At 57.2% G+C, this 115,343-nt stretch carries 76 protein-coding genes; 46 read left to right on the top strand and 30 right to left on the bottom strand.

Annotation, left to right across the window (positions count from 1 at the left end; genetic code table 11):
• Window positions 1-861 precede the first annotated feature (861 nt).
• Both NB063_RS01930 and NB063_RS01925 read right to left on the bottom strand, forming a co-directional pair.
• Window positions 862-2,013 (bottom strand): PP2C family protein-serine/threonine phosphatase, encoded by a 1,152-nt coding sequence (locus NB063_RS01930; protein ID WP_250927045.1) that lies wholly within the window; start codon window positions 2,011-2,013, stop codon window positions 862-864.
• Window positions 2,014-2,073: 60 nt separating this feature from the next.
• Complete coding sequence (locus tag NB063_RS01925; RefSeq protein ID WP_250927044.1) at window positions 2,074-5,379, bottom strand: response regulator; 3,306 nt, start codon at window positions 5,377-5,379, stop codon at window positions 2,074-2,076.
• 2,138 nt (window positions 5,380-7,517) lie between these two features.
• Between NB063_RS01925 and NB063_RS01920 the strand changes: the two genes are divergently transcribed.
• From NB063_RS01920 to NB063_RS01905, 4 genes are all read left to right on the top strand, one after another.
• Window positions 7,518-7,841, top strand: a complete 324-nt coding sequence (locus tag NB063_RS01920; RefSeq protein WP_250927043.1) for a hypothetical protein — start codon at window positions 7,518-7,520, stop codon at window positions 7,839-7,841.
• A gap of 132 nt (window positions 7,842-7,973) precedes the next feature.
• On the top strand, window positions 7,974-8,492 hold the full coding sequence (locus NB063_RS01915) for a hypothetical protein (RefSeq protein WP_250927042.1): 519 nt from the start codon (window positions 7,974-7,976) through the stop codon (window positions 8,490-8,492).
• A gap of 529 nt (window positions 8,493-9,021) precedes the next feature.
• The gene (locus tag NB063_RS01910; RefSeq protein WP_250927041.1) at window positions 9,022-11,403 is read left to right on the top strand and encodes a glycoside hydrolase family 95 protein; all 2,382 of its coding nucleotides are present in this window, start codon (window positions 9,022-9,024) and stop codon (window positions 11,401-11,403) included.
• A gap of 417 nt (window positions 11,404-11,820) precedes the next feature.
• On the top strand, window positions 11,821-14,244 hold the full coding sequence (locus NB063_RS01905) for a glycoside hydrolase family 95 protein (RefSeq protein ID WP_250927040.1): 2,424 nt from the start codon (window positions 11,821-11,823) through the stop codon (window positions 14,242-14,244).
• Window positions 14,245-14,526: 282 nt separating this feature from the next.
• Here NB063_RS01905 and NB063_RS01900 read toward each other — a convergent pair whose 3' ends face one another.
• The 3 genes from NB063_RS01900 to NB063_RS01890 form a co-directional block, all read right to left on the bottom strand.
• On the bottom strand, window positions 14,527-15,582 hold the full coding sequence (locus NB063_RS01900; protein ID WP_250927039.1) for a class I SAM-dependent methyltransferase: 1,056 nt from the start codon (window positions 15,580-15,582) through the stop codon (window positions 14,527-14,529).
• A 115-nt stretch (window positions 15,583-15,697) separates the two neighbouring features.
• Entirely contained in the window at window positions 15,698-15,937 is a 240-nt protein-coding gene (locus NB063_RS01895; protein WP_250927038.1) for an RNA-binding S4 domain-containing protein, read from the bottom strand.
• Window positions 15,934-16,992, bottom strand: coding sequence for an endonuclease/exonuclease/phosphatase family protein (locus NB063_RS01890; protein WP_250927037.1), 1,059 nt, complete (start codon window positions 16,990-16,992; stop codon window positions 15,934-15,936). The genes NB063_RS01895 and NB063_RS01890 overlap by 4 nt, the downstream gene beginning before the upstream one ends.
• Window positions 16,993-17,096: 104 nt before the next feature.
• Here NB063_RS01890 and NB063_RS01885 point away from each other — a divergent pair, with 104 nt between their 5' ends.
• Window positions 17,097-18,056: a DUF1559 family PulG-like putative transporter gene (locus NB063_RS01885; RefSeq protein WP_250927036.1), complete on the top strand. Its 960-nt coding sequence runs from the start codon at window positions 17,097-17,099 to the stop codon at window positions 18,054-18,056.
• A 75-nt stretch (window positions 18,057-18,131) separates the two neighbouring features.
• Here the strand turns inward: NB063_RS01885 and NB063_RS01880 are convergent, their stop codons facing one another.
• Both NB063_RS01880 and NB063_RS01875 read right to left on the bottom strand, forming a co-directional pair.
• Window positions 18,132-19,502: a two-component system sensor histidine kinase NtrB gene (locus NB063_RS01880; RefSeq protein ID WP_250927035.1), complete on the bottom strand. Its 1,371-nt coding sequence runs from the start codon at window positions 19,500-19,502 to the stop codon at window positions 18,132-18,134.
• Window positions 19,503-20,867 (bottom strand): sigma-54-dependent transcriptional regulator, encoded by a 1,365-nt coding sequence (locus NB063_RS01875; RefSeq protein ID WP_250927194.1) that lies wholly within the window; start codon window positions 20,865-20,867, stop codon window positions 19,503-19,505. It lies immediately after the preceding gene.
• 479 nt (window positions 20,868-21,346) lie between these two features.
• Between NB063_RS01875 and NB063_RS01870 the strand changes: the two genes are divergently transcribed.
• The 7 genes from NB063_RS01870 (at window position 21,347) to pncA (ending at window position 34,086) form a co-directional block, all read left to right on the top strand.
• Entirely contained in the window at window positions 21,347-22,804 is a 1,458-nt protein-coding gene (locus NB063_RS01870) for an OprO/OprP family phosphate-selective porin (RefSeq protein ID WP_250927034.1), read from the top strand.
• Between the two features lie 754 nt (window positions 22,805-23,558).
• On the top strand, window positions 23,559-26,687 hold the full coding sequence (locus NB063_RS01865) for a DUF2309 domain-containing protein (RefSeq protein ID WP_250927033.1): 3,129 nt from the start codon (window positions 23,559-23,561) through the stop codon (window positions 26,685-26,687).
• A 100-nt stretch (window positions 26,688-26,787) separates the two neighbouring features.
• The gene (locus NB063_RS01860; protein WP_250927032.1) at window positions 26,788-28,182 is read left to right on the top strand and encodes a proton-conducting transporter transmembrane domain-containing protein; all 1,395 of its coding nucleotides are present in this window, start codon (window positions 26,788-26,790) and stop codon (window positions 28,180-28,182) included.
• A gap of 106 nt (window positions 28,183-28,288) precedes the next feature.
• The gene (locus NB063_RS01855; RefSeq protein WP_250927031.1) at window positions 28,289-29,743 is read left to right on the top strand and encodes a proton-conducting transporter transmembrane domain-containing protein; all 1,455 of its coding nucleotides are present in this window, start codon (window positions 28,289-28,291) and stop codon (window positions 29,741-29,743) included.
• Between the two features lie 86 nt (window positions 29,744-29,829).
• Complete coding sequence (locus NB063_RS01850) at window positions 29,830-31,854, top strand: SulP family inorganic anion transporter (protein ID WP_250927030.1); 2,025 nt, start codon at window positions 29,830-29,832, stop codon at window positions 31,852-31,854.
• An 82-nt stretch (window positions 31,855-31,936) separates the two neighbouring features.
• Window positions 31,937-33,433, top strand: a complete 1,497-nt coding sequence (locus NB063_RS01845) for a nicotinate phosphoribosyltransferase (RefSeq protein ID WP_250927029.1) — start codon at window positions 31,937-31,939, stop codon at window positions 33,431-33,433.
• Window positions 33,430-34,086 carry a bifunctional nicotinamidase/pyrazinamidase gene (gene pncA, locus NB063_RS01840; protein ID WP_250927028.1) on the top strand — a complete coding sequence of 219 codons (657 nt, stop codon included), beginning with the start codon at window positions 33,430-33,432 and terminating at the stop codon, window positions 34,084-34,086. Before NB063_RS01845 ends, pncA begins: the two co-directional genes overlap by 4 nt.
• Before the next feature lie 256 nt (window positions 34,087-34,342).
• Here the strand turns inward: pncA and NB063_RS01835 are convergent, their stop codons facing one another.
• Window positions 34,343-35,767, bottom strand: a complete 1,425-nt coding sequence (locus NB063_RS01835) for a dihydropteroate synthase (RefSeq protein WP_250927027.1) — start codon at window positions 35,765-35,767, stop codon at window positions 34,343-34,345.
• Window positions 35,768-36,007: 240 nt separating this feature from the next.
• Between NB063_RS01835 and kdsA the strand changes: the two genes are divergently transcribed.
• Both kdsA and NB063_RS01825 read left to right on the top strand, forming a co-directional pair.
• Window positions 36,008-36,874 (top strand): 3-deoxy-8-phosphooctulonate synthase, encoded by an 867-nt coding sequence (kdsA, locus tag NB063_RS01830; RefSeq protein ID WP_250927026.1) that lies wholly within the window; start codon window positions 36,008-36,010, stop codon window positions 36,872-36,874.
• A 39-nt stretch (window positions 36,875-36,913) separates the two neighbouring features.
• On the top strand, window positions 36,914-38,746 hold the full coding sequence (locus NB063_RS01825; RefSeq protein ID WP_250927025.1) for a tetratricopeptide repeat protein: 1,833 nt from the start codon (window positions 36,914-36,916) through the stop codon (window positions 38,744-38,746).
• A 90-nt stretch (window positions 38,747-38,836) separates the two neighbouring features.
• On the opposite strand, the gene NB063_RS01820 is transcribed toward NB063_RS01825, so the two are convergent.
• Window positions 38,837-40,678, bottom strand: a complete 1,842-nt coding sequence (locus NB063_RS01820) for a M48 family metalloprotease (RefSeq protein WP_250927024.1) — start codon at window positions 40,676-40,678, stop codon at window positions 38,837-38,839.
• 297 nt (window positions 40,679-40,975) lie between these two features.
• Between NB063_RS01820 and NB063_RS01815 the strand changes: the two genes are divergently transcribed.
• Window positions 40,976-41,749: a TatD family hydrolase gene (locus NB063_RS01815; protein ID WP_250927023.1), complete on the top strand. Its 774-nt coding sequence runs from the start codon at window positions 40,976-40,978 to the stop codon at window positions 41,747-41,749.
• A gap of 116 nt (window positions 41,750-41,865) precedes the next feature.
• Window positions 41,866-43,305 (top strand): RecQ family ATP-dependent DNA helicase, encoded by a 1,440-nt coding sequence (locus NB063_RS01810; protein WP_250927022.1) that lies wholly within the window; start codon window positions 41,866-41,868, stop codon window positions 43,303-43,305.
• Between the two features lie 102 nt (window positions 43,306-43,407).
• Here the strand turns inward: NB063_RS01810 and mdh are convergent, their stop codons facing one another.
• Window positions 43,408-44,358 carry a malate dehydrogenase gene (gene mdh / locus NB063_RS01805; protein WP_250927021.1) on the bottom strand — a complete coding sequence of 317 codons (951 nt, stop codon included), beginning with the start codon at window positions 44,356-44,358 and terminating at the stop codon, window positions 43,408-43,410.
• A gap of 144 nt (window positions 44,359-44,502) precedes the next feature.
• Window positions 44,503-45,804 (bottom strand): sodium:calcium antiporter, encoded by a 1,302-nt coding sequence (locus tag NB063_RS01800; protein ID WP_250927020.1) that lies wholly within the window; start codon window positions 45,802-45,804, stop codon window positions 44,503-44,505.
• Window positions 45,805-46,279: 475 nt separating this feature from the next.
• On the opposite strand from NB063_RS01800, the gene NB063_RS01795 reads away from it, so the two are divergent.
• The 5 genes from NB063_RS01795 to NB063_RS01775 all read left to right on the top strand — a co-directional run bounded on the left by NB063_RS01795 (window position 46,280) and on the right by NB063_RS01775 (window position 51,936).
• Window positions 46,280-47,821, top strand: a complete 1,542-nt coding sequence (locus tag NB063_RS01795; protein WP_250927019.1) for a carboxypeptidase M32 — start codon at window positions 46,280-46,282, stop codon at window positions 47,819-47,821.
• A complete protein-coding gene (locus NB063_RS01790) occupies window positions 47,818-49,446 on the top strand; it encodes an AAA family ATPase (protein WP_250927018.1) in 1,629 nt (542 codons plus the stop codon). Before NB063_RS01795 ends, NB063_RS01790 begins: the two co-directional genes overlap by 4 nt.
• Window positions 49,443-50,501, top strand: coding sequence for a metallophosphoesterase (locus tag NB063_RS01785; protein WP_250927017.1), 1,059 nt, complete (start codon window positions 49,443-49,445; stop codon window positions 50,499-50,501). The genes NB063_RS01790 and NB063_RS01785 overlap by 4 nt, the downstream gene beginning before the upstream one ends.
• Before the next feature lie 27 nt (window positions 50,502-50,528).
• Window positions 50,529-50,822 carry a hypothetical protein gene (locus tag NB063_RS01780; RefSeq protein ID WP_250927016.1) on the top strand — a complete coding sequence of 98 codons (294 nt, stop codon included), beginning with the start codon at window positions 50,529-50,531 and terminating at the stop codon, window positions 50,820-50,822.
• Window positions 50,823-51,273: 451 nt separating this feature from the next.
• Complete coding sequence (locus NB063_RS01775) at window positions 51,274-51,936, top strand: P-loop NTPase family protein (RefSeq protein WP_250927015.1); 663 nt, start codon at window positions 51,274-51,276, stop codon at window positions 51,934-51,936.
• 271 nt (window positions 51,937-52,207) lie between these two features.
• Here the strand turns inward: NB063_RS01775 and NB063_RS01770 are convergent, their stop codons facing one another.
• A complete protein-coding gene (locus NB063_RS01770; protein ID WP_250927014.1) occupies window positions 52,208-53,269 on the bottom strand; it encodes a succinylglutamate desuccinylase/aspartoacylase family protein in 1,062 nt (353 codons plus the stop codon).
• A 592-nt stretch (window positions 53,270-53,861) separates the two neighbouring features.
• On the opposite strand from NB063_RS01770, the gene NB063_RS01765 reads away from it, so the two are divergent.
• The gene (locus tag NB063_RS01765; RefSeq protein WP_250927193.1) at window positions 53,862-57,248 is read left to right on the top strand and encodes a type II secretion system protein GspD; all 3,387 of its coding nucleotides are present in this window, start codon (window positions 53,862-53,864) and stop codon (window positions 57,246-57,248) included.
• 769 nt (window positions 57,249-58,017) lie between these two features.
• Here NB063_RS01765 and NB063_RS01760 read toward each other — a convergent pair.
• Window positions 58,018-59,853, bottom strand: coding sequence for a TIGR03960 family B12-binding radical SAM protein (locus tag NB063_RS01760; RefSeq protein ID WP_250927013.1), 1,836 nt, complete (start codon window positions 59,851-59,853; stop codon window positions 58,018-58,020).
• Between the two features lie 160 nt (window positions 59,854-60,013).
• Here NB063_RS01760 and nirD point away from each other — a divergent pair, with 160 nt between their 5' ends.
• The 9 genes from nirD (at window position 60,014) to NB063_RS01715 (ending at window position 75,168) form a co-directional block, all read left to right on the top strand.
• Window positions 60,014-60,349 carry a nitrite reductase small subunit NirD gene (gene nirD, locus NB063_RS01755; protein WP_250927012.1) on the top strand — a complete coding sequence of 112 codons (336 nt, stop codon included), beginning with the start codon at window positions 60,014-60,016 and terminating at the stop codon, window positions 60,347-60,349.
• A gap of 239 nt (window positions 60,350-60,588) precedes the next feature.
• Window positions 60,589-61,704, top strand: coding sequence for an AAA family ATPase (locus NB063_RS01750; RefSeq protein WP_250927011.1), 1,116 nt, complete (start codon window positions 60,589-60,591; stop codon window positions 61,702-61,704).
• A complete protein-coding gene (locus tag NB063_RS01745; protein ID WP_250927192.1) occupies window positions 61,694-62,560 on the top strand; it encodes a DUF58 domain-containing protein in 867 nt (288 codons plus the stop codon). The genes NB063_RS01750 and NB063_RS01745 overlap by 11 nt, the downstream gene beginning before the upstream one ends.
• A 204-nt stretch (window positions 62,561-62,764) precedes the next feature.
• Window positions 62,765-65,431: a BatA domain-containing protein gene (locus NB063_RS01740; RefSeq protein WP_250927010.1), complete on the top strand. Its 2,667-nt coding sequence runs from the start codon at window positions 62,765-62,767 to the stop codon at window positions 65,429-65,431.
• Window positions 65,428-68,256, top strand: a complete 2,829-nt coding sequence (locus tag NB063_RS01735) for a VWA domain-containing protein (RefSeq protein ID WP_250927009.1) — start codon at window positions 65,428-65,430, stop codon at window positions 68,254-68,256. Before NB063_RS01740 ends, NB063_RS01735 begins: the two co-directional genes overlap by 4 nt.
• A 74-nt stretch (window positions 68,257-68,330) precedes the next feature.
• Window positions 68,331-70,889, top strand: coding sequence for a polyketide synthase (locus NB063_RS01730; RefSeq protein WP_250927008.1), 2,559 nt, complete (start codon window positions 68,331-68,333; stop codon window positions 70,887-70,889).
• A gap of 29 nt (window positions 70,890-70,918) precedes the next feature.
• Window positions 70,919-72,718 carry a coiled-coil domain-containing protein gene (locus NB063_RS01725; protein ID WP_250927007.1) on the top strand — a complete coding sequence of 600 codons (1,800 nt, stop codon included), beginning with the start codon at window positions 70,919-70,921 and terminating at the stop codon, window positions 72,716-72,718.
• 25 nt (window positions 72,719-72,743) lie between these two features.
• Complete coding sequence (locus NB063_RS01720; RefSeq protein WP_250927006.1) at window positions 72,744-74,057, top strand: hypothetical protein; 1,314 nt, start codon at window positions 72,744-72,746, stop codon at window positions 74,055-74,057.
• 496 nt (window positions 74,058-74,553) lie between these two features.
• Entirely contained in the window at window positions 74,554-75,168 is a 615-nt protein-coding gene (locus NB063_RS01715) for a hypothetical protein (protein WP_250927005.1), read from the top strand.
• Window positions 75,169-75,271: 103 nt separating this feature from the next.
• Here NB063_RS01715 and NB063_RS01710 read toward each other — a convergent pair whose 3' ends face one another.
• The 3 genes from NB063_RS01710 to NB063_RS01700 form a co-directional block, all read right to left on the bottom strand.
• Window positions 75,272-76,627 carry a homoserine dehydrogenase gene (locus NB063_RS01710; RefSeq protein WP_250927004.1) on the bottom strand — a complete coding sequence of 452 codons (1,356 nt, stop codon included), beginning with the start codon at window positions 76,625-76,627 and terminating at the stop codon, window positions 75,272-75,274.
• Between the two features lie 349 nt (window positions 76,628-76,976).
• Window positions 76,977-77,651, bottom strand: coding sequence for a HEAT repeat domain-containing protein (locus NB063_RS01705; protein WP_250927003.1), 675 nt, complete (start codon window positions 77,649-77,651; stop codon window positions 76,977-76,979).
• Between the two features lie 290 nt (window positions 77,652-77,941).
• Entirely contained in the window at window positions 77,942-78,790 is an 849-nt protein-coding gene (locus tag NB063_RS01700; RefSeq protein ID WP_250927002.1) for an SDR family NAD(P)-dependent oxidoreductase, read from the bottom strand.
• A 174-nt stretch (window positions 78,791-78,964) separates the two neighbouring features.
• Between NB063_RS01700 and NB063_RS01695 the strand changes: the two genes are divergently transcribed.
• Together NB063_RS01695 and NB063_RS32400 are read left to right on the top strand one after the other, a co-directional pair.
• A complete protein-coding gene (locus NB063_RS01695; protein ID WP_250927001.1) occupies window positions 78,965-79,603 on the top strand; it encodes a hypothetical protein in 639 nt (212 codons plus the stop codon).
• Between the two features lie 97 nt (window positions 79,604-79,700).
• The gene (locus NB063_RS32400) at window positions 79,701-80,804 is read left to right on the top strand and encodes an ROK family protein (RefSeq protein ID WP_250927000.1); all 1,104 of its coding nucleotides are present in this window, start codon (window positions 79,701-79,703) and stop codon (window positions 80,802-80,804) included.
• A gap of 34 nt (window positions 80,805-80,838) precedes the next feature.
• Here the strand turns inward: NB063_RS32400 and rarD are convergent, their stop codons facing one another.
• Window positions 80,839-81,804, bottom strand: coding sequence for an EamA family transporter RarD (gene rarD, locus NB063_RS01685; RefSeq protein WP_250927191.1), 966 nt, complete (start codon window positions 81,802-81,804; stop codon window positions 80,839-80,841).
• Window positions 81,805-82,080: 276 nt separating this feature from the next.
• Window positions 82,081-84,492 carry a hypothetical protein gene (locus NB063_RS01680; RefSeq protein ID WP_250926999.1) on the bottom strand — a complete coding sequence of 804 codons (2,412 nt, stop codon included), beginning with the start codon at window positions 84,490-84,492 and terminating at the stop codon, window positions 82,081-82,083.
• A gap of 418 nt (window positions 84,493-84,910) precedes the next feature.
• Between NB063_RS01680 and NB063_RS01675 the strand changes: the two genes are divergently transcribed.
• The 5 genes from NB063_RS01675 to NB063_RS01655 all read left to right on the top strand — a co-directional run bounded on the left by NB063_RS01675 (window position 84,911) and on the right by NB063_RS01655 (window position 91,905).
• Window positions 84,911-85,162, top strand: a complete 252-nt coding sequence (locus NB063_RS01675; RefSeq protein WP_250926998.1) for a hypothetical protein — start codon at window positions 84,911-84,913, stop codon at window positions 85,160-85,162.
• Between the two features lie 59 nt (window positions 85,163-85,221).
• Window positions 85,222-86,073 carry a ParA family protein gene (locus NB063_RS01670; RefSeq protein ID WP_250926997.1) on the top strand — a complete coding sequence of 284 codons (852 nt, stop codon included), beginning with the start codon at window positions 85,222-85,224 and terminating at the stop codon, window positions 86,071-86,073.
• A gap of 107 nt (window positions 86,074-86,180) precedes the next feature.
• Window positions 86,181-87,290, top strand: a complete 1,110-nt coding sequence (locus NB063_RS01665; protein WP_250926996.1) for a CNNM domain-containing protein — start codon at window positions 86,181-86,183, stop codon at window positions 87,288-87,290.
• A gap of 216 nt (window positions 87,291-87,506) precedes the next feature.
• Complete coding sequence (locus NB063_RS01660) at window positions 87,507-90,971, top strand: caspase family protein (protein WP_250926995.1); 3,465 nt, start codon at window positions 87,507-87,509, stop codon at window positions 90,969-90,971.
• Window positions 90,972-90,987: 16 nt separating this feature from the next.
• Entirely contained in the window at window positions 90,988-91,905 is a 918-nt protein-coding gene (locus NB063_RS01655) for a hypothetical protein (protein ID WP_250926994.1), read from the top strand.
• Window positions 91,906-92,159: 254 nt separating this feature from the next.
• Here NB063_RS01655 and NB063_RS01650 read toward each other — a convergent pair whose 3' ends face one another.
• Window positions 92,160-93,971 carry a hypothetical protein gene (locus NB063_RS01650; RefSeq protein ID WP_250926993.1) on the bottom strand — a complete coding sequence of 604 codons (1,812 nt, stop codon included), beginning with the start codon at window positions 93,969-93,971 and terminating at the stop codon, window positions 92,160-92,162.
• Window positions 93,972-94,416: 445 nt separating this feature from the next.
• On the opposite strand from NB063_RS01650, the gene NB063_RS01645 reads away from it, so the two are divergent.
• Window positions 94,417-95,094, top strand: a complete 678-nt coding sequence (locus NB063_RS01645; protein WP_250926992.1) for a redox-sensing transcriptional repressor Rex — start codon at window positions 94,417-94,419, stop codon at window positions 95,092-95,094.
• Between the two features lie 65 nt (window positions 95,095-95,159).
• On the opposite strand, the gene NB063_RS01640 is transcribed toward NB063_RS01645, so the two are convergent.
• From NB063_RS01640 to NB063_RS01620, 5 genes are all read right to left on the bottom strand, one after another.
• The gene (locus NB063_RS01640) at window positions 95,160-95,663 is read right to left on the bottom strand and encodes a zf-TFIIB domain-containing protein (protein WP_250926991.1); all 504 of its coding nucleotides are present in this window, start codon (window positions 95,661-95,663) and stop codon (window positions 95,160-95,162) included.
• A gap of 211 nt (window positions 95,664-95,874) precedes the next feature.
• Window positions 95,875-97,965 (bottom strand): serine hydrolase, encoded by a 2,091-nt coding sequence (locus tag NB063_RS01635; RefSeq protein WP_250926990.1) that lies wholly within the window; start codon window positions 97,963-97,965, stop codon window positions 95,875-95,877.
• A 130-nt stretch (window positions 97,966-98,095) separates the two neighbouring features.
• Entirely contained in the window at window positions 98,096-99,706 is a 1,611-nt protein-coding gene (locus NB063_RS01630) for a sensor histidine kinase (RefSeq protein WP_250926989.1), read from the bottom strand.
• Window positions 99,707-99,863: 157 nt separating this feature from the next.
• Window positions 99,864-100,178: a DUF2853 family protein gene (locus NB063_RS01625; protein ID WP_250926988.1), complete on the bottom strand. Its 315-nt coding sequence runs from the start codon at window positions 100,176-100,178 to the stop codon at window positions 99,864-99,866.
• A 173-nt stretch (window positions 100,179-100,351) separates the two neighbouring features.
• Window positions 100,352-100,852 (bottom strand): hypothetical protein, encoded by a 501-nt coding sequence (locus tag NB063_RS01620; RefSeq protein ID WP_250926987.1) that lies wholly within the window; start codon window positions 100,850-100,852, stop codon window positions 100,352-100,354.
• A gap of 97 nt (window positions 100,853-100,949) precedes the next feature.
• On the opposite strand from NB063_RS01620, the gene NB063_RS01615 reads away from it, so the two are divergent.
• Entirely contained in the window at window positions 100,950-102,548 is a 1,599-nt protein-coding gene (locus NB063_RS01615) for a 3-keto-disaccharide hydrolase (protein WP_250926986.1), read from the top strand.
• A gap of 33 nt (window positions 102,549-102,581) precedes the next feature.
• Here NB063_RS01615 and NB063_RS01610 read toward each other — a convergent pair whose 3' ends face one another.
• Both NB063_RS01610 and NB063_RS01605 read right to left on the bottom strand, forming a co-directional pair.
• Window positions 102,582-103,544, bottom strand: a complete 963-nt coding sequence (locus NB063_RS01610; RefSeq protein ID WP_250926985.1) for an aldo/keto reductase — start codon at window positions 103,542-103,544, stop codon at window positions 102,582-102,584.
• 134 nt (window positions 103,545-103,678) lie between these two features.
• The gene (locus NB063_RS01605; RefSeq protein WP_250926984.1) at window positions 103,679-104,659 is read right to left on the bottom strand and encodes a DUF481 domain-containing protein; all 981 of its coding nucleotides are present in this window, start codon (window positions 104,657-104,659) and stop codon (window positions 103,679-103,681) included.
• Window positions 104,660-105,123: 464 nt separating this feature from the next.
• On the opposite strand from NB063_RS01605, the gene NB063_RS01600 reads away from it, so the two are divergent.
• Together NB063_RS01600 and NB063_RS01595 are read left to right on the top strand one after the other, a co-directional pair.
• Window positions 105,124-107,799 (top strand): DUF3656 domain-containing U32 family peptidase, encoded by a 2,676-nt coding sequence (locus NB063_RS01600; protein WP_250926983.1) that lies wholly within the window; start codon window positions 105,124-105,126, stop codon window positions 107,797-107,799.
• Between the two features lie 24 nt (window positions 107,800-107,823).
• Window positions 107,824-108,411 (top strand): cytochrome c oxidase subunit 3, encoded by a 588-nt coding sequence (locus tag NB063_RS01595; protein WP_250926982.1) that lies wholly within the window; start codon window positions 107,824-107,826, stop codon window positions 108,409-108,411.
• A gap of 127 nt (window positions 108,412-108,538) precedes the next feature.
• Here the strand turns inward: NB063_RS01595 and NB063_RS01590 are convergent, their stop codons facing one another.
• The 3 genes from NB063_RS01590 to NB063_RS01580 all read right to left on the bottom strand — a co-directional run bounded on the left by NB063_RS01590 (window position 108,539) and on the right by NB063_RS01580 (window position 110,841).
• Window positions 108,539-108,955, bottom strand: a complete 417-nt coding sequence (locus tag NB063_RS01590; RefSeq protein WP_250926981.1) for a methionine-R-sulfoxide reductase — start codon at window positions 108,953-108,955, stop codon at window positions 108,539-108,541.
• Window positions 108,952-109,926: a putative bifunctional lysylphosphatidylglycerol flippase/synthetase gene (locus tag NB063_RS01585; RefSeq protein WP_322975043.1), complete on the bottom strand. Its 975-nt coding sequence runs from the start codon at window positions 109,924-109,926 to the stop codon at window positions 108,952-108,954. Before NB063_RS01585 ends, NB063_RS01590 begins: the two co-directional genes overlap by 4 nt.
• Before the next feature lie 384 nt (window positions 109,927-110,310).
• Window positions 110,311-110,841 carry a hypothetical protein gene (locus NB063_RS01580; RefSeq protein ID WP_250926979.1) on the bottom strand — a complete coding sequence of 177 codons (531 nt, stop codon included), beginning with the start codon at window positions 110,839-110,841 and terminating at the stop codon, window positions 110,311-110,313.
• A gap of 291 nt (window positions 110,842-111,132) precedes the next feature.
• Here NB063_RS01580 and NB063_RS01575 point away from each other — a divergent pair, with 291 nt between their 5' ends.
• From NB063_RS01575 to NB063_RS01560, 4 genes are all read left to right on the top strand, one after another.
• Window positions 111,133-111,426, top strand: coding sequence for a hypothetical protein (locus NB063_RS01575; RefSeq protein WP_250926978.1), 294 nt, complete (start codon window positions 111,133-111,135; stop codon window positions 111,424-111,426).
• Between the two features lie 3 nt (window positions 111,427-111,429).
• Entirely contained in the window at window positions 111,430-112,866 is a 1,437-nt protein-coding gene (aroA, locus tag NB063_RS01570) for a 3-phosphoshikimate 1-carboxyvinyltransferase (RefSeq protein WP_250926977.1), read from the top strand.
• Window positions 112,863-113,633: an N-formylglutamate amidohydrolase gene (locus tag NB063_RS01565; RefSeq protein ID WP_250926976.1), complete on the top strand. Its 771-nt coding sequence runs from the start codon at window positions 112,863-112,865 to the stop codon at window positions 113,631-113,633. The genes aroA and NB063_RS01565 overlap by 4 nt, the downstream gene beginning before the upstream one ends.
• Window positions 113,634-114,091: 458 nt before the next feature.
• A complete protein-coding gene (locus tag NB063_RS01560; protein WP_250926975.1) occupies window positions 114,092-114,898 on the top strand; it encodes a hypothetical protein in 807 nt (268 codons plus the stop codon).
• A 213-nt stretch (window positions 114,899-115,111) separates the two neighbouring features.
• Here NB063_RS01560 and NB063_RS01555 read toward each other — a convergent pair.
• The coding region (locus NB063_RS01555) for a hypothetical protein (RefSeq protein ID WP_250926974.1) at window positions 115,112-115,343 on the bottom strand (232 nt) is incomplete at its 5' end.

Here is a 115,343-nt window from a genome sequence, read left to right as displayed (position 1 = left end):
AGGGGTGGCGAAGATCGGGAAGATTTGCAATGGGCAATTCTTCACCGTCGCCCGCCTTCGGCAGTCGTTCTCCGGCTTGATTTTGATTCGCGTTCGGAGCACCGATTTAGGACCAATGGTTACGAACCGCCAATATCAAACCTCACGATCGTCCCCGTTATTGCCAACGCTCCTGTTTTGTTCGAGGCATCATCGCGGCTGTCTCCGCTCAAGCGGGCGTGATCTGAGATGATTGGTCGTCGACAGCACCGTTTTTCTCGACTTCCTTCCGAGTTGAAATCGCTGCAAACCATGCGTTTCACCGAAGGGGGCAGTCAATCGTTACAGACAATAATGCGTCGTCGCGATTCGCTCACCGTGGACTTTATCCGGCCCAAACATTCCGTGAAGTCGACACTTGTTGACGACTACCCACTCGTGTCCGGCACACTACCGAACTAAATTGCGATGAAGATTCTGGGAGCGTTGGCGTTGTTGTTGGGCTTGGCAATGACGGTGTTCGCCGCGTTGGCTTATTTCGAACTTCGTACGGCGGCGCCCCCGACGGCAGGGCAATCTGCCGATTCGATGCCATTGACAAAAAATCGTCGGCCCCGAACTTTTCGAATCCGCGAACGTGAACACGAAGCCCGCCACTCTTGCGCAAATCGCGTTAAATTGAATCTACTTGCTCGGCGGATTCGGGATCCTCGCGTTTCTCTGCGGCGTTTCCCTGCTCATCGCGTCGAGAACGCCTCGAACGGACTCACGGAACGAATCTGATTGACAAATTTCCATCCGCGGCAAAACTGCGGATAACGAGCAAGACGATTTTACTTCAGTACGCAGTTGCCGCGCCACGTTTCTGCCGAACAGTTCGCCTCACCGAGTGACCTTGATGATCACCATCGTCATGTCGTCTTGTTGGCTGTGACCTTCGGTGAAGCTGTAGAGATGCTTTCGTAAAAGATTGACAATTTGTTCCGCCGAGCGATCTCGATGCTCGCGGATGAACTCTGCGAAACGCTCCTCGCCAAACATTTCGCCTGTCGGCGACATCGCCTCGGTAATCCCGTCGGTCATGATGATTAGAAAATCGCCCACCTGTAACTCAGGCGAGTACTCGGTCCCCCACTTGCCCGGCCGTTCCGCCCCCAAAAGCATCCCGGTGCTCTCCAACTCGGTGAATCCATTCGCGGGCGAAAAATGCCAGCCTTGATGGCCCGCCGATGCATAAGTAAAGCGATTGCTTTCTGGATCGATGTAGCCGAAAAGCAACGTTACCAAGTGCTCATTGCGATTTCGCACTAACACCTCGTTGGTCAATTCCAAGACTCGACCAAGATCCGATTCCACCATCGCAAAGGAGTGCAAGCAGCCTCGGGTCTGGGCCATCATCATCGCAGCCCCCAGCCCGTGTCCGGAAACGTCTCCCACCGCGATGCCATTGACATCTCCGGGGATGGAAGGCAAGGGAACAATAAAGTCGAAGTAGTCGCCAGACGTCTCCACGGCGGGAAACATCGCTCCGTGGGTATCGAACCCCTTCATCACCGGACTGCTATTGGGCAGCAGTGATTGTTGAATTTGTCGGGCCGCTTCCAATTCACTTTCGGCGTGCAGCCGCTTCTTTCGTTCGATCGCAAATCGGATCGATCGCATCAGCTTGCTGGGGTCATCCGCACCTTTGATCAAGTAATCTTGCGCGCCGCGGCGGACGGCCTCCATCGCCAATTCTTCGGTATCGTCGCTGCTGAGAATCACAATCGGGACATCAGGGCCGGCCCCGTAGATGGCTTCGAATGTATCCAGCCCACTCGCGTCGGGCAGGTGCATGTCGAGAATTACGAGGTCTTGGTTGAATTCATGAAGCACGTCCACGCCGTGAGCGACCCTTTCGACATGGCGGACGTTGTGCGGCGTTGAGAGTCCGTTACGGAGCAGCGCGATCACCAATTTTGCAAACGCAATGCTGTCTTCAACGACCAAGACCTCCAGGGGTGCTTCTTGTTGCTCCCGCATTTTTGTCACCATCTTCTTGTCCCCCAGGGTGGGTGTTACGAATCTAGTCTCAGTCCGGATCGTTGGCTTCAGTCAAACATCGGAATCACATGTTTCCTTCCTAGATTCGGCATCTGCGGCGGCAATGATTCCTCTGGCTAGAAAACCTTCTAGTTCAGGTAGGACCAACTGAATCGAATCATCGACTTCGCTGCACAGAGTCTCGGCTCCCGTGAGCACTCCACCGGCTGCCAGGCTTTCTAGTTCTCGCGCCAGCCGAAATTGGTCGTCGGCACCGAACATCCGCATCGCTCCAGCTAGCATGTGTGCTCGCCGTTTGACTTCCACAGTCTGTTCTGCCGCGATGCATTGTGGCAGCTCGCTCAGATTGTCGCGTATCTCCTCCACATACGACTCAACGATTTCGTGAAGAACTTCATGATTATCGTTCACCTGTTTCAACGTCCACGACCAGTCCACGCGTTGTGTTTCCTGATCTGCTGAAACTGTAGATTCCGGGACGTTTGCAGCCGAAAGCTTCTCGCTTGCGGTAACCAGCGTTGATTGCGGCTGTTGATCATGAGGGAGAACGCAGCGAGGAGCTACTTCGACGACACGTTGCAACGCCGCGAAGAGTTCCGTCTTGCGCACCGGTTTCGTCACGTAATCGTCCATGCCGGCCGCCAGACATTTTTCGCGATCACCCATCATCGCTTCCGCTGTCATCGCGATGATCTGTTGGTGATGCCCCGTGCCCTCTTCACTCCTGCGAATCTCGGCGGTGGCCTGCAATCCATCCATCTCTGGCATCTGCACGTCCATCAAAACAACATCGAAATCTTGCGCGTCCAACAATTCGATGGCGTGACGCCCATTGCCAGCGGTCACCACGGTGTGGCCACGTTCGTTTAAGATCGCAAGAGCGACTTTCTGGTTTGCGACGCTGTCTTCGGCCAGCAAAATACGAAGCGGACGCAGTTCCGGAATCGACTCTGGTACAAGCTGAATTCTCCCTTCCAAGCTATCGAAATCGATTCCGAGCGTGCGCACCATGACCTCATACAATTCCGACTGCTTGACCGGCTTCATCAATCTCGCGGCAACGCGGAGATTTTTGCAGCGGGCGAGATCCCCGCGGTGACCAGCGGATGTCAAAAAGATGATTTCGACGTCGTCAAAGCGTGCGTCGCGACGAATCATCTGAGCCAAATCGAAGCCGTCGCTACCGGGCATCATGACATCGGAGAGAACCAAACGAATTGGATCGTTCTGGTCCCACGCCTGTTGCATGACCGCGATCGCCGCCTGCGCCGAATCTGCCAAGACGGGTCGCATCCGCTTGGCCAACGTGACCTCTTGTAGAATTTTCCGATTCGTCTCGTTGTCGTCGACAATCAGAACGCGCATCTGTTCCAGTGGAAGCCCCAACTTGCGTGGCTTGTCGGGCGCCGATTCGGGCACGCCAAAACATGCCGTAAACGAGAACGTGCTGCCTTGACCGCGTGTGCTTTCGACTCTGATCTGGCCCTGCATCGACTTAACCAATCTCATGCAAATGCTCAAGCCGAGTCCGGTTCCACCAAACTGACGGGCTGTCGACGCATCGCCTTGTTCAAAGGCCTCAAACAGTCGCTCGACTTTGTCCGGCGCGATCCCGATGCCGGTGTCGCGAACCGAGAACAGAACACGTTGCATCGTGCGACGGTCGTTCTCCGGGCCGACGCTCGAATCTCGGCCGTGATCAGTGCCCTCATTGTCATTCAGGTCCGCTATCGGATCGGCGACAACCCTGACCACAACTTCGCCGTCATGGGTGAACTTGATCGCGTTGGCAACAAGGTTGGTGATGATTTGTCGCAATCGTGTTGGGTCACCGAGCAACACCGAGGGAATCTCGGGGTCGACAAAACAGACCAACTCAATTCCTGTTTTTTGTGCCCGGACGGCAAGCGACTTAAGCGTGTCGCCGACCGTGTCGTGCAAATTAAACGGCACATGCTCCAAGTGCAGCTTGCCTGCTTCAATCTTGGAGAAGTCGAGAATGTCATTGATGATTCCCAACAGCGACTCGGCGGAATCCACGACCGTCCCTAGATAATCACGTTGGGTTTCATCAAGATCCGTCCGCATCACCACTTCGGTAAGTCCGATGATCGCATTGAGCGGTGTTCGAATCTCGTGACTCATGTTTGCCAGGAAGTCACCTTTGGCCCGATTCGCCAATTGGGCCTGATCATGGGCTGATTTCAATTCTTGTGTTCGGTCAGCAACCTTTCGCTCCAATTCAGAGTTCAGCTCCTGCAGGTTCGCTGCCATCCGGTTGAACGAATCCGCTAACTGGCCCAATTCATCCGAACGCTTGACGTCAACACGACGGGACAGGTCACCCGTCGAAAGTGCGCCGGCTGCCTCATTGAGTTTCAGGACCGGAGTAGTTAAGCGTCGAGCCAACCAAAAGGTCGCCAGCAATCCGACCCCCAGTAGTCCGGCCTGCAACGCCAACAGGGTGATTCGCAGTTGAACTAGCGGCGTATAGGCTTCGGCAACGTCAATCTTTGCCACCAACCCCCAGGAGCGATAGCCCGGTTGAAACTCGACGGGTTCGTAGCGTAGTAGGACCGGAACGTTGTCGTAATTGACCAACCCGAATCCACTTTTACCCTCGATCGCGTCGACCATTCCCGGCACCGCCATCGCCTCCGCCGTTCGCTTATACTGACGGCGAGAGGGCAACAGATAATGAATTTGATCCTTATCACGTCGCCCGAGCAGCAGTTCGCTTGTAGTTCCGAAGTGCTCATCTCGAGCCACGTTGACCAAGATCGATTCGAGTTGTTCGACGTCAAGGATGACAATCAGTACCCCCAGCAAAGAACCGTCTCGATTGGTTGTGGGTGCAGAGAGGTGAGCTAACAGTCTTCCATCTTCGATAAACGGTTCACTGAGGAGCCCGGTCGAGTGCGTGAGGCAATGTTGGAACGCGGGTAATGCCGAAAAGTCGAAATGCTCGTGCTGGGTGTCGGTGGTGGTCAGTACGCGGCCGTCCGTACCGACAATCGCAATCACCCGAAAGTCTTTGGTACTGGCCAATGCGTCGAGAAGGATCCCTTGGGTATCCGAACGCATCTCAGCTTGATTGACCTTCCCCTGCAGGAAGTCATCGATCAGAGTCCGCAAACGGGTGCGACTCGCCACCAACGCTACCCGTTCTTTTTGGCGATCAACATACTCTTGAATCATCGCACGTCGGTCGTCGGCCAACGATTTCAATCGGTTGTGGATCTGGTCGCGAATCATTCGCTGAGCGACGTTGTATCCAACAAAGCTCAACAAGCCGCCGGTTACGATCAGCAGCAGTGAAGTGAAGAGGGCCAACTGCAACGCAACACTTCGATGCATTGGTCGGCCTGACGGTGGAGTTGACTTAGCATCCATAACCCGCTTGTTGGTACATGGAGTCGGCATCCCGATTCCCGCCATTGTACCGAATACAGCCCGCCCAATGGTGGGTAGGGTCTCGAAATCGATAAGGACGCTGAAAAAGCAGAGGGCGTCTGTGAAAGACCGTCAAAACGGGTGCCAGGACTTCTTGCACGCCGAGTCGCCGACCGTTGAGCTCGGATCGACTCGAAAACGGCTTGATTTTGAAGTCGAGTTCTGGAGTCGTTTCAGTTTCTGTGATTTGGCCACCACGAAGGAAAGCATTTGGTGGGCTGCCGCACCGTGTGATTGGATGTGCGATTGAGGTTCCTCGTACGGCGGATCCCGGAAGTTGGGTTAAAAGACTTCGTGGTTGAATATGCCTCAGTGGTCACAGAGAATCCTGTCAATCAACTTCTCGGTGGCCTCGGTGGCCAACTACTTCCACCGTTGCGACGATCGCAAGGTTGGGGAGCGCCCCGGGATCCCGCCACGACCTCAAACCGCCTTGTTGGACTGATCGAGGGTGTTTGGATTCTCGAATTCATGTGCGCGGACAAACTGTCGGGCGTTCATGACGAAGTATTGCTGACACGCATCAACTCCTCGACGGAAATTCAACGTTGAGCCTTTTTCCTTCGTGCTCTTCGTGTTTCACTCTTTGCCCCGACTGCACGTTGCCGTGTAGAATGTGCAACCATGAAATGCACTTATGGACGGGAGTCGCGAATACTGGACTGCTTACACGTCCTTCGCCCACCCGCATGATCTCTATGGTTCCCCGAATAAGACTCCCAGACACACATGGCCGCCTCTCCGTACAGTCCGCCCGCTAATGACATCGCGTCTCCAACTTCACAGCAACGGCTGTACGCACAGACGATGGTTAGCTTTCGGCGAAACCCATCTAGCGTTCGTTTATTTGCCGCACACTGGCGACCAGTACTTCTCGCCCACATACTTTTTACTGGCACTGCGATTCTGCCCCTTTTGCTTGGCGGGCACCCGAGCCTGCTATGGATTTCAGTGTCGGTCGCGATTGGCTTATCAATCGGCTACACATCGTCACTGTTTGGGCTCTGCATGGCCCGCCGACGCCTATGGCCTGTCATCGAAACCACAACGGACTGGGATAAGATCGAAAATCTGGCGTCGACCGGTCACGCCCCACCTCGGCAACAAAACAGCTGAACACCATTGCGATGCACCGGAGTAGTGCGGCCTCAACTTCGGTGATTACTTCGGCGTGCATGCCTCCGCCTCAATCACAATCTCCGGCAATCGCGGACGCAAGCTAACTGGACGGACCATGACTTCAACGAGAAACTTCCATCAGTTTTCGCTGAGAACGCTGCTGTTGCTACCATTGGCTGCGATCATAGGTTTTGCGAGCCTCAGTTGGTATTTCCAGTACTCGGAATCATCGTGTAGGCCGGGATTTGAATTGGATCAATCAACTACGATTGCTAACGGAGATGCCCTTGCTCGATTCAAGTTGTGGCTGGAAGCGAACGGCTATACGGCTTGCACACAGCCCGAAATGACGTTTCCAGTTCCAGAACGACGCGAATTCTGGTTCCTGGGAGAGCACGGCGGAATCGAGCACTACGTTCACGTTATATCCGGTACGACTGACTTCAAAACGGAGGTGGTTCACCAAACTGTGAAGTGGCCGTTTCAGAATGCGGGGGAAAGCGAAGCGGTAGCCTCTGCACTCGATGAGCAAATGCACAAACTGAGAGCTTGGCATCGAACAAACGCTTCAGCCAACACAAGTCTCTAGCACACATGCCCACGCTTGCGTTCATGATAAACTCCAATGCTGGATACGAATGGCAATGCTCGTCCTCTCGCCGCTCCACTGCTGATGAGCCAATGGATACGAGCCGAGCGTTCGAGGGTCTTTTGGCCAAGCGACGCTCGATCATAGCCAACGAACCGACCCGGCCGGCGATCAAGAGAAATGACTTTTGCGAAATGTCAAACCCATCAGCGAGACGTGATCTATGACCGGAATGCCAAGTGACGCAGCATCAACGCTCGCTTCTTTTCTGGCGAGTCCATCGGCAGCATCCCTCATTCTTGCTGGCCTTTCTGTCACCCCCACAGGCGAAGACGTGATACGTTTCGCTGTGGGTAAACCGAAATCAACTTCGGGACACGCTGTCCCTCATTACGAAACATCCGTCGTCGCTTGTGAAGATCACGAAACCTGGGGCGGAATCTGTTTTGATGGGCCAGTATTGACCGTCTACTCGGCTATCGATCACTGGGTCGTTGAGCACCTCGTGGTGCACGACGGCGGTTCACATGATCCGCTTCGCAATCCTGGTAGCTTCCGTGAGACTTTTGCCGACCTCACCGTTGCTGTCGATTTTGTTTTGCGATTTTACTTTCGCGACCAAGTCACGTTCAACCGGCTTACCAAGGCGTTATGCTGAATGGCGAATCATGCGTTCCCTTTCAGACGCGAACATGCCTGATAAACACGGAATATCAGTTGCCGCCCGCTTTGTGATCGCGGCCGTTGTTTTGAAAGGCCAGACGCATAAAATAGATTCGAAAGAAATATGATGGCAAAACGAAAAGGCGTTCAACCACCTAAGCCAAAGCCGCCAACGAACGCAGAGTGGATTGCGTTCATCCCCACGGTGCGAGAGAACTTCGCTCGAGAGATCACGCAGATGTGCGACGAAGTCGAACCTGAATTGTGGCAAAACCCCGGTATCTGCGGACTGATGTATGAGTTTCTACCGTGGCACGAACATTCATCAATTGCCATTCAACTCCGCGATGATGATCCGACGGATCCACCGTCTTGGGCAAACTACGAATGCGTCGATCCCAACGGAACGAACATTGAAGATGAAATCGCAATGTACACTTCATCCCCTAGCGATCTCGTATACCACCGTTTGCTTGTCGAGGCTGCCGAAGCATTGCTGAGTATCAACTTCTCCGATTTCGGGCAATCGGAAACAATGGAAGACGGCTACTTGTACTGCCCGTTTCGCTTGCAAGTCTATCACGGGGACGAAAAATTCAGGTTCAACTACTGTGAATACGTCTTGGCTCGTCGACTTGACCAATGACGACGCAGAAATCGCCGAACCGTTGAATTTCCGATGATTCTCACAGTGGCATGGACGCACAGAGAGATTGCATGGGGTATGAAACCAATACGAGCTGCTGGAAAAGTAGGCGGACCGCATTTGCTGTTGGATTATTTCGAAACGCAGCTACCCGACGCAAACTGATCGCGACCTGAACCTCAGTGTCTTGGTGCGTCCGTGAGAGGCTTCGTCCATCGGCAAATAGCTTGGCAGCCCCAACTAGCCCGGTCAGCCATCTCGCGTGTTCCTGGTGCGTGGTAGCTCCGTCATCTGCAACTGGAAGGGACGGCTCGCGGAGGTCGATTGTATCCACGCGGTGGTGATGGATGCTGGTGAAAACTGCGTGGTGTGTCACGAGTGACGCGGGGGTGGCCTCCGAAACAATCGCTTCCTGAGAATTTCCGCCGAATTTCACCTTACCCCCAACACGTGATGCGTTTCAGGTATCATTGCCGCTGCAAGTCTATTGAGCAGACATGACAAATTGAATCACCTGGAAGGAAGCATAATGCCCCGAGTCCTAATTGCACTCGTGATAGTTGGCTTGGTTGCCGTGGAGACATCCCTGGCGGCGCGTCACGACGTGGACGAAAGCAACAATCCGAAAGCAAACCAAACGTACACCAACGAAGCCTCGGCACCCGAAGAGCCGCTGACGCTTTGGTATCGCAAACCGGCGACCAAATGGGAAACCGAGGCGTTACCGATCGGAAATGGCCGGATGGCCGCGATGGTTTTCGGCGGCGTGAACAACGAGCGGATCCAGTTCAACGAAGAAACCGTCTGGGACGGCGTGCCCACGGATTACACCAACCCGGGTGCTTTGGAAGCGCTTCCCGAAGTCCGCCGGCTCTTATTTGAAGGCAAGAACGCCGAAGCGACCCGGCTGGCCGGAAAGACGATGATGGGCAGTCCGTACAAGGTCAAATCGTATCAGACCCTCGGCGACCTGTTCCTCGACTTCCCCGACACCGACAAAGTCTCCGGTTACCGGCGTGACTTGGATCTCACGACGGCAATCAGCCGCACGAATTACAGCGTGGACGGGATCGAGTACACGCGTGAAGTTTTCGTCAGTTCACCGGATCAGGCGATCGTCATCCACCTCACGGCTAGCAAACCTGGATCGATCAACTTCACCGCTCGATTTTCGCGTGACCATGCGACCAAAGAATCCACGTCGGATCACCGCTTGATCTTGCGTGGCAAACTCGGGGTGGACTACGAAGCACAGCTCCGCCCCTTTGTCAGTGGCGGCAGTGTCAGTTCCGCCGACGGAGTACTGAAGGTCGCGGATGCTGATGAAGTCACGCTGCTTGTCGTGGGAGCAACGAGCTACAACAGTGCCACGGACATTTCCGGCGATGCCACCGAACGCTGCGAGGCCTACCTCCAAGCGATCGGTGATAAGTCATTCGAGGAGATGCGACACGCGCACGTTGCCGACCATCAAAAGCTCTTCAATCGTGTGCAGTTGGATCTGGAAACAACCGACGCGGTCAACAGTCCGACTGACGAGCGACTGCGAGCGATCAAGAAAGGGTCGTATGACCCGCAGTTCGAAGTCTTGTACTTTCAGTTCGGACGTTACCTGTTGATCAGCAGCTCGCGTCCCGGTTACCTGCCCGCCAACCTGCAGGGCAAGTGGGCGCAGCAATACAACGCGGCTTGGAATAGTGACTACCACTTCAACATCAACTTTCAAATGAACTACTGGCCGGCACAGACCACCAACCTGTCTGAATGCCACCATCCGTATTTCGACTACGTGGAAAGCCTGATCCCGTTTGGCGAGAAAACAGCCAAGGTGCACTACGGCGCCGACGGTTGGACGCTGCATCACCTTTCGGACATCTTCGGCATGACCGCACCGGCGGACGGGGTCCACGGCATCTGGCCAATGGGCGCCGCTTGGGCGAGCCGCGGCTTGATGGAACACTACCGCTTTACTGGCGACAAGGAATTCCTAACTGAGCGTGCGTATCCGATGATGAAGGGCGCTGCCGAGTTCATCCTCGACTTCTTGGTTGAGGCCCCAGCGGGCACGCCGGCGGCTGGTCGATTGGTCACGAACCCATCCCACTCGCCAGAAAACTCGTTCATCAAGGCCGACGGAACGGAATCCGTCTTCACCTATGCGGCCACGATGGATCTGCAAATCATTCATGATCTGTTTACAGGGCTCATCGAAGCGAACGAGGCAATCGACCCAACGGGCAATTTTGACAAGCAATTCCGAACCGAGCTCGAAACGACGTTAGCCAAACTGCAACCGCTGCAGATCAGTCCCGAGACAGGCCGCTTGCAGGAATGGATTGAAGATTACAAGGAAAAAGATCCACGTCATCGCCACACCTCTCACTTGTTCGGACTTCACCCGGGCAAGCAGATCACTAAGAATGCGACGCCCGAGTTGTACGAAGCGGCGCGGAAGTCACTGGAGGCCCGCGGGGATGGCGGCAAAGGCTGGTCGATGGCGTGGAAGATCAACTTCTGGGCCCGATTCCATAACGGTGATCGCGCTCACGATCTGCTGAACAATCTGCTTAGCAAGATGACGCTGACGAACCTGTTCGACACCCACCCGCCGTTCCAGATCGACGGCAATTTTGGTGGTACGGCAGCGATCGCGGAGATGCTTTTGCAAAGCCACGATGGCGAAGTGCATCTCCTGCCCGCTTTGCCGAGCGTTTGGAAAGATGGTTCGGTAAAAGGGCTGCGTGCCCGTGGCGGATTTGAAGTCGACATGGAGTGGAAAGACGGCAAGTTGTCGAGCGCCACGATTCGTTCGCTCAACGGCAACCCGTTGAAGGTTCGCTACGGAAACGAAACTCGCGAGCAAGACCTCACCAAAGGCGAAAGCTTTACGTGGAACGCAAACGCGACCTAGCGAATCAAAGTAGCTGTGGCTTCTAGCCGCAGTTTGTGATCGATGTAGCTGTGTCACTGACCTCGTGTTTTGTCGGCATTCAAATTTAGGGGTAACACCGGACGGCTCGCGCCGTTCCGCTAAGACTTTCAACGCTACAGCTACGGATAGTTGTGTTACTGACCTCGTGCTTTGTCGGCACTCAAATTTAAAGGTGACACCGGACGGCTTGCGCCGTTCCGCTAAGACTTTTAGCGTTACAGCTACGGATAGTTGTGGCACTGACCTCGTGCTTTGTCCGCATTCAAATGTAGGGGTGACACCGGACGGCTCGCGCCGTTCCGCTAAGACTTTTAGCGCTACAGACTCGACAAAGCACTCACCCCCACAAACATTTTTCGACTCGAAGCCGCATTTTCGGGAAGACTTGGTGCATTGATGAAACGTTTGAACAACACTGCTGTTTCTTTCGGCCGCGGATGGTTGCCACCATTACAGGCACTGTGTTTGCTGCTGCTGAGCATGCAGACAGCTCCTTTGCACGCGGACGCCTCCGATTCCTTGACGCTTTGGTACACCCAACCCGCTTCAGAATGGGCGGAAGCACTGCCGATTGGAAACGGACGACTCGGAGCAATGGTCTACGGTGGGGTCCAACAAGAACGCTTGCAGCTAAACGAAGACACGCTGTGGAGTGGTGGACCGCACTCGTACGACAATCCAGAGGCCTACTCGCACCTCGCCACGGTGCGCAAACTGCTCGACCAAGGTGACTATGCCAAGGCCGAAGACGTTGCCCAGAACATGTTGGGAATCCCCAAGTACCAACAAGCGTACATGCCACTTGGTGATCTCTTTCTCGATTTCCCAAACGACCAATCACCGAGCGAATACCACCGCGAACTCGATTTGCAAAATGCGGTCAGCACGGTTAGCTACCGTATCGACGACGCACGCTTTACACGAACGGTCTTCGCATCAAATCCCGATCAAGCGATTGTCATGCGTCTTGAGTGCGATCGACCAGGACGGATCAGCTTTGACTTGTCGATGACAAGTCCACATGAATATCAGTCTCGGCCAACCAGTATCAACGGGCTGCTCATGACTGGTGAAGTGGTTCGCGGGTCGGACAAGCGTGCGAGCGGATCACGGGCTTTGATCGGCCCCTGGGAAAGCGCAGGCATGAAGTTCGCCGCGAAGGTGAGAGTCACATCCGATGGCGGAACGGTGGCGACGCAAGACGACCGCATCTCGGTTCGCGATTCCGACGCCGTGACGGTTGTTTATGTGGCAGCGACCAGCTACGTCAATTATCAAGACGTGAGTGCAGATGCGGTAAAACGCGTCGACGACACCATCGCGAGTGTTGGCGACACGCCCTACGAGCAGCTCTACCGGCAGCACGTGGATGACTACTCCAAACTGTTCGGACGGGTGGCGATCGATCTCGGTGGCAACGACACCGACGAAAGCCTGCCAACGGACGAACGGATTCAACGAGCGAAGGACGGTCACAAAGATCCGCGTTTGGCGGAGCAAGTATTTCAGTTTTCTCGCTATTTGATGATTTCGGGATCACGCCCTGGAACTCAGCCGCTCAATCTGCAAGGCATCTGGAACAGTGAAATCAATCCGCCTTGGGGGAGCAAGTACACGATCAACATTAACATCCAGATGAACTACTGGGTCGCCGAGGTCTGCAATCTCAGCGATTGCCATGAGCCGCTATTGCGGATGGTCGGCGAGTTGCAAGAACCGGGAAGGAGCACCGCCCACGTCCATTACAAGGCTGGCGGTTGGGTCACCCACCACAACACGGACATTTGGCGAGGAACGGCGCCAGTTGACGGTGCACAATGGGGTATCTGGCCAACGGGCGGCGCGTGGCTGTGCCAGCATCTTTGGGAACACTACCTTTACACGGGCGACATCGAGTTTCTGAAACGCTCGTATCCGATCATCAAGGGAGCGACCGAATTCTTCTTGGACACCCTCGTTGAAAACGAAGACGGCTATCTGATCACTTCGCCATCGATCTCGCCCGAGCACGGTCATGGCGGCGGAACAAAAGATGGGCTCAGCGTCGGACGCAGTGGCACGTCACTTTGTGCTGGACCGACCATGGACCTCCAAATCCTAAGAGATCTGTTCGCAAATTGCATCGATGCATCGGAGATTCTGGACACCGACGAAGCGTTCCGAACACAGTTATCAAGCACGCGGTCGCGTTTACAGCCGATGCAGATCGGACGCACAGGACAACTTCAAGAATGGCTCGAAGATTGGGATAATCCGAACGACAAACACAGCCATGTTTCGCACATGTATGGATTGTTTCCGAGCAGCCAAATCAATTGGCGAGATACGCCGGAATTGTTTCGAGCAGCCCAAACGTCACTGATCCAACGCGGCGACAGCGGCGGATGGCCTGGCGGATGGCGAGTCTGCCTGTGGGCACGCCTGGGTGACGGTGATCATGCACACGAAGTTCTCAGCGGTCACGTTCTGCCACGCTTCACACACAATTTGCTCAACAAGGGAAGCGTTTACCAGATCGACGCCAATTTCGGTGCCGCCGCCGGTATCGCTGAAATGCTTTTGCAAAGCCATCTGCGCACGGACGACGGAAGCCAATTGCTACAGCTCCTGCCCGCCCTCCCTTCGGCTTGGCCCGACGGATCGGTCCAGGGTTTACGTGCACGCGGCGGCTTCGAAGTCGATATTGCGTGGGCGGACGGAAAACTGACCAACGCAACCATCCGTTCGCTGAACGGGACACCACTCGCGGTCCGTTACGGCGACAACACTCAAACGTCCCGCCCCGCCAAGGGTGAATCTTTTACGTGGGATGGGAACTAGTCTCGTAGCTGTGGCTTCTAGCCGCAGAAGGGTAGCACGCCACGGACACATGTCCGTGGCGGTAGCAAGTCGTCACTAGCGACGTCGATTTAACTATTGCGGGATTTCAAATATAGCAGAACGGCGCAAACCGTCCGGTAACGTCGGACCGGACGGCTTGCGCCGTTCCGCTAAAAAGAGAACTAAAAACATCTTTGTCCCTCTTTTCTTGCGGTTCGAGAATCATCGGCTCCGTAGTTGATGTCATTGCTGCGGCTGGCAGCCACAGCTACTGGGTGTTTGTTAGAAGTCGTGTTTTCGATACGTGAGCAGTTGATATCCGCTGGCTTCCGTTTCGCTTTCTAACCACAGGTTTGGCCACGGTCGCGAATGGTATTCATCACGCATCTTTGTGACGACGAGAGCTCGACCGCCATCGACGATCAGTTTCGTCGCCGTGCGGAGGAAGTGCTCCGCGATCGCAAAATCACCGTAATAAGGAGGATTCAACAGCGCAAGATCGCATCCCATGATTTGCGGTAGCTGTCCGTCGTGGTTGAGTGTCGCGGTCAGATTCGAGATCTCATTCCGCTCGGCGCCGCGACGTACACACTCAATCGCGCGTGCGTTGCAATCCACCGCAAACACGTCACCGGATTCCGATCGGATTGCCGAGGCAAGTCCTACCGCTCCGCTGCCGCACCCGAAATCGAGCACGCGATCACCGGGGCGAACTTCGCTATTCGAAATCAACCGTCGCGCGGCCAGATCCAACGAGCGATGAGAAAAGACACTGGGTCGAGAGAAAACGGTTATCAGTCGATCTTGTTCACGAAACGTAAACTCGGCGTCAAAGTTTCGATGTTTCTTGAGTGCTCGACGTTTGGTTGCGGTGTAAACCCAACCGCTAGGCGTCTGCTTGCAATTGACTTTGTCGAACAACGCTTGCATCTGCTCTCGAAGCCATCGGTCCTTGGGATTGTTCACGCTCGACATCATCACGCCGCCAATTTCCAACCGCTCGTGCGCCTGTTGCAAGACGTCGCGAGTCATTTCCGCCTCGCCGCGTTGCAGCACCGGAATCAGCGCGAGTTGAATCGGATCTTGGGGCAGATCGGCTGAACAAAGAACTTCGACATCGACATCCGCACTGACTGCCGTGACGCGGCTCTGAGCGGCCCGAAATGAGTCGACATACCACAGCGAGACTTTCCCCGACGGACACAGCGACTTGGCGTGCCATCCCGATTGCCCGCGTCCAGGAGAAACAACGAGACAATTTGCAAACGCACAATTGTCGATCGCTTCGATCAGCAATTGCTCACTCGGTAGCGGTGGCAGCGATTGGGGAATCGACATAAACGGGAAGCCGGTCTAGCCATATTCCGCCAAATGTCGGCGAAATGGAGGCGTGCGAAATGAGAAAGAGTACGGTTCTAAAAGCTTGGTCATCAGCCAACGTGACGCAATTCGCTCAATCGTCCTCGGTTACTTCGACAACCCAAACTTGGCTATTCCAGTTCACTTCGTCGCCGGTGAAGAGCTGTCGGCGGCGGCGTGTTTCGACTTCGTCGTTGACGAGGACCTCGCCAGCCTGGATGCGCACCTTGGCTTCGCCTCCCGTGCCAACCACCCCGGCCGCTTTGAGGAAATCGTCGAGTCGGATCATCGGCCGCGAATCAGGTGTTTTTTGGTTCATTTCGGGTTCACTCATCGGATTTCAAACTCCGCGATCACGGGATAATGATCACTTAAATCTCGTTCGGCGTCGCTCATTTCCCAGTAGCGTTCCCAATGGTCTTCGGTAGTGTCGACACCGCCGCGAATCGCCAGATCGCGACGTACACTCACGCCACCCAAACACAAGTCAGCTCGTCCCGGATCGTCTTCGAGCAACGATTTGCTGACGAGGATCCGGTCGAATTGCTTTCCCTTGAGCAGATGCGTTTGCCGACGGGACGCTGGCGTCTTTTCGAGAACATCCACGAGGTCATCACTTGGGTCTGCGGTCAACCGCGTCATCAGCACCGCCAACTCACTGCCGCGTGCTATCGCACCCGCGGGTTCTTCGGTGTTGAAGTCCCCCAACACCACGATGTGCATGGGCGTTTTCTCCCAAACGCTGAGCCAACGGACCAAACTCGCGGCCTGCTTCGCTCGAATCGCCGCCCCCGCTTCGCCGCTGCGGAGATGCACGTTGACAATCAATACGGTTTCGACATCGCCACCGACCGGGATCTCTAAAATCGCCGCGAGATGTTTGGAGACGCTGCCGAACTCGCCTTCGCTTTGCATCCGTGAAGTTACGTGGCCGCGCATGGTCGAAAGCACGTCGACAGGACGTCTCGTCAATAAACCGACATCTTGCTCAGTAAACCGGTCGTTTCCCTCGATCGCGTACTGGTCATATTCCAAATCGTGCTCTCGCTCGAGAGCTTGGGTGAGATACCAAAGCACCCGCTGGCCTTCGATTTCTTGCAGAGCGACGACGGAAGGTTGGACTTCCGCGATCGATTTGGCAACCGCATCGCGTCGCCAATTCCAATGCCCGCGACTCGGGCTCGCTTTTTCTAAGGCGAGTTTGCTGTAGTTGTCTTTTTTGGAATCGTCAAAAAACCATTCGAGATTCCAAGTCATGACTGAAAATGCGATTTGTCCCTCGTCGGCCCGACGTGTTGTTTGAGCGACGGGCTCCACCGCGTGAGAGCACACTCCCGAAACGGTCAATAGCAACGCAATCGCCGCAAAAGAGGGAACGGGAATTTTCATGGACGCGGTCACGTACCGAAAAGGCTCGGATGACGGGGGGAATGATTTTTGCGAAACCGCTACGATAGACGCATTCGCCGAATTTGTAAGGTAGTGAGGTTTCTATGAAGTCGTTTTCGTTGTTGCAGTTCCCCCATCTCGATCGCTCGTGGGTACGCCCACGGGGGAGTCGCGGATTTTCGCTTTTGGAAATTGTCGTGGTGCTCGGGATTCTGGCGATCTTGCTGGCGATTTCGATCCCGGTGCTGCGCGACATGCGGACGCTGGCCCGGCGGAGCAATTGTGAACAAAACCTGATCCGGCTGACGCTGGCTAGCCAAGCGTACTCGGTGGATCATCTTCATCTACCAAGCGGAACGTTCACCGGATCGGCAAACGTGCTCAACGGCGAGTCGATGCCGGAGCTTGCAGGGCCGCCGCGTTCGGGCGGTGAAAATGCCCAGCCGGATGCTTATCTGACCATCGCGAGTCTGCCCAAAGGATACCATCACAACTGGATCTCATCGCTGTTGCCGTACTGCGACCGCGAGGGCATGTATCAATCGATTCATTTCGACGTGGGCGTTTACGCCCCTCAGAACGCGGTGACCCGCGACGCCGACATCCCGTTCTTGCGGTGCCCCTCGTCGGCAGAACGTCAGAAACTCAACACCAGTAGTTACGTGGGGCTGCACGCGAGCGATGCACGCCCCATCGGGATCAAAAATGACGGGATGCTGACGCTGAACCGTTGGCTCTTCCCAGACGATGTGCCCGACGGGATGGCATACACGATCTTGCTCGGTGAAAAACTCTCGCCGCAGCAGTTTGACCTCGGTTGGATGAGTGGAACCAGGAGCAGTTTGCGTAACGCGGGCACGCCCATCAACGAACCCATTGCCGACGAAGCCTATCACGACCCGGCGTTCGTCGGCGGACTCGCCAGCCTGCATGCCGGCGGCGCGTTTGTGGCGTTAGGCGACGGATCGATCGAATTTCTCAGTGACACGATCGACATGAAAGTTTACCAGAGTCGCGTCAGCCGCAACGATCAAGCAAACCAGACTGACGAGACGGCCGAGTGAACGACGCCGGCTTGAGTGCCCGGCGAGTTACCGGTTCGCTCGAACCAACGTCGACGATTGTTTTTCAGCCACGACTTACTCACCTGAGTTTTTAGGCAGCATGACTGTGAACGTGGTGCCTTCGGGGCTGGTTTCGAAATCCAGATTGCCGTTGTGTTGGCGAATAATCTTGTCACAGAGCGCGAGCCCCATGCCCGTTCCATCGCTGCGGGTGGTGAAATAGGGGTCAAAGATTTTTGTTTGGATGTCGTCGGGGATTCCGTTTCCGTTGTCGATGACATCAATCCGGATCGACGAGTCTTCACCCGTGATCACGAACCGCAGTACGCCGCCGTTGGGCATCGATGCGATCGCGTTGATTGCTAAATTTAAAAGAACTTGTTCGAGACGTACCGAGTCGGCTTGGATTAGTCCCAACATCTCTCGGGCGGGTTCCACGCGGATTTTGACGTTTTGCTTTTCGGCTTGGGGCCGCAGCAAACGGATCAGCTTTTCGACCAGCAAGGTCACATCGACGGGCGTGAGACCGATCTCGTTGATCGACGCGTAATTGCGAAAACCATCCAGCACCGCGCCGATCCGTTTGACTTCCGTGTTGATGATATCGAGTGACTCGTTGACCTCGGGGTCGTCGGTTCCTTTAGCCAATCGTTCACAGAGCAGTTGCACGTGGAGAGCGAGGGCACTGAGCGGGTTTTTGATTTCGTGTTGCAGCCCGGCGGCGAGTGATCCGAGTCCGGTATAACGCTCCATCCGTCGCAGACGTTCTTCCATCAGCGTCTTTTGCGTCACGTCTCGAACGTGAATCACCAATCCGATTTGTCGGCCACTGCGGTTGTGAAGACGGGTGCAACCGGCACGCAACGTTTGCACGTGTCCGTCACGCACGACGCGATAATCGCGGTCTCGAATCGGGTGATTGGTCCGCCGACTCTCATCGCAGATCTCGGACAACAGCGAGTGATCTGTCGAGACGTCGGCGATGTTGCGGCCGATTCCCGACGACATTCCTGCTTCGCCATCTTCGCCGAGACCGAGCAGCGTCCGGCCGCTCGTGTTGATGCTGGTGATGATGTCGTTTTCGTCAGTCGTGATCACTCCCGCGTCCATGCTGGCGAGGATATCAGACGAGAGAACTTTGACGTCTGCGAGCGATTTTTCACTGGAAAAGTAAGCTCGGATGACAAAAACGAACGCCACGCCGGTAGCCATCACGTTGAGCACGAGCAACACCAGCAGACTGCTTTGCAAACTCAGATCACCTGACAGCTCGTTGGCACTCTTCAGATCACTGGCTGGGAGGTGTTTGATAATCTTGTTCAGAATTTCCTGCTCGTGGCGAACCGTGAGCAGAACCCAGGCGGTGACCGCGAGAGACAAAAAACTCAGCAGGGCCAGCCCGATGGCGATCCGCCGAACGCCGCGTTCACCGGGTGGTTCAATCATTTAGTGCAGTCCGAATCGGCCCATCTTGTAATGCAACGTCCGCACGCTCACGCCGAGCGTCTTGGCGGTCTTCTCCCGGTGCATTCCACACGATTCCAAAGCGGCCTCGATCGTTTGCCGCTCACACGCCTCGACGGCTTCGGCGAGCGTGCTGACAACCGTTCCACTTGCACCGGTCGGTTTTCGCAGCTCCGATGGTAACTCGTTTTCGTGGATCACGTCACCTGCCGCCGTGATCACCATGCGTTCGATCACGTTTCGCAATTGTCGGACGTTCCCCGGCCATGCCGCCGCCACCATCGTCTGCATGGCTTCGGCGGACAGTCGTTTGATATCGCGCCGGTGCCGCGTACAGAATTGCTCGAGAAAGTGTTCGACGAGCAGCGGAATGTCTTCACGTCGGCCACGCAGCGGCGGGACTTCGATCGGAATGATGTTGAGTCGGTAGTAAAGGTCTTCGCGAAACGTGCCGTCATCGATCAGGTCTTGGACCGAACGATTCGTTGCTGAAATCACGCGGGCATCGGACTGCAGAACCTGCTCGCCGCCGACACGGGTGAACTGACGAGATTCGAGCACCCGTAACAAATCGACTTGGCTCTTGGCCGACATCTCGGTGACTTCGTCGAGAAACAACGTTCCTGACGACGCTTGCTCGAAACAGCCCGGTTTCTGGCGACTAGCGCCACTGAACGCGCCACGCTCGTGCCCGAACAGTTCGCTTTCGAGCAACGTTTCGGGCAAGGCACCGAGGTTGACGGCGATGAAAGGAGCTCCGCTGCGTTCGCTGAGTTCATGCAGCGCCCGGGCGATGAGTTCCTTTCCCGTGCCACTCTCGCCGTGGATCATCACCGTCGCGTCGGTTGCGGCGACTTGGCGAATCTGCCGAAAGACATCCTGCATGGCAGCACCGCCGGCAACGATGTTTGAAATTTCGCCCGAGTCGGCAAGCCGGCTTCGCAGATGCTGGTTTTCGATGCGGAGCTGGTAGTGTTCTCGAGCCTTGCGGACTTGTTGACGGACAAGGTTGAGGTCGAGCGGTTTGAGAACGAAGTCGAACGCTCCGGCTCGCATCGCGTCGACCGCGGTTTCCACCGTCCCATGGGCGGTGATGACGATCACGGCGGTTTGCGGACGTGCGGCGAGAATATGCTCGAGCAATTGGATCCCGGTCATGTCGCAGTTCAAACGCACGTCGACAATGACCAGCGGAAACTCGCCTTTTTCCATCTTCGCGATCGCTTCTTGTGCGTCGCCTGCGGTCTCGATCACGTCGGCGTCTTCGGCGAGTCCACGGGCCAGCCCGCTGCGGATGTTCGGTTCGTCGTCAACGATGAGGACGCCAAATGGATCGAGATCAGGCATATCGCGGCAAAGGTTCTTGCGAATTTCGGATGAGATGGGGCGGCGAGCGGATGGATAACGTCGCCAAACACGGCAACCATCGAGGGGGAAGCACAACTCGGGACCGTCAGCAGATCCCGGACCGTTAGGACACCTCAAGACGTCCGCGACATCAGCGATGATCCCGTTCGAGAGGCAAATCACAGGGATTTTGCGGGTCGGGATGAGTCGTTCCTTTCCGCTAATTTAGCCCGCAGTCGTCATTCCAACGAGCCCGCGATGCGCCAAACCTGCAACGCATTGCACAGGCACGTGAATCTTGTTGCACTCCCGAGTGAATATTATTGCCGATTGCAGACCTTCGCGTGGAATTGTGCGGCCTGCCGATTCGCGTCCGGGGTTTCTCTGCGTTTGCGGCCGATGAAGACGGGGCGTCGCGGTTGCGAAGAAGCAACCGCAGCGATTTCTCGAACGACCGCTCTACTTTGGAATTTGTTGCAATGGATTGCCAACTCCCCAGCTGGGTGCAGCTCTGCAAGTTCGTATCGTGTTTACGATTCGCCGTTGGCTTGGCCGCCGCGGTCGTCGTTTACTCACCGGCGGTTGCACAACCGCCAGACGTTCCGGCATCCGATACTCAACCAACACGCATCGAAGCCGACCTTTACTCACAACTGGCGCGGATGCAGCAGCAGATCGATGAGCTGAAAAACGTCTCTGCGGCACCAGCGCCGATCTACGATTTCGCGCCCATGCCCCATTGTGAGCCGAAACCGGAGAAACCAAAGTTTCCGACGGTCCGTTTGACGGGATTCTTCCAAGCGGACGCGGTTTACTTTGATCAAGATGCCACCAACATCGCCGCAGTCGGCGACGCTCAGGACGGAGCTGACTTCCGCCGGGCCCGATTGGCCGCGGTCGGCCAAGCATGGGACAACGTCAGCTACCAACTGGAAATGGACTTCGCTTTTCCCGGTCGTCCGAACTTCATGGACGTGTGGTTGGACGTGGACGATGTCATCGGCTCGAATAATCTGCGGATCGGCCAGTTTCGCCAACCGTTTGGCATGGACGGTTTGACTAGTGTCAAGGAGATGACGTTCCTCGAACGCGGGTTGCCCTTCGCGTTCCTGCCGTTTCGCCAGATCGGTGCAGCGTTGTACGGAAACCATAAGGACGAACTCGCGACTTGGGCGATTTCGGCTTTTCGTTATCCGACCGACGTCTATGGTGGCAACGTCGGCGACAACGGCGGGTACGGAATGGCAACACGTCTGACCGGACTGATGATTAACAATGACGACGGCAATGGACTGGTGCACGTCGGCGGAGGTTTCAGTTTCATTGACCCGGCTAATGACAAATTTCAATTCCGAAACCAACCCGAGGTCTTCGTCGGTGAAGACGGCGGCGGCGTGCTCGCGGGCACGAATCCGAAATTGGCACCGTTCGCCGACACTGGTGAAATTGATGCCAGAAACGCGAGTTTGTTCAGTGCTGAACTCGCCGGGTCCTGCGGTTCCTTCTACGCCCAATCCGAAGCGATCTATGCACAGGTGGATCAATTGGCTGGTCCGATGTTATCGTTTTCCGGCGCGTACGCTTACTGCGGATACTTCTTGACGGGCGAGAAACGCCCCTACAACGGGAAGGCGGGCGTTTTCGGAACCGTGACGCCTACCAAAAGCGTTGGCAAAGAGGGCGGCATTGGAGCATGGGAAGTTGCGACTCGCTATTCCCACGTCGACCTCAGCGACAAGAACATCAACGGCGGACGGTTAAACAACATCACGGCCGGATTGAACTGGTACCTCAATCCTCACACCAAATTTCAGTTCAACTACATCTACTCGATGCTAAACGCACAAGCGGGCGCGGGCCCCGTCCCAGTCTCCGCCGCAGGGGTCGGCGACAGCGAGGCGGGAATCTATGCGATGCGAGCCCAAGTCGATTTCTGATCTGCAAAACGCAGACCTTCGCCGTTTTTCGCCGATGCACCAAGTCGGCCGTTACGAAAGCGTCAATCGGGGAACTCCGCTTGACGCTTTTATCATGGAGTGTGGTTCCTTATCAACGCGATTTAAGCGAAATCTGTGGCAGCTCGTCGGTTGTCACGTGACGTCTGGAAGTCTGTGCACGTTGAGTGTTTTTTCAATACTTCAATTCGGTGTGGAACCGGACGGCTTGCTGGCTGTTGATTTAGTGAGCCGTCGGCGCTAGCCGCGGGCCTTACGGCTACGATGCGCGCATGGGACGCTCGCAGCTAGCGCTGTCGGCTCACTCATGTTTGCGAAACGACTAACTCAACAGTCCGCTCGCGCCGTTCCACTACTTTTTTAATCCCGCAGTAACTCAATCGACGTCCCGAGAGACCGAGCTACACGATCAGTGGCGCAGTCGAGTTGGAGGTGCGAAATCAAGCGTCATCCGATGAGTTGTCTGCCACCTTTTTGAGCAAGCCTGTGGTGGCCTCAAGATTCAGGCATGCAAAACCTTGCAGATCGGTGCAGGTTCCTGCATGCATTTCGCAGGTTTTTGCAACTCAACGCGAGTTCCCAGCAACGTCGGATGAGAATCTAAGAGTCGCATTTGCGTCTTTTCCGCCACCAACCGCACATTTGCGGATGCAACTGCGATCACGCCGCGCGCGTTGGTACGGGTTGTGCATCTGCGATTTCAATCCTGTTCTTTCTCAACTCTGTCGCGTTCACCATGCAAGATGCACCTTCGGGCAGCCTCCTTTCCGCTGCACCGGTTGAAGCAGTTCCCACGACCCACGGTCGCGATCTCATTTCGATCATCGAACACGCCAAACACTACCTGCCATCGCAGGGGCCGATCTCGATCTTCGTGCACCACAACACTTTGCACTCATTCGAAGACTTGCCGTTCGAAGAAGCGGTGATTGCCGGTGGCGCGCGTTACGGTTGTGAACCGTACCTTTCCGAAGAACGCTATCACAATGAACTGACTCGCGGCCGGATCTCGATCGACGACATCCGCCAAGTTCTGATGGACGACCTCGACGCGTCCGCCGATGAATTGATCGCGAGTTTCGGGACTCGCTATTCGCTGCGATTGGCGATGATGCAGATGACGCTGCACGCCGCGCCAGACGCGGAACTGCAGTGGATGTTGGCCGAAACCAAGTTGCTGAAGAAGTTTCAGTCGCAAGTTTCGTTGCCACGTCGCGAACAAGTCATTGCGGCGACGCGCAGTTGGATCATGCGGTGCCGCGATACCGGAAAATTGCCGCCGGTCGTCGAATCGGTAATCCAAAACCAACCCAACAAGCCGCTCGCAGCATGGAGCGACGACGCATGGGAATCGTTCACGTTGAAGCTGCTGTGGCAAGTTTGTCATGACGGAGTGGAGGCAGCCAATCTGCCGCGTGAGTACCAACGCGAGAATGAAAGCCTGCAGGGATTGTTGTTGGAGGTGACAGGTGAAGACGTCAACGTCACGGTCAACGAGATTCTCATTCGATTTTGCGGCAGCTATCTCGATCAAGGATTCGCGGATTGGTCGCTTCCCGAACGCGGCTCAGGGTTTGCAAAGTCCTTCGCCAACTTGTATCTGCGCCGCCTCGCCGTTTTACCTTCATGGATGACGCATCTGCGTGGAGAACTGAAACGGATTCTCGACGAGCCTTTCGATCCGCTCGCATCGATCGCTGAATCATTGGCAGCGTTGGGGATCAACGACGAGACCGACCCGGAAACGGTCGAAGAAGAGATCACCTCAACGATGTTGGCCCTGCGTGGTTGGGCGGGCATGATCTGGCAAACCGAATCAAACTCACCACACCTGCCCCATCCGATCCCGAGCGGATCGTTGACCGAATATTTGGCGATCCGTTTTCTTTTGCAACGGCATGCGATCGCCGAGTTGGGCCAGCGTCGATATAGGACTCGCGACATGGGCGAGATTCGCAAGGAGGTCAATGCCGAATTGCGACGCCACATCCGCCGCTCGGGTGAAAAGTTTGTTCGACGAGGACCGTCGACGGATGAACGGACCTACGTCATCTTCCAACTCGCCCAAGCGGGAGGATGGACACCGGAACAATTAATCGGCATGTCGAGTGCCCAGTGGTCACGGGTCGTCAACGAAATCGAATCGTTTGATTCACTCGAACGACGCCGGATGTTTCACCTCGCGTATGAACGCCATTACGAGGTGTCTGCACTCGACGCGATCTCGATTCATTCCACCCGTCGACGTGAGAACGCGGACCGGTTTCCCAGGGATCCCGCTTACTTAGCCATCTTTTGCATCGACGACCGCGAAGAGTCCTTTCGCCGCCATTTGGAAGAGATCGATCCGGAGTGCCGGACCGCGTCGGCGGCAGGATTTTTTGCCGTCGCGATGTACTATCGTGGTGCCGACCACGCTCATTACCGGCCGCTGTGTCCCGCGATCGTGACGCCACGACATTACGTGTGTGAGGAGCCGACGTTTTCGGCGGTGAATGTCAGCGAGAAACGTGCCGAACGCCGCCGGCGAATCGGCTGGTTCACTCACCAAGTTCACGCCCATTCGAGAACACTCGTCGGTGGTTGGTTTACGGGAATTTTTGGTGCGATCGCGACATTCCCAATGGTCGCACGGATTTTTTCTCCACGATTGACATCCCGTTTTCGCGACGCGATGGGTTCTTTTGTCAGACCGCCGTCCACCGAACTGCATCTCGAACGGATCGCATCTGACCCAGGCCAAGACTTCGACGCGTTGGGGTACAGCCTGGAAGAGATGGCCGACATTGTCGTTCGCATTCTGCAAGACATCGGTTGCGTGAAAGACTTTCCGCCGATCGTCATTTTCTTCGGTCACGGCAGCGGCAGCTTAAACAATCCCCACGAGTCGGCTTACAACTGTGGCGCGTGCAGCGGTGGGCGAGGCGGACCAAACGCACGTGCGTTCGCGATGATGGCAAACGATCGTCGCGTGCGTCGTTTAACACTGCAACGTGGAGTCGAAATCCCCGATGACGTGCGATTTGTCGGTGCCTATCACAACACGTGTAGCGACGACGTCGAGTACTACGACCTCGACCTCCTGCCGAGAACGCATCGCGAGTTGTTTCGCCGAATCGAAAAAAGCGTGAACGCAACACGGGCACGAAACGCTCACGAACGGGCACGACGGTTTGAATCCGCGCCACTGGATCTGACTTTCGCTGAAGCACTCGATCATGTCGAGCAACGCGCCGAAGACCTTTCGCAGGCTCGTCCCGAATACAACCACGCGACCAACGCGATCACCACCGTCGGACGTCGCGATTGGACACGTGGACTGTTCCTGGATCGACGCGCGTTTCTCACCGAATATGATCCGTCGGTCGACGACGAAAACGCCAGCGTTCTGACTCGCATTTTGCAAGCGGCGATCCCGGTTTGTGCGGGGATCAGTTTGGAATATTACTTCTCGTCGGTTGACGTCGAGGGATACGGATGCGGTTCGAAGTTGCCGCACAACGTGGCGTCCATGTTAGGCGTGATGACGGGGGCAGCCAGCGACCTGCGTCCCGGACTGTCGCAACAAATGATCGAAATCCACGAGCCGATGCGAATGTTGTTCGTGATCGAAACGGTTCCCGAGACCTTCGAAAACATCCTCGCTGCCAACCCGGGCATCGCCAAGTTGGTACGGGGTAGCTGGGTGCACATCGCATTAATCGATCCCCAAACCTCGTCCATCTTGCGATACCGCAATGGGCGTTTTGAACCCTACGCCCCTGAGACGACCGAGATCCCTACGGTCGACTCCTCCACGGATTGGTATCGCGGCAACCGCGATCACTTGGGCTTCGCATCGATCAACGAAGCGTCCGAAGTTTAACTCGAATCCATCGCCCATAGCCGCTCTCCCTCGGGCACGTGTTTAAGCCCGAAACGTCCCGGGGGAGAGCACCACGCACTTCACTCACTGTTCTCCAAAAATGTTTTCTCTCGATAGCACGTTTCAACTACTCGGCACGATGGTCATCGTCAGCCCGCTGATTTTGCTGGCGATCCTCGGGTTGTCGGGGCTGATTAATCGGCCGCTGAGCGAAGGAACGATTTCGCGTTTGACTCAAGCGTCGGTGCTGTTCTCTCTCTTGCCCGCCATCGGGATATTGATCCTGATGCTGGCGACAGGGATTCGCTACGTGCCCGTCGAACTCGGTAACTGGGTCGCAATCCCGGAACAGGACTTTCACTTCAACCTCAAGTTCGCGTTCGACCGGCTGAGTATCCCATTCCTGATCTTGAGTTGTGTCCTCTGTGGCGTGGTCGCTGAGTTCACGCGTCGATATCTGCACCGCGAAGACGGTTACTCGCGGTTCTTCCTGTTTTACGCATTGTTCTTTTGCGGGATGGTCCTCTCGTCGCTGGCGAGCACGATCGAAACATTGTTCGTGGGCTGGGAATTGGTCGGACTCTCGTCCGCGTTGCTGGTCGCGTACTTTCACGAACGCGTCAATCCGGTCCGAAACGGACAGCGTGTTTGGTCGGTCTACCGTCTTTCCGATGCGGCGTTCCTGATCGCGGCGATCACGATGCACCACATGACCGGCGAAGGCGACTTCGGTGGACTGATGAGCAGCGGTGTTTGGCCGGATGCGACCGCAATGATTGAACCGGGCCAGGCGTTGTTAGTCGGCTCACTGTTGTTGGTCGCCGCGGCGGGCAAGTCAGGTCTCTTTCCGTTTAGCGGATGGCTGCCACGAGCGATGGAGGGACCGACTCCTTCGAGTGCAATTTTCTACGGTGCGTTGTCGGTCCACCTCGGTGCGTACCTGTTGCTGCGTTTGAGCCCCATCATTGCGGCCTCTCAAACGCTCGAAATCATGGTCATCACACTTGGAGTCGTCTCGGCGGGATGTGGTGCGGTGATGTCGCGAGTGCAGAGCGATATCAAGGTGTCACTCGCCTACGCGTCGCTGACGCAGGTCGGCATCATCGTTGTCGAAATCGGTTTGGGGCTGCACTACCTCGCATTGATTCACATCATCGGTCACGCCTGTTTGCGGACGATGCAGTTGTTGCGTGCCCCGACGTTGCTGCGTGATTACCAAGATCTCGAAAACAAAACCGGAACCCGGTTGCAGCACGAGGAATGGGCGGGTGCCCGATTCTTGCCCGCGCCCGTGCAGCGTTGGTGCTATCGGTTCGGATTCGACCGCGGATTCATGGACATCTCGCTGGACCGATTCATCGTTCGCCCATTTGTCGGATTGATGAGATGGTTTGATCGGCAGGAGCTGCGCATCACCGATTGGATCTCCCGAGAACCATCGCGAGAATCCGAAGACATCGAACACCATCCCGAAGAGATCGGCCGAGCGGCGTAGCCCGCAACAAAGCGTTCGCTCGTCGGCGGGCTTCGGCCATCCGGCGAGCGAATAAGAACAGTCATACACTTCAATCGTTTTAGAAACAACTTCGTCGTCGAACCCAATGCCTGAACTACATTTCCCTTGGATTGAAATCTCCATACTCGTACCGATGATCGGTGCGTTGTGGGTTCACATGTTCGGCGATCGGGAAAACATCCTGACGCACGCAATCGTGATCTGCGTCGCAACGCTGTTGTTGACGATTGGGGAATTGCTCGACTTCCTCTATATGGATACGTTTGAGGCCCATGACCATGGGCGATTATTGAGTTGGATTTTCAACCCTCGGTTCTTTGTGATCGATGAGCTCAGCGCGTTCTTGATTCCCCTCTCGGCGTTGATCTTCTTGGTCGTCGTGATGTCGACGCTGCGGACCAAGGCACCGCGTTTTTCGCTGAAACTCGCCTTGATATCCGAGACGTTGGTTTTGGCGACATTCAGTTGCCGGGCCTCATGGGCGTTGATTTGGCTATTGATCTCCGCCACGATCCCACCGTACATCGAACTCAAACAGCGAAAACGATGCACTCGCATCTATGCTCTCCACATGGGCGTGTTTGCGGTTTTGTTGATCGCCGGCTACGCCTGGCAGTCACTCGTTGATGTCGGCTCGACGGCGGGGCTGATTGCCGGTGCGTTGCTGACGGCGGCGGCACTCCTGCGTGCGGGGATTTTTCCGCTGCATCTGTGGATGACGGATCTGTTCGAGAAAGGCACGTTCGGGACCGCGATTTTGTTCACAACGCCGTTGGTGGGTGCTTACGCGGTAATGCGGTTGGTGCTGCCGATCGCGCCTTCCTGGGGTTTGCAAAGCATCGCGGTGCTGTCGTTGATCACGGCCGTTTACGCGGGTTCGATGGCGCTCGTCCAGCAAGAAGCACGCCGGATGTTTTGCTTTCTCTTGCTCAGCCAATCGTCACTCGTCCTGGTCGGTTTGGAACTGGTTACTCCGATCGGGCTCGCCGGCGCGTTGTGCGTGTGGTTGTCGGTCGGTTTATCGTTGACCGGTTTCGGCATCACGCTGCGAAGCATCGAAGCTCGGATCTCCCGCGTGTCGCTAGCTGATTATCACGGCATGTATCGGCAGATGCCGATGATGGCGGGCTTCTTCCTGCTCACCGGCCTCGCCGCGATCGGCTTCCCCGCCACGGTCGGTTTCGTCGGGATGGAATTGCTTGTTCAAGGGGCCGTCGACATCTACCCCATGGTTGGAACGCTCGTGGTTCTCGCCGCAGCCTTGTGTGGCATCACGGTGTTGATGACCTACTTCCGCATCTTCACCGGTCACGGCAATCGGACGATGGTCCCGATGAATGCCCGGCCGACAGAACGGTTCGCAGTATTGATGTTGACACTTTTGATCGTTGGGGGCGGATTGGTTCCTCAACCCGGAGTGGCGTCACGGTATCACGCTGCGAAAGAACTCACCAACCAACGGACTCGTTTGCTCGGTCCCGAAGACGCGGGCGAACACAGCGTTGATGAAGCCGATGCGATCGTTGTCGAAACCGAATAACCAGCGAACGTTTCCAAACAACATTTTTTACTGCGTCCCCTTTTCCCATATCTCCTTCTCACTCACCCCCATTCCCACCAAAGAACATGAGCACCACTGTCGAAAACCAAAAGGAAGTGCCTCGCGGCAACCTGGAAGGATTCACCAAATATCTTAAGTACGATCTCATCTCGGGGCTTCTCGTCTTCCTGATCGCGTTGCCCTTATGTTTGGGGATTTCGATCGCCAGCGGTTATCCGGCGATCGCGGGTATCTTCACCGCGATCATCGGATCGTTTGTCGCGACGTTCTTGAGCGACTCGGAATTGACGATCAAGGGTCCGGCGGCAGGTCTGATCGTGATCGCGATCGGTTGCATCGGCGCGTTCGGTGGCGACGGGATGGTCGGCGGTTGGACGGAAGCGGACACGGCGGCGTACCAGGCCGCCCTCGCTGTGGGGGTGGCAGCGGCGATTCTGCAGATCTGTTTTGGGTTCTTTCGGGCGGGTATTCTCGGTGAATTCTTTCCCATTTCGGCCGTTCATGGAATGCTCGCCGCGATCGGCGTTATCATCATCGCGAAACAGATCCCCGTTGCTCTCGGAGTGAGCGCGTCGGGTGGTCCGCTCGAACTACTCAAGCAGATCCCACACTTCATCGCAGATGCCAACCCGGCCATCGCAGCGATCGGCGTCGTCAGTGTGTTAATCATGTTTTTATGGCCGTTCGCTCAACAGAAAGCTGAATTCCTCAAGGTCCTCCCCTCGCCGTTGATTGTCTTGATCGTGGCGATCCCGATGGGTATGGGCTTCGATTTGATGCACAAACATTCTTATGTTTTGCAAAACCACGAATACCAACTCGGTGAAAACTACCTCGTGACGATGCCCGATCGAGTTTTCGGGATGTTCGACGAGTTGACGCATCCGAACTTCGCGGCGTTACGTGAACCACGGGCGTGGCCATGGGTGCTGATGTTCTTCATCATCGGAAGTCTCGAATCGCTGCTCAGTGCCAAGGCGATTGATTTGCTCGATCCCTGGAAACGCAAGTCCAACATGGATCGCGACATGGTCGCCGTCGGCGCCGGAAACCTGTGCTGTGCGTTGGTTGGTGGCTTACCGATGATTTCGGAAATCGTGCGGAGCAAAGCGAACATCGACAACGGAGCCCGCACACGGTTCGCCGATTTATGGCATGGCGTGTTCCTCTTGGTGTGCGTCGCGTTGATCCCGATGGTCTTGCACCGGATTCCGATGGCCGCCCTAGCCGCGATGCTGATCTACACCGGTTTCCGATTGGCTCACCCCAAGGAGTTCATGAACGTTTGGAAGATCGGACGTGAGCAGTTGGTGATCTTTGTCGTGACGTTGGTCAGTGTTCTGGCGACGGACTTGCTGATCGGGATTGCGATCGGGATCGCCACCAAAGTCGTCATTCACATCTCCAACGGTGTGCCGGTTCGGTCGCTCTTCAAGCCGGAAATCGAATTGACCGAAGACGATGGCAACACGGTTCGCTTGACCGCACGTCAATCGGCGGTGTTTAGCAACTGGATTCCGATGCGTCGCCAAATTGAACGGATCGGCCTCGTTGACCGACGCAACGTCGTGCTCGACCTGTCAGATGTCCAATTGATTGACCATACGGTGATGGACAAACTGCACGAAGTCGAAAGCGATTTCGAGCAACAAGGTCTCTCATTCACGACCGTCGGGCTGGAATCGCACCAAGCGTTCACTGAGCACGCTCATTCGGCGAGACGCAAAGGCGTTTTCTCGGCCAAGCTGTTTACGATCACGACGGATCCTTCCATCGAAGAGATACTGCAAACCGCATTCGTGCGACTCGGCGTCAGCGGTTACACGTCGTTCCCGTGCAGCGGTGCGGGACGGCACGAGATCAATTCCGAAGGCGGCCAATCGAAACCGCGTATCCGCTTTGAAGTGATCGTGACCAAAGAGCAAAGCCAAACGATAGTCGATTACTTGGCCCGAGAAGTTCAACCGGACCACCGTTTGACGTTCACGGTCGAGAACGTTCAAGTCGCGCGAATCGATGCGTTCACGCCAAACGTCGACTCCAGCGTATTGAAAAAGAGCCAGACCGCCGCGGAACTCGTCAAGAGTTAAACAGGTGGATTGCATACACCGCGAACCCTCGTTGCGATAAGCTGTCGTTTTAGAGACAGCCTCTTTCGCATCGGAGTTCGCGATGAATTTGCTGGCCGAGCTATACCGCCCGTCTTTATCGCTCCTGACGGACCTCTACCAACTGACGATGGCGTACGGCTATTGGAAGAATGGACTGGCCGAGCGATCGGCTGTCTTTCATCTGTTTTTCCGCAACAATCCGTTTGACGGCGGCTACTCGATCGCTTGCGGATTGCAAACGGCGATCGAATATCTCGACAAACTGCGATTGACCAGCGAAGACACGAGCTATCTCGGCACGCTGACCGGAGCGGATTCACGTCCGCTGTTCGACGAAGAATTTCTTGATTATCTCGGTGGTCTGAAGTTCTCGCTCGATGTCGACGCAATTCCCGAAGGTACCACGGTTTACCCACACGAACCGTTGGTTCGGGTACGTGGTCCGATCTTGCAGTGCCAACTCGTGGAAACACCACTGCTGAACCTGATCAATTTTCAAACGTTGATCGCAACCAAATCAGCCCGCGTCTGTTCGGCGGCAGGTGTGTACGCCTCCGACACGCCACACGATCGCGTAATCGAATTCGGGTTGCGTCGTGCCCAAGGTGTCGACGGCGCGTTGGCAGCGTCCCGAGCGAGCTACATCGGTGGTTGTTCCGGAACGTCAAACGTGTTGGCGGGACAATTGATGGGAATCCCGGTTGTCGGCACGCATGCTCACAGTTGGGTGATGACGTTTCCGACCGAGCGGGAAGCGTTCGACCGCTACGCCGATGCGATGCCAAACAACTGTGTTTTCTTAGTCGACACCTACGACACGCTTGAGGGAGTTCGCAACGCCGTTGAGGTCGGGCGGCGGCTGCGCCAGTCCGGTCACGAAATGCTTGGCGTGCGATTGGACTCCGGTGACCTCGCGTGGCTCAGCATCGAGGCGAGACGGGTCCTCGACGATGGCGGATTCCTCAACGCGAGAATCGTGGCGAGCAATGACCTCGATGAGCGGCTGATCGCCAGTCTGAAAACTCAAGGCGCGCGAATCGACACTTGGGGCGTCGGCACGAAACTGGTCACCGCGTTCGACCAACCGGCACTCGGGGGCGTCTACAAACTCGGGGCAATCCAAAACGAAAACGGCCAGTGGCAGCATCGTATCAAATTGTCTGAGCAGACCATTAAAGTCAGCAACCCAGGAATGTTGCAAGTACGACGATTCGAGAACGATTCCGAGCATCGCGGTGACATGATCTACGATGAACTTTTGGATTGGAAACCAGGCGATAACGCGAACATGGTGGATCCGGCTGATTCGCATCGACGAAAACGATTTTCCGCTGACACGCCGTCGAAAGACTTGTTGGTCGAAATCTTACGCGGCGGAGAACTCGTCTATTCCCCTCCGTCACTCGATTCGATCCGTGAACGTGTGCGTGAAAACTTGAATCGCACGCCAGCAGCGGTGCAGCGATTCGAATACCCCCACGAATACCCGGTCGGGTTGGAACAGGGGTTGCACGATTTGAAATCGAAAATGATACGCGACGCTCGGGAGCACTCATGAATGCATTGATCATCGTTGACCTGCAAAACGACTTCTTACCCGGCGGAGCGCTCGCGGTACCGCACGGTGACGAACTCATCCCGATCGCCAACCGTTTGCAGTCGTCGTTCGACACCGTCGTCGCGACGAAGGATTGGCACCCACGAAATCACTGCAGCTTCGCGAGCCAGCATCCTGGCAAACGCGTCGGTGATGTGATTGAAATCGAAGGGCTGCCCCAAGTCCTCTGGCCAGACCACTGCGTTCAAGACACACCCGGCAGCGATTTTCCTGCGTCCTTGGAAACCGAAAAGATTTCTAAAGTCATTCACAAAGGGACCGATCCGGAGCGTGATAGTTACAGCGGATTCTTCGACAACGGGGGACGTCACGCGACCGGTCTCGGACGCTATTTGCACGCCACCGGCATTGACACGGTGCATGTCATGGGTTTGGCTACCGACTACTGCGTCCGAGCGACCGCGATCGACGCGGCAAGACTCGGGTTTAAGACATTCTTGATCGCAGATGCATGTCGCGGAGTGGAAATCAAAGCGGGAGATTGCCAGCGGGCGATTGATGACATGCAGAACGCGGGGGTTGAGATTGAAGAATGCAGAACAATTGTCCCCGATGGTTCGTTCCCAACAAAAAGCGATCACGGTAGGCCGTGAACAGTTGGGACAACTGTTCTACATTTGGTTCGTATCCTGAACTTTGTAGAACAATTGTCCCCAATTGTTCATTCACAACGAATAACCGCCCCGACGCATGAACAGTTGGGACAACTGTTCTACATTCGATTCGCATACCCAAATTCAGTGTAGAACAATTGTCCCCAATTGTTCACTCACAACAAAACCGACCACGGTACGCCATGAACAGTTGGGACAACTGTTCTACATTTGTACGGAAGAACAGGCTCGCTCGTTAGTCTTTTCGGTGGCGTGATTGGCGGGGGATTCGGTGGCGTTCTTCTTCGACTGTGAGATGCCCCCACTGCAATGCTTGATCTTGCTCGTATTGCTTGCCCAATTGCGCCGCAATCTTGGCTTTGGCGAGTTCGAATCCGAGGTAAAACGCATGCGACACGTCCACGTTACTGGACTGTGGCATCGACAGCAATTCGCTCATCATCGCAAAGGGCTCGTCACCACATAGATGAACGCCGGCGCTGATCAGATGAACGACTCCGTCTTGGGCGATGATGCGGTAGTTGTTATCGCGAATTCCTGAAGCGAGCGATTCCAACGCCTCCGGTGAATAGGGTCGCAATTTGGGATCACGCAATGAGATCAACTGGTCAGACACGCGTTTGGGCGGCACACCTTCCTTCAAACTGTAGTGAACCATCCGGCGGGCAATGTCACATTCTTTGATCGACGACCGCGCCCAATTGATCACTTGGGTTGTCAACACGCTGCCGACACCAAATTCTTCGCAGAGGGCGAGCAAGAGCATGTTAACGCCAGCGGAATCCACATCGGTGAGTTCGGTCAAATTGCCGATCCCCATCATCATCGCCAACTCGGGATAGCGACGACGCGTTTCTACGTAGCGAAGCAACGATGCGCCGAATCCGAATCCGATCGGCTCGAGAATCGGGTCGAGACGCATCGGCACGTTGTGACGACTCAGGAACTCGATCGTAGACTCAAGCGAATCGAGATCGTCGGGCGTGTCTGGGATCGCGACGACTTCGCATCCCCAATCGGCCGCCGATTCACGGTTGGACGAATTCACCGACAGCACCAGCGACGCTCCGACATCGACGGCGGCGCGTGTTTCGTGCGGATCAAACGTATCGATACTGACGCGGTGACCAGCGGCAATGAGGGCCTTCACATAGTCACCGACGCGGTCGCACCTCCGCGACGGATCGCAACCGAAGTCGATTCGGTCGGCTCCATCGGCCCGCAAATTTTCGGCTATCCGGACGACTTCGTCGATACTTAATCGAGGCGCGTGATTGATTTCGGCGATGATCTCGATCGAGTGATCCGTCAGATCCACTTCGCGAATTTTTCCGCCGAGCCACGCGTCGAGGTCGCGGCAATCGTTGGGGCCACACACAATTTTTTCGGGAGCGAGTCCGGCGATTTCGGCCAGACGCATCCGCCAAGTCGTTCGGGGCGACTCCGGATCGACCGCGTCATCGAGTGCCGAATCGCAGTAACCGGGCAAGATCACGTCTGTTGCTTCGGAAGGCACATCGAGATGCCGCGTCAGCCATTTGGGCGTGATCAGCGCTGCCACGGTGATCGGCGCGACCTGAACACTGTGCGCGACCCCATGGCTTGTCGCCGCTTGGGCAGCATTCGTCCGCAGCGCGACTTCGGCGAGTCGCCCGGTCACGAAATGCAAATGCGTCGACGGTGTGAGAACAGGAGGCAAAATTTCGACAGGCTATTGGCGAGAAAGGAAAACGACAGACCGCGAAGGCCGTTTTAGATCGACCGTCCCGGACACGTGCCAGGTCGACCAGAAAATGACACGATGAACGAGGGGGGGAGGACGGAGCGGGGGAGGACGTTTAAGATCACGGTCCAAGCGTGTCTCCCATTCCTATGCCCTCATTCCTGAGCCCTCCCCAGTATGCTTGCTCGCGTCGGAAATTATTTGTGTGGCGATGGCCAACCGTTGCTTTTGATCGCCGGTCCGTGCGTGTTGCAGACGCGTGAACTCGCAATGGAGATCGGTGAAACGCTGGCCCAGATCAACGAACGTCCCGACGTGAATGTGGTCTTCAAGGCTTCCTTTGACAAGGCAAATCGTACGAGTTTGGCGGCGAAACGGGGACCCGGGATCGACGCCGGTCTGCGATTGCTCGAAGCGGTCGGTGCCGACAGCGGATTGCCGGTGACGACTGACATCCACTTGCCCGAACAAGCCGCCCCGGCCGCTGAAGTTTGTGAATTGCTGCAGATTCCCGCGTTTTTGGCCCGGCAAACCGATCTGCTTGTCGCTGCGGCGAATACCGGACGGGCGGTGAACGTCAAAAAGGGACAATTCATGGCCCCCACCGACATGCGTTACGCGATCGACAAACTCCGCGGCAGTTTTCCCGTTTCCGATACGATTTCGAATCCTGTCGAAGACGACGAACCGGTGCCCGGCAAAGTCCTGGTGTGCGAACGCGGCACGTTTTTTGGTTACGGGCGTCTCGTCAACGACATGCAATCGATCCCGATCATGCGGTCGCTCGGTGCCCCGGTCGTCTTCGACGCGACACACAGCGTTCAGCAACCCGGCGGATTGGGGGGAGCGACGGGCGGAAATCGGGAAATGGTCGAACCATTGGCCCGCGCAGCCGTAGCGATCGGATGTGACGCGTTGTTCTTCGAAACTCATCCGCAACCGGAAACCTCGCCCAGCGACGGGGCCAATATGATCTATTTGGATCAATTCGCGGGGCTCGTCGACCGCTTGCTGCGTCTGCGAGAAACTGTCGAAGGACTCTAAACAACCGTTTACCAACCGTTCCCTGAATAGACCCCACCGATGCGATCGACCGTATTTTCCTGTTGTGCGATGGCCGTCCTCTTGTCGTCCGCACTCGGTTGCCGAGACGATTCGAACGAGATGGAACGGATCATGGCTCAGCGTCAGGTCGCGTTGCAGGAGAAAACTCGCCAGGACCATCTGGGCGAAACCGTCTCGCTGCTCAACCAATACGTCGTCTTAAACGAACAAAAAGCGCGTCGCCAAATCGCCTATCATGCTAACCAGTGGCTGCGTGAGAACGCGGACCGTAAAAAGGCATCCGGATCGAACGACGATGCCGAGCCGACGGTTCCGGAAATCGCCAAGTCTCTTGATGGGCTTATCGAACCGGATCAACTGCAGGACAAAATTCTGCGTTCGGAATTCACGACCGATGACGTTCCGTTGCTGCGTAACGCCAACACCTTTCGACACGTCGTTGCATGGATCGATTCGCCCGTTCGCGATGACATCCTGTTCGCTGATTGGTTAGCCGGACTTCGAGCCGCGGCGGCAAAAGGCGACAAGAATTCGGACGCTTTGACGACGATGCAAATCGACCGTCTGCAAACCGCGATGCGTTTATTCGATTGGACGGTTCGCAATGTCGCCTTGGAACCCGATCAACTGCCAACCCCGCAGGGTTTGCAATTGCCCCCGATGCCGCCGGGAATTCCTTTTGAAGGCCCGGGTTTTCGTCAATCGGACTACCAAACATTGTGGCGTGGCCGCGGCGACTGGCTCCAACGTTGTGGGGTATTCACTCAGTTGTGCGTTCAAGCCGGCATCCCGGCTGCAGTCCTGGCGACGCAGTCCGACGAAACCGGTGGACGGACACCGTGGTGCGTCGGCGTTCTGATCGGCAAAGAGATCTATCTGTTTGAACCACGCCTCGGCCTACCGATCCCGGGACCGGACCAAACCGGCATCGCGACGCTCGCTCAGGCGCGCAAAGATGCCTCGGTGATGCGTCGATTGGATGTCGCCGGATATTTTGACTACCCGCTCTCGCGATCCGACGTCAGTCAAAGCGTCGCGTTGTTGAATTTGAACATCGAGACGCTGGCTCCCCGAATGAGATTGCTCGAGTCGGGCTTAACCGGCGATCGACGGATGACGCTGTGGGTCGACGCCGAAGATTGGGCCACGAAGTTCGACGCTGTCCCTGGAATCGCGGGCGTTCGTTTGTGGGAAATCCCCACGATCACGGAAATCTACGCCCGAGGGATGGACATGATCGCCGAGCGTGATCCTGCGTTCGCGTTTTGGCACCGGTCGCGGTTCGCGGTGATGGAGTCCAACGATTCGTCGGCGAATAATCTCGCCAAAGGACGTTGGCAGCACCTGATCGGCAATTTCGTCGATGACGAAATCGAAGGCGAGAGCGGCGCCAGAACCCGTTACCTCGAACAACGTGCTCCCGAGTACGAGATCGACGACTTGCGGATCAACGTCGAGTTACAGAAGCAATACGGCCTGCGTCGTGAACTCGGTGTGGAACCTGCTCAATACGATGCCCAGCTCCAACAGATGCAAGGCTTCATGCGAATGGGCAAGCGGACGGCAACGTACTGGATGGCACTCGTTCAATACGACGACGGCCGGTTCGAAACCGCTCACAATTGGTTCACCAAACGGGTTCTCGACGAAGACCAGCGTTCGTATTGGGAAGACGCCGCCGTCTACAACTCGGCCCGAGCGAGCGAAGGTTTTGGCGACATCAAATCCGCGATCGCAACGCTCAAAACCGACCGCAACGTTTCCGATCACGGCAACCGACTCCGTGCCCGCTTGCTCGACAAGATCGTGGGCGTCGACGACGAAGAACCCGCGGACGCTGACGTGGAATAACCTTCGACGCTGACACGGGTGGCCCATCCCGTGGTGAGCCTCAGGCGGCGAAAAACAAGCGATGCTGGCGGGAGCGGTTTTTACGATCCGCTACGCCTTTTTGCGATCGAGCAACAGTTTATGCTCGGCTTTGAGCACGTTTTCGAGCTTCGTCGTTTGACTCTTTTCGACCGGTTTCCCGATCACTTGGCCATAAAAATCGAGCGTGGTCAACTCGCACACCGACTGCCAATTTCGCACCAGGTCTGAGGCCGGACGCTGCATGTGGAGCAAACCGGCCTGATTGATCTCTTTGGCCGCCGCCACCCGCTCTCGCGTTGGCGGGTGCGTGTCAAAACGCTCCTGCTTTTCCCGTTGCTTCTCCTGAGCGATTCGCTGAATGACGCCGTTGGACATCGTTTCGCCGATGTAGATCATGAATCGCGGAATATTGTCGACCAGCACCCCCGATGACAGATACAACATTCGTAGATTTTCGATTGTCACCCCATGGGCGACACCAAAACGTTCAACGTTTGCCATCGATTGGATAAAGCTCTTTGTACCAGCAAGATGCACGGCATGCCGGTCGGCGTCGAACTCCATCTCGCGCGATAACGAGCCCGCCAAGGCGTGACCGGTGTATCCAAAACACAACATGATTTTGCGTCCCAACCAACCGATGAAGGAAATCACGGCGAGGAATGAGTCGTTGCTCTCTTCGGCATCCTGGTAGTACTCGATCAGGTCCGCGCGAAGTTGGCCGAGGAATGCTTTTTCGAAAAACCAGCCTGTCAGACTTCGGACGAGATAAGTGCTTCGCATCGCCGATCCTTGACGAAAGTGTCCAAACTCGTGGGCGATGACGGAACCGAGTTGCTCGGCGCTTTGGCTCGCGATTAAGGGGACACCGAGCTTGAGAACGAGCTCGTTTTTGCCAAAACTCATCCATCCATTACGAAACGACGCCGAGGCATTGAAGTTGGAGTCGAGATCGATTCGAGCCGGGGTCGGCGCGCCGACTTTCTCACAAATCTGCGAGACAAACTCATACATCACCGGCTGGTCTTCGCGGGTCAACACCCTGGTCTGGTCATCGTCAGCGGCTCCCGAGAACACCATCGAAATGACAGCACCGATGAGACTAAAGACCGGTATCCACAAAGCGAACAATAGCACCCACATCAGCGGGTAGAGAATCAATCCGCCATAGGTCATGAAGGTTGCAAAACTGATTGGGAGTGCGTTCATCGGCAGCGCAATCATGGCGGCAGTGAACACCAACACAAACGTGACAAACGCAATCGGCAGCAACACCATTGAGATCGCGACAAAAAACGCCTGAGCCTTCACGCCTTCGCTACGATCGAAATCTTGCAGTTCGCCGTCAAACGCTTGCTTGACTTGCTCAACCGTCGTCTTGGGTGCGTTCGACAACGCATTCGTCCGACGCTGCTGTTGCACCGCCGACGCAACCGTCGCTTGCATCGCCCCCAGGACATCGCCGATATCGTCTAATCCCGCGTTATTCGGCGTCGGGGGCGTCACGCCAGCGGCGGGTGCAACAAAATTCGTGGATCCCGCGGCAGCTGGCGAGTTCGAATTGGCGAAACCCGTAGCGGACGGGCGGAGCGGGGACGTCTCGCCCGAGAAATGTGTTTGAGTTCCGGCCGCGAGAGCGTCCCGGAAATCGTCATCGACACCTCGAGGTTTTTCGACGGGCTGATCAAAGGTTTGGAATTCGGGGAGCTCCGAAAAGAGCGAATCCCCCTCGGCCGGTTGTTGCTCGGGAGAATGCTTCGTCTGGCTTGATTTTGGCTTGACCGTCTTCGACTTGGCCGCAGGAACCCGCAATTTGGTTTGACAACCACTGCACTTGGCCACCTTCCCCGCGTGTTCGTCGCCGACTCGGAGCACTTTCTCGCACTTGGGACACTGAAAACGGATCGACATGGCGCAGGACTCAATGATTTGGGGAACCATTAGGAAGTGACCACGAGACCGGGTTGTGCCGTTCCAACAAACTCCGGACCCAATCAATTGCACTGCGGCCAATTCGCGAGCCCTCAATGTTAACCGACGCTGATGGGGCAGTGTGGTGGATTCGTAGCAGCGGGTAACCGGACGGGATTGTCCTAGCCAGTCAGATTTACAAGCAAAATCGCATTGTTATCCTGTGGCGGACGAGTGTTTGCGGTCTATCAGGCCGTCAACTCGCAACTCATTTTCCACCGCCCGAGAGCCAACGTTTTGTTAAATCTGTTCGACACGCACGCGCATCTAAATAGCGACACGTTCCATGAGATTGTGGAAGAAACCGTCGCGCGGGCGAAAGAGGTTGGTGTCAACGGAATCGCGGTGATTGGCATCGACGTCGCAACGAGCCGCCGGGCGTGCGAACTGGCTGCAAAATACCCGGGATACCTTCACGCCGTTGTCGGCATCCAACCCAACTCGGCAGCCGAGGCAGCAGAGGGCGACTTCGCCATCATCGAAGAACTGGCCAGTTTACCGGGCGTCGTCGGTATCGGCGAAACCGGATTGGATTGTTACTGGGACGACACGCCGATCGAAATGCAGCATGACTTTTTCCAGCGTCAGTTGGATTTCGCGGTGAAGGCATCTTTGCCGGTCGTGATTCACATGCGTGAGAGCTGCTCGTTGATCATCGAACAGCTTCGCTCGCAATCGCAACTGCCGCCCGCGGTGATGCATTCCTATACCGGGAGTCTCGACGAAGCCAAAGCGTGTCTCGATCTCGGGTTGATGATCAGCTTCGCGGGAATGGTGACGTTCAAAAAGAGTGACGAACTGCGAGAGGTCGCCGCGATGGTCCCCGAAGATCGCATTCTGGTCGAAACGGACTCGCCCTACCTGTCGCCCGAACCCCTCCGAGGTCGCCGCCCCAACGAACCCGCCCGCGTCGAGCACACGCTGCGATGCCTCGCCAAAGTTCGCGGCGTTACCGCCGAAGCACTCGCGGAAACCACCACCGCCAACGCTCGGCGTTTCTTCGGACTCTAAACGTGAACAATGTTTCTCGGGAGGGCCACGATGAGCGTGATCACAAGGCCGGATAACAATCTTTGCCTCGTTTTGTATCATGCGGTAACCAGTCCCACCCACGCGACGTTGCCTTCATGAACGATTTGCTCAAACAATATTTCGGCTACGATTCGTTTCGACCTCGCCAGGCTGAAATTATCGAGCATGTGATGTCAGGGCGACATGCGATGGTGGTGATGCCGACCGGGCGTGGCAAATCGCTTTGTTTTCAAATCCCGGCGTTGACCTCGACGCCCGGAGATGGCGATCTGACACTGGTACTCTCACCTCTCGTTGCGTTGATGCAGGATCAAGTCGACGCGTTGCAGGCTCGCGGTGTCGACGCGGCCTTGATCAACTCGTCGCTCGATCGTGCGACTCGTCTAGAACGCCAAAGCGAGATCGCCGAGGGCAAATATCGTTTGCTTTACGTGACCCCGGAGCGGTTTCGCAAAGAAGAGTTCTTGGAAACGATCGGCCAGCGAAACATTCGATTTTTGGCGATCGATGAGGCCCACTGCGTGAGCCAATGGGGACACGATTTCCGCCCCGACTACAGCCGCATTGCAGAAATCCGCAGCCTGCTCGGCACCCCGACCACGATCGCGCTCACCGCCACCGCGACCGCGGAATGCCGTGCGGATATCTATCGGCAAATGGACATCGCTCCGAGCGATATCAAACTGTTCCACGAAGGCATTGACCGGCCAAACTTGTCGATGGAAGTCGAGTCCGTCGTCGATGAAGACGAGAAGTACGATCAGCTGATTCAAGCTCTCGGCGATCCCATAATCTGGGGTAAGCGGGGCGAAAAACCGGGCGGGACGATCGTCTATTTCTCCTTGATTAAGACGCTCGAGCGGTTCGCCGAAAAGCTGCGACGCAGCGGGATCGATCATGTTTGTTACCACGGTGATCTCTCACGCGGCCAAAGACGCTCGATGCAGAACGCGTTCATGAGTGGTGAAGTCGACACGGTTCTCGCCACGCCCGCATTTGGAATGGGCGTCGACAAAGAGGACATTCGCTTGATCGTTCACGCCGAAACCCCTGGTTCGATCGAATCCTACTACCAGGAAATCGGTCGGGCTGGTCGCGACGGTCAACCGAGTCGCTGCTTGTGGCTCTACGATCAAGCCGACCTGATGACGCAGATGCAATTCATCGAATGGTCTAACCCGGACGCCGGTTTCTACGACCGGCTCATGCACGCGTTGACGCAGCACGCCGATCGCTGCGACGCGTTCGGACTCGACTGGCTCAACCAGCAATTGCAACGCGTCAGCCCACACGACCACCGACTCGAAACCGCGATCGCGATGCTCGACCGTCACGGCGTCATCGCTGGCCCACGACCGCCCGAATGCTTTCAGGTGATCGGAGAGCTGTCCGCAAAAATCTTCGGCGACGAAAAGCTCACCGACAAACTCCGTCGCGACCAGCAACGTCTTTACGCGATGGTCGAATTCGCCAGAACCTCCGAGGCGGACCGGCAAGCCTTCCTGAATGATTACTTTCTCGGTGACGGTGTCTGAGTACCGAGACAGAACGTCGCAGAACGAAGATAGCGAGCCGATTAAACGAGGAAAGCCCGACGCGTGTCGGGCTTTCCATGACGTTTTAAGATAGAGTGTCGACTAAGCCGACAGCAGTCCGTCCATGGTTGCGACGAGCGATTTAACCGCATCGACGCTGTTTTGGAACGCCTTGGTTTCATCGTCGGTGAGCTTCAATTCGATGATCTTTTCGACACCACCGGCACCCATCACGACAGGCACGCCGACGTAGTATCCGCCGACGCCGTACTGCGATTCGCAGTAAGCCGCGACCGGAATCACACGTTTCTTGTCCTTGACGACGGCTTCGACCATTTGGGCACAGGCCGCGGCGGGTGCGTAGTAAGCGCTGCCGGTCTTGAGCAATGAAACGATTTCAGCACCGCCCGTACGGGTACGGTCGACGATTTCATCCAAACGGGCTGAATCGATGAGCTGCGTGACGGGGATACCGCCGACGCTCGTGCAGCTCGGGATCGGCACCATCGTGTCGCCGTGACCACCCATCAACAGGGCACTGATGTCTTCCACGCTGACGCCGAGTTCCATCGCCAGGAACGTGCGGTAGCGGGCCGTATCGAGTACGCCGGCTTGACCGATCACGCGGGCGGAATCGAATCCGGTGACTTTCCACATTTGTTGGACCATCGCGTCGAGCGGATTGCTGACGACGATCACGACCGCATCGGGACTGGTCGCTTTGATCTGCTCAGCAACGCTGGTGACGATTTTGGCGTTCGTGGCCAACAAATCGTCGCGGCTCATGCCTGGTTTCCGAGGGATACCGGCCGTCACGACGATCACGTCGCTGCCCGCGGTGTCCGCGTAATCAGTGGTCCCGACAATATTGGAATCGAATCCCATGATCGGCGAAGCCTGCCGCAAATCGAGAGCTTTACCGCGGGGCATGTCCTCGGTTTGTGGGATATCAAGCAGAAAGACATCGCCGAGTTCGGCCGCTGCGCACCAATGGGCACACGTGGCACCTACGTTTCCGGCTCCAATGATCGTGATCTTAGCGCGACGTAACATGAGAATTTGTCAACATTGAAAGAGGGGATAGGCGAGGCGACGTCTACGCCGCCCGTTCACGTCCATCGACTTGGACGTTCAGGATGAGCGATATGGTGGCAGCCCCCTGCCGAGCGTCAAGAGGGGCGACCGGGATAACTCGTCTCACCCCAATTTGGGCATCCGGTCGAGGATCGATCGTAGGAAATCGCCGATCTGGTCCGCCACGACCACGTCCTGGCTACGGCCGACAATATAGGCGACGAAACCGAAATACAGCAGCAACAGCAGCACCGCCTTGCCTTTTCGCATTTCCACATACTGCGCACCCCCGGGACCGGTCCCGCGGCGACCGATGAAATAGACGAAAAATCCGATCACGGTGATCCCCAGCAGCAACAACCGCAACTCACCGCTCTGCTCGGCAATGTCGGGCGACAATTCGATCGGGCCGTGGATCAGAGTGAATAGGAACAGCGGAAATCCGAGCGCGAAACAGATATCAAAGATATTGCTGCCCAACGCGTTCGCTACGGCGTCGTCGTAGTCACCGTCCCGAGCGTCGCGGATCGAGATCACCGTGTCAGGGACGCTCGTCGCCATCGACGCAAAGATCACGGCCACAAACATGGCGGGCATCCCCAAACCCTCAAACGTCTGCCCGAACAGCGTGTAGGACGGGTGTTCGCTGTTCCCCGGCCCCGTCCCCAACCACTCGCAAGCGGTCACCAACGCCCAACATGCCCCACCGATCACGGCGGTCGACGTCAACAGCAGCCCCCAACCGTTCCAGCATTCCTCTTCGATCTGTTCGCGGTGGTGATCTTTGACGAACCAACGTTCCAAATCGAGCACCGGCCCGCCTGACATCCAGTAAAACAACTTCCCGATCAAGCCATCCGGTTCTCCGTCACGGGCCTCTTGGTCGTCGGCGTCTGGCTCACCTTCATTTTCGCCGGCTTGGCCGCTATCACCGCGTTTCATCGAGGCCAGCATGTAAACCATGTAAACGAGATACAACACGATCAGAATCAGGCCTTGCCACCAATGCAACCGATCGCCATTGATCAACAATATCAATACAAACTCGCACAGTATCAAAGAGATCCCATCACGAAGCAGCACCTTGGTCGACACGTTTACCGACGTCACGTGAACGCCGGCGATCACGAAGCCGACCACGCTCAAGATACAAGCCGCGGGAATGATCATCCCGTTAAAGATCGCACTGCCGGCGGTCGTTCCGATCCCGACCGAAAAACCATCGCGGTCGGAGAGCACAAAGAGAGCGATCAGAGTCGTGAAGAGCTCGGGCACACTCGACGAGATCGCATTGATCGTTCCGCCACGCACCCCTTCGGAGAGATTTCTCCCGATGTATTCGCTCGCGATTTCGAATCCGTCACACGCCCGCCAAATGACAAGACAAGTGAAGAAAATCAAACCGAGCGGAATCAAAATCCCCATCATCTCTCTTTATGGATATTTACGAACGATTCAACGACGCCGAACTGAAGGACGCCGCACGCGGGGGGGTACACCAGACACTTCCGTATCTACGTCTCCCTCAACACTCAGCCATGCCGACTCGTGGATACCATGCGATCCCGTCAATGCTCGGTGACCACGATCGAAGCCCCCGACAGAACTCCCCCGACACCGCAAATCGCTGGCCAAATCGCTGGCGTTGGACGCACTCTCGGATCGTAGTCGATAAGGTCAACTTGACGCGACCGGGGATAAAACGGATTCGGTTTAGTTGAACACGAACACCGTAATCGGTATCGTTCTGGCTCCCAACGCGGGACCTCAATCGACAACGGCAACGCCGAACGAACAATCAAAAGCTCCACCGATGGCACGATCCCGCACATGATGTGGTGCAGATCCCAAGACCATCAAATTCAATCAATCCCAACCTTGAAATCGGGTAAATGACGAGATGACGCATCACGGAGAGGTTTTCAAATCGTTGCGAGAGCATTTGCACAAGACGTCGTTGGTGTCCTCCGCCGCCGAGTTATTGGGGTGGGACGAACGCACGGGGATGCCGGCCGGGGCGGGTGAGTACCGTGCCGAACAGGTCGCGTACCTCAGCGGATTGGTGCACGACATGCGGACGAGCCCCGATATCGAATCGTGGCTGGACCAACTCAGCGATTGGTCGCAAGCCAGCGACACGCACAGCGACATCGGCGCGACCGTGCGTCTAGTTCGAAAGGACTACGAAAAGCAAAAACGATTGCCCAAAGACCTCGTGGAAGCGATCGCGTCGGCAACCGTGCGTGGCCAAGGTCGCTGGGACGCGGCTCGGAAAGCCGATGACTATCGGCAATTCCAACCGGCCCTCGATGAAATGATCTCATTGCAACGTCAAGCCGGTGAGTGTCTCGCCGCCGGGGGACAGACAACATACGAAGCGTTACTTGATCAATACGAACCCGACGCCAAAGCCGATCAGCTGACCAGCGTGTTCGCGAACCTGCGTGGCGAACTCGTCAAACTGCTCGATGAGATCAAAGGCTCATCACGCCAAGTCGACGAAACGCTGCTGAAAAAGAAATACCCCGTCGATGCGCAGCGCAAGCTGTCACACAAGTTAGCCGAAGCGATCGGGTTCGACTTCAATCGCGGACGACTCGACGAAACATCGCATCCGTTCTGCACCAGCCTCGGCCCTTCGGATTGCCGAATTTTGACTCGGTACGACGACGCGTGGCTACCCGGCAGCATCTTCGGAACTCTGCACGAAGCCGGCCACGGGATCTATGAACAAGGGTTGCCGCAAGATTGGTACGGATTGCCACCTGGGACGTACGCGTCACTGGGTATCCACGAATCGCAATCACGCCTTTGGGAGAACTTGGTCGGCCGATCGCTCGAATTCTGGCAGTGTTTCACGCCGCTGATGAAGGACACGTTTGACGAAGACGCAACCGCCCAACAGTGGCACGCTTCGTTCAATCGCGTCACGCCTTCGTTGATTCGTGTCGAAGCCGATGAAGCAACTTACAACCTGCACATCATCGTTCGATTTGAACTTGAGCAGGCGTTGATTGGCGGTGAATTATCGACTGACGATTTGCCTAGCGTTTGGAACGAACGGTACGCAAACGTTTTGGGTGTGACTCCACCGTCGGATGCCAACGGCGTGCTGCAAGACGTCCACTGGAGTGCGGGATTGTTTGGTTACTTCCCAACCTACACGCTTGGCAACCTGATCGCCGCCCAGCTCTATGCGACCGCCCAATCCTCGCTCGGCGACCTCAGCGGCATGATCTCGCGAGGCGAGTTTGAGCCGCTGCTGAACTGGCTGCGCGAAAATGTCCACAACCTGGGTCGAAAATACTCGGCTGACGAACTCGTGCAAAATGCGACCGGGCGAGCACTCTCGGCGGAGCCGCTCGTGGCGAGCCTTCGCGAACGGTACTCACTCGTTTATGATGTGGAGAGCTCTGCCTCCCCCTGCACTTCGTCTTTATGATTCGAAAGATCACGCTCGAAAACTTCATGTCTCACGGCACGACTGTGATCGAGCTCGCCGATGGATTGACGGTACTCACGGGACCGAATAACTGCGGCAAATCGGCGCTCGTTTCGGCGCTGCAGATCATCGCGTCCAACGGCCGAACAACGCACGTGATGCGTCACGGATCCAAAGTTTGTCGCATCACCGTGGAAACCGATGACGACCAAACGATCGTTTGGGAACGTAAAAAGTCGACCGTCAAATACACCATCAACGGCGAAGACGTTCATCGGACTGGGCAAGGCATCCCAGAGAATCTCCACGATGTCTTGCGTCTGGACAAAGTCACGACGGAACATGGTGCGACAAAGAACGAGTATGACATTCACTTTGGCGAGCAAAAATCGCCGGTGTTTCTGCTCAATGAAAGCGGAAGCCGAGCGGCGGCGTTCTTCGCGTCCTCGTCCGATGCGGCGAGACTCGTCGAGATGCAGCATCTCCATCGTGCACGAACGAGCAAGTCACGTAGCGAAGCGAAACGACTCAGCAGCGAAAGCGAACAGAACATCGCCCGACTCGCCGCGTTCACACCGATTGATTCGATCAGCGAATCGGTCAAATTGGCTGAGAAACTGCATTCGCAGATCGAATTGCAACAACAGCGGCTGGGCACCCTCACCACGCTGATCGAACGCCTGCAATCGTCCGCGGCCGAGGTCACACGGTGGCAAAACGAGCTGTCCATTCTCAAAACGCTCGACCAAGCCGAAACGACTCCGGACAAGCTTCTCGCCAGCAAAACGCATTGCGAAAAATTGCGTTCGTGGCTTTCCGCTGCCGCGGTTCAGACTGGAATCCGTGATCGTGAAAAGACGCGATTCCAAACCCTTTCACGCCTGCAATCGCCGCCCGCGCAGCACCCTGCGGCTGCCCTCGCAATGTTGATCGAAAAAATCAGTGACGCGCATCGTCGGCACGTCGCAGCTGAGCGGATCACGAAAAGCTGCGTCCCATTGGTACCTCCACCAACGATGCAACCGGCCGAGGCGTGCCGCCAAACCGCACGTCGACTCGCCGAAGCGATCACCACGCATGCGGTCGCCAAGCGTGCTGACGAAACGTTGTCAAAACTCTCGTCGCCTCCGGCCTCACACGACACACGCGGCATTTCGAAACTGATCCAACAGTTATCCGACGCCGTCTCGAATCATGCGGCGATGAAATCCCGTTTGGCGGTCACCGAGGAACTCACGCCACCGCCAACGATTGTTTCAACCGAACGGCTAGAGCAAACCATTCGAGAGCTCACCCGCGCACAAGATCGACACGCGAGCATTGCGAACCGGGCCAGCAAACTGGAAGGGCTTCGGATGCCCGAACCGCCCCAAGATCCCAAGCCGATCGAGACGATGCTGGAACGGATTAAGCGGTCCTCCTCTGAAGTCGCCCAAGCTCAGGCGAAGGCAGACGATGCACAAGCTTTGCTGCAACAACACGAACGACTCATCCGCGACTTCGTGAGCAAGAATCCGAAGTGCGCGACGTGCGGCGGCAGCATCGATCCGGAAACGCTGATGTCGACCGTTCCGGGGACTCACGATCACGACGATGGCGTTGCGATGCAGGAGTCGACCGCATGATCGAGAAAGACGGACTACTCTTCATCGGCGACCCGCACCTGGAGGCCCGCATCCCGGGTTTCCGCAAAGACGATTACCCGCAAGTCGCGGTCGCCAAGTTCGCATGGTGCTTGAAGTACGCGCGGACCAACAACTTGCAACCGATCCTGCTCGGCGATTTGTTTCATCTGCCCCAAGACAACCCCAACTGGTTGCTGGCTCGGATCATCGAGACGATTTCCGATTTCTACGGTGCGGGATTGCCCGCGATCCACGGCAACCACGACGTTCGCGAAAACACGCGTAAACCGAACGATTCGGTCAGCATCCTGTTTGCCGGTGGCCACCTTCGATTGTTATCCGAAGACGCACCTTGGATCGGAACGATCGACGGGCGACGCGTCGTTGTGGGGGGAACGGTTTGGGGCGAACGACTGCCGAAAGAATTTCTCGGGGTCTCGCGTCCTCCTGAAAACGGGCAACTATTTGCCGACGAAAGCGAGGATGCCGATCTCGTCGCTTGGATCACGCATCACGACATTTTGATTCCGGGATACGAAGAAGCCGGCCGCATTCGTCCCAAACGAATTCCAGGTATCGACCTGATCGTCAACGGACACGTCCATCGGCGGTTGGAACCGGTCCGCAAAGACGGCACGAACTGGATCACGGCTGGCAACATCACCCGCCGGGCACGCAGTGACGCGTCGCGGGCTCACATCCCCGCGGTCGTGTGCGTCGTTCCTCCGACCAACACCCGCGTCGTCAAGGACGATGCGATCGAAGCGTTTGAATTCGAATCGCAGGCCGGTGTGGCGTGGTCGATGCGCTGGGTGCGGGTGCCCCATGAACCTTTCGACGATGTATTCCATCCCGAAGTGATCGGCGACGCATCCGAAGAAGAAACCGCCGATGGCTCCGCGTTCATTGCTGACCTGCGAGAACTGACGCAGCGAAAAACCGACAGCGGGGCGGGCCTGATAACTTACCTCGAACAAAACGTTTCCCAGTTCGATGCCGAAGTCGCGGACGAAATCATGCGACTGGCGGCCGAAGTGACCCATTCCACTCAATAATTTCCAAATACCTTTTCCAGTGACACGATGACCGCACGCACAATCGAACAGCTCAAGTCCGAGTACGAACAACTCAACGAGCGCAAGATCCAAGCGCAAACGCAGTTGCAAGAGGCTCAGAAGCAGCTGACCAACTTGCAAGCCGAAGCCGACAAGGACTTCGGCACCAGCGACGTCGATGAGCTGAAAAAAATGCTCAAGAAAATGGAAACCGAAAACGAACAGCGTCGCAGTGAATACCAAACGTTGCTCGACAAGATCAGCGGTGAGCTGGCAGAAGTCGAAAAGGCCACCGCAGCAAACACAACAGCCGACGCATAAGCGAATCGACCGCATCTCGTCAGTTCTTTGGAGTGACGCGTTTGATAAGCGTGTATTTCGTTAGATTGGTTGCGGCGATGATGGAACTGGCTAGGCACGGAGTCCCGGTACAATGAATGCCGGGGGTGCCAACACCCGGAACAATCGCCCCTAACTCCATCCAAACAAACCATCCCAATATCCTCCCCCAAATCTCATCACCCTCCCTCCGGGAGGGTCGAGCGAAGCGAGGGGAGGGTCGAGTACTCAATCCGACTCCCAACCCTCCCCGGCCCGAAGCGAGCCGACCCTCCCAAGGGGAGGGTGAAATAATCTTTTCCCCGATTCCATCCAAACAAACTATCCAAACAACCTTCCCCAAATCTCATCACCCTCCCTCTGGGAGGGTCGAGCGAAACGAGGGGAGGGCGAATTATTGGTTGATCCCTTTCACTAGCCCCACGCCAAACCCTTGACCACGCTTCCCGATCTCGCTGAACTTCGCAACCGCGCCCATCGAATCGAGGGCAAGCGTGATGAGCTCGTGTCTCGACAACAAAAGGTCGTCGCGCAGCTCGAGAAAGAGAACCAGTTCTTAGCGATCGCCGACAATGTCACCAACGCCCTCGAACAGCTCGGCAACGACGTGTTCCAGCGACAATTGACGCTGATCGAAAACACGATGACGAAGGCGTTGCAGGAAGTACTCGAACAGGACATCGAGTTCAAAGCCAGTGCCTCGTTTGCGAGGGGAGCGGCCAGCGTCGAATTTTCGATTTCTCGTGGTGAAAACAGCGAAGACATTATGAAAGGCCAAGGCGGCTCGGTCGCCAACGTGGTCTCGGTCGGATTGCGAATGCTGGCGATCACGACACTCGACGAACGACGCCACCGCAAGTTCCTCGTGCTCGATGAGCAAGACTGCTGGTTGCACCCCGACCTCGTTCCCAAACTCACGCGGATCGTTCAGGAAGCGGGCACGGCACTTGGCTTTCAAGTCCTCATGATCAGCCACCACGATGTCAATCACTTCATCCGTCACGCCGATCGCGTTTATCGCTTGTCGCCTGATCGTGGCGAAGGTGTCGGAATCGAAGAGATCCGAGCCGACAGCCCAGTCGAATCCGACGGCTAGGTGAGGTTTTGGTCTCTAGAGCATTTCAGTAGTGGTGGCTTCCAGCCGCCAGTGCACAACCGATGGCGGCTGGAAGCCACCACTACATGAAAGACACAACTGCTCTAGCAGGACAGCGTCACTTTTCACGTAACTCGGTCTCTCCGGACGTCGATTTAGTTACTGCGGGGTTTGAAAGTAGCGGAACGGCGCGAGCCGTCCGGTAACCCGACACTGGACGGCTTGCGCCGTTCCGCTAGAAAGATCAACGAAACGGCTCGACTAACCTCACTCAGTCCATCGGTTCGGTTACTTGGATGTTTGTTGACAAGTGTTCCTGAGTGGTTCGTTGCATGTCGTCGGCCTGCGTATGCTTTTCAACGAACTTCGCTCGGCGCGGGCTAGACAGTTTTCCGAGATGGATCACGGGTTCGCCGGGTTGAACGGCGGGCAACGTGCTCATGCCGATCACGATGCCATCAAAGGGGGCCTCCAATCGGTTGTGCTCTTCATGAACGAGACTGCTGTTGGTGGCGAGCGGTTGCCCGGCGACGACGGTGGAACCCGGTGACACATGCATGTCCATGAACCCGCCTCGTTCGGCACGCACCCATTTGGTTTGTCGCAGCATAACCTGATGTTCCGGCAATTCCGGTTCACCATCCATCATGTCGAGTTCCTTCAGCACGTTCACGACCCCACGGGTCATGCATTCGAGTACGGACGGCTCGACTTTCCAAACTTCGCCACCTTCGACCACAATCGTTGGGCATCCGGCCGCGGTCGCTTCCCGTCGGAAGGCACCTTTGGGTCCACGGCCGTCGAGAACCACTCCGGCACCAAATGCCGTGGCAAGTCGTTTGCATGCTTGATTTTTGAAATCGCAGCGGACGTTGGGGTAGTTGGTCCGCCGCACCGCAGCGGTGTGCAAATCGATCCCATAGTCCGACTGCAACACGATGGCGTCGAAGATCACTTTCGCCATCCGCGTCGCCATGCTGCCCGACGCGTTTCCGGGGAAGCAACGATTGAGATCGCGGCGGTCGGGGAGGTAGCGGGAATGTCGCTCAAATCCGAGGATATTCAAGACCGGAACCGCCAACACATTTCCCCGAACCGGCCCCCATTCGGGATTGGCGAGCAGGGACCGAATCGCTCCGGTTCCATTGAGTTCATCGCCGTGGAGAGCCCCCGTCACGAACACCGTGGGTCCAGGCTCAACACCACGTATCACGCGAATGGGAATGGTGATATTCCGACCGCTGTAGCTTTCGGTGATCTCGAGTTCGGTGTTCCGATGGGTACCGGCGTCAACGTCGTGCCCAAACCAAGTCTGTGTCTTCCAGTCTTTCATCACACGCTTTCCAATTGTTTTCGAAGCCTCGATTCTACCCGACCGAGCGACTTTCTGAGAGATGGCTTTCACCCCCGCCCGATCGCACTCGGATTGCCCGACCATCTTCCGCGTCCCAAAAACTTTTTTTCCACTTTTTTTCTGATCCTTTGTCGCTGGCCTGCCAGCGGGGGACCGGAGGCGTCATTCGATTCGCCTGTTTTCGCCGGCAAAAACGGTGACTTGAGTCAATCTTTGAAGAATTCGCTATATAAAAAACACCTAAAACCGGCTTGACTCCGCAAGCGATCAGTTCGTATTGCCAGACCACTCGGAAGGTTTCCGTATCGCCTCGAAAGGATTTCGAGCTGATTCGAGAGCTTTCCGAAATTTGTCCAATGTCTCACCGCGAAGAAGGAGAGTCGCGTTGAACCGCTCGAATAAGCCGTCAAGGCAGAAGAGTTCATCTTGTGTCGAACCCAACCTTACCACTCACCGCGAGCGGCAAGGTGTCGACCGTACCATCGACCCCGGTGAGATAGCTCGGCATTGTCCGACCTCAAAACCACATCCGCCAAGGAGATCGCGTATGACTATCCCGAAAGGTTCGGTCATGCCTCTGTGCTTGATCGGATGCCTGTTCGTATTGACCCCGACCGCGTCTGGCCAGTTCACACTGCCCGGTTCGACGGGAACCCCGAGCGGGAATGATGGCGGTGCCAAGAGCATCACGTCGCACCTGCAAGCCATCGACGCGGCTGTCGCGTCAGGAAAATTCACCTCCGCGGTGCAGTCCTACCGCGCAGCACACCAGATCGCACCGTCCAGCCCTGAGCTTCGCCAACGCTACGACCGTTTGGTCGCCCGCGGGATCGACGGCAGCCTGCTGAACCTTACCCCGATCAACCCGGTCTCCTCATCGCTCGACGCGATCGACACCAACCAACCCACTGCACCGGTTGATCCACAAACGTGGCCACTCGAACGACGCCAGCAAGAAACCCGGCGTCTGACCGCAATGGGCCGAACAGCCTTGGATCGTGGTGACGTTCGTGGCGCGTACCAATACGCCACCGCGGCCCAACGCCTCGGTTTGGCCCAACATGAATTCAACCCTGGCGACGCCCGCCCCTGGCAATTGCTGCTCGACGTCCAGTCGGTCGCACGCCGTAGTGGACTCGACCTCAACCAATTGGCCCAAACGCCGATTGCGTATCCGAACAACATCGCCCAAACGAACGGCGTGATGCCGATCGGTCAAGCCGGTCAACAGCCTTCGTATTCGGAAGTCTCACAAGCTGGCGGAACGTTCACTCCGGGTGGACCGTCGAACGTGCAACAAGTCCAAGCGACCGCATCGAACTTCGTGGGCGACAACCAGTCCACCGAAACCGAAGGCGAACGACTGTTCGAAGAAGGTATGCAGCTGCTCTCCGCAGGCAAACAGAGCGACGCTCGTGCGAAGTTCGTCAAGGCTTGGGAATTCGAAGCCGACATGTCCGTCGACACCCGTCGTGCCCTGCAAGACAAGTTGACGCTTTTGCAACCCGCTCGGATGCCAATGCCGCAAGATCCTGCTCAGCCGTTGTCAGCAATCGAAAAAGCAGACCTCGCTGCCGCTCAACAAGTCAAACGACTGTACCGCGAGATCACTTCAGAACTCGCCAAAGCCAACGAAAAGAAAACCGAAGCGCCACTCGAAGCTGTCAACGACCTCGAACGCCTCGCCCGCAAGGTTGAAGGCGCCAACATCGATGAAGCCTCGCGTGCATCTCTGGGAGCGTTGGTAGGCCGAGCCCTCGCCGAACAACAACGCTACGTCGAAGCCAACCGCGCCAAGATCGACCTCGATCTCGAAAACGAACGCATTCGCACCGAAATGTCGACCGAAGATGCTCGGGAAGCTCGTATCGATCAAGAGATCTCGCTCTTGGTTGACAGCTTCAACGATCTGATGGATCAAAAACGCTATCAAGAAGCCGAAGTGATCGCCAAACAGGTTGGTGAACTCAAACCTGACTCGACGATCGCAATGACGATGTTCCACAACAGCCGGACGCAAGTTCGCCTGCAAATGGACGAAGACATCCGCGCAGACAGCGAAAACGGGTTCGCACGCACGATGCTCGACATCGGCCGCACCGCCGTCGCTCCTGATCCGGATCGTCCGTTCCAATTCGCAGACCCGAAAGACTGGGAAGCCATCTCTCGTCGTCGTCTCGCTTCACGTGACAGCAACTCACGACTGAGCATCCGCGAACAGGAAATCAAACGCAAACTCGAAACCGACGTGGAATTGAAGTATCGCAACAGCCCGCTCGGTGAAGTCCTTGACGACCTGTCCGCCGTCACCGGTGTGCCAATTGTCTTGGACCAACGTGCCCTCTCAGCGATCCGCGTCAGCCGCGATACACCGGTCTCGAAATCGATCTCGAGTCGTTTGCCACTCAAGAGTGCGCTGAACATCTTGCTCGAAGACCTCGACTTGACCTACGTGCTTCAGAACGACGTGCTCAACGTGACCAGCCGCGAAGCACGACGCACGATGACGTTCCCACGAACGTACCGCGTCGCTGACCTCGTGACTCCGATCCCGAACTTCATCTCGGGTTACGAACACGGCTTGGCCGGAGCATTGAAGTCGGCCTACCAAATGATTCGTCCAACCACGGACGTTCAAGTTGTGCCGGTTTCGATGACCGATCTCGGCGGCGGCATGGCAAACAATGCGGCCAACAACCTCGGCCGCAATATGCTCGGACAATACAACCCGATGGGCAGCGGCTCTGGATTCGCAGGCGGACTCGGCACCTCCGGCATGGCCCAATCGGGCCGTGGTGGTGGATCGATGGCTGACTTCGACTCGCTGATGCAATTGATTCAACAAACCATTGAGCCCGACAGCTGGGAAGCCCTCGGTGGTGTTGGAACGATGGCTCCCTACCCACAAAACTTGTCGCTGGTTATCAGCACGACGAGTGACGTGCACGACCAAATCGTCGACTTGCTCGAATCGCTTCGTCGCCTGCAGAACCTGCAGATCACGATCGAAGTCCGGTTCATCACGCTCGCCGACACGTTCTTCGAACAAATCGGAATCGACTTCGACGTCCGGTTCGATGATAACGCTCAAAGCATCCCGGCTGACGACTCGGGATCTGCCGTCACGATCGGTTTGGACGCCCAAGGCATCCCGACCGCTGACCTCGACATTCGGTTCGACCAGCAAACGATCAGCGGTGCCGTTGCTCCGTTCGGTGGTGACACCGGTTCGATTTCAACGATCGGCTTTGCGATCTTAAGTGACATCGAAGCGTTCTTCTTCTTGCAGGCCGCTCAAGGTGACAACCGTAGCAATATCATGCAGGCACCGAAGGTAACGCTGTTCGACGGACAGATCGCTTCGATCAACGACACCGTGTCGCGTCCATTCGTGACCAGTATCGTGCCCGTCGTCGGTGACTTCGCCGTCGCCCAACAACCCGTCATCGTCGTTCTCGACGAAGGCACACGGTTGAACGTGCAAGGTGTTGTCAGCGATGACAAACGATTCGTTCGCTTGACGCTCGTCCCGACGTTCAGCCAGATCGGTGAAGTAAACACGTTCACCTACGAAGGAAGTCGCACGACGCGTAACTCAAGCACCACCGAAACCGATACCAACGGCGACGGTGTGATCGACGAACAGGATGAGAACGAAGAAGAGGACATCATCCAAGGTACGACGGTTCAGCAACCAACGTTTGCGTCCACTTCGGTCAGCACGACCGTGAGCGTTCCAGACGGCGGCACGATCCTTCTTGGTGGTATCAAGCGAATGAGCGAAGGTCGCAACGAACGCGGCGTGCCATTCCTGAGCAAGATCCCTTACGTCAGTCGCTTGTTCCGAAACACCGGTGTGGGTCGGACTTCGACCAGCCTGATGCTGATGGTGACCCCACGGATCATCATCCAAGAAGAGGAAGAAATCGCTCAAACCGGTTTCGACCCGAGAAACTAACCGCGAAAGCAAACCGCTTTCCGATCAAAAGATCAGAACCCTCCATCAGCTCGCCTGGTGGAGGGTTCTTTTCGTTGACTGGGGAAGCAGTCGTCAACAAAACCGGTGGTTAACACCACCGGCATTTGTTGTATCGGCCCTCCGGGCCTGGTAGCACCCCACCAAAAGGCCCAGCGGGCCGACACAACTGAGTTTGTACCGGCCCTTCAGGCCTCAAATGATTTCCCGCTAACAGAACCGGTGGCTCGCGCCACCGGCATTCGTTGTATCGGCCCTCCGGGCCTGGTAGCACGCCACCAAAAGGCCCAGCGGGCCGACACAACCAATGCCGGGCCTGAAAAGGCCCGGTTACCACGTTCCAGCCACTCAAGGCCTGAAGGGCCGACACAATTGAGCTTGTACCGGCCCTTCAGGCCTCAAATAATTTCCCGCTAACAAAACCGGTGGCTCGCGCCACCGGCATTCGTTGTATCGGCCCTCCGGGCCTGGTAGCACCCCACCAAAAGGCCCAACGGGCCGGCACAACCAATGCCGGGCCTGCAAAGGCCCGGTTACCGCCCTGTTCCAGTCACTCAAGGCCTGAAGGGCCGACACAACTGAGTTTGTACCGGCCCTCCAGGCCTCAAATGATTTCCCGCTAACAAAACCGGTGGCTCGCGCCACCGGCATTCGTTGTATCGGCCCTCCGGGCCTAGTCGCGCACCAACACCAACACAGACACTTGGCTACTAAGGCAATTACCCGGGCAGGCACAAACGACACCGCCCTACTAAATCGCGGCGGCCATATCGGCGAGCTGGATCGTGGCTCGCGTTTGCTCTTTCTCGAGGTACGTCCGTCCGAACTTGACGTTGACGTGATCCCAGGGCAGTTTGTCCATCAAGTCGTACTTGTCGTGGAGCAAGTTCTGAACGTCGAGTCCGGAATCGGCGATCGCCGTCCACCAACGCTCCGCATCGAGATGCTCGGTCCAACCGTCCATTCTCGCACCACGGTCCCACGCAAGCCGGATCGCTTTCCCCGTCCGGCGATCACCGCGACTGAGCACGCCCTCGAGCAAACTCGTTTCGATGTCGTGGCACTTGATGTTGACGCTACGAATCGTCCGGCGGCTGTACAGATACCTGTGCGCCCAATCGAAATACTCACGCGACTGCATGCCATTCCATTGATAAGGCGTGTGAGCTTTGGGCACAAAGTTCGAAACACTCGCGGTCACTCGCGCGTTGCGACCGTTGACCTCTTTGCCCACCGTCGCGATCGTTTCGGCCAAATCAACGATACCATCCAGATCCACTTGGCGTTCTCCGGGTAGACCGCACATGAAGTACAACTTCACGCTTTCAAATCCGTTTTGGAACGCGGCCCGGCAACCTTCAATCAAGTCGCTGTTTTTGATCTTTTTGCGGATTTGCTCACGCATGTCATCACGTGCGACTTCGGGTGCGAGCGTCAGCGAACGACGTCGGTCGCTGCCGATCAATTCAGGAAGACTGCGTAATTGGTCATTCACTCGCAAACTCGGTACGGTGATGTTCACACCCAGCGGGCGGAAGACTTCGTGCAAGCGTTTGATCAACGGTTCGAAATGCGGGTAGTCACTACTCGAGAGCGACAACACGCTGATTTCGTTGTAGCCGGTGTTGCGATAGCTTTCCAACGCGGCGTCAACAATCGTATCGACTTCGCGAATCCGCAACGGCCGTTTGATCACCGTGCTTTGACAGAACCGGCAAAGGTGCGGGCAACCCCGCATGATTTCGATCGCGATCCGGTCGTGAACACATTTGACGTAAGGCACGATCGGGGCGGTCGGTAGCGGGATGCCATCGAGATCCGAGATCACGCTCGGCGCGATCGTCGCGGGAACGTCGTCGCGGGTGGGTGTGTTTGCGGAAACTCGACCGTTGACATACTCCGGCGTGTAGAAACGAGGGACGTAAGCAAACTCGAATTCGGCGGCGATTTTGGCAAGGGCCTCTTCGCGTTCGCGGCGGCCCGCTTCGCCCGGCGTATAGCTCCCGTCGGGCAACCGGGATTCGTTGCGGAGTTTTAGCCAAGCGTCGCAGATCACGGGCAGTGCCGGTTCCCCGTCGCCGGTAACCATCACGTCAAAATAGTCCGCCATCGGCTCGGGGTTTTGGCAACACGGCCCACCGGCGAGCAACAACGGATCGGCCATCGTGCGATCGACCGCTTCGAGCGGGATGCCGCCAAGATCGATCATCGTCAGAACGTTGGGCGAACTGATCTCGTACTGCAGTGACAACCCGACGACATCGAATTCATTCAGCGGAGTGAACGTTTCGAGGGTGTACAGAGGCAGATCATGCTCACGCAGCTTGGCTTCCATGTCCGGCCACGGAGTGAACACTCGCTCGGCACACCAGTCGTCTCGACGATTGATCATCGAGTACAATACCTGCAACCCGTGGTGGCTCATTCCGATCGTGTAGGCGTCGGGGAAACCGATCGCCAATCGCCCACGAACGTCCGCGTGATTTTTGACAACGATATTGCGTTCGCCACCCACGTACTGCGCCGGCATTTGAACGTAGGGCAAGACGACCGACTCGAGCTTTCGTTTGAGAGCTGCGTTGATCATGGCAATCCGTTTGAGTTGCAGAAGATTTGTCGGCGTTGCGAACCGCAGGTCGCCGGAAAGGGCCATCTAGGATAAGGTTTAACGCTGAGACAAACCACCGCACCCCCGCAATCGCCGGCAACCGGTAGCCTGCCCCCTTCCGCCCCCCAACAAGATCATTATGAGTGAATACGAGCGTGTCGGAAAAGTCACTGATTTCGAAGAGAACGTCGGCCGAGCGTTTTCGGTCCAAGATCGAATGATTGCGGTGTTCCGCAAAGGAGACGATTGGCACGCGATCGACGACATGTGCCCACACATGGGTGCCTCCTTAGCCGAGGGACATGTCGAAGGCAACTCGGTGACGTGTCCATGGCACGCGTGGCGTTTTTGCATCGTCGACGGAACTTGGGAAGACAATCCTCGCACGAAAGTCGATTGCTTTGACGTCAAAATCGAAAACGATGAAGTTTGGGTACGTGCCAAACCCCGAGAATCCGACGCGAGCAGTTCGTAAACCAATGCGAGCGATTTACAAACCGGCGTGAATCTTCGCCTTGCGGTGGCGAAACGGTGAACTCCACCGGCAATGCACGCGTCTGACACAGCTTGGGGGGTACCGGTTTTTGTGGTACGGCGGTGTTTAGCCAAGACGTGAGATCTTCAAATCGCGTTGCCCCTGGCATCACAAAGTTGCCGCGTGGGTTAAACTGCCTTAACTGTTTTTATGAAAACGCCCTCTTCGAGACCGTCTGAATGAATCAACCCGAGCACTCTGATCACGCTCAGGAAACCGGAAACGGCCAACCCGGTGGCGCCGGATCGCCCGTCGACGCCCCCGTTAGCGAGGCTGATGCCGGTCTCCTGCATACCGCCCGACAACGTGTTTTGGCCGAACTCGGCAAAATCATCGTCGGTCAAGAGCATGTGATCGACGAGATCCTGATCTGTCTTTTCAGCCGCGGACACGTGTTGCTCGAGGGCGTTCCGGGGCTCGCCAAGACGCTGATGATCAGCACTTTGGCCAAAACACTTGATCTTTCGTTCAGCCGGATTCAGTTCACGCCCGACTTGATGCCCGCCGACGTGACGGGTACCGAAATCATCGAAGAGGACCGGGCTTCGGGGCATCGCGAATTGCGATTCATGCCCGGCCCGTTGTTCGCCAACATCGTGCTGGCGGACGAAATCAACCGGACGCCTCCCAAAACGCAGGCATCGCTGCTCGAAGCGATGCAGGAACGCCAAGTCACCGCGGGTCGTGAGCGACACGTCCTGGATGATCCGTTCTTTGTACTCGCGACGCAGAACCCGATCGAGCAAGAGGGCACATACCCGCTGCCGGAAGCTCAACAAGACCGGTTCATGTTCAAGATTTTTGTCGATTACCCGAGTTTCGACGAAGAATTCGAAGTCGCACGTCGCACAACAGGAACCGTATCGGGAACCGCCGAACCCGTTTTAACGGGGGCGGAGATCCTTCGTCTGCAACATCTCGTTCGCCAAGTCCCGGTCAGCGATCACGTGATTCGGTACGCCTTGTCGCTCGTCCGACAAACGCGTGTGGGTGGCGAAGGCGTGCCAGACTTCGTCAACGATTTGGTCGGTTGGGGTGCAGGTCCACGGGCCGTGCAGTTCATGATTCTCGGTGGCAAAGCGCGTGCGTTACTGCAGGGCCGACATCATGTCCAGGTCGAAGACATCCAGGCGCTCGCACCACCGGTGCTGCGTCACCGCATGGTGGTGAACTTTGCCGCCGAGAGTGAAGGAATCACGAGCGATGACGTGATCGATCGGATCATCGACGCGACCCCAACGACCGAAGACGAATTGTCACGCGATGCCCGATTCCAAAAAATATTTGCGACCTGAAGTAACGGCTCGCATCCGGCGACTCGAACTGACGGCGCGACGCGTCGTCGAAGGGTTCTTGTCCGGGATGCACCGCAGCCCGTACTTCGGCCAATCGATCGAGTTCCTCCAGCACCGGCCATATGTTGCCGGTGATGAGTTGCGGCACATCGATTGGAAGGTGTACGCACGTCAAGACCGTTTGACGATTAAGCAATTCGAAGAAGAAACCAATCTTCGTTTGCACCTGCTCGTCGATTGCAGCGGCAGCATGGCGTATGGGGAAGGCGAACAGAACAAGTTTCATTACGCGTCGTCGATCGCCGCTTCGCTGGCCTATCTCGCCCTCCGTCAGAAAGACGCCGCGGGACTGTTCACGTTTGATACCGAGATCCGCGACAGCGTCCCGGCTCGCAGCAATCAACATCAACTCAATCGCATGCTCAATGCGTTGGCCGCCTCCAAGACAGACGGCCAAACGCAACTGCCCAAGGTCACCCGGCAAGTCGCAGCGGCGATCCCTCGTGGCGGTTTGGTTTGCGTGATCTCAGATCTGCTCGGTATTGATTCGCTGACCGACGGACTCCGCTTGCTGCGTTCCCAAGGTCACGACGTTGCCCTGTTTCATGTCCTGCACGACGACGAATGGGACTTCGAGTTCACCGGGGCAACACGTTTCGAAGGACTCGAAGATCCGACCTTCCTCAACTGCAACCCCGCGGCACTTCGTGAGGGATACCTCGAAGCCCTCGATAGCTTCTTGGAAAACGTCCGTCGCACATGTGGCCGTTTGAAAATTGATACGATGCAAGTCCGCACCTCCGACCCCCTCGACGCCGTCCTCGCCAAGTTCCTCTCCGCAAGACAACGAGGATGAGGAAGCGTGGAAGTAGGGGAGAAGGGAGTGGGGGAGTAGGAGAGAGACGAGATCCTGCGACACGACGACTGATCACTCAAATGAGCTTGAGAAGCGCACCTCAAACCAGCTAGCAACCGCCCTCCGAAAAACTCCCAACTCCCAACTCCCAACTCCCAACTCCCAACTCCCAACTCCCAACTCCCTTACCGCCCATAAAATTCCTTGCTGCTCTATCCCTCCCTCGCCGCCGGTTTCCTCTTCATCGGTGTTCCGTTACTGGTTCACCTGATCAATCTGCTGCGCCATCGACGGACGCAATGGGCGGCGATGGATTTTCTGTTGGCGAGTTATCGCAAGCAACGCCGATGGATCGTGCTTCGGCAATTGCTATTGCTGCTGACCCGGTTGGCGGTTGCCGCGTTGTTGATCGCGGTACTCGCCGGACTGATCGGGGGTCGTGGGTTGATTGGTGTGATCGGTGGCCAGACGACTCATCATGTGATCGTGCTCGACGACAGCTATTCGATGCGACAACGGGTTGCGGGCGGAGCGGGCTCCGGCGCAGCGGTTGGTGAAGCCCCCGCCGAGAGCGGTCGCGATTCGACAGCCTATGACCGAGCCCTCGCTTCAATCGCTTCGCTCGTTCGTGGATTGAGCACGGACGAGGGCATCCATCAACTGACGGTGATGCGAGCGAGTCGGGCAGCGCTGATCGGCGACGCGAACAAGGGTTCCGCGGATGCCGCCGCGGACCTTGCCGCACAAACCGTGACCGGTGACGCTCGCCAAATCGAACGACTGATGAGCACACGTGCCTCGACGCTGCGGACGGACTTGGTCGCAGCGATTGACTTGGCGAGCGATCTGTTGACGGCGAACCCAGCCGATTCTCGTAGGCTGTACGTGGTCAGCGATTTCTCACGGCGTGATTGGCAATCGCCTCGACGAATCGCTGTGTCGTTGGAGAAAGCAAAAAAGAGTGGCGCCGAAATTCGCATGATCGACTGTGTCGAGACCGGCAGCACGGCGCGGCCACGCAACCTGGCGATCACGGACCTCGCCCCCGAACCCGACGTGTGGGTCGCCGGCGTTCCCGTGATGATGAACGTCACGGTGAAGAACTATTCGGACTCGGAAGCCAAGAACGTTGCGTTAACCGCAAACGTGATCACTTACGGTGACGACGTGAAAGTGGCCGATCCGACATCAACGTTCAGCGGTTCGCCACAAAGCCTGCCGGCGATCATGATCGAGTCGATTCCTGCCGGACAACAACTCACCAAAACGTTTCAGGTTTACATCGACAAACAGGGCACGCACGTCGTCCGCGTGGGTTTGCCCGACGACGCACTCGCGGTCGACAACACTCGCGTTTGCACGATACCGCTCGCCGACGCTCAGCGGGTCTTGATCGTTGACGGCAATTCCGATGGGATCGGCGGCTACCACGTGTCTTCGGTTCTCGATCCCGGCAGCCAAGTTCGGATCGGAGCGATACCGGAAGTCCGACCCGCCGCGATGCTGCGTGATGCGACGCTCGAAACGCTGCAGCGTTATCGTGCGATTTACTTGATCGACGTTCCAGAAATCAACGAGAGGGCATCCGATACGCTGAGCCAATACGTTCGCGACGGCGGAGGATTGGCATGGTTTCTCGGCAACAACGTTTCGGCAGAGAACTATAACCGCAATCTGGCGAGCCCCAACCGGCAATTGTTGCCCTTTGAACTCGATCGCATCGAGACCGCTAGCGACTTGGGCTTCGGCGGTGACGACACCGATCCCGCCCAGTCGAAACGAGAAAGTGCACTCGTGTTCGGTAAAGACGCTGAAATGCTCGGACCGATCTCACGTGCCGGGAACGGCGTCTTCGGACTCGTCAATCTGCAAAGGGTTTGGTCACCGGCCCCGTCGACCATCAGCGTGGCGTCTGAGAATACTAGCCCGGGAAACTCACTGCCAAACGATGCACCTGAGAACGACATGGCTGCCGACGCGACTTTGGATGCGTCCGGAAGACCGGTCCCGCCCGCGACGGATGACCCGCTCGACCTGCGTATTTTGCTCGAACGCGGTGACGGTGTTCCGGTCGCCGTTCGTCACACGCTTGGCCGCGGACGTATCGTGACGGTCAACACGGGGCTCGATGGGAAATGGAACAATTGGCCGGGCGATCCGACATTCGTCGTTTTCTTGCTCCAAACCAACGCGATGCTGTTCAGTGGCGCATCACAGGCAACCTCGCGGTTGATCGATGAACCCGCCGAATTACCGATACCAGGCGACAGTTACCTGCCGACGGCTCTGCTATTGCCACCCGCCGACGAACCGCCACGGATGTCGATCGAACTTGAGGCCGATGATCAATCAACGAGCATTGTTGTTTCGCCGACCGAAATGGTGATTTCCGAACAAGCCGGGGTGGAAGATTTTCTGATGCCAGGCATCGCCGAATGGCAGCGAACGGGTACCGACGGACAAACGAGCGTGTTGCCGTTGGCGTCGGTGTTGCGAGTCGGCGAAAGCGATCTGGCCCAAGTCACACACGCGGAAGTGCTTCGTGATTTGCCGGGAATGGGAATCGAATTCATGTCCACTGGAACGTGGGAAAGCGACGGTAATATCGGCGGCATGTCGACGTTCTTGCTGATTTTACTGGCGTTGCTCGCGATTTTACTGGGCATCGAACAGGCACTCGCCGCTTGGGCGTCGTATCACGCGAAACCGGGATCCGCCGGGCAAGGGCGTCGTCATGTGTCCGGAATCGGATCCGCTCGCGGCGTACACGAATCGGCCATGGAGATTCGGCCGCGCGGTCGATCTCGATCCCGACGAGCCGGTGCGGTTTCTTCGGTCGAGTCAGACGAAACGACGGAGGTGACGCAATGATCGTTTACGAATTTGCACGAGCGGCATCGATCGACGGGTGGTGGATTTGGGCCGCTCTGTTGGCAGCGATCATCGCGGCCCTCGCGGTGTGCGTGATCTACTATCGCCGCGATGCGTCGGAGTTGCCTCGTCCGGTTCGTTGGACGCTAATCGCGTTGCGATTGACGGCGATCCTGGCGATCGTCTTCCTGTTCTTTGACCTCGTCCGACGCACCGAACGCCGGATCACGCGAGCGAGCGAAGTCGTGGTTCTGGTCGACACCAGCCAATCGATGTCGCTGCCGTCTAGCGGAGCGATGGACTCGCCGTCACGCACCCAACTCGCGTTGAACCTACTCGAACAATCGGAGATGCTCGACAAGTTCGATGACGAGCACCGCACGAGCGTGTACGCGATCGGTGGACCGGAATTGATCGCGACCTCAGCCCCCGATGACGCGTCCGACGGCGAGACCGAATCGGATTCGAGTCCAACGAGCGGCATGACCAACGACATCGCGAAAGAGCCCACGAGTCCTTTCGCACTCTTCGGCGTATTTTGTCTCGCCGTGTTTGCGATCGCGAGCGTTTTGTCATTAGTTCTCGGCGCGACGGCATCGCTCCGCCCAGCCAAATCCCCCGCCGCGGTTAACTCCAAATCAAACGCGACGACAGGGCGTGGAGAAACCATCGGTTGGACACTGCTCGTCGCTGCGATCACGATGGTCTCGGGCATCATTTCGCTCGGTGCCGTTTACATGGTTCACACCGATCAATCGTTGCTGTCGATCGTGGGACTCACCGATTCGGCTGACTCCGGTGAGACCGACAGCACAAACGACACCGAGGCTGAATCGGACGACGTCACCGCTCCCGAACCGGTTTCAATCGATTGGGAAACCATGCTCGCAGCGAGCCAAGCACAAAGCCCGATCGGTGACGCACTGCGATCGATTCTCGTGGATCACGATTCGACGACTCTCGCTGGCGTCGTGTTAATCACCGATGGACAGAACAACGGGGGCACACCGCTGTCGTCGGCGCTCGCGATGGCGCGTCGCGATGAAGTTTCGCTTTACCCGGTGGGACTCGGCAGCAGCCAACCGCCAACCAATGTTCGCGTCGTGGATTTGGAAGCACCTCGGCGGGTATACCCGGGAGATAAGTTTGTCGTTGCCGCCGTCCTGCAGGCCACCGGTGAATCGGCGATGGAAGTGGACGTGGAGTTGATCGATGCGTTGGACAACGCCAACGAAGATGGACCGGCGGTGGAAGATGAAGGCGATCAAAACCGTTTACCGGGCGGGCAGGTTCTCGAGAGTCAACGTGTGCGGTTGGAACCGGATGCGACGTTGACGGGGATCCGGTTTGAGATCGAACCGCAGACCGTCGGCCGACGTCGGCTTGGCGTTCGCATCGTCGCCCCGCCGGAAGACCGCAATCGTGTCGACGACATGCAAACCGCACGCTACGAAGTTGTCGCTCGCAAACTGAAGGTGCTGGCGATTGCCGGTGGCCCGACGCGTGAATACCGCTTTGTGCGAAACCTGCTTTACCGCGACGACTCGGTGCAATTGGACGTATGGTTGCAAACCGGCCGCACGGGCATCAGCCAAGACGCGGACGAACTGCTGACTACGTTTCCGCAAACCGCCGAAGAGTTATTCGAATACGATGCGATCCTGATGTTCGATCCGGATTGGGCCGCGATCGATTCGGCGTCACTCGATCTGATCGATCGTTTCTTGACGCAGCAAGCGGGCGGTTTGGTACTGGTCGCTGGCCCCGTCTATCATCCAAAGATCACGACGAAACGGGGTGACACCCGCACGAGTCAAATCAATGGCTTCTTTCCGGTGAATCTCGCCACACGTGGCCCGTTGCTTGGCGGTGGACGCCAAGGAGGCCGTAACGCTTGGCCGCTCGAGTTCACGCCCGAAGCCGCCGGTGCCGAATTCCTGTGGGTCGCCGACACGCCGGAACAAAGTTTCGAAATCTGGCAGGAAGTCGGCAACGTGTATGACTATGTCGGCGTCAAGAGTGCCAAGCCGGGTGCCAAGGTGTATGCGTACTTCTCGGATCCAACGACGGAAGTCAGCGGCAGTCTGCCGATCTTTTTGGCGAGCCAATTTTACGGGGCAGGTCGCGTGTATTTCCAAGGCAGCGGCGAGATGTGGCGTCTTCGCGCGGCCGGCGATCAGTACTTCGACAACTACTACACCAAACTCGTGCGGTGGGTGAGCGAAGGGCGATTGCTCCGTGACAGTAACCGGGGCATGCTCCTCGTTGACGCGGCACGTGCGATGGTCGGCCAAACCGTGACGCTGCGGGCGGTACTCGTCGACGATCAGTTCCAACCGCTTAACGAGCCGTTTGTCACCGCCAAGCTGCTCTCGCCAGACGGACGCATCAAAGACCTCCGCTTGTCGCCAGCGGCCGACTCACCACGCGGCGGAACCTACACCGGGAATTTCGTAGCGACCAAGAGCGGCAGTTACGAGATCCAATTGACGATCGGCGACGCGCTCGATGAACAGATTCTGCGTCAAACCGTTCAGGTGCGACTGCCCACCAGCGAACTCGAACGGCCGCGACGGGCTGACGATGAACTGATGCAGTTAGCGACCACGACCCGGGGCAAGTACCTGCCGGTCGACAACGCCGGTTCGATTACGAGCGTCGCGGAGACACTCACGAAAACGATCCAGCCGCAACCTCAAGTCACGGTTCTCGCGGGGACGCCGGACCGTCCGTTTGGTGAACGTCGTAACGCCGTGCTGATGTGGCTGATCGCCTCGGTGTTGACGTTCGAATGGGTCACTCGCCGTTTACACAGGCTCGCGTGATGGCACATGTTCGTATTTAGCTTTTAGCGACCGGTTTCCTCCTCACACTCTCGCATCTCGTTCGTATCAGTTTCATGCCACAATCCTCATCCCACCATCTGCCACGCTCGGTCGAGTCGTTGTTGTCGCGACTGCGTCAACAGGTGCGTCGGTACATCGTTTGGGATTCGGTGTTGGCCTTGTCGGCGGCCCTATTGGCGGTGTTTTGGATCGCGTTCCTGATTGATTACCTGCCCGTTCGGGTCGGTGGCAGTGAGATGCCTCGCTCAGCACGCGGCGTTGTTCTGATCGCGACCTTGGTGCTGGTCCTTGTTCTGTTTTGGCGGTTCCTGGTATCGCGGATGAGCCGGGAATTGCCAGACGATTCCTTGGCACTCTTGATCGAACGTCATCACCCTGAAATTGGCGGTCGATTCGTGACCGCGGTGCAACTCGGCGATCCCTCGCGGAAGGGCGATTCCTACAGCCCGACGTTCTTGAAACAGGTCCAACGCGAAGCGGAACGCCAAGTCGACGGTGTCGATTTAGACCGTGTCTTTCGCCCCGAACCGATTCGCCAAAAACTGTCGATCGTCATCCCGCTCCTATTGGCAGCGGTGGCGATGGCGATCGCGAGCCCGCAAACGTTTGGACGCGCAGTCGGCCGGTTGACGCTGTTGTCGGATTCGCCGTGGCCGCGAAACGCCGCCCTTGAAATGGTCGGCGTGGAAGTCCCGATCATCGCGGCTTCGCAGGCAGACGACGGTGCCACCGAGTTGGTTAAATTCGAAAACGGAGTCGTGCAATTGGCCCGCGGTAGTAACGCAACCTTGCGAATCCGCGCCGCCGGGGAAGAATTCGGTCACGAGATCCCTGACCTGTGCACCGTGTCTTACGTCGATGACGAAGGCAACCGGGGGCAAAGCAATCTCCGCCGTGTGGGTCGCGTGATCGATGGATACCAGTCGTTTGTTCTCGACGGTCCGCCGCTGACCTCGCTCGCCAAATCGGTCACGCTCTCGATTCGCGGACTCGATGACCGATTGAGCGGATATCGCATCGAAGCCGTCGACCCGCCCGCGATCGCTCAAATGCAAATGAAGGTTCGCTACCCGGATTACCTGCGAGTCTTTTCAAACGGGCAAGAGTTTGATCAGCAACTCGATTACCAGGCCGGCGTTCGGATCCGCGAAGGTAGTTCGTTGACACTGGTTGGTAAGACCAGCTCGCCACTCGGTGCTGTCGATATTGTTGCGTCCGATGCACGCTCGGGTGGTAGTGCTGGCACGACTGCCGGGACCGGGGAAACCGACCGCGAGCTATTGGCGACCATCGCCGAGGATGCGATGAGCTTTACGATCTCGCTCGATGACGTGCGTGATGCCACTTCGATTCGAATCGTCCCTCGAGACGACGATGGCATTTCGGCTCAAGCCGCGTATCGGTATTTCATCGGCGTGGTACGTGATGAGGCCCCCGAAACAACGATGCGTTTGTCGGGCATCGGGTCATCGATTACACCGATCGCGATGCTGCCAATCGAAGCAACCGCGAAAGACGACTACGGAATCGAGTCGATGTCGATCACGATGACGGTCCGCCAGCAAGCCACGGAAAATCCGCTCGCCGAAGTCACGCCTTCGCAAGGGACTCCTGATGGATCGGGTGGCGCGGACGAACAGAACTACACCGTCTCGCCGGAACTCGATCGCCAAGGCGCCGTGTCATTGACCATCGACTTGCGTGAACTCGCCGACGAGTCGGTGCTGACACCAATCGCCCCCGGGGCGACCGTCACGCTCAATACCCAGGCACAAGATCGTTTCGATTTGGGCTCATCGCACATCACGCAAGGCGAACTGGTTCGGTTGCAAGTCGTTACACCGGAGGAATTGCTCGCGACACTGGAACGTCGCGAACTCGAATTCCGCTCGCGACTCGAACAAGCGATTGATGAAACCCGCCGATTGCGCCAAAGTCTCACGGCGATCGAAGGCGAAGCCACCGACCTGATGGCAAGTGCGACGACCGGTGACTCGAACGATCAAAGCGGAGATGGGGATACCGACAACACCGCAACCGACGACGCCGACATCGAAGGTGGGGATGCGGCGTCCGAATCCGCAGGCACCTCCGATCAGGAGAATTTCCGCTCGCGGCAACGGGTGCAACTGCGAATCCGACAAGCCGAACTGCAGGCGGCCAAGACCACCGATGAACTCGCCGGGATTGTCGCCGGACTCGACGACCTCCTGCTCGAGATGGTGAACAACCGAATCGACTCGGTCGATCGCCGCGAACGGCTTGAAGAGGGGGTGCGTACACCATTGGCAGACGTCGTTGAGGAACCTTTCCCAAATCTGCGGCGTCAAATCGTCGAGCTGGAACGGATTCTGATGTCTTCCGCCCCACCCGAACAGGCAGGTTCCTCCGGGGAAACTTCGGCCGAACAGATGCGAACGGCCGTGCAGACGGCGGTCACCACCAATGAAGAAATCTTGCTGCAACTTTCAGCTGTCCTCGAAAAAATGTTGGACTTGGAAAGTTTCAATGAGATATTGGACCTGATGCGTGGATTAATCCAGGACCAAGAAAATTTGTTGGAAGAAACCGAGGAAGAACAGAAGAAACGCGTCCTGGATCTGTTCAAATAGCTCAACTCATCCTTTGCACGATTGCTCATATGCACGGACCCTCACCCAAACGGCTTTCCATCTTCGGCATCATTCCGATCGTGATCGTGTTGTGCGTCGGATGGTTGAACCTGTTGGGCACGACGGCGGCGGCACAACCATCCGACGCCGCTACGGAGACCGACCCGTTGGTCGCCCGGCAGACCAGCGTTGCCGCGAGATACGCCAGACTCGAAGAATTGTTGCTTCGTTTGGCTGATGTCGAATCCCGAGAGAATCCCGAACGTGCGGCACTGCTCAAACGCGTCGCTAAGCAATCCCGCGAAAGGTTCGTGCTCGAAAAACTGCGCGATGCCGGCGAGCTGATTGCGAGCGGTCAATTGTCCAAAGCCCTCGAGGGCCAGAAGTCCGCGACCTCCGAACTCGAAGGGTTGCTGAAGCTGTTGCTCAGCGAAGACCGCAGTTCACGGATCCGCGATGAAAAGAAACGTATCAGCGAGATCATCAAACAACTCCGTTTGACCGAGCGGAACGAACGCAGCGTCAGAGCACGCACCGAAAACGGCGTTGAACTCGACGAAGTCCTCAAGGACCAAGAAGAAATTTCCAAACGGGCCGAACAACTCAAAGACGAGTTGCAAGGCGACGAGGACCAAGACTCGGATGACGAATCAGGCGAAGATTCCGAATCGAAAGAGTCCACGCAATCGGAAGAGTCTTCCGAATCTTCCCAGTCAGGAGAACCGAAAGAGTCACCGTCCTCGGAAGAGCCTTCCAAGTCGGGCAAAGAAAGCGAGCAGGGCGAACCCAAACAGGAAGAGTCACCATCGGGTGAGCCGGAGAACTCTCCCGAGCAATCGGAATCACCAGAATCGGCTCAATCGCCATCGGGTGAAATGCAATCGCCCGAGCAGCAACAGCAGGGCGAACAGCAACAAGGCGAGCAACAGCAGGGCGAACAGCAACAGGGCGAACAGAATCAGCAGCCGCAACAGCCGAAATCACCTGAACAGCAAGCCGAAGATCAGCTCGAGAAGGCGATCGAGCGGATGAAACAGGCTCAAGAGAAACTCGCGCAGAAGAAACGGGGCGAGGCAACCGAGGAACAGCGACAAGCAGAGGAAGAACTCCGCAAAGCGATCGACAAACTCGAAAAAATCTTGCGTCAGCTCCGCGAGGAAGAGATCCAACGTGAACTCGCCAAGCTGGAATCGCGACTGCGAAAAATGGCGGCGATGCAATCCGCGGTGCTCGACGAAACCGTTCAACTCGCAAAAACGCCTCAATCTCAGCGGGACCGGGCGACCGACTTGAAGGCCGGCGATCTCGCTTTTGAAGAGCAGAAAATCACGCTCGAGGCCGACCGCGCGATGCTGCTGTTGAAGGAAGAAGGCTCAAGTGTCGCGTTTCCCGAAGTAATTTTGCAACTTCGCGAGGACACCAAACGCGTCGCCACCCGACTGGGCCAAAGCAAAATCGACTTGGTCACACAAGGGATCCAGAATGACATTCTGGCCGCCCTCGAAGAGATGATTGCCGCCCTTGCGAAGGCTCAGCGTGACAACGAGAAAAAACAGCAACAGCAGCAACAAGACGGCGGGCAGCAGCCAAATCAGGGTTCTGGAGAAGAACCGCTCGTGCAAGCACTTGCTGAGCTAAAATTATTGCGAACGATGCAGAGTCGGATTCAGGGGACAACCGATCGCTACGGAAACTTGCTCGAAACGGATAATTCCGGTGGCAGCGATTCCGCGGGCGAGGAAATTTTGCCCTTGCTACGAGACCTAGCGCAACGACAAGATCGGCTGTACCAAATCACGCGTGATCTGGTTACCAAGCGCAACCGATGAACCTGACTGTTTGGGAGAATGGTGAATGCGAAGCGTGATAGAGACCCGGGCTCACAGCCCACGGCGACACCAAACGCGTAGACAACGTCTTGCGGGGCTCGGAAAATTTGTCCTCGTCGCCGGACTGACATCGGCATTTTTCTCCCAACCGCTTCTCGCAGATTTCCCCTCCCAGCTCAAACAGTCCAGATCGATTTTCGTCGCTGACTCGACATCTCCGGATGCCGCGTCACCCGACGAGGCTCCCGCTGAACCGCAGTCGCCACCGAAATCGCTGATTCCGGAGCACGAAGCCACGCCACTGGATACCCATCAAATGGGCGCGTCGTCGGGGATGATCGACGAATCACTCGAGAAGAACGCGGATTGGCAGGCACTCGACGCGACCGCCATGTCAGACATGCTGCGACGCTCGCTCGACACGATCGGCGTTACTCCCGAAAAAATCGGGATCTCCGCGGAGCAGTTTCTGACAGACGTTCGCCAGGACGACGTCGAACCGCTGACCGCATGGGTCCGCGCGATCGCGTTGCAAATCGACGCGGTCAACGAAATGATCGCCCGTGCGGACGATCGGTTGCTCGAACTGGCCACCCGACTCGACCCGAGCGGCCCCGATTACGCGAGTATCGAATCGCTGCCACCCGAAATGCGGGCGGCATTGAGAACCTGGATCGGCCGCGAACTTGTGCGGGCGAGATTCTATGACGAAGCGCTCCCGATCTTTGCGGAGGTCGATCCGGCGATTTCTCCTGACGCCGCAGCGCTCTTGTTCTATCGAGGTGTCTGCTACCACTCGCTGCTGAAAGCGACCGAGGCTCTCGCGGACTTACGAACACTCCTCCAAAACAAAGAGGACATTCCGGTTCGGTACGCCCGCACGGCTGAGATGATGATCTCGGACATCAAACCGCTCAAGGAAGACTCACTCGACGAAATCTCGCGACTGATGACCGATGTCACTCGCCGGCTGGATCTCGGACGGGCCGACGAATCGACCCAACAGCGAGAACAAGAGATCATCGACAAGCTAACGAAGTTGATCGATAAGATCGAACAACAGCAGCAGCAACAACAGCAGCAGCAACAGCAACAAAGCTCCGACCAGGGAGGCAATCCAAGCGGCGGGGAGGCCCAACCGATGCAGGACAGCCGGATCGCCGGAGCCAACGGCCAAGGTGACGTCGAACGTAAAAACGCGTCCGACAAGAACGGATGGGGAAATCTCCCGCCGGCAGAACGCCAAGAGTCACTGCAACAGATCAGCCGTGATCTGCCGACGCACTACCGCGAGGCGATCGAGGCTTATTTCCGAAAGCTGGCGACGCAGCAGCAATAACCAGTTGCGGCCATCATCTCAAACGTCGCCGTAGCGGACGAGGTGCCAAGTCTTTCGTGGACTCGGAACCTCGTCCGACCGCTGACATGCTGACGAACGAGCTGGCACCATCGACAACATGCGTCCAAAACGTTGGGTCGACCTTCTACTCGCGGCGTTTTGCTAGCATTTCCTGCTGCGGTGTGACAACCCGCGCGTCGTTGGAAATAAAGAGCGCAACGCTCATTTTTCAACGAGACAAAGCTTCCTCGAGCGTTAAAACGGTAGTACCCCCGGCCGCTATCGCCCTCAACTTTAGCCTCTTCAGAAGCCCTGTCGTAATCGTCGCAGGTGATTTGGATAACGCAGAGCGCGGTATCTTCCACTCTTTTTCGCGTACCCCTATGGCCCAATTCACGATGCATAACGCATTGTTCTTTGTGCAGCGGATGGATCACGGTCGGGTCGCCGGTTCTACGGAAGTCGTTGCTTGTGACGGTAACAGGATTTGTACGAAATGATTAGAGAAGCCTCGGGTTTGCCAACGAGTAGCGAGCCGGTTTTGGATGGAATCGTCAGTGTCTGCAATGAAATGCAATCGTCCATCTACCACGCTACCACCCAGAGGGTTCACCACGATCAATCGGGGCCGATGCGATGGAGAGAGTCCTGCGACAGGCGGATCGCCGTGGCCCGGGACGTTTTGCAGTTTCGGATCATTCTGGAATTTGATCGAGAAGCGGAACAATCCGATTCCATCCAGATAACCCTCAACCGAACCCTCGGCTCGAACCTGGTTTTCGATCGTTTGGTGTCAACGTTCATCAACGGCAAATCAGCTCAACCGACCAACCATTCCCTCAATCGCACCCTGGACCTCCATTTTCATCGCGTTCCCGCCGAATCGATCATTGCGGTGACCTACCAAACTCGCGTGAGCTTCAACGCCGAAACACAGCGTGTCCTGGTCGGAGATACCAACGTCGACTGGTCATGGGTATCGCAGTCACGCTCGCGTCGCAACCGCGCCGCCGCGACTGCCCCACACGCTCCGACCAAGATGGTTCGCGCCCCGCGCGGGGTCGCGTTCCCCGTGGCACCACTGCACAAACCTGCAGCGGTACTCGCCTAAGCGCAACGTCTGCGGAGATCGATTTCGGCCAGGGCAATCCTGATAAACGCCCGTTTGTCAGAACAGTCGTTTCGTAAAACCTTTCGGCCGCAAGCTGGGGTGTCTAACCGCGAACGGGCATGCGAACAGCACGTCCAGCGACTGACTTCAGCGCCGAGATCGCCTTGGTGGCTTCCGCCGCGGCGCCTTCGCTTGCTTCGTGGGTCATGATCACCAAGGGCACGTAGTTCGAATCGGCGTCGCTCGTGCTGCGGCTGACTTCATCCTCATGCTCTTCGTGCTGCATCACCGAGGCGATTGAAATCTTGTGCTCGGCCAGCACGCCGGTGATCGCTGCGAGCGTGCCCGGGTGGTTGGCAACGTGGAGCCGCAAGTAATACCGACCGCGCAGTTTCGCGACGTCTCGCTGGACAGCCCGAGCGGGGCGATCTTCTGAAAAGTACTCAAGCGTTTGGAATGTGATCGGCGTGCGACCGACGGCGGTATCGATGACATCCGCAACGACCGCCGAAGCGGTCGGCATCTGGCCAGCACCAAGACCATGGTAGAAGACGGGCCCCACAGCATCGCCGACGACTCGAATCGCGTTGTACGCATCACGCACCTCAGCCATCGGCGTGCCTTTGCGTACCAAGGTGGGACCGACCGACAATTCCAATTCGCCGTCGATCAATCTCGCAATCGCAAGCAACTTGATCCGGTATCCGAGTTGCGAGGCGTATCGCAGGTCCGCCGGATCGAGATTGTCAATTCCGCTACGTGGGATGTCACGCCAATCCACGGTCGCACCAAACGCGAGATGCGAAAGAATTGCGAGCTTCTGGGCCGCATCGGTGCCGTCGACATCCATCGCCGGATCGGCTTCTGCGTAGCCGAGTTCCTGGGCGATCTTGACCGTTTCTGCGTAGCCGGCACCTTTTTCGTCCATTTGGGAAACGATGAAGTTGCTGGTGCCGTTGAGGATCCCCTCGAGCGATAAAATTTGATTCGCCGACAAACATTGGCTGACGTTGGCGATAATCGGGACGCCACCGGCAACCGCTGCTTCGAACGCGATACTCCGTCCAAGCTGTCGGGCCCGGGTAAACAGTTCTCCACCGTGCTCGGCCAATAACGCCTTGTTCGCCGTGACGATGTCTTTGCCCGCTTCCATCGCCCGCAGCATGACTTCGCGAGCCGGACTGAGCCCGCCCATCAACTGCACCACCACATCGATTTCGGGATCGTTGAGCACCTCGTCGATCGAGTCGGTCAGCACACCGTCGGGCAGATCAATGCCGCGTGGTTTTTTGAGGTCACGGACAACGGCCTTGGACAACCAGATGGTTTTGCCGGCGTGGCGGGCGGTGCGGTCGCCGTGGTCGATCAGCAATCGGGCGACACCGGCCCCGACGGTTCCCATCCCCAAAATAGCGACATTGGTGCGGGAAGAATCGCGAGCAGCACGCGGTGAAGACATGTTCAGTGCGGGAATTATGAGGGGAATCGGACGCGTTATTTACAAGTTGCGGCGGCATCATAATCGAGCTCGTCGAATCATGGCACCCGTTGCCTCCCCCCTGCGACCCGCGGGATTCAGAAATCGCGGACCAGCAACAGGACGCCCCGCGGGCTGTTGCACCTGTCACGTGTAGTGAAATCACACCGGAACAACGCGATCGGCTTCGCCAACCACGCGGGCACGCCAACATAGAGCGAGCCGCGGGCGATGTAATGATGGCCGCAAAGACGTGACGGAGCGTCCGATCACGATCGTTTAGGTGCATCGCCCTGTTGGGCGAAGACGCTTGCGGCGAGAGCCGTACGTTTTAGAAGAACGAACGAAATCCGCCGGCCGGTTTCTCATCGACGTCCTTGCCGTCAAGAGCGGCGATCCAGGTTTCAGGATCGTTCCCAAAGTCTTTCCCGGTACTACGCCGAAGCGATCCGATAACGAGACTTTGTGTGGCCGGATCGCGGTCTTGGAGGGCGAGTTTGAGTGAATCGGCAGCAATCTGCCCAGGATGCTGTGCCAGTGCCGCGATCGCCGCGTGCCGGACGTCTTTGTCCTGCGATGATCCGATCGTCGTTGCGAGCAACCGCGCGGCGTCATCTTCGGTGCGATTACCCAACGCCCGACAAGCCTCCATCCGGACCTTGATCACGTCGTCGGAGAGGCCTTTTTCGATCAATTTCAAAACACCGGGATCCGACGATTTCCCGGCCGCGAGCACGGCGAGGCGACGCATCTCGGCGCTTTCGTCGTTCTCAAAAATTTGTTCCAAGTGCCCTGACCAATATTGTTGGCGGTCCGGTGGCAGGCTCGGCATCGTCTCAGCGAGCGACTGTAATTCTTGGCGGCGTTGGTGGTCGGTGACACCAATCTCCTCATCTCGCGCCCACTGACGCATTGGAAAGTACGGGTTCGCGTGCTTGAGCGCGTACAGTGGTCCATCTTTGCACCCGGTTGTCGCGCATGCCAATCCGGCCGCGCACAAGCTCATCAGCAGGGCTCTGCCGAGACATTGAGAAGTTCGATGTCGACCGGAGGCGGATGTCGGTGTCATAAATGCACGCAAACGAGTCGCGATACGTTTTTCGGACGCCATGGGGAGGTTCCGAGAATGGGAAGAAAGGAAAACGGCAGCAAGCCGACTTGCCACAACCAGCGTGGTTACCAAAAACGCTTCCCAGGTTCCAAGGCCAATCTAGATGCAGGATTCGAAATGGGGATACGAAAATGCGAGCGATCTGAGCAGGCAGCCCGGCCCCGCCCGCAAAACGTCAGATCCATTCACCGTTTCTCGGCTTCAGCTTCCATCCGACGGGTTTCTTCGACGCGGAACATGTCGCCAAATGGCAACTGAATCCCGCCGTCGATGGTCAGGGTCGAGCCCGTGATGTACTCGCTCGCCGGATCACAAAGGAACACCACCCCACGGCCGATTTCGTCGGGACGACCGAGGCGTCCCCATGGCAACTTCAACGCCTCTTCCTGCAATTTTTCTTCGGTGAAAAACTTCCGTTCACCGGGCGTGTCGATCCAGCCCGGATGCACCACATTGACGCGAATCCGATGCGACGCCAGTTCCACCGCCGCGGTCCGTGCCATCTGGTCGCTGGCGGCTTTGGCCATGTTGTAAGCCATCGCCCCGGGCATCGCGATTTTGGCCATTGGGCTGCTGATGACAACAATATTGCCACCCGCTCCCGCGTCGACCATTTTTCTTGCGCCACAGCGAACGAGATGAAAGGCACCCCACATGCTGACGTCGATCGTTTTGCGGATTTCGTTGAGATCCGACTCCAACATCAAATGCCGGTCGCTGTAGGCCGCGTTGCTGACAACGATATCAAGACCTCCCATTCGCAGCGCCGCTTCGTCCACCAATCGTTCGACGGCGCCGACGTCGGCCATGTCAGCCTCAACGAGATGTGCCTCCACCCCGTGACGGCGGCACTCTTCGGCGACCTGCTCCGCCGACTCTCCGTGAGAACGATAGTTGATCGTCACGTCCGCCCCCGCCCGGGCGAGCGAAATCGCGATCCCGCGACCTATCCCCAGCGAACTGCCCGAGATAACAGCACGTTGTCCTTGCAGCGGTTTCGAAGGAGATCCGTCGCCAGATGAATCAGCAGCCATGGGGAAAGCACCAAAGAGTAAATAGCGTGTGAACGTCCGAGCATAAGATAGCGGATCTCACGTTGCGTTTGTGGGTCCACAAAATCTTCGACATCGGCCTTGCGGTGACAGGAATCTTTTTGCTATCGGCAAAATACTCGTGTTCGCGTCCCCACCGAAATGATCGCGTCAGCCATGAATCCACAACCTCCCGATTCTTCTGCCGAATCGTCACCCGCGATCCCGCAACCGCCCTCGAATTCAGCAACCCATGCGACGGTGGTGGTCGCCGACGAAAAGCCGCTCTCGCTGCTCACGACGGCCGGGATTCTGCATCACGCCGGAATGCGATGCATCTGCGCACGTACCGCAGACGCCGTCATGCGTGCCTGTGGAATGCCAAGGCCACCGAGCGCTGAAACACTGTTGTCGGACGTGGAAGAAATCGCGGGCGAAGTCGCACGGGCGATCGAGCCCGTCCGAGTCGACCAACCGAACCCGGGCATGCACGCGGCAAACCCGTCGGCCAAACACGGTAACGTCGAGCTGATCGTTTGGGATGTCGGCAATAACGTGCACTTAGTGCTCAACACACTCAAAAAGATCCGAGAACAATTCCCTGAATTGCCCGCAATCCTGCTAGCAGAATCGAAATGGGCGGGGCTGGAAAAGAAGACCGAAAAACTAACGGCGGCGACACGGTGCCTGTTCAAACCGATCGATCCATCAGCATTGATCGCCGTCAGTGAACCATTGCTCTGGATGCCCGCGCTGCAATCGACGCATCGTCTCAGAGGAACACGACCGAGCCGCCCTGGATGGGTCACCCTTTAACCCCCTTGCTCCCTCTAGAAATCTCCCGCCGAACCGCTAACCTTCTGGCTGGTTCCATTTCTTGGCTAAACGGCCGCAATAACGGAGATCAGTGCGCGTGGGGATTTACATTGGTGTGGACGTCGGGGGAACGACCTCGACGGTTTGTGTGGGCGACGGAAACGGGCAACTGATCGAGATCACGCCACAATTCCCGACTCGCAGCGACGAAGGACCGTCAGCGACCATCGCGGATATCGCCGCCGAAATCGTCCGGGTACTTGGCAGCAACGGAAAACAACTCAGCGACGTGAAAATGGTCACGATCGCAACCCCAGGCCCGGCGACCTGCGAAGGCGTCCTCCTGTCGACGCCGAACCTCAAACACCCCGAGTGGAACAACTGCCCGGTTCGCGAACTGCTCGAGAAAAAGCTTCGTGAAGAAGCCCGCAAAGATGATCGCGTCGATGCGAAAATTGACGGCGGTGAACTTTCGGTACGCTACCTCGGTGACGGCCAAGCCGCAGCGCTCGGGGAATTTGCCGTGCGTCGCGGCGATATCCAAGTCAAATCGGAAATCGCAAACCGTTGGAACATCAACATCCAGGATCCCGAAGCGGATTTGAACTCGTTGTTCATGGTCGCCGTCGGGACGGGATTAGGTGGTGGCGAAGTTCGCAATCGCGAAGTCGTCAGGGGCAGCGAAGGTCGCGCCGGACACGCCGGACACATCATGCTTCCCGTGGATGTGTTCCGCTACCAACACGATCAAGAACTCCAGGTCGGCAACGCTTTTTCGACTGTCGAGTCCGCTGTTTCACTGACGGCGTTGACTCACCAACTCGCCTATCGATTGGAACTCGATCAGTGGAAAAAACACTCCCTGCACCAGGTCGATGGAACCGCCAAGGATCGTGCCAAACGCCTGCGTGAACTTGCGGCGGATGGCGATGAACTCGCGTTGGAGCTTTTTGACGACCAAGCTACTGCACTCGGCGTCGCCTTGCTGATGATTCAGTACATCGGAGACTTTGACGACCTCGTGATCGGCGGCGGTGTCTGCGACCTTGCTCCAAATGTTCGCGATCGGTATCTCGCCAAGGTGAAAAAGGCGTTCTACCAACGAGCCCTCGACGGCTTCCGCAGCTTTGATGCAATCTCGTTCTCACACTGCGGCGACCAGGCCTCCGTGATCGGCGCCTACGTCGACGCCATGTCTTGATCACGTGCGGAGTTCGGCAAGAGCTCCTGACATTCTATTCGGCTAACAACGCCGCCTTCTTGGCCTCCGCGACTCGATTCGCGGAGGCCTTTTTTGATGAGCGGTGGGTGGCGGTCACAAAGATCACCAGAGCCACCCACACGAATGCGAATCCGATCATGCGGGTTCGGTCGAGCGGTTCGCTGTACAAAACCGCGCCGACAAGAAACTGCAGCGTCGGACCAACGTATTGCAAGATTCCGATCAGCGACAAATCCACCCGCCGTACCGCCACGGCAAAAAGCGCTAACGGTGCGATCGTGATAAAACCGGCCATCAACAACATGCTCGTCACCATCGGGGAACCGAACTGTAACGCGCTGACACCAGCGTTGACCCGCAACCCGAGATAGATCGCCGCGGGCAGCAACAGGATGGAAACCTCCATCATCAAACCGACGAGCACAGGAAGATAAACCTTTTTCTTGACCAAACCATAGATCGCAAACGATCCCGCCATCGCGAGAGATACCCACGGAATCCCACCACTGCCCATCGCCATCACGCTGACACCGACGGTCGCGATCGCGACGGCTCCCCATTGCCAGATCCCCAACCGTTCACCCAGAACGGTGACCCCGAGCACGACGCTGAAAAGCGGGTTGATGTAATACCCGAGCGACGCCTCAAGCACGCGACCGTGATTCACCGCCCACAAGAACGCCAGCCAGTTGATGCCGATCATGATCGCCGCGACGCCGTAAAGCATCCACACGCGTTTGTCGCGAAGACTCTTTGCGATGACGCGCCAACCACCCCACCACCCCATCCGCAACAAAACGGGAAGCACAATTAGCAGCGTGACAAACGACCAAACGATTCGATGACATGCCAACTCGAGCGAATCCGCACCTTCGATCTGACGCCAATAGATCGGAAACAAACCCCACATCGTGTGTGCGGCGATCGCACAGACCAACCCAACACGATCGACGGACGATTGATTGCCCGATGATTCCAGATCAGCAGAACGTTGGGTGTCACGGAGCAAGAGAGGGACTTTTCAAAGATAGACGCAGCGGCAGCAAATCTGGTGCTAGCGCGAGAATCGAAGCAACAAATGGAACTTCAGAGACTCTATCAGTGCGTCAAAGGTTCAACCAGCACGCCGGAGATTCACGCAGCACGCAGGCGACCCACGTCAGCTGAACTGATGTTCCCGGGTCGCTTTTAAAAGCACTCTATTGCCAGCCGATGGTTGCCATGCGTCCGGTTTCGGTTTCAAGAAACCGCGACCTCAATTTTCCGGAAGCTCGATCTGCAGATACTTGGGCAGCAATGCAATCAGCTCTTTGCGTTTTTCAAGCGTGGTTGTTGCAGTGCCAAGAATCTCAAGAGCGTGCAGCCGGATGGCGGCCGCTTCTCGCCCCTCAAGTCGCTGGGCTACTTTCACCCATCGCTCCGCGAGTGCGATCCATTCAGCATGGCCATCGACCGGGTCGCCGGATTGACGCAACTCACACTCCGCCTTCGCACAGGCGGCAACGACAAGATTGCTGGACTGCCCCAACCAGACGATGCCCTCTTCCCAACGGCGTTGATGCAAACAGTAGATCGAGCCCAATAAACCAGACGGTTTGTCGGCAGCTTGCAAACGCGCCCACTCCGTCGCGTTGGGAAGGCTATCGATCGCCGTTAACAAATAGTTGGTCTCGGCGAGCGTTTCTTTGTCACTGACAATTTTCACCAACCGTTCGACGTCCGTACGAAACGACAACAGCACATCGCTGCGTTTGGAAGCCACCAACTGGTCGCTCACGACGATGCGATCGAGCAACACGTTGGCTTGCTCGAGCATTCGTTCGATATCGTTGGAGGCGACAACGCGTCTCAGTGACGATCGCCAAGACTCGAGCATTACCTTAATCTCATCGACGTCGAGATTGGCGGTGTTCTTGAGGTCGGAATCCATCAACGACACGTCAGCAAAACGAATCGCTTGGCCCGCGTCTGCCTTACGCAGGAACGCGACGATGCTCGAAAGCGGCTGCTCCAGCCACGCGGCTTGCAAAATCAGATGCCTCGCGGCGGCACTCTCGAGTGAATCGGGGCCGGCGATTTCGGCAACCAATTCCCATTGTTCGATCAGGTCCGCGATCGAGGACTGAGTGAATCGCCGTGCTGCCGATTCCGTTTCCGCCCACAATTCGGATGCCGCTGCGGCAACGTCTGCGGGCGAATGTTTTGGCAGCTTGGGAGACGGAGATTCGGGCATCCTGTCGCGTGGGCGACCGCCACTAGGCTTTGGAACGCCTGACATCTCCAAAGCGGCGGCAACGGTTTCGCCCGGTTCGGCAAACGGGTCATACGAATCTTCGGCAGTCCGCTTCGGCAGCTCAGTCGACGGCATCGCGATGTCCGTGATCGGCGCCACTTCGGGCAATTCGTGACTAAAAGTTGCCACCTCTGGAAGAACGATCGTGGATTCGTTCGCGGCCTCGGCGAGCGAGGCCATGAGCTCATCCGTCGTCATACCGGGATTGGTGATTTCGGGACTCAGATCTTCCGCATGCGGCATTGCATAGTCGGTCAACTCCAACGCTTCCGATTCCATCGGTTCGACGGGCAGGAAGTCATCTTCATCGTCCGACGCCGAAAGAACACTAGGCGTCTGAGCATCGGCCATCGAAGCGACCATCGTCTCACCGCCCGCCGAGCCTACCGCTTGATCGATCAACGGTCGTGGCCCCGTTAAATTCCGACGGGCGGCAAACAGACCTAAACCAATCGTCGTCGAAGCGATGACGAAAATCATGCCGGCCAGAAACCGTGTGTCATGAAGCCAGCGTCGCACGATCGCGGTGGTCGAGCGTGCACGCAATTCGGCGAGCACCTCCAGGGCTTCAGCACGCCCGGAAAGCGTGTCTTCCTGCCAGTGTCGTCGACGCTTTTTCTTACGTGCTCGCGATCCGTTCTGAACCGGAAACGGATGCCCAAACAATCGCACATGATTTTGCCGTGCGATCCGGCGGCGAGTTTGCACCGTTGAGGGCGTGTAGTCGATGCATGCAGCCTGCTGCAACACGAGCGGCATCAACCGCCCAACGCGAACCTGTTGAAAATAACTGCCTCGAAACCGAGGGTCGATCAATCGGTAAGTCGATAGAACGATCTGCGCCAGCCTCTCTTCCTTGTCGTCCGAAGGCTCGACGAGTTGACTGGCAGCGATCGCGTCGGCACTGCGGTGGGCGGCGACACGGATCACGGAGAGCCGCCATTCCAGATTACGAACGCCGATCAGCGCAAAGTCATCTTCGCTAGCACCAATCGGCTGTTCGTCAAAGACATCGAGCGATTCCACTTCGGCTTCGAGCTCGAGATCGCGGACCATCTCATCGACAGCGATGTCGTCAAAGGAATATTCCTCCTCCGATCGATCCTCGCCACCGGCCTCCGACTCTTCGGTATCGTCGGCGGACGGATCGAGGTCCGTGGGTGACGGTTCCGCGTCATCGAAGACCGCATCGGGAGCTGACTCAGGCGACCGGCCCAAACCACTCTCGCTCATCGTCTCACTTTGCCCACCCGCCCCTGTCACAAACCGCCCATTGTCGCTGGTCGGTGACAACGGAGGACGGTCCGAGCCTGGAACACGCACGGGCGGATCCTTTTTCGGCAGGTCGTCAGCGGGAATGGGTTCGGATGGCATCATTGATCCATTGGGGACCATTGTACGTTCCCCAGACGGGCGGGGAATTCGTTTTTCTCGGGACGTCAAAATTTCGTGAAAATAGTTTCGACGGCGAGCTGGTTTGCGGAACGCATCATTCCCCTTCCTTAAATTAATTCTAGGCAAAATGCCAGCTCACAGCGAGGACGGCACCTCGCCGGTGGAATTCGGCCCCTCAAGCCAAGCCTAGCGGGCCAGAACGGCATTTCCCCATAAACAGGAAGAATCGGCAAAATCGAATTAAGTCCCCCAATCGTCAAAGTCGATACTTCCTTGGCAGGACGCTCTGGCGTTGAATCGTCATGCCTTGCTAAACAGCAACGTACCGACCGAAGGATGACTCCTCTCGGGAGTACCGAGCGAATACGCCTCGTAATAGCCGAAAGATTGAATCGCCGTGAAAACGCAACCCGCTCGAATCAAGAACCACTCATTTGTTCGTGAATTGGAGATTGACCGAGTAGCGGGTACGGCCCAGCCCAAAACGGTTTCCATCCCGCTCGCACAGATCACTCGTTTGTTGATCGACGCGGCGGCGACCAACCGCACTTGGCTGACCGACTTTGCCGACGACTGCGTGAAAATCGACGCGGACCTGTACGAGGTGCTACTAGCCTATCAATCGCTCCGACACTCATCGGTTTCATAGACCTCCCACCACACCACCGGCTCTGTCCATCAAGCCAGCCCTCAAATCGGAGAATTGTCATGCGTTCGATCGCTGTTATCAATCAAAAAGGCGGCGTGGGAAAAACAACCAGCAGCGTCAACCTGGCCGCTGCACTCGCTCGCGCCGGACGGCGTGTTTGCGTGATGGATTTGGACCCGCAAGCTCACGCTTCTCTGCATCTCGGAATCACCGCAATCGACGGTGAAGCGACCATGTACGAGGTGCTTTGTGGCGACGCATCGATTGCCGACGCCCGTCAACAAGTCGACGAGAACCTGTTCGTCGTGCCCTCGAATCTCGACCTCGCTGCCGCCGAAATGGAACTCGCCTGCGAAGTCGGTCGCGAGATGATCCTCAGCGACAAACTCGCCGACGACACCGAAGATTTCGACTACCTGATCCTCGACTGTCCACCAAGTTTGGGTGTGTTGACCATCAACGCACTCGTCGCGGTCAGCGAAGTCTTTCTGCCACTGCAACCACACTTCCTCGCCTTGCACGGATTGAGCAAGCTGTTGCGAACGATTGAAGTCGTTTCACGTCGCATGAACAGCCGCTTGCGTCTGTCGGGCGTGGTGTTGTGTATGTACGACTCGAACACCCGCTTGGCTGCGGAAGTCAGCACGGACATCGACGAATTCTTCACTGTGTCGAAAGACTCGCGGGAATTCTTCCGCAACGCTCGCTTCTTTGACACCCGTATCCGTCGAAACATTCGTCTGGCCGAGGCACCGAGTTTCGGTAAATCGATCTTCGACTACTCGGCCGAAAGTAACGGAGCGATTGACTACCAATCGCTGGCCGAAGAGGTAATCGCCCAAGAAGCATCCCGTGCTGAAATGGACACACCCGAACCGACCGCGAGCGAGCAAGCCCGCATGGCGGCCTGACCCACGGTCACCACCGAAACCCTTTCCTGCTACACTGTCGTCGTCACTTGCTACCACGCAAGCCTTCTCGACGGCGGTAGCGGAAACCGGGGGATATTGGGTTATTTATGTTTCTACTGCTGACGTATCTCATCGCGGCAATCGGGTTTTCGTTTTATTGCAGCGTCGCCGAGGCGGTCCTGTTATCGATCACTCCCTCCTTCATCGCGACGCTCCGCAACACCAACCCCAAAGCGGCCGAGCGGCTTAAACGGTTGAAGGCCAATGTGGATCGTCCACTCGCCGCCATCCTGAGCCTAAACACGATCGCTCATACGATCGGTGCGGCGGGCGTCGGTGCCCAAGCCGCCGTGGTGTACGGCCAAGGCATGTACGGCGAGCACGCAGTCGGCATCGCGAGTGCGGTGATGACGTTGCTGATCCTCGTCTTTAGCGAAATCATCCCCAAGACAATTGGTGCCTTGCATTGGCGGCGACTCGGCCCATCGATCGCCTTGTCGGTTGAGTGGTTGATCTGGGTTCTGTATCCACTCGTTTGGTTAAGCGAAATCCTGACCAAGTTACTCTCCGGCGGCCACGCGACTCATGCACTCACGCGAGATGAGTTGTCCGCGATGGCGGAAATCGGTGTGCAGCAAGGTGTGCTCGAGGATCACGAATCCCGAGTATTTCGGTCGCTGCTCAAACTACCCGAATTGTGCGCCAACGATATCATGACGCCGAGAGTCGTTGTGATCGCTTTCCGGGACGACATGACCGTTGCCGAGGTATTCGATTCCACGGAAGACTTGCCGGTATCACGGATCCCAATCTTCCATCAAAAACTTGACGAGGTGACCGGCTTCGTTTTGAAAAACGACCTGCTGCTCGCCCGCGCGAATGGGGAAGCGGATCGGAAACTAAACGAATTCGCACGCCCACTCAAAACGGTCCAGGCCAGCACGCCACTGCCAACGTTGCTCGAAATGCTGCTCGAAGGACGGTTTCACATGGCGATGGTCAGTGATCAGTACGGCAGCGTCGTGGGACTCGTCACGCTCGAAGATTTGGTTGAAACCCTGCTCGGTCTCGAGATCGTCGACGAATCAGACGAGCAAGTCGACATGCAATCCTACGCAAGAAAACGCTGGGAAGAACGCGCCACCCGACGTGGCATCCGCCTGCGTACCGAGAGCGATTCGGAACCACGACCCAATTCCGGCGATTCGCCCGCGTAGCTCCTCCGACTCGGAGTCGAGACAACGTTGCGGGTAATCATGACCGAGCGAGATGGTCGCCGATCGCATCGGTGCGAAGATGTCCGCTGTCCGCTCCGAAAACGCATTTCATGGATGAGGTATGAAATCGTTGACGCCCCTCTCGTGCCGAGACTACGATTTCCTACAGGGGGCTGACTCACCGAGAGGCCACTTTTCAAACCAATGAGCCACGCGATGCCACGTACCGGACACTCCAACGCGACCATCCGACAGCCAATTTGCCTCCTCACCTTCATGCTGATCCTTTTTTCGGCTGGCCTCTGGCACGACCGACTCGCAACGGCCGACGAGGAAAAGGCGATCGCAACGGCGCAGTCCGATCTCGATTTCGGCTCTTCGAAAAAGGAAAAGATTGACAAAATACGCTTCGAAGAAGAACGCTTCGATGCCGTCCCTGCGGGGCCGATCACCGAGCTGCCTCGGCTGGTGACGAATCTCGATGGATTCTCAAGCCTCATCATGGACATCGGCTTTCATCCCGACGGCAAACACATCGCGGTCGCATGCGCCAACGAGATTCAAATCTGGGATATTGAGAACGATCATCTCGTGACAAAAATCCGTGGTGCGATCGACACGAACTCGGGGGGCATCTACGACGTCGCCTACAGCCCCGGGGGCACTTGGTTGTTGATCGGCATCGAAACGACCCGCGGTAGCTACGTGCGTTGCTGCCGCACGGATGATTACACCACGACCTTCGGGTACACAGGCGCCGAAATGGAGTACGCCCGCGGTGGCTACTCACTCGATTTCTCAGGCGATGGCAACCACTTCATTACGCAAACCTATTTCGAAGAATACATCAACGACGATCCTGACGACTACACCACCGAGACGGTGTACCAGCAGACACTTTATGGGTTCATCGAGAACCCCGTCGGAGAGGAGGTGGATCCCATTGTTTTCGAAGACATCGACTCATCCGATGAAACCACGGGGGCGGCGACCTTCTATGGTTCGGATCGCTACGCATACGATGCCTTGGGAGACCGAACGCTCGACGTCGCTGGAAAAAGGTGGGTACCCGGCGCGGTCGGTAGTGACACGCAGTGGCTCAGCCGCTTGTACAAACATACGTCGTCCCGAGCAGAAGCGACCGATAGCGAACTGGTTTGGTTCGACGCGGACGTGCGAAGCCGACTCGCCGCGGTTGCGGTCACGGTCGGAAGCAGCGGCGCGGCACGCTATCAAGTCGATTTGTATCGTGGCGATTCACTCACACCTTTCCGCACTTACAAACGTGTGAGCTGGGAAGTTACCGCCCTGGACATTTCGACCGATTGCAAACGGCTGGCGATCGGTGATGCGTTGGGCAACTTCCAAGTCATCGATGTGGCGACCGGCAAGCGACTGTTTTACAAGCAACCGACGTTACGACCTCTTTATGCCGCGTCGCTCGACGTCGACTCGGGTTTGCTCGGCTTTGGACATCGAACTCACACCGGATCGGCGTGGCGGCAAAACGACTATGCAGACATCGATCAAGCTTTCGATCTCGTCAAACGACAATTCGTTGATTCGAGCAACGGGCAATTCCAAGAACCAATCACGTCGCTTCCCGCACCAGTCGATCTGTCGGTCCACCAAACTAAAACGGAGGATGGATACTATCGCTTGCAACTCAAAACACCCACCAAGTCCATCCTAAAAACCGAACCGCAAGGCAGTATGGTTTTTAGTTGGCACCTTCAACCGGGGCCAGCGGACGAGGCTCTGATTCTGTATGGCGGGACGAGTTTTCTGCAAGCAGAAACGCTTGGGTCAACCCACCCTTCGAATACCAGCATCATCGCCATGTTGTCGGGAGAGTGTGAGGCGATTGCTACCGACATCACATCAACCAAAGACCTTCGACACCTCGTCACGGCGTGGTCTGATGGGATCGTGCGGATTTATCGCAACTCCGATTTGACACCCCAGAAAGGGTTCCAAACTCCGTTCGTGTTTGACTACGCCGACGACTCCGACAAAATCGAGATCATCGAAATCCGCGATGCGAAAGCCGCCGGCGGACTGCGGGTCGGCGATGTGATTACCGCCGTCAACGGTCTCGAACCGATGCTATTCAGTCGTCGGTCCAACAGCGAATACGGTTTTGAAGCCGACGTCGTTCCGGGCAGTCCTTTGCTGGTCACTCGCGAGAACGGCGAAGTGGTGAAAACCTCCTACGCCGCATACGACGACCATTTCATTCGCTCCGTTTCACCCGTGCTGAGCTTTCTTTCGACATCGCGAGACGACTGGATCTTATTCACGCCGGAGGGGTTCTTCGACGCGTCACCGAGTGCCAGCCGTTTGATTGGTTGGCAACGCAACCGCGACTTTGACCAAACGGCCGAGTTTTTTGCCGCCGATTCGTTGCGTCGCAAACTGCTTCGCCCCGACCTGATCCAAGAACGCGTCCGCGAAATCCTCGGGCGTCCCGCGACCACCACGCCGGCACCGGGCGATAACGCGACATCGATTCCCGATGCGACCAGCGATGCCAATCTCGCCTCAAACATCAGTCGTGAGCCGGCTCCCGACCTCAGAGAACCGGCGTCGTTCAATGAAATTTTGCCACCGAGACTGCGTATCGAGGGCATTCCTGAATCGGGCAAAACCAACAAACGGGAAATCGAGTTGGTCATCACCGCCGCGCCGCAAAATAACTTGCGGGTGCACGAGATTATCGTGCTCTCAGGCGGCCGCCCGACCGGAACAATGGACAACGTCCAACGACTCGACGATGGAAAGGTCGTTTTGACAACACGTGTCAAACTCAATCCGGGCGAAAACGAACTCTCATTCATCGCGACCAATGAAGCCGCATCGAGCCCACGTCGAACGGTTAACGTGACCTGCACAGCACGTCAGCTCGCCTCAGGAGAATTGCAACCAAGATTGTTCATCTTGTCGATCGGCGTTTCCAAATACGCCAAAGAAGAATTCGATTTGAAGTATCCGTCCATTGATGCAACGTCTTTTGCGAAGCTTTGGGAGCCACAGCAAGGACCGTTCTACCGCGAGGTCCAAGCGAAGATCCTGGTGGACGAACACGCTAACCGGACGGAAATCCTCGACGGAATGGACTGGCTGGTCCGCTCGGTGACCCAACGTGATCTCGCCATGGTCTTCATTGCCGGGCACGCGACAATGGACACCCGTAACAAATACTACTTTTGCACGCACGAAATGGACCCCAAACGTCTTCGGTCGACCGCGTTGCCCTACAGCGAAATTGTGCAGTTGATTCAGGACCTCCCCTGCAAAGTTTTGCTGTTTGCCGACACCTGTCACTCGGGCGCTGCAACCGGTGCACTCGGTGCAACGCGTTCATTCGGTGACGAACCATGGAGTGATATTGTGTCGGATGAAATCGGCGCGGTTCTGTTTGCCAGCAGCATGCCGCGACAACTCAGCATGGAGTCGGATATTTGGGGACACGGCGCCTTCACACGCGCCATCATCGACGGGATGACCGAAACCTCGAGCGACATCGATGGCGACGGCTACATCAATCTCATCGAACTTGACCAACAGATTAGCAACCGCGTGCAGAAGCTCACCGAGGGTCAGCAAACGCCCTCGACGGCAAAACCCAGCACGATCGGCAATTTTAAGCTCGCGACGATGTTGGCCGACACCGCACCGTAGTCATGAAGCCTCCAATGTGACCCATTCCTCCTCCGACACTCACGACCGCGCAAATAATATCAGCATCGACGGGCCACGCGTTTCATCGACAGATCATCCGTCGCGGACACCACGCTGGTTGGCCAACTGGAAATCTATCTGGCTCATCCTGATATCGTTTCAACTGCTGTTCTACGTGGGCTGGTTGGCGATCACCTCGACCACAGCGTCCCAGGGCCGGCTGATTGCATTTGCGATCGGCTTTCTTTTCATTGAATGCGCGGTACTGAGTCAATTCGCGAAATGGCTGGCGTGTTTCCCACGTCGTGACCTCTCCTCACGAGGACGTTTTTTCAAGCGAATGGTTTCCGCACTCGTTGTCGCCGGACTGATTGCCTGTCTGCTCACCCCTGGGCTGACCATCGCTTCCATGCAGGAGTCCTCTTCGGTGCCGCTCTTTGCCGACGGCCCGACGCTCGGTCCGATGAAGATCTCGGAGGTGGATCGAACAATGTCAAGCGGGATGATCGAGCTGACGAACGGTTCTCCCAAACACGACTTCGGTGCCAAGAGCGTTACCGGGAACCCCAGAAAATACCAAAGAACTTACTTCGCCGACCCGTTAGCGGACGAGACTTGGAGTCCGGAGCGAACCACAACCGTCTGGGTCGTGCATCGCGACGGAGAGGTCATCGATTCGAAAGATCGATTCGCCTACATCGTTTCCACGCGATATCTTCATCGCCACTTTTTCGAGTTTGCCGTTGCGATGTCGATCGAAGATTTTGATCTAACGTCGGCGAACGACGCGATGATCGTGATGCTGCGTGACGGGCCTCCGGTCTTTCCGGACGGGCCGACCTATTCGCAGGCGGTATTGGCGTGGTGTCTGTTGGTGGGATTCTTACTCGGTCCCACCGCCTACACTTTTGGGGCGGCATCCGGTCGGCAGTGACGGCCAGAATTCGGTTCAATGCGCAAAAAAAAACGGGGCGAGTTCCTTGTTCAAAGAAACTCGACCCCGATTTGGATTGGAGACGCCCTTTCGTCGCTGCCTTAGTTCCCCCGGTGAATCCGCCGCCGGCTGCTCGTTGTTCGTTGAGTTGTCCGAGCAAGCACGGTCGGCGAGATTCGTTGTGGGGAAAAAGGTGGCAGCGTGGAAAGCGTCCTATTTCACTTCGCTAAGCTGAAATCCGTGAGGATTCGTGATTAGCAACCGCAAGCTGGTGCAACGTCGCAGCAAGGCTCAACAACTTCGCATCCGCAACCACAAGCAGCTGGCTTGCTGAACAGCTTGTCGAACAAGCCTTTCAGGCAGCATGGCTTCTTAGGTGCACAGCAAGGAGCTGGCTCGCAGCAAGCATCGGCACATCCGCAAGCTGGAGCTGCATCGCAGCAGCCACAGTCTGAAGACGAACCGCAAGTGTCGCAAGGTTCGCAGCAAGCTGGTGCACTGCAGCAAGGAGCTGGGCAGCAGACGGTGACAGGAACTTGACGGCAGATTACTCGTGGAACACACTTGGTCACGGTGTAAGGCTCGCAAACTTTGCGGCACTTAGCAACCTTGATCGTTTCTTGGTAGCACTCTTTGCGGCACACGGTGTGGCAAACGGTCTTGGTGCGGCACTCAGGAACCATTTTGCAGACCTTGTAGGTGCAAACCTTGGTGCGGCATTCAGGAACCATCTTGCAAACGGTGTAGTTGCAAGTCTTTTGACGGTTTTCGCAAACCATCTTGCAGACGGTGTAGTTGCAGACCTTCGTGCGGCACTCAGGTACCATCTTGCAGGTCGTGTACTTGCAAACCTTCTGACGGTTTTCGCAAACCATCGTGCAGACTTTGTACTCGCAAACCTTCGTGTGGCACTCAGGAACCATCTTGCAAACGGTGTAGTTGCAGGTCTTTGTGCGGCACTCAGGAACCATCTTGCAAACTTTGTATTCGCAAACCTTGGTGCGGCACTCAGGAACCTTACGGCACACGGTGTAAGGAATTTCGCGGGTGCGGCATTCCGTTACGTACTTGGTGCAGCAAACTTCTTTTTGCTCACAGGTAGGAACCCAAACTTTCTTGCAGATCGTCTTTGGGCAACCTTGGACACACTCAACGCGGCACTTGCCTGGGCAGTACACGGTCTTGCAGGTCGCAGGGTCGAAGTACGAAGTGCCGGGCTCACGCACGGTACGACGAATCATCGGACCAGGAACGGTTTCCGTAACCGTGTCCCAATGGCCACCGTTGACCGTGACGGTCTTGGTGTACGTTTGGGGAACGCGAACGGTGTAGTTCTCAGTACGAACTTTTTCTTCCCGCACGGTGTTGTAAACCGTGTAGTTGATGTTGCGTGTACGTGTTTCGTACACTGGCACCATCACGGTGTAGTTGATCGTCTTTTGACGAGTTTCGTACACTGGTTTGTTGACGGTGTAGTTGATCGTCCGTTGACGAGTCTCATACACGGGCTTCTTGACCGTGTAGTTGATCACGCGTTCGTGCTGTTCGTAAACAGGCTTGCAAACGGTGTAGTTGATCGTCTTTTGACGTGTTTCGTACACTGGTTTTTTAACCGTGTAATTGATCACTCGCGTGCGAGTTTCGTACACAGGTTTGTTGACCGTGTAGTTGATCGTTTTTTCGCGTGTTTCGTACGTCGGCACCATGACCGTGTACTGAACTTCGCGTTGAACAGTTTCAGGAACCATCCGCACGCGGTTAACGACTTGATCTTCGTAATACGTTTCGTTGCGAACGCGAGTGCGAGTCTCTTGGACTTGCTCCATCACGGTTTCGCGAACGGTTCGCATCACGGTGTAAGATCCGCTGCCGGCAGCTGAACCTTCGCTAACGACGGCTTCGGGAGCTGCTGTGACAACCGAGTCACCGCTAACAACCGTTCCGCCGCCACCACAGCTACTACAGCCTTGATAGCTGATCGCGCTGCTATACGCAGCGTGAGCAGCATTGGCGCCCGATACGATCGCAATGATCGCGAGGGCGGGCAATAACCACAACCTTTTCATATCATAATCCTCTCTTGGAACAACGCTTCGAGCGTCGTAAGACATAGCTTTCCACTGGCCGCCGGAACCCCCCGGCATAGCCCTTTTCGATCGAAACCAAATTTCACCAGCCCGTTCCCTGTGTTGCGTCAGCGGCAGGTGCCGTGTCGCGTCCCCGATAACTCTCTTGTCGGCGTGGAGTCCGTCAGCCACACTAAAGCCGTTCGGTCGCTGACAAGAGCGGGAGGGTCGAGTAGCAATCACTCGCCAGTAACGCATGCACAAAGCTTGCGGGATAGCGAAAGCGATTCCGATGCACAGACTTAATCGTCTACGGAGTAACCGTTGAACACGTAAACGTGACCGTCCAGGCAAAATAGGATGGCTAGGTTGTGTGAATTTGCTGTCCGTTACACGTACAACACCTGTATCGATTATGCCGCATTGATTCGGGGAGAATCGCTTGATGATGCCGCCCAAACCGCCACTAAACCCTACCGATGGCGAACCACCCAACGTCGCTCGGGCGGATCTTTCTACACCGGCAGTGGGGCGTCTGAGCCTTTATTACCGAGAGCTGCACCGCCTGCTCGATGCCGGCCAAACGTCGACCAACAGCCGAGATTTGGCCGCGATGGTCAATGTCTCGGCCGCCGTCGTTCGCCGTGATCTCAGCTCGATCGGATCAATCGGTCGGCGGGGGGTCGGATACGACGTCGCCTCGCTGGCCGACCACATCGGCATGGTTCTGGGCAGCGGCGTGCACTGGAAGGCGGTCATGATCGGAGTCGGCTACCTCGGCAACGCCCTGTTGAGATACCGCGGTTTTGAACGCCTCGGGTTTTCGCTCGCCGCCGCTTTTGATACCGATCCGTCCAAGATCAACCGCGTTGTAGGCGATACGCGAATCCTCGCGATGGATCAACTTGAGCCGGTTTTACGCGAGCTCAAACCCGAACTGGCGATTCTCGCCGTACCGAGCGAACAGGCGATGGACGTCGCGTCGCGTGTCGTCGCGTTAGGCATCCAAGGCATTTTGAATTTCGCACCCACGACGCTGCGGGTTTCGTCCTCGGTGGCCGTGATCAATGTGGACCTCGCTAGCGAGCTGCAACAACTCGCGTTCCGAATCCAAAACGGCTGACAACGCGTTGCCGTTGCCCCACACACAGCGGATCACATCCCGCCACAAAATTGGGCGATACTGTCCTAGCGTCGCCCCGGGGCTTCGGTGATTGCGGTGATTTCACCACAATCCAACCATACCCGTTCACAGCGGTCACAGGAGTCAATCGCGACGCGACCGGGGCCCGCATAAAAGAAAGAATCCATCGGAACGCAACAGTTTGGGCACATTAATCGGGAGTGATGATCACGCGGTCCATCGAGTGCAGGATCGAACTCGGGCGTGATGTCCGCCCCTCCGTACGCGGCTCGCCGCTCATGCACGAGCAACGCGAACGACGATCGCGATATCAGAATGCCTTGGCAGCGCCGGCAGCCCTTGATCGCATGCCGGTCGAGCGAACCGATCTCGAGATGCGTGTCGCCGCACGTGAGGCACGGAGTCTCCGAAAACGTCCCCGTCAACACGAGCCCATCAAGCGACTCGTCGAGCGGAGTGACGACCGCTTCGGTGTCGCAATAATCACAAAAATAGCGTCCCGAACGCCCCAAACTCATCACCGGTGCACCGCAAGATTCGCACTTCATCACTATCGTTTCCGTAATCCAACTGACTCACAATTTCAGAGCGAAGAACTTCGCTCTTGGAATCCTGGGTCACGGATCCACTCGGCGGGCACGCGTTTCCAACCGCACACACCGGCAATCACAACGCGACATACCGGTCGGTGTGAATGTGAGGATTAAGACAGCGAACTCATCTTCGTCCGCACGAGAGATATTCGCATTCCTTGGACGACTAGAACGCTTTCATCAATAGTCGCCAAAACTCGTCATCAAACCCGGCCTCACCTCGCACCTCGGGACTGTCGCCCAACCGCGTGACGATGAGTTGCATCGACGGCACCACGTGCAGTTTCCTACCGAGCATCCCCTCGGCGGCGACCAGATCGCTCGGTGCGTTTTCGATCAACGGTCGCGGCAGCTTCCCCTTCGACGGATGGATCACAAACTGCTGCCCGTTGAGCCACCAGAGATAACCGTACGACGGATTCAAAGCTTGAGAAGGCGACGTCGCCGCAGACAAATATGCCTTGTTGTTAACGATGTCCCGACCGTCCCACTGACCATGATTGAGGATCAGCAAACCCACGCGGGCGAGATCGAGAGCGGACGTCACAAATCCGTGACTGTTGGTCGATCCCAGAATGCTTTGACGAGCAACCCATTCCGATTCATGCATTTTCAGCGGGTCAGTCAGCCACCGCCGTGTCAGTTCAGCACGTGACATTCCCGCTACCTCAACAATGACATCCATTGTCAACTGATACGCCTTCGTGTTGTATTTCCACTGCGTGCCGGGCGGCGATCGGAAATTCAATCGTTCGTCCAACCCCGTTGTCATCGTGATCAGGTGCCGCAGCGTGATCGCGGATTCCTGTTCGGACGCCGTCTTGGACCACCCTTTTCCCAGGTATTGGTCCACCGGGTCGTCCAACTGCAACAAGCCCCGGCTCAGTGCGATCCCCATCAAGATGCTAGTGATGCTTTTTTGCACCGACGCCACGTCTTCGAGCGCATGCCCTTCGTCGGTCACCCCTTGAAGAGCGCGTCGATAGGCTAACCCGGGCGATGTCACTGCCGCGTGACGCTGCGCCACCACCTTCCCGCCGACCACGATCACGATGCTGGACGATTGACGCCGCATGCCGAAGTCGAGCGCCGCATCGAGCGCCTTCGCATCGACTCCGATCGTCTCAGGATCCACGGTCTGCCAAGTATCGCCGGGGAAGACCGACGGAGGCTTCTGCGTTGAGGATGAGTCCACACCGGGAACAGCCGGTGCTACACCGGGGTTGGGTTCATCGCCGACCGCGACAGGTATGCGTGCGTGATTTTGGAAGAAGTCCCAAATCAGATCAAAGCCATCGACGTCCTGATTGGCATAGCCGATCAATCGGGCGGGAAGGTATTGGGATCCACCGGGGAGGCCATGACCACCGCCGACGACCTTGTAGAGCATGACCGCGGTGCCACGTTCTCCGTTGTCCCAAAGACTACTTTCGATGTAGGAACCGTCCTCTTTGTCGGTGTCAGCGAGCCGCTTAACGATTGGCTCGGTATCGGTCTGATTGCGTGTCACCCACTTCAATACGGCGTCATCGGTTGAGATTGCTCGCCCTCTCGGTGCGTCTTCATGCCCTTCGACTTGATTGAAACGGTGCACCAGCGGCATTCCCACCGGCCCACCTTCGTAGGGAACGAAGGTGTCCTTGGTCCCATTGAGATAAAGGACTGAGACGGGCAATTTGGGTACAAACCGTTCGCTTATCGGTTCGCCCATCGTTGCAATGACGACGCCGACTGCCGCAAAGGTTTCTGAATGCTCGATCGCCAAACGTTGGGTCATGAAACCGCCGTTGGACAACCCGGTCGCGAAGATTCGATTGCGATCGATGGCGTGTTCCTCACCGACACGCCTGATTACTTCCATTACAAACGCGACGTCATCGATCGCTTCGTCATGTTCGGCATACATCGGCGAATCGCGGCCGTCGTTCCAATGTTTGTCGATCGCGTTGGGGTACACGACAATGAACCCCTCACGATCGGCAACCGGGGTCAGCCCCATCATCGACGCCGTCCGCGAGTTGCCACCGCCTCCGTGCAGACAAACCACGAGCGGAACATCTTGGCCCGGTGGAATTTTTTCGGGAACATGGATTCGGTATTCTCGTTCCACACCGTCGTGTTCGAACGAAACACTCTCGCCGGTTTGGGCAGCCCGGAACCGGAACTGCGCCACGCACACAAGTGCCCCAACCCCCACCACCGCTATCGCGACAACAGAAACGCCAATCCTAAATACGGTGTTCTTCTTACGTGACATGCCGGTCTCCAATGGAAAGTGTCACGAATCATATTCGATACCTTCTCGATCAAAGACCACGATAACTGAAATCCCGGTGGAGCGGGTGGCACGTTTGAGAGCAATTGCGATGCGGATCGACGTACGGACCTCAGCGCACTGGCGGGCGAATCGAGGCAGATTGCGACTTCAACCGCTCGGAGTTCTGTTTCATTCTGACCGTCAGTCGCCGGAGTTCCTGGTCTAGACGTGTTGCGGCGACCGGTGTCGCCACAATCGGATTGGTACCGGGGCGGACCGTATCCCGATCGACGCTTCCTCCAAAGATCTCTGACGTTGCCGCTGACAACGCTTGCGTCGTCATCCGGTCGATCAACAAGCTCTGCAATGAACGATGTCCCACCGGCACGATCGTCGGTTCACTCCAGACGATCTCGACGTTTTCGAGCTGTTTGCCGACCGACCGTTCCATTTGCCGCAATCGTTCCGCGGCGCTGCGATGATCAGCATCGAGCACCCACACCCAGGTCCGCCGCGTGGTTCGATAACTCATCTCGAACCGTCCCAGTCGACTCTGCAACAGACGGTCAAACGTATCGATAACGGCCGCGGATTTCTCTCCCGTGATCGTGGTCGCACCGATCGCGACTCGACTATCTCGCCGCGGGCCGCTGCCAACAAAACCGAGCGAGACTTCTTCCCAGGAGGACGACGCGTCCGCCCGCCCCGATGAGTCCGAGTCGAATGAGCTTGGCGTCGTCGCGGTCGGCCGCATGGTCGGGCCAAACAACTGATTGCGGAACCGTGCATACGCCGTCGCGACCGCCGTGGGGTGGGCCAGCGGCGTCTCGAACATCACATCCGTTCCGCTACCAACGCGTGACCGAATCTTCAGATCGGAGTAATGCAGTGTGGCGAGTTGCCGACAAATCATCAGCCCCAGGCCCGTTCCGGCACCTCGGTCATGGAAGTCACGGGAGGAGCGTTTGGATACCGCATCCCGATCTGCCAATTGCCGTAGCCGCTCACCCGACATGCCACCGCCGCAATCGACGACCGACCAACGAACCACGCCCAATTCGTTCTCATCGTGAGCTTTAATCAGAATGGTGGTGTCCTCACCAGACGCCCGTTCGGCGTTTACGACCAGATTGACCAACAACCGACACAACAACATCGGGTCAACAAAGATGGCTGCCGCGTCGCCTTCCATACCGTCAAACAACAGCTCGATGCGTTTGGTCGCCAAAACCGCGGCAGTCGCATCACTGACCATCGTCCGAATGTCACTCCGCCTGACGACACGGCGATGCAGCGTGGTCGTTCCGCCGATGAGTCCGTCGGCGTGCAACATTTCGCCGACGAGAGCATTGAGATAATCACACTGCTTCAACGCCGCCTGCAACACATCAGATTGCATCGACGTGACTTGGCCCAATTGCCCGTCGCGGATCAATTCCATCGTCGCCGCAACGCTGGCCAACGGAGAGCGCAAGTCGTGAGCCGTTTCGCTGATCAAACGCACGGCCATTTCGACCGGCGCGTCGCCACGATCTTCGTTCGCATCTCGCGCCGCACCACGACTCGAATGCGTCCCACGAGACGAATCGACCCGATGGACCGCCCCACCCTCTGACAACAGCAACGCGTTTGTCGCGGTCGGTTCCGCTAGCGAATCGTCGCGTGGGGCAACGCGGCGAGGGCGGATCTTGGGTGGAGCGGACGGGGAAGCAACCGATGGCGTCTGGGGGCGCTGCGACATCACGGTGGACCTAAAGGAACAAAATGGAGAATACGGGAGGCGGGCAAAGGTCCGCCCTCTCGTCTCGCATCGGCGTTCATTTCATCCCAAATTCGCTAAAGTGCCTCCGCAGGCACTTCATTTCACAGCCCCAATCTGAAAATACGATTTAGAGGGCCTACGCAGCCAATCGGTGCATGGAACCACTCACATCGGCCAGCAGATAATAAAACGTCACACGACATTTCGCGGTGTCGCCAGCCATCTTTTCGCAAACCGCAGTAATGGCCTTTTCGGCCTCTTCGGGCGTCAGGTCGAGCGTTGTGGAGCAATAGCCGCTCTTGATCCGGGCCAGTTCATCGGGATCCGTCGCCGCCACCATCGACGAATCGTGACTATCCAACGCCAGGCCCAAATGTCCGACCAACGCCTCCACAGCCGTTTCATTAGGCGAGTCGACGTACTTTTTGACGTTTTCGAGGTACCTACTCATAGGACTTCCTTATCGTTTTATGGGACAAGATTGAAGAGTTGCGACCTAACCCGCCCCGGCCGTCAACCGAACGACCACGCGGCAATTAGTGCACAACGTCCCATCATAACGAATATCTAACGGTCGCTGTGGCCACCTAAGCCGCGACAATGTGTGATCCGTGTTCGCGGTCATTATCCTTCGCGGCGGAACACCCTCAGCACAGACGTCAGAACAGCGACAAAGCCGAACATCGGTAGGATCGCGATAATCAGTTTGGGTTGAGCGGCGACCATTACGATTGCGATCACGCCCAGCACGGCGAGCCCGGGAGGCAGCCACCGCACCGGCTTTCGCAACGAATCCCAAGCCAGCCACATCGCTCCGAGCACCAACCCGATTCGGGTCATCGCCGCCAGCAAGAACTGGCTCGTCGACACCGATCCGGTCCACTGGGCGACCGCGCCGCTGAAGTGTCCGATCGCCGCACCGATTAGCAAAATCGATGCCACGCCGCCAACGAGTCGACGACGAAACGCCCAATTCTTAGCCGCCGTGGTGGCCGCCCGCTCACGCCCCGATGATTCCCGACCGTCACCCGCGGGCGCCTTTCCGAACATCCCGCGTTCACCCTTGGCGAGTTCATTCGCCGCGGATTGCATCAGTTTTTGAAATAGCTTCTGATAAATTGCCATTGCCGCCATAGAGGGCTGTTCGGAACAAGAAAGGTCGCAGATTATACTACTCGATCTGTCGTTACTCACCTCGACCAATTTCCACTGCCTGTCCAACATGAATTTTCCGCAACGGAATCTCGCTCGCTGCTCCCCGGCTCGAACGATCACCCCAGTCGCGATTCTCCGCACAGCGACCGCTGTGTTGGGCACATTCCTTGTCACCACTTTCTGCTGCCTCACCCCGTCCACATCCGCGGCTGAGCCCGCCTCGACAGCCCAGGAAGCGGCTCAGGAATCTGAAAACGATCCCGCCCCGAAAACGCCACCGGACTCCTCGGACTCCCCGAGCGCGGCTCCGACCGCCGATGCCACTGCAAGCACCGACACCCCCGCTGCGACCTCGCCTTCGCAAGTCCCCACCGACACTACCAACGAAGCCGCACAACCCAAACCGGTCACCAACGGCCAGCGTCGACCGCTGTTTGACGGAAAATCCTTGACCGGATGGACCAACCCGTACGAATGGGGCAAAGTCGAAGTCGTCGATGGTGAAATCCATCTGACGAGCGACCGCGAGTTCTTCCTCGTCACCGAGCAGGAGTTTTACGACTACGAATTCGAAGGCGAACTGAAACTGCCCGAAGGAAAATCGAACAGCGGCTTCATGGCCCGCGGCCAAGTCCTGCCCAATCGGGTTTACGGCTATCAGGCCGAAGCCGATCCGACCGAACGTCGTTGGTCGGGTGGCCTATATGACGAGAGCCGCCGGCAATGGCTCAACCCGCTTTGGAAGCAGAGCGAAGCTCAAGCGGCGTTCGATCGAAACCGTTGGAACCGGTTCCGCATCCGCTGCGTCGGCAACCACTTGCAATTCTTCGTCAATGACGTTCCCACCACCGATTACTTTGACACCGCCGATCTCAGCGGCCGAATCGGGCTGCAACACCACGGCGAAAAGGGACAAACGTATCGTTTCCGCAATCTGATCGTTCGCGAACTCGGCAAACAACAATGGGTGCCCCTCTTCAACGCCGAGACCGCCACCGGTGAACTCGGCGAAGGAGAAATCATTCCCGGGTGGAAAACGATTGGTGGCGGCAACTGGACGGTCGCCGATGGCATCTTGCAGGGCCGCGCCAGCATCGAGGCAAACGAACCCAACGGGTTGCTCTATTCGACCAAAGAATTCACCAACGCGACGTTTCGAATCGTCTACCGTTTCAAACAGGGAGACAGCGGTTTCTTTGTGCGGAGCAGGATCACGCAAGCGAACCCGTTCGTCGTTGGCGTGCAATGCGAAATCGATGGTTCCGATGAAGTCGCGGGGCTGTATCAAACCGGTGGCAAAGGTTGGGTAGCCAAACCACTGCACTATCTCGAAACCCGATTCCCACCCGATCGACGCGATGTCGTGCGTTTCCAGTGGAACCAAGCCCGCAATGGTGTCGACCTGTCCGAACTAGCGACCAAACCACCAACCCCTGAATCGGCCGAACAAGCCGCTCAGGCAGCCGCGCAAGATCCTCCGTGGCACACGATGATCGTCAACGTTCACGGCAAACGTATCGTGACACATTTGAACGATTGCCTGGCGTCCGATTTCGTAGTCGACGACCTCGCGGATAGCGGAGTGGTTGCGTTGCAACTGCACGGCAATCAAAACCTCGAAATCGATTTCCGCAGCGTCGAGGTGTTGCAGCCCGTCACAGAATGACCGCAATCAAGGCGGGACTTCGAGGGGCCGAGATTAACTCGCGACTAAGGCATTGATTCTCGTGAGCGTCTCCGCCTCGAGCGGTCCCGCGCCCGCCACCTCGCGAATTTGCTCGGGACGTCGCGCACCGACAAGGGCTCCGGTCACACCCGCCTGGGACAGTGTCCACGACACACTCAAATTGGCGACCGTTCGTCCCGTTTCGCTGGCAATCTCTTTCAATCCATCCACGACTCGGTGCGCCGCCGCCCGCCGTTCACCTTGGAAAACCGCATACCCCGGCCGGCTATCGCCAGGAGGGAACACATGGTCCGGCGAGATTTTCCCGGCTAACAACCCCTTCATCAACGTCCAGTAAACCAGCACGTCGCAACCCTGACTCGCGGAATCCGCGATCACGGTGCCAAGGGTTCCTTGCTCGAGCAAATTCAGCGGACACTGGATCGCTCGGCAATCGCACACCGCGTCGAACCGGGCTCGCTCGGCCTCGCTTGCATTGCACAACCCGATCCGCTCGGCCAAACCACGCTCGCGCAGCTTGAGCAACGCCTCGGCGCTACGTTCAATCGGTACGCTCTCGTCAATGCTGTGCAGCATCAAAGTGTTGAACCGTTCGATACCGAGGCGACGGAGCGATTCCTCGGCATCGGCACACAGCGTCTCCGGACGCGAATCGACAACACGTTTCCCATCGTCGAGATAACGCTGGCCCACCTTACTGACGATGTGAAACCGATCGGTGTCACCGTGGATCGCTCGCGCAAGATACCGGTCCGACTCGCCGCTCAATCCGTAGCTGTACGCGGTATCAAACGTCGTAACCCCTAGCTCAATCGCCGTCGCGATCGTTTCATCAGCATCCCGATCGGTAACGCCAACCGTTGTCACCCCCGCAATCGGCCACAGCCCGAGAACGACTTCGCCTCGAAATAAAGGCGCCGAAGGCGTGGAGCCGGAAGCGGGCGAGTCAGCCAAAGACGGATCGTTTTCATTCACAGCGACAAAGACTCTCGAGCAAGACAGCGAAACAAGCTGACCTCAAACATCTCGCCGTGTCATCGCCTCGTCAACCCAACCTCAGCACGAGAGCTGTTTCATTTGTCTGGGCGGGTGCGATCCGTTGAGCGTACTTAGAATTTGTAGAGCAACAGCGCCGAATAGTAGAAGTCGTTTGCCAGTGCTCCTTGCGGTGTGCTGTCATAACGGTCGGTGACCGAAAGACGCAGTGACAGGTTCTTAGAGTTGTCAATCAGCGACTCCCAGGAAACGTCGGTGACGACTCGGTAGTCTCCGAAGTCCTCAAAGGTAGGGAAGTAGTCGATCTTGGCTTTCAATTTCTGACGAGACGATAGCTTGTGGTCGGCTTCAAGTCCGAACACGGCTTCCGGTGTCCACTCATCGACCGGTGAATCGAATTCACGCGACGCACCGGCACCAATGCGTGTCACGAGGTTGGTATTGTCGTTGCGGATCCAGTAGTAACCCAGACCAGCGTTCAGGTTCAAACGCAAGTCAAACGCTTTGAACTCGTCATACTCCATCCCGAGCTTACCGAACGTCGTCCAGTTGGAATCGCCCAACAATCGGTCGTAGTCGAGGTTGAGTCGGGCGTTGTCTTCGGTCGTCCGGTTCTGTGCACTCGCTTGGCGATAATCGATATCGAGCGCGAGTGTGTAGCGGTCGGTTTTTCGTTTCATTTCTAGCCCGGTTTGGATCGCGAGCGTTTCCGCGTTCCCTGTGCTGCCGTCGAGCCCGAACTCGGCGTGGTTCTCCCACCCTTTGGACATCCACCGCCACGGCACCTGGTACCAGCGCACGACTTCCTGTTCGAGCGGGGGTTCATCAAGCGTTGCCCCCTCCGAAATCGCCGCACCGATCGGCAATTGGCGCTCAGGAATCGGAGCGATCGAGGACGCCGAAGATTTCCCACCGCTGGGATCGGTCAGCGGCAAGTCAACGATCGGTTGCTGCAGCGGGGCCTGCGACAAACCGAAGTTTTCGACCCATTCGTCTGGCAGTTCGTTGATCGGTGGCGCCGCGGGCAGAGATTCGTAACCGGAACCGTTCCACGTGGATTGGCCGGTTTGCCACGACGGAGCGGGGGCAGGCAAGGAATATTGGCCAAAGACTGACGTCGCGCAGAAGCACGAAAGGAAGCTCGCGAGAGACAAGGCAGCGAACGTTCGGCGGTGAATGCAAGCGGCTTGCATGACAGTCCTCGAGTATTGATATAACGCCACCGGCGATTTACCGGGCGGCGACCAGTGAACTCATGTACAAACACACCCATCCACAGGCTAGCCCGAGTGTTAACAAATTGGCCTTGTATCACGAAAGGCAGATTCGGCCCTACGGCGGTTCCATCAGAGCAATTGGACAATGGGACGACTGACTAAATGCGAAAGTTGTGAAATTGCGTTTCTCGCTTTTAATCGGGGCAACGGCCCGCTATCCAAACGGCAGGCACATTACTTGGACGACGTGAAACCGCCGTGAAACTCGATGCAGTCGAGGCGAATCCCCACGCCCCAAGGAAGCGGTATTAAGCGAGATCGACGGCTGCTATTCTGTGGAGATGAACCAATCAGTCGCCTCGAATCGTCTCCCACAGCCCGCGAACCCGGTTCGTGTGCCCGAACTGCTTTCCCCCGCAGGCAGCTGGCAATGCGCTGAAGCGGCGGTCGAAAACGGGGCCGATGCGATCTACTTCGGGGTCGATCGAGGATTCAACGCTCGCTCGCGGGCGGCGAACTTTGGGCTCGGCGATCTCCCCGATCTGATGCGGATGCTCCGTCTGCGCGGCGTGCGTGGATACGTGACGCTTAACACACTCGTGTTTCCCGATGAAATGCGTTCGCTCGTGGAAGTCGTCGATGCGATCGCGAGGGCGGGCGTCGACGCGGTGCTGGTCCAAGATTTCGGTGTCGCTCGCGTGGTGCGGTCGATGTGTTCCGAACTCGAAATTCACGCCTCGACCCAAATGAGTCTGACATCCGCCGAAACGATCGCTGTCGCCGAGGAACTCGGACTGTCGCGGGTCGTGCTGGCCCGTGAGCTCTCGATTGGTGAGATCGCCAAGATCCGCTCAGCGACGCCAATGCCGCTGGAAGCCTTCATTCACGGGGCGTTGTGCGTCGCCTATTCGGGGCAATGCTTGACCAGCGAATCGTTGGGAGGACGTAGTGCGAATCGTGGTCAATGTGCCCAAGCCTGCCGATTGCCCTACGAATTGGTCTGCGACGGCGAAGACCGCAACCTTGGTGACGTGCGATACTTGCTCTCACCCCAGGACCTCGCCGGTTATGCCGCGATCCCCGACATGATCAACGCGGGGATCGACAGTCTCAAGATCGAAGGCCGTTTGAAAACACCCGAGTACGTCGCGAACATCACCGGTCATTACCGACACGCGATCGATCAAGCCGTGTCGACGGGCACGGTACGGGTCAGCCAGCGGGATCGACAGGAGATGGAACTGTCATTCTCCCGGGGTTTCGCACCGGGCTGGTTGGAAGGCAACGACCACAAACGTTTGGTCCCGGGCGTGCGTGCGGCCAAGCAAGGCATCGCCCTCGGTGAGATCGATGAGATCCGTGGCGACGAAATTCGCGTCAGGATCTCTGCCGACGTGTCGCTCGGTGACGGGCTGGCGATCGCATCAGCTACCGAACCCCGCCGAACTTGGGGAGAGGATGCGTACGCGGGCAGCGGATTCGCTGACAATCACCAGGGCGGTCGAATCTACTCCATCAAACTTGCCGGCCGCACCAAGAAAACAGAAAAGCTAAAGACGGCGACACCGGGTAGCGACGTTTGGATCGGATTCGGACGCGACGCGATCGACTTTTCACGGATCGACGAAGGCGCCGCGGTCTTCAAGAACGATGATCCCAAACTCAACAAGAAACTCGCGGCGACCTTCGGCGGTAAGCCGCGTCGAACACGTGGCATCGACATCCGCGTCGCCGCTCGAACTGGTAAACCGCTCCGCGTCATCGCGCGAATTGCCGCGATCGGTGACGACGTCCAGTCCACCAACTGCAATGAGCCGATCGAAGTCTCCGTCGTTGCGGACACTTCACTCGAAGTCGCTAACAAACACGCAATCACCAAGGAAGTGTTGGCGGACAAACTCGGCCGACTTGGCGGAACCCCGTTCCACTTGTCCAGCATCGATGCGACAATCATGGGTGCCCCCCTTGTTCCGCTCGGGCTTCTCAATGCCCTCCGCCGCGACCTGATCGAAAAACTCACCACGCGTCTCGAGCAAACACCATCTCGCACGGTTAACACCGAGACCGGTGCCGCGTTGGTGACCGGACTGCGTGCTCCTTCCGCTCAAAGTGCACCGTTCGCTGAGATACCAGACGTTGCACCGGACAAACCGTCAACACCTAAGCTATCCGTGTTATGCCGCACGATGGAGCAACTCGAAGCCTCCGTGGCTGCCGGCGTTGACACGGTGATCGCGGACTTCCACGACGTTCGAACGCATCGAGATGCCGTTCGAGTCGCTCGCGAAGGCGGTGCGCACGTGATGCTCGCGTCGATCCGGATGCAAAAGCCCGGTGAGATGGGGCTGATCCGGCAAATCTTGAAATACCAACCCGATGCCGTCCTAGCTCGAAACTTGGCTGCCCTCGATGCCGCCGTGTCCGCGGGCCTGGAAACGGTCGCGGACTTCTCATTGAACATCGCCAACCATCGTTCGGCCGAGTGGTTGATGGAACGCGGAGTTCGCCGGGTGACGACGTCTTATGACTTGAACGCGGACCAGCTCGATGGCCTCGTCGCGGCAACGCCAGGTGAGTGGTTGGAAGTCGTCATGCATCAACACATGCCGATGTTCCACATGGAGCACTGTGTGTTTTGCAGCGTTTTGTCGCCCGGAACGAACAAAACGAATTGCGGCCGCCCATGCGACCGGCACGTGGTGCAACTGCGAGATCGGGTTGGCAAATTGCATGTCTTGCAAGCCGACATCGCCTGCCGAAACACGCTCTACAATGCGACGCCGCAAAGCGCCGCCGACGTGGTGGGTTCGTTAATCGAGCGCGGCGTTGGCTGGTTCCGAATCGAACTGCTCGAAGAAAACGCCACCGAGGCTGGTGAGATTATTCGGTTGTATCGCGAGCTGTTATGCGGTCAGGTGAGTGGGCCGGAAGTTTGGCGACGCTTGGCGGCGGACAACCGCGTCGGCGTGACACGGGGAACGTTGGAAGCGAAACGCGACCCATTAGCGATTCTGTAAACACACACCGATCCAAAGATTTCAGTGCCCAATTCTGCATCTCGCTTGCCGACAGACCTGCGTTACCGTCAAGGCGGTTGGCTGTTTCTCGGTACGTTGTTGGTCTTCTTCGTGAGCAGCCTGTTGCTCTACGGTCTTTACGCGGCGTCTCGGCAAGGTGACCCACAGAGTGCGGTGCAGCTACCGTCGAGTTTTCTGTTGAGCACGCTGATCTTGATCGGAATCAGCGCGATGGTTCACGTCGCCACGCGAACCGTTCGGCGAAGCAAACGCGTGATCACGGCCGTGTTGCTCGCCGCCTGCGCCGTGTCGGCGGTGTTGTTCATGTTGATCCAGTATCAGTCGATGTTGGACCTGCTGAGCGGACCGGCGATGCAGGGCGGAACCGGAAAAGGCGTGGCCGGCATGGTCGTCGTCCTGGCGTTCCTGCACGCGTTGCACGTCGCCGGTGGAGTCATCTCGCTGGGGATCGTTGGTGTGCGAGCAGCACGTGGACGCTACGACCACGAACGATATTGGCCGGTCGATTTCGCCGCCCACTACTGGCACTTTCTCGACCTCGTTTGGCTCTGCATGCTCGCCGCGTTTATGATCACGACCGGCGGGTTTTAAGTTAGCTGTTAGCTGTTAGCTTCTAGCTTCTAGCTTCTGACGCAGTGCGATTGGCATGGCTCAGATGCCTGGCCCCTTTTTCGAATCATTTTAGGCGTTGGCGGCTGCGTTTTGTTCGGGAGCAGCGTTAGACGATCTTCTCGGGCAACGGTTCGCCGGCGGGGATCAGCCGCATCGAGATGCTGTTGACGCAGTGACGCGTGTTTTTCTCGGTTAGGCGTTCGCCGTGGAACACGTGACCGAGGTGACCGCCGCAGTTGTTACACACGATCTCGATCCGTCGCCCATCGGCGTCGGGTTCACGCCGTACAGCTCCTTCGATTTCGTCGTCGAAACTCGGCCATCCGCAATGACTGTTGAACTTATCTTCGCTGCGATAAAGCGGCGCGTTGCAGCGGCGACAGATATACGTGCCGCTGTCGGTCGTCAGCGTGTAACCGCCCGGCCCGGGAGCCTCGGTTCCTTTGTGCAGGATCACCCGTGCCGCTTTGGCGTCGAGTTCGTTGTACTTGGGTGACGATTCTTTGTTGGATTCTTGCGTCATGATGCGTCTATAAAAGGTGGGTCAGGATTTTTCGGACGTGGCGGTTCGGGTGGCCGACTCCGTTCGATCTTGGCATCCGTCTGAGCTTCGATCGCGCCAGCGTAAATTTCGTGACCGACCAACACGATCATGCCCACAAACAGAGGCAAGATGTAGTACAGGATTCGGAAAATCAACACCGACGCGAGCACGGGTTGCCCAACTGTATCTTTAAGCAATGTCCAGAGGATCAGTTCAAGCACGCCCAAACCACCGGGCACTTGAGAGATCAGTGAGACCACGATAGCCACAAGGTACGCCGCGAGCACCATCGGAAACGGCACGACCGCATAGCCGGGCATGACCAGATAAAGCGCCGTCGCCGAGATCAGCAAATCGACAGCCGCGACCGCAGCCTGCACCGATGCCAACCCCACCGAAGGTGGACGCAAATGCAACTTTCCGATCGGCCACGGCTTGTGCCAAAACAAACATACCAGCCCATAGAAACACGTCACCGATAAGAGGATGATGCCCAGCGTTCTGGTTCCAAATGGCAACGCATATTTGGCCGGCAACTCGATCGGAGCCAACGTCAACGCGATACCACCGAGCACGCAGACCCCCGACCAGAACGTCAACGCGAGCACTGACATTAACGCCACGATCTGCGTGTGAGTCAGTCCCCAACGATGATAGAAGCGATATCGAATCGGCGCCGCAGCGATCAACGTGCCGAGATTATTGCCGAGCGAATAGCCCAAAAACGCGACCAGTGCGACGCGTCGCAGAGGCAACACTCGGCAAACGTATCGCAGCGCCAGCAGATCGTAACAGGTCAACAGCCCATAGTTGAGCGCGATCAAGAACGCGGCGATCACCAAGTAGGCGGGCTCGATGCTGGTCAAGCCGCCCATGAATTCCTCGCGAGAAATTTTTCCCGCTTCGCTGATCAGCAACCTGATTGCGAATGCGAACAGGACCAGCGCCATCGCGGGCCCGACGAGTTTGCGCGGATCGACCTTGAACAATTGAGGGTTGCCTTGGGGGAAGCGTGACCAGTCCAGCAATGAACTGTAATACGGCCACTTTCATAACACCCCAAGCATGATTCTCGTAGGGCGGGTTACGCGAGAGCACCAATTCACGCCGTTGCTGCGACGCCAATTGTAGGTGGAAAAACCATACGGCGTTCGGCGATCGAAATCGGTTTCCCCCAATTTTCGCAACTCGCAAGGAATTTTCATCCAAGGACGATGACGGAGGGAGAGGCCCGCGCATCAAAAAACCGGCCCATACGGCCGGTTTGTGATCGAGTGATTCGATCGAGTGGTGTTTCAATGCGACGTGGCGACCGCATTGACCGCCTCGACTCGTTATTCCCAACCCAGCGACTCATCGCTGGGAGCTTGGTAGTTGATATCTTGCAAATCGAGGTCGCGGAATCGATCCTCCATTTCTCTCAGATTATTTTCGTCGAGCTCACGACGCTCCGAATCGTTCATCTCTCTGTCGTCAAGCGATCGTTCGTCATCATTGAGTTCGGCACCTTCGCCGTCCGACATTTCGTCGTCACCACCACTCCGCATTCCCTGCTGTCTTCTCGCATCGGCGTCGTCCGCGTCGACGCGTGCAGACAAGTCCGCCGCGCGACTGCCGCCAGGATCGAAGATACTGCCGACGCGTCCGGAATCTCGCAACGTCCGCTGCCACACGCCGCCGTACGAAGGATACGATTCCAAATCGCAATCGGCACACAACCGGCATCCGCCGACCAGCGAAACGCAGGGCATCGCGATGACGGCGACCAGGGTGAAACACAGATTCACACGTCGCGACGGATGACGCGAAGGGATCATCCGGCTCGAAACGCGACCGGCAGCGTTGCGAAGTTGGGTAATAGCCATGAGAGGACCGAAAACGTTGGTATTTTTGAGGCAAAATCGACAGACGACGCATCCTTCTCGTTTTTCGGCGATCGATCCCGTTGGCGATGAGTCAAAATGGGAAGAATTTGAGGGTTAATCCGGTCGCATCGATTTTTCTGGCTCTTTTTTTCAAATTTCGCTCAAGTTCGACCTTTCCAGCGGGGGGCAAAATACGAGAGAAAGAAATTGTCGCGGCCAGCAAGGATCGTTCGCCCGACCCTCGAGCACGATCGCTCGAGTCTTTTCTGCTCAGCACAAGGATGTAAAGTAATGGCTCAAATCGTATTTATCGCGTCGGCATTCAGCGCCCTCGGGCTCCCCATCATTGCCCTGCTGGCCCTGATGTTGGCGAAGTTGACCACCGGAATGGCCGCTCGGAAAGCGGAACGGCGTTTTCTCGCTGTTTTGATCGTAATGACGCTCGTGACGGCCCACACTGTTATGATGCAGAATGCGGCGTGGCTGATCCACACGACGACCTTGTCGTTGATGGTGGTCGGGTCGTTGTGGATCCCTGGCCAACAAACACTTAGCGAATCGAACGACCCGTTTTTCGCGGGATAAATCATGACACAGCCCGCCGCCAATGATGCACCCGTCGCCTCGCCTACAACGAGAATTTGCGTCATTCCAGGCGGACCCGTCGAAGGCAAGATGCGTCCCCCGGGTAGCAAAAGCCTTACCAACCGGGCATTGATCTGTGCCGCCTTCGCCAGCGGAACCAGCCGTCTGGCGGGCACGCTGGTCAGCGAAGACACCGAAGTCATGATCGACTCGCTGGCTAAAATCGGCGTCTCGATCAAACCTGTTGACGGCGGCCGGACGCTCGTCGTCGAGGGCGTCGGCGGAGTCGTCAGCGACGACGCCAGGAAAATCAGCTCCGATGAGCCCGTCGATATGTTCATCGCCAACAGCGGCACGACGGTCCGATTCTTGACTGCCGCTCTGTCCGCCTTTGGTGGCAAATACCGATTGTCGGGCACCGAGCGGATGCACGAACGGCCGATCGGCGACTTGGTCGACGCGATCGCTCCGGCTCTGGACGGATGGATCGTCGCCACTTCGGACGGAAAATGCCCTCCCGTCGAAATCGATTCGATGGGCTGGACGGGACAACCGATGCGAGTCGGCGGTGACGTCAGCAGCCAATACCTCAGCGGCCTGATGATGGCCGGCCCCATTGCTGGCAAACCAGTACGGATCGAAATCATCGGTGAACTGGTCTCCGTCCCCTACGTGCGGATGACCGCTCAACTGATCAAAGCATTCGGCGGCTCAACGCATTGGGAATTCGAAGGCGACGATTCCTGGAGCAACCTCCGCTGCGTCACCGTTGACGGTTCTTTCCATGGCTGCGAATTCGACGTCGAACCAGACGCCTCGGCGGCCAGTTACTTTTGGGCGGCCGCCGCGATCACGGGTGGCCGAGTCTTGGTCGAAGGTCTCGACGAGAACGCTTCGCAAGGCGACGTTCAATTCGCACGAGTGCTCGAGATGATGGGCTGCGAATACATCGCGCAGGACACCGGCATTGAGATCGTCGGCGGCCCTCTTCGCGGGATCGACGTCGAGATGGGTGAAATCAGCGACACCGTTCAAACACTCGCTGTTGTCGCACTTTTCGCCGACGGCCCGACTCGCGTCCGGGGAGTCGCCCACAACCGATTCAAAGAGACCGACCGGATCGGCAACCTCGCGATCGAACTGAGAAAGCTTGGCGGCCGGATCGACGAGCATGACGACGGGCTGACGATTCACCCACTCGGCGATCTATCCGGCACGCTCTCCACCCGCAATCCGCAGGGGGTCGTATTCGAGACATACAACGACCACCGGATGGCCATGAGCTTCGCACTGCTCGGACTGCGTCTGGCCGGAATCGAAATCGCTGACCCCGCCTGCACCCGCAAGACCTACCCGGACTTTTGGGCTGACCTCGAATCCTTGACCGGCCGTGCTCACGTTTGGACGACCGGCCTGCCCGGCGGGGCGAGTGCACCATGAGCCTGCTGATCACATGCGACACCGGCGGATGGAAAACCCCGTCGCGTCTTCGCTCACGCCTCGAAGGTACCCAACTCGAATCGGCAACCATCCTGCGAGATCAGTCGATCGTCGCGGGAGCCGTCCATCACGCCCCATTGGCGAGAGCGGGCATCGACCGAGAATCCAACCTTGCCGCCCGACGTCTCGCCTACCGAAGCGGCGCGACGATCATCTGCAACGAATACCGAGCCGACTTAATCGACGTCGGTCGATCGCTGCATCACCGCGAACTGCATTCTCCCGCCGCGCGGGCACTTCCTCAATCGACGCGGGATGCGATCGTCGAAGAGATCTACACCCCGTATCGGAACCGGATCGAACGCCAAATCCTCGACCTGCTCAGGAGCTGGACCTATGTCGTTCATCTCTCCGTGCGAACCTTCGACGCCAAGACCAGCGAGGGGCGTTGGCGTCGCGGCGACGTCGGATTGCTATACGATCCTGCACGTCCTGACGAATTGGACTGGTGCCTCGATCTTGTGGAAGAACTTTACGTGACGGCGCCGGACCTGAAAGTCAGACGCAACCATCCCGGCCGCGGCACCAACGATTCATTAACCAAGTCGATGCGTGCGATTTTTTCCGAAGACGTCTACCTCGGCATCGAGCTAGTGCTCAACCGGGCCTGGATGGCCCGCCCCGTGGTCCTCCGCGACATCGTGCTCGACAAACTCGGCGAAGCGATCGGCAGTCTCTCCGCCGAACAGGTCAATCGAGCTGCCTAACCACGGCGCCGCGAATCTGTAATCCGCCTCCAAGCAAGCCGGCCCATCGCCCCAAGCCGATCGCGGTGGCACCCGCTCGTTACCATCGACTCCCGCACGAGCCGGGTGTCTTTAATAGCGGAGCGGCGCGAGCCGCCCGGTCCCAGCGAGTAAGTTGTTCGCGATTCACCGGGCGGCTCGCGCCGCACCGCTAACAAAGCAGCAGGATTTGCCCCAACTCCCAACTCCCAACTCCCAACTCCCAACTCCCAACTCCCAACTCCCAACTCCCAACTCCCAACTCCCAACCCGGCAACTTTCGCGAATGCCCGGGTTCTGCCGCCGGAACTAAAATCTCGGGATTTTCGCTGGGGACGAAGCCGATGAAGGAGAGACAAGCACACGCATGAAGCGAAAAAATGTGCCGTTTCAAGGACGAAGCTGGTCTCATCCACCATCCAGCTTACGAGTCCCCTATCGTGCGAAATCTCACTATCGGCGCCCTGATCATCATCGGCGGCACCGTCGCAGCCCTGCCCTTTCGACGAGCTCCTGTCGAGTCCGGCCCCGAACACAACGATTCGCTTCTGGCGACCGGTCCGTCATCGGATCTCGCCATCACGGGTGAATCGATCACGTTCGAGCAACTGTTCGTCAACCCGGAATCCGATCCGGGCAGTGCCAACAACCACGGCCAACCGAACCAACCCATGACGCTGGCCTCGCAGGCGTTTGCCCCGAATGTGCCTCGTGGCATCCCGTCCGACGCAGTCGCTCGCCCGCGTCGTGACCTCCGCGTGCCGCTGACGTACGACGATCTCGCCGTGCCGCTTTCGACGCCCCATTTCACTGACGGCCGATTCGACGCATTGGCAACGCACCAAGACTCACGCGCCCAGCGAAACGCCCCGGCCGCCTACCCGTCTTTCGATACGATCGCGAACCGGGGGTCCGACCCAAACGCGATCTCGCGGGGATACGAGGCGATGCGAATCACCGCTGGCGCGGGTCCACAGGCCAATCAACGTCGCGCCCCTTGGGAAATGGCGAGCGACCTGCCCCAGTCCATTCTTGCCGACGCGAGCGAGCGGGCTTACACCGGCAGCCCCACGTCTGAGTCTCCAGCGACGGTGGCTACCCCGGCACCGTCAACCCGGCCTCAGTTCGCTCCGCAGCCCACATCGGTGCAAGGGCGATTAGCCAGCGAAGCCCGCCCGCGTGAGTCACAGCCTGAGGTGACTGCCCAGCAATCTCGAATTCGGCACTGGATTCGCCAACCGGAATAGCGGCTCTGGGGCCGCTGCCCTGGCCTACTTCTGCCCGCCTCTACCGAGATCGCGGAAAGCGGGCTCAACCGCACTCCCCTGCCCTGCGAGGCCGTGCGACTTTGCAAACGCCTCGATTGGCTCGATGGGACATCGATTGTTTTAGTGCCTTTTTTAGCGGAACGGCGCAAGCCGTCCGGTCCCGAGTCACCGGACGGCTCGCGCCGTTCCGCTTCATTTGCAATCCTTCAGTAATACAATCGACGTCCCTCCGAGACCGGCTCTCATCTCGCCCCGGATCGGGAGGTCTCGGGAGAGCCGAGCTCGCAGCGGGTCTGGCTGCAGGCTTTCTCGCTGTGCAGCCCGCTCGCCCCAGGGGTCCAGCCGGGAGGCAAGCATGAAAGGCGCCGCGCCGCTAAGCAGGTATGCAGAAATCATCTGGCGAGACTGCCGCGAACTGTAGGCC

The sequence above is a fragment of the Aporhodopirellula aestuarii genome (genome assembly GCF_023701485.1).
In the GTDB taxonomy this organism is placed as follows: domain Bacteria; phylum Planctomycetota; class Planctomycetia; order Pirellulales; family Pirellulaceae; genus Rhodopirellula; species Rhodopirellula aestuarii.
This window is presented reverse-complemented; position numbering and strand designations above follow the sequence as displayed.

Coding starts and splice junctions, on each gene's coding strand:
- NB063_RS01770 (WP_250927014.1), bottom strand. CDS start 53,269: ATGAAAGACTGGAAGACACAGACTTGGTTTGGGCACGACGTTGACGCC.
- NB063_RS01875 (WP_250927194.1), bottom strand. CDS start 20,867: ATGCCTGATCTCGATCCATTTGGCGTCCTCATCGTTGACGACGAACCG.
- NB063_RS01695 (WP_250927001.1), top strand. CDS start 78,965: ATGAATCCACAACCTCCCGATTCTTCTGCCGAATCGTCACCCGCGATC.
- NB063_RS01855 (WP_250927031.1), top strand. CDS start 28,289: ATGCCTGAACTACATTTCCCTTGGATTGAAATCTCCATACTCGTACCG.
- NB063_RS01635 (WP_250926990.1), bottom strand. CDS start 97,965: ATGTCACGTAAGAAGAACACCGTATTTAGGATTGGCGTTTCTGTTGTC.
- NB063_RS01625 (WP_250926988.1), bottom strand. CDS start 100,178: ATGAGTAGGTACCTCGAAAACGTCAAAAAGTACGTCGACTCGCCTAAT.
- NB063_RS01925 (WP_250927044.1), bottom strand. CDS start 5,379: ATGCATCGAAGTGTTGCGTTGCAGTTGGCCCTCTTCACTTCACTGCTG.
- NB063_RS01790 (WP_250927018.1), top strand. CDS start 47,818: ATGATTCGAAAGATCACGCTCGAAAACTTCATGTCTCACGGCACGACT.
- NB063_RS01585 (WP_322975043.1), bottom strand. CDS start 109,926: ATGGCGCTGGTCCTGTTCGCATTCGCAATCAGGTTGCTGATCAGCGAA.
- NB063_RS01620 (WP_250926987.1), bottom strand. CDS start 100,852: ATGGCAATTTATCAGAAGCTATTTCAAAAACTGATGCAATCCGCGGCG.
- NB063_RS01825 (WP_250927025.1), top strand. CDS start 36,914: ATGCGATCGACCGTATTTTCCTGTTGTGCGATGGCCGTCCTCTTGTCG.
- NB063_RS01715 (WP_250927005.1), top strand. CDS start 74,554: ATGATTAGAGAAGCCTCGGGTTTGCCAACGAGTAGCGAGCCGGTTTTG.
- pncA (WP_250927028.1), top strand. CDS start 33,430: ATGAATGCATTGATCATCGTTGACCTGCAAAACGACTTCTTACCCGGC.
- NB063_RS01650 (WP_250926993.1), bottom strand. CDS start 93,971: ATGAAAAGGTTGTGGTTATTGCCCGCCCTCGCGATCATTGCGATCGTA.
- NB063_RS01645 (WP_250926992.1), top strand. CDS start 94,417: ATGATGCCGCCCAAACCGCCACTAAACCCTACCGATGGCGAACCACCC.
- NB063_RS01665 (WP_250926996.1), top strand. CDS start 86,181: ATGTTTCTACTGCTGACGTATCTCATCGCGGCAATCGGGTTTTCGTTT.
- NB063_RS01800 (WP_250927020.1), bottom strand. CDS start 45,804: ATGGGGATTTTGATTCCGCTCGGTTTGATTTTCTTCACTTGTCTTGTC.
- NB063_RS01660 (WP_250926995.1), top strand. CDS start 87,507: ATGCCACGTACCGGACACTCCAACGCGACCATCCGACAGCCAATTTGC.
- kdsA (WP_250927026.1), top strand. CDS start 36,008: ATGCTTGCTCGCGTCGGAAATTATTTGTGTGGCGATGGCCAACCGTTG.
- NB063_RS01680 (WP_250926999.1), bottom strand. CDS start 84,492: ATGCCATCCGAACCCATTCCCGCTGACGACCTGCCGAAAAAGGATCCG.
- NB063_RS01730 (WP_250927008.1), top strand. CDS start 68,331: ATGCCACAATCCTCATCCCACCATCTGCCACGCTCGGTCGAGTCGTTG.
- NB063_RS01765 (WP_250927193.1), top strand. CDS start 53,862: ATGCCTCTGTGCTTGATCGGATGCCTGTTCGTATTGACCCCGACCGCG.
- NB063_RS01630 (WP_250926989.1), bottom strand. CDS start 99,706: ATGTCGCAGCGCCCCCAGACGCCATCGGTTGCTTCCCCGTCCGCTCCA.
- NB063_RS01780 (WP_250927016.1), top strand. CDS start 50,529: ATGACCGCACGCACAATCGAACAGCTCAAGTCCGAGTACGAACAACTC.
- NB063_RS01760 (WP_250927013.1), bottom strand. CDS start 59,853: ATGATCAACGCAGCTCTCAAACGAAAGCTCGAGTCGGTCGTCTTGCCC.
- NB063_RS01575 (WP_250926978.1), top strand. CDS start 111,133: ATGGCTCAAATCGTATTTATCGCGTCGGCATTCAGCGCCCTCGGGCTC.
- NB063_RS01640 (WP_250926991.1), bottom strand. CDS start 95,663: ATGAAGTGCGAATCTTGCGGTGCACCGGTGATGAGTTTGGGGCGTTCG.
- NB063_RS01895 (WP_250927038.1), bottom strand. CDS start 15,937: ATGAGTGAACCCGAAATGAACCAAAAAACACCTGATTCGCGGCCGATG.
- NB063_RS01750 (WP_250927011.1), top strand. CDS start 60,589: ATGAATCAACCCGAGCACTCTGATCACGCTCAGGAAACCGGAAACGGC.
- NB063_RS01795 (WP_250927019.1), top strand. CDS start 46,280: ATGACGCATCACGGAGAGGTTTTCAAATCGTTGCGAGAGCATTTGCAC.
- NB063_RS01820 (WP_250927024.1), bottom strand. CDS start 40,678: ATGTCGATCCGTTTTCAGTGTCCCAAGTGCGAGAAAGTGCTCCGAGTC.
- NB063_RS01885 (WP_250927036.1), top strand. CDS start 17,097: ATGAAGTCGTTTTCGTTGTTGCAGTTCCCCCATCTCGATCGCTCGTGG.
- nirD (WP_250927012.1), top strand. CDS start 60,014: ATGAGTGAATACGAGCGTGTCGGAAAAGTCACTGATTTCGAAGAGAAC.
- NB063_RS01590 (WP_250926981.1), bottom strand. CDS start 108,955: ATGACGCAAGAATCCAACAAAGAATCGTCACCCAAGTACAACGAACTC.
- NB063_RS01735 (WP_250927009.1), top strand. CDS start 65,428: ATGATCGTTTACGAATTTGCACGAGCGGCATCGATCGACGGGTGGTGG.
- NB063_RS01915 (WP_250927042.1), top strand. CDS start 7,974: ATGGCAAAACGAAAAGGCGTTCAACCACCTAAGCCAAAGCCGCCAACG.
- NB063_RS01890 (WP_250927037.1), bottom strand. CDS start 16,992: ATGAAAATTCCCGTTCCCTCTTTTGCGGCGATTGCGTTGCTATTGACC.
- NB063_RS01905 (WP_250927040.1), top strand. CDS start 11,821: ATGAAACGTTTGAACAACACTGCTGTTTCTTTCGGCCGCGGATGGTTG.
- NB063_RS01860 (WP_250927032.1), top strand. CDS start 26,788: ATGTTTTCTCTCGATAGCACGTTTCAACTACTCGGCACGATGGTCATC.
- NB063_RS01870 (WP_250927034.1), top strand. CDS start 21,347: ATGGATTGCCAACTCCCCAGCTGGGTGCAGCTCTGCAAGTTCGTATCG.
- NB063_RS01810 (WP_250927022.1), top strand. CDS start 41,866: ATGAACGATTTGCTCAAACAATATTTCGGCTACGATTCGTTTCGACCT.
- NB063_RS01725 (WP_250927007.1), top strand. CDS start 70,919: ATGCACGGACCCTCACCCAAACGGCTTTCCATCTTCGGCATCATTCCG.
- NB063_RS01580 (WP_250926979.1), bottom strand. CDS start 110,841: ATGGCTATTACCCAACTTCGCAACGCTGCCGGTCGCGTTTCGAGCCGG.
- NB063_RS01785 (WP_250927017.1), top strand. CDS start 49,443: ATGATCGAGAAAGACGGACTACTCTTCATCGGCGACCCGCACCTGGAG.
- aroA (WP_250926977.1), top strand. CDS start 111,430: ATGACACAGCCCGCCGCCAATGATGCACCCGTCGCCTCGCCTACAACG.
- NB063_RS01845 (WP_250927029.1), top strand. CDS start 31,937: ATGAATTTGCTGGCCGAGCTATACCGCCCGTCTTTATCGCTCCTGACG.
- NB063_RS01850 (WP_250927030.1), top strand. CDS start 29,830: ATGAGCACCACTGTCGAAAACCAAAAGGAAGTGCCTCGCGGCAACCTG.
- NB063_RS01880 (WP_250927035.1), bottom strand. CDS start 19,502: ATGATTGAACCACCCGGTGAACGCGGCGTTCGGCGGATCGCCATCGGG.
- NB063_RS01700 (WP_250927002.1), bottom strand. CDS start 78,790: ATGGCTGCTGATTCATCTGGCGACGGATCTCCTTCGAAACCGCTGCAA.
- NB063_RS01710 (WP_250927004.1), bottom strand. CDS start 76,627: ATGTCTTCACCGCGTGCTGCTCGCGATTCTTCCCGCACCAATGTCGCT.
- mdh (WP_250927021.1), bottom strand. CDS start 44,358: ATGTTACGTCGCGCTAAGATCACGATCATTGGAGCCGGAAACGTAGGT.
- NB063_RS01565 (WP_250926976.1), top strand. CDS start 112,863: ATGAGCCTGCTGATCACATGCGACACCGGCGGATGGAAAACCCCGTCG.
- NB063_RS01705 (WP_250927003.1), bottom strand. CDS start 77,651: ATGAGCTTGTGCGCGGCCGGATTGGCATGCGCGACAACCGGGTGCAAA.
- NB063_RS01600 (WP_250926983.1), top strand. CDS start 105,124: ATGAACCAATCAGTCGCCTCGAATCGTCTCCCACAGCCCGCGAACCCG.
- NB063_RS01615 (WP_250926986.1), top strand. CDS start 100,950: ATGAATTTTCCGCAACGGAATCTCGCTCGCTGCTCCCCGGCTCGAACG.
- NB063_RS01720 (WP_250927006.1), top strand. CDS start 72,744: ATGCGAAGCGTGATAGAGACCCGGGCTCACAGCCCACGGCGACACCAA.
- NB063_RS01670 (WP_250926997.1), top strand. CDS start 85,222: ATGCGTTCGATCGCTGTTATCAATCAAAAAGGCGGCGTGGGAAAAACA.
- NB063_RS01910 (WP_250927041.1), top strand. CDS start 9,022: ATGCCCCGAGTCCTAATTGCACTCGTGATAGTTGGCTTGGTTGCCGTG.
- NB063_RS01930 (WP_250927045.1), bottom strand. CDS start 2,013: ATGGTGACAAAAATGCGGGAGCAACAAGAAGCACCCCTGGAGGTCTTG.
- NB063_RS01865 (WP_250927033.1), top strand. CDS start 23,559: ATGCAAGATGCACCTTCGGGCAGCCTCCTTTCCGCTGCACCGGTTGAA.
- NB063_RS01900 (WP_250927039.1), bottom strand. CDS start 15,582: ATGTCGATTCCCCAATCGCTGCCACCGCTACCGAGTGAGCAATTGCTG.